Source organism: Vibrio sp. 2096, from assembly GCF_033339595.1.
Classification (GTDB): Bacteria; Pseudomonadota; Gammaproteobacteria; order Enterobacterales; family Vibrionaceae; genus Vibrio; species Vibrio alginolyticus.
The window spans coordinates 1-114,209 of the sequence record NZ_JAWOUX010000001.1; the positions used below are offsets into that span (position 1 = coordinate 1).

114 protein-coding genes, 1 rRNA gene and 1 riboswitch (1 of these 116 running past the window's edge) are annotated in these 114,209 nt (G+C 45.7%); of the genes, 63 read left to right on the forward strand and 52 right to left on the reverse strand.

All coding sequences use genetic code 11. The features are described from left to right. Together R7Q41_RS00005 and R7Q41_RS00010 are read right to left on the reverse strand one after the other, a co-directional pair. Positions 1-172, reverse strand: a 16S ribosomal RNA gene (locus R7Q41_RS00005); the annotation flags it as partial. A gap of 515 nt (positions 173-687) precedes the next feature. Continuing rightward, complete coding sequence (locus R7Q41_RS00010; RefSeq protein WP_047102521.1) at positions 688-1,212, reverse strand: DUF3087 domain-containing protein; 525 nt, start codon at positions 1,210-1,212, stop codon at positions 688-690. A 160-nt stretch (positions 1,213-1,372) separates the two neighbouring features. Between R7Q41_RS00010 and trmY the strand changes: the two genes are divergently transcribed. Next, positions 1,373-1,972 (forward strand): tRNA (pseudouridine(54)-N(1))-methyltransferase TrmY, encoded by a 600-nt coding sequence (trmY, locus tag R7Q41_RS00015; protein ID WP_138940961.1) that lies wholly within the window; start codon positions 1,373-1,375, stop codon positions 1,970-1,972. A gap of 78 nt (positions 1,973-2,050) precedes the next feature. On the opposite strand, the gene R7Q41_RS00020 is transcribed toward trmY, so the two are convergent. Both R7Q41_RS00020 and R7Q41_RS00025 read right to left on the reverse strand, forming a co-directional pair. Beyond that, entirely contained in the window at positions 2,051-3,394 is a 1,344-nt protein-coding gene (locus tag R7Q41_RS00020; protein ID WP_318108480.1) for a TldD/PmbA family protein, read from the reverse strand. Continuing rightward, a complete protein-coding gene (locus R7Q41_RS00025) occupies positions 3,394-4,779 on the reverse strand; it encodes a TldD/PmbA family protein (protein ID WP_206953008.1) in 1,386 nt (461 codons plus the stop codon). Before R7Q41_RS00025 ends, R7Q41_RS00020 begins: the two co-directional genes overlap by 1 nt. Before the next feature lie 311 nt (positions 4,780-5,090). Continuing rightward, positions 5,091-5,198: riboswitch (TPP riboswitch) on the forward strand. A 97-nt stretch (positions 5,199-5,295) separates the two neighbouring features. Here R7Q41_RS00025 and thiD point away from each other — a divergent pair. From thiD to R7Q41_RS00065, 8 genes are all read left to right on the forward strand, one after another. Continuing rightward, positions 5,296-6,153 (forward strand): bifunctional hydroxymethylpyrimidine kinase/phosphomethylpyrimidine kinase, encoded by an 858-nt coding sequence (gene thiD, locus R7Q41_RS00030; protein WP_151515184.1) that lies wholly within the window; start codon positions 5,296-5,298, stop codon positions 6,151-6,153. Then, positions 6,143-6,898, forward strand: a complete 756-nt coding sequence (locus R7Q41_RS00035; RefSeq protein WP_033907185.1) for an ABC transporter ATP-binding protein — start codon at positions 6,143-6,145, stop codon at positions 6,896-6,898. Before thiD ends, R7Q41_RS00035 begins: the two co-directional genes overlap by 11 nt. Beyond that, complete coding sequence (locus R7Q41_RS00040) at positions 6,891-7,691, forward strand: ABC transporter permease (protein WP_009706843.1); 801 nt, start codon at positions 6,891-6,893, stop codon at positions 7,689-7,691. Before R7Q41_RS00035 ends, R7Q41_RS00040 begins: the two co-directional genes overlap by 8 nt. A 47-nt stretch (positions 7,692-7,738) precedes the next feature. Then, on the forward strand, positions 7,739-8,689 hold the full coding sequence (locus tag R7Q41_RS00045) for an ABC transporter substrate-binding protein (RefSeq protein WP_005374293.1): 951 nt from the start codon (positions 7,739-7,741) through the stop codon (positions 8,687-8,689). 54 nt (positions 8,690-8,743) lie between these two features. After that, positions 8,744-9,412 carry a thiaminase II gene (gene tenA / locus R7Q41_RS00050; protein WP_053304011.1) on the forward strand — a complete coding sequence of 223 codons (669 nt, stop codon included), beginning with the start codon at positions 8,744-8,746 and terminating at the stop codon, positions 9,410-9,412. 12 nt (positions 9,413-9,424) lie between these two features. After that, a complete protein-coding gene (thiM, locus tag R7Q41_RS00055; RefSeq protein WP_151515186.1) occupies positions 9,425-10,216 on the forward strand; it encodes a hydroxyethylthiazole kinase in 792 nt (263 codons plus the stop codon). 60 nt (positions 10,217-10,276) lie between these two features. Further along, positions 10,277-10,891, forward strand: coding sequence for a thiamine phosphate synthase (gene thiE / locus R7Q41_RS00060; RefSeq protein ID WP_253657617.1), 615 nt, complete (start codon positions 10,277-10,279; stop codon positions 10,889-10,891). Positions 10,892-11,073: 182 nt separating this feature from the next. Next, positions 11,074-11,799, forward strand: a complete 726-nt coding sequence (locus tag R7Q41_RS00065; RefSeq protein ID WP_025633465.1) for a phosphatase PAP2 family protein — start codon at positions 11,074-11,076, stop codon at positions 11,797-11,799. Positions 11,800-11,868: 69 nt separating this feature from the next. On the opposite strand, the gene R7Q41_RS00070 is transcribed toward R7Q41_RS00065, so the two are convergent. Beyond that, entirely contained in the window at positions 11,869-14,316 is a 2,448-nt protein-coding gene (locus tag R7Q41_RS00070; protein WP_318108490.1) for a trimethylamine-N-oxide reductase 2, read from the reverse strand. A 22-nt stretch (positions 14,317-14,338) separates the two neighbouring features. Continuing rightward, positions 14,339-15,433, reverse strand: coding sequence for a NapC/NirT family cytochrome c (locus tag R7Q41_RS00075; RefSeq protein WP_005374302.1), 1,095 nt, complete (start codon positions 15,431-15,433; stop codon positions 14,339-14,341). A 270-nt stretch (positions 15,434-15,703) separates the two neighbouring features. Between R7Q41_RS00075 and R7Q41_RS00080 the strand changes: the two genes are divergently transcribed. The 5 genes from R7Q41_RS00080 (at position 15,704) to R7Q41_RS00100 (ending at position 18,580) form a co-directional block, all read left to right on the forward strand. Next, the gene (locus tag R7Q41_RS00080; protein ID WP_005374306.1) at positions 15,704-16,219 is read left to right on the forward strand and encodes a GNAT family N-acetyltransferase; all 516 of its coding nucleotides are present in this window, start codon (positions 15,704-15,706) and stop codon (positions 16,217-16,219) included. Between the two features lie 9 nt (positions 16,220-16,228). Beyond that, the gene (locus R7Q41_RS00085; protein WP_017821007.1) at positions 16,229-16,960 is read left to right on the forward strand and encodes a glucose 1-dehydrogenase; all 732 of its coding nucleotides are present in this window, start codon (positions 16,229-16,231) and stop codon (positions 16,958-16,960) included. 1 nt (position 16,961) lies between these two features. Continuing rightward, positions 16,962-17,432 carry a GNAT family N-acetyltransferase gene (locus tag R7Q41_RS00090; RefSeq protein WP_258658542.1) on the forward strand — a complete coding sequence of 157 codons (471 nt, stop codon included), beginning with the start codon at positions 16,962-16,964 and terminating at the stop codon, positions 17,430-17,432. 119 nt (positions 17,433-17,551) lie between these two features. After that, a complete protein-coding gene (locus tag R7Q41_RS00095; protein ID WP_005374312.1) occupies positions 17,552-18,019 on the forward strand; it encodes an HAD family hydrolase in 468 nt (155 codons plus the stop codon). Between the two features lie 33 nt (positions 18,020-18,052). Then, complete coding sequence (locus R7Q41_RS00100) at positions 18,053-18,580, forward strand: GNAT family N-acetyltransferase (protein WP_053308054.1); 528 nt, start codon at positions 18,053-18,055, stop codon at positions 18,578-18,580. A gap of 37 nt (positions 18,581-18,617) precedes the next feature. On the opposite strand, the gene R7Q41_RS00105 is transcribed toward R7Q41_RS00100, so the two are convergent. From R7Q41_RS00105 to R7Q41_RS00115, 3 genes are all read right to left on the reverse strand, one after another. After that, positions 18,618-19,208 (reverse strand): type II secretion system protein, encoded by a 591-nt coding sequence (locus R7Q41_RS00105; RefSeq protein WP_258487773.1) that lies wholly within the window; start codon positions 19,206-19,208, stop codon positions 18,618-18,620. 153 nt (positions 19,209-19,361) lie between these two features. Further along, positions 19,362-19,649, reverse strand: a complete 288-nt coding sequence (locus R7Q41_RS00110) for a hypothetical protein (RefSeq protein WP_005374318.1) — start codon at positions 19,647-19,649, stop codon at positions 19,362-19,364. A 66-nt stretch (positions 19,650-19,715) separates the two neighbouring features. Continuing rightward, a complete protein-coding gene (locus R7Q41_RS00115; RefSeq protein ID WP_017634359.1) occupies positions 19,716-20,615 on the reverse strand; it encodes a DMT family transporter in 900 nt (299 codons plus the stop codon). 92 nt (positions 20,616-20,707) lie between these two features. Here R7Q41_RS00115 and R7Q41_RS00120 point away from each other — a divergent pair, with 92 nt between their 5' ends. After that, complete coding sequence (locus tag R7Q41_RS00120; RefSeq protein WP_171345574.1) at positions 20,708-22,144, forward strand: PLP-dependent aminotransferase family protein; 1,437 nt, start codon at positions 20,708-20,710, stop codon at positions 22,142-22,144. Positions 22,145-22,239: 95 nt separating this feature from the next. Here R7Q41_RS00120 and R7Q41_RS00125 read toward each other — a convergent pair whose 3' ends face one another. From R7Q41_RS00125 to R7Q41_RS00135, 3 genes are all read right to left on the reverse strand, one after another. Beyond that, a complete protein-coding gene (locus R7Q41_RS00125; protein ID WP_017634361.1) occupies positions 22,240-23,376 on the reverse strand; it encodes a glycerate kinase in 1,137 nt (378 codons plus the stop codon). A gap of 16 nt (positions 23,377-23,392) precedes the next feature. Beyond that, the gene (locus R7Q41_RS00130) at positions 23,393-24,745 is read right to left on the reverse strand and encodes a GntP family permease (protein WP_318144290.1); all 1,353 of its coding nucleotides are present in this window, start codon (positions 24,743-24,745) and stop codon (positions 23,393-23,395) included. A 158-nt stretch (positions 24,746-24,903) separates the two neighbouring features. Continuing rightward, on the reverse strand, positions 24,904-26,046 hold the full coding sequence (locus tag R7Q41_RS00135; RefSeq protein WP_080996223.1) for a sugar diacid recognition domain-containing protein: 1,143 nt from the start codon (positions 26,044-26,046) through the stop codon (positions 24,904-24,906). 234 nt (positions 26,047-26,280) lie between these two features. Here R7Q41_RS00135 and R7Q41_RS00140 point away from each other — a divergent pair, with 234 nt between their 5' ends. Beyond that, positions 26,281-26,454, forward strand: a complete 174-nt coding sequence (locus R7Q41_RS00140; protein ID WP_005374332.1) for a hypothetical protein — start codon at positions 26,281-26,283, stop codon at positions 26,452-26,454. A 71-nt stretch (positions 26,455-26,525) separates the two neighbouring features. Here R7Q41_RS00140 and R7Q41_RS00145 read toward each other — a convergent pair whose 3' ends face one another. Then, positions 26,526-26,888 (reverse strand): hypothetical protein, encoded by a 363-nt coding sequence (locus R7Q41_RS00145; RefSeq protein WP_017634365.1) that lies wholly within the window; start codon positions 26,886-26,888, stop codon positions 26,526-26,528. 276 nt (positions 26,889-27,164) lie between these two features. Here R7Q41_RS00145 and R7Q41_RS00150 point away from each other — a divergent pair, with 276 nt between their 5' ends. The 5 genes from R7Q41_RS00150 to R7Q41_RS00170 all read left to right on the forward strand — a co-directional run bounded on the left by R7Q41_RS00150 (position 27,165) and on the right by R7Q41_RS00170 (position 31,197). Beyond that, on the forward strand, positions 27,165-29,012 hold the full coding sequence (locus R7Q41_RS00150; RefSeq protein WP_206959548.1) for a M3 family metallopeptidase: 1,848 nt from the start codon (positions 27,165-27,167) through the stop codon (positions 29,010-29,012). A gap of 69 nt (positions 29,013-29,081) precedes the next feature. Further along, complete coding sequence (locus R7Q41_RS00155; RefSeq protein ID WP_170889900.1) at positions 29,082-29,618, forward strand: DUF924 family protein; 537 nt, start codon at positions 29,082-29,084, stop codon at positions 29,616-29,618. A gap of 24 nt (positions 29,619-29,642) precedes the next feature. Further along, on the forward strand, positions 29,643-29,972 hold the full coding sequence (locus R7Q41_RS00160) for a DUF4144 domain-containing protein (protein WP_017634368.1): 330 nt from the start codon (positions 29,643-29,645) through the stop codon (positions 29,970-29,972). Positions 29,973-30,111: 139 nt separating this feature from the next. Continuing rightward, positions 30,112-30,597, forward strand: coding sequence for a VOC family protein (locus R7Q41_RS00165; RefSeq protein WP_025768760.1), 486 nt, complete (start codon positions 30,112-30,114; stop codon positions 30,595-30,597). Positions 30,598-30,771: 174 nt separating this feature from the next. After that, complete coding sequence (locus tag R7Q41_RS00170; RefSeq protein WP_017821017.1) at positions 30,772-31,197, forward strand: VOC family protein; 426 nt, start codon at positions 30,772-30,774, stop codon at positions 31,195-31,197. Positions 31,198-31,274: 77 nt separating this feature from the next. Here the strand turns inward: R7Q41_RS00170 and R7Q41_RS00175 are convergent, their stop codons facing one another. After that, complete coding sequence (locus tag R7Q41_RS00175) at positions 31,275-32,411, reverse strand: MBL fold metallo-hydrolase (protein WP_318108706.1); 1,137 nt, start codon at positions 32,409-32,411, stop codon at positions 31,275-31,277. Between the two features lie 181 nt (positions 32,412-32,592). Between R7Q41_RS00175 and R7Q41_RS00180 the strand changes: the two genes are divergently transcribed. Further along, positions 32,593-32,838, forward strand: coding sequence for a Rho-binding antiterminator (locus tag R7Q41_RS00180; RefSeq protein ID WP_005374351.1), 246 nt, complete (start codon positions 32,593-32,595; stop codon positions 32,836-32,838). A 96-nt stretch (positions 32,839-32,934) separates the two neighbouring features. On the opposite strand, the gene R7Q41_RS00185 is transcribed toward R7Q41_RS00180, so the two are convergent. From R7Q41_RS00185 to ompW, 3 genes are all read right to left on the reverse strand, one after another. Then, entirely contained in the window at positions 32,935-34,425 is a 1,491-nt protein-coding gene (locus R7Q41_RS00185; protein ID WP_017634371.1) for an MDR family MFS transporter, read from the reverse strand. Then, a complete protein-coding gene (locus R7Q41_RS00190) occupies positions 34,422-35,447 on the reverse strand; it encodes an HlyD family secretion protein (RefSeq protein WP_258658533.1) in 1,026 nt (341 codons plus the stop codon). The genes R7Q41_RS00185 and R7Q41_RS00190 overlap by 4 nt, the downstream gene beginning before the upstream one ends. A 214-nt stretch (positions 35,448-35,661) precedes the next feature. Further along, positions 35,662-36,306, reverse strand: coding sequence for an outer membrane protein OmpW (ompW, locus tag R7Q41_RS00195; protein WP_025768755.1), 645 nt, complete (start codon positions 36,304-36,306; stop codon positions 35,662-35,664). Positions 36,307-36,801: 495 nt separating this feature from the next. Between ompW and R7Q41_RS00200 the strand changes: the two genes are divergently transcribed. From R7Q41_RS00200 to R7Q41_RS00210, 3 genes are read left to right on the forward strand one after another with little or no spacing between them, the layout of a single operon-like run. After that, positions 36,802-37,452: a Qnr family pentapeptide repeat protein gene (locus R7Q41_RS00200; protein ID WP_005383283.1), complete on the forward strand. Its 651-nt coding sequence runs from the start codon at positions 36,802-36,804 to the stop codon at positions 37,450-37,452. 9 nt (positions 37,453-37,461) lie between these two features. After that, the gene (locus tag R7Q41_RS00205) at positions 37,462-37,773 is read left to right on the forward strand and encodes a cupin domain-containing protein (RefSeq protein ID WP_005383281.1); all 312 of its coding nucleotides are present in this window, start codon (positions 37,462-37,464) and stop codon (positions 37,771-37,773) included. A 38-nt stretch (positions 37,774-37,811) separates the two neighbouring features. Then, the gene (locus R7Q41_RS00210) at positions 37,812-38,432 is read left to right on the forward strand and encodes an HAD-IB family hydrolase (RefSeq protein ID WP_258658528.1); all 621 of its coding nucleotides are present in this window, start codon (positions 37,812-37,814) and stop codon (positions 38,430-38,432) included. A 116-nt stretch (positions 38,433-38,548) separates the two neighbouring features. Here the strand turns inward: R7Q41_RS00210 and R7Q41_RS00215 are convergent, their stop codons facing one another. Both R7Q41_RS00215 and R7Q41_RS00220 read right to left on the reverse strand, forming a co-directional pair. Next, entirely contained in the window at positions 38,549-39,727 is a 1,179-nt protein-coding gene (locus tag R7Q41_RS00215) for a lytic polysaccharide monooxygenase (RefSeq protein ID WP_258658527.1), read from the reverse strand. Positions 39,728-39,941: 214 nt separating this feature from the next. Beyond that, positions 39,942-40,382 (reverse strand): Lrp/AsnC family transcriptional regulator, encoded by a 441-nt coding sequence (locus R7Q41_RS00220; protein ID WP_171342383.1) that lies wholly within the window; start codon positions 40,380-40,382, stop codon positions 39,942-39,944. 114 nt (positions 40,383-40,496) lie between these two features. On the opposite strand from R7Q41_RS00220, the gene R7Q41_RS00225 reads away from it, so the two are divergent. Both R7Q41_RS00225 and R7Q41_RS00230 read left to right on the forward strand, forming a co-directional pair. Beyond that, positions 40,497-41,081, forward strand: a complete 585-nt coding sequence (locus R7Q41_RS00225; protein ID WP_171342384.1) for a LysE family translocator — start codon at positions 40,497-40,499, stop codon at positions 41,079-41,081. Positions 41,082-41,258: 177 nt separating this feature from the next. Continuing rightward, positions 41,259-42,032 (forward strand): siderophore-interacting protein, encoded by a 774-nt coding sequence (locus R7Q41_RS00230; protein WP_171342385.1) that lies wholly within the window; start codon positions 41,259-41,261, stop codon positions 42,030-42,032. A gap of 99 nt (positions 42,033-42,131) precedes the next feature. On the opposite strand, the gene R7Q41_RS00235 is transcribed toward R7Q41_RS00230, so the two are convergent. Then, entirely contained in the window at positions 42,132-43,004 is an 873-nt protein-coding gene (locus R7Q41_RS00235; protein ID WP_017633836.1) for a LysR family transcriptional regulator, read from the reverse strand. An 80-nt stretch (positions 43,005-43,084) separates the two neighbouring features. Continuing rightward, a complete protein-coding gene (locus R7Q41_RS00240) occupies positions 43,085-43,891 on the reverse strand; it encodes an arylamine N-acetyltransferase family protein (RefSeq protein ID WP_215810139.1) in 807 nt (268 codons plus the stop codon). 294 nt (positions 43,892-44,185) lie between these two features. On the opposite strand from R7Q41_RS00240, the gene R7Q41_RS00245 reads away from it, so the two are divergent. The 5 genes from R7Q41_RS00245 to R7Q41_RS00265 all read left to right on the forward strand — a co-directional run bounded on the left by R7Q41_RS00245 (position 44,186) and on the right by R7Q41_RS00265 (position 48,655). Next, positions 44,186-45,334: an S-(hydroxymethyl)glutathione dehydrogenase/class III alcohol dehydrogenase gene (locus R7Q41_RS00245; RefSeq protein WP_017821027.1), complete on the forward strand. Its 1,149-nt coding sequence runs from the start codon at positions 44,186-44,188 to the stop codon at positions 45,332-45,334. A gap of 63 nt (positions 45,335-45,397) precedes the next feature. Next, positions 45,398-46,237 (forward strand): S-formylglutathione hydrolase, encoded by an 840-nt coding sequence (gene fghA / locus R7Q41_RS00250; protein WP_005374382.1) that lies wholly within the window; start codon positions 45,398-45,400, stop codon positions 46,235-46,237. 445 nt (positions 46,238-46,682) lie between these two features. Beyond that, positions 46,683-47,138, forward strand: a complete 456-nt coding sequence (locus R7Q41_RS00255) for a hypothetical protein (protein ID WP_005374384.1) — start codon at positions 46,683-46,685, stop codon at positions 47,136-47,138. A 5-nt stretch (positions 47,139-47,143) separates the two neighbouring features. Next, positions 47,144-48,241, forward strand: coding sequence for a GGDEF domain-containing protein (locus tag R7Q41_RS00260; RefSeq protein ID WP_005383270.1), 1,098 nt, complete (start codon positions 47,144-47,146; stop codon positions 48,239-48,241). Positions 48,242-48,250: 9 nt separating this feature from the next. Next, positions 48,251-48,655, forward strand: a complete 405-nt coding sequence (locus R7Q41_RS00265; RefSeq protein WP_044129611.1) for a hypothetical protein — start codon at positions 48,251-48,253, stop codon at positions 48,653-48,655. Positions 48,656-48,750: 95 nt separating this feature from the next. Here the strand turns inward: R7Q41_RS00265 and R7Q41_RS00270 are convergent, their stop codons facing one another. Together R7Q41_RS00270 and R7Q41_RS00275 are read right to left on the reverse strand one after the other, a co-directional pair. Further along, positions 48,751-49,554 (reverse strand): Cof-type HAD-IIB family hydrolase, encoded by an 804-nt coding sequence (locus R7Q41_RS00270; protein ID WP_025768751.1) that lies wholly within the window; start codon positions 49,552-49,554, stop codon positions 48,751-48,753. Between the two features lie 94 nt (positions 49,555-49,648). Then, positions 49,649-50,536: a LysR family transcriptional regulator gene (locus tag R7Q41_RS00275; RefSeq protein ID WP_213880274.1), complete on the reverse strand. Its 888-nt coding sequence runs from the start codon at positions 50,534-50,536 to the stop codon at positions 49,649-49,651. A 126-nt stretch (positions 50,537-50,662) separates the two neighbouring features. On the opposite strand from R7Q41_RS00275, the gene R7Q41_RS00280 reads away from it, so the two are divergent. The 3 genes from R7Q41_RS00280 (at position 50,663) to R7Q41_RS00290 (ending at position 53,940) form a co-directional block, all read left to right on the forward strand. After that, positions 50,663-51,529 (forward strand): MBL fold metallo-hydrolase, encoded by an 867-nt coding sequence (locus tag R7Q41_RS00280; protein WP_213880272.1) that lies wholly within the window; start codon positions 50,663-50,665, stop codon positions 51,527-51,529. Further along, positions 51,523-52,143, forward strand: coding sequence for a DsbA family protein (locus tag R7Q41_RS00285; RefSeq protein ID WP_053303990.1), 621 nt, complete (start codon positions 51,523-51,525; stop codon positions 52,141-52,143). Before R7Q41_RS00280 ends, R7Q41_RS00285 begins: the two co-directional genes overlap by 7 nt. Before the next feature lie 117 nt (positions 52,144-52,260). Further along, on the forward strand, positions 52,261-53,940 hold the full coding sequence (locus tag R7Q41_RS00290; protein WP_258478772.1) for an RluA family pseudouridine synthase: 1,680 nt from the start codon (positions 52,261-52,263) through the stop codon (positions 53,938-53,940). Between the two features lie 97 nt (positions 53,941-54,037). On the opposite strand, the gene R7Q41_RS00295 is transcribed toward R7Q41_RS00290, so the two are convergent. Beyond that, a complete protein-coding gene (locus R7Q41_RS00295; RefSeq protein WP_025768746.1) occupies positions 54,038-55,378 on the reverse strand; it encodes an MATE family efflux transporter in 1,341 nt (446 codons plus the stop codon). 507 nt (positions 55,379-55,885) lie between these two features. Between R7Q41_RS00295 and R7Q41_RS00300 the strand changes: the two genes are divergently transcribed. Beyond that, positions 55,886-57,034, forward strand: a complete 1,149-nt coding sequence (locus tag R7Q41_RS00300) for a GGDEF domain-containing protein (protein WP_053308037.1) — start codon at positions 55,886-55,888, stop codon at positions 57,032-57,034. Between the two features lie 3 nt (positions 57,035-57,037). On the opposite strand, the gene R7Q41_RS00305 is transcribed toward R7Q41_RS00300, so the two are convergent. Together R7Q41_RS00305 and R7Q41_RS00310 are read right to left on the reverse strand one after the other, a co-directional pair. Then, the gene (locus R7Q41_RS00305) at positions 57,038-57,319 is read right to left on the reverse strand and encodes a hypothetical protein (RefSeq protein WP_005374405.1); all 282 of its coding nucleotides are present in this window, start codon (positions 57,317-57,319) and stop codon (positions 57,038-57,040) included. Between the two features lie 132 nt (positions 57,320-57,451). Next, entirely contained in the window at positions 57,452-57,736 is a 285-nt protein-coding gene (locus tag R7Q41_RS00310; protein ID WP_005383244.1) for a pyrimidine/purine nucleoside phosphorylase, read from the reverse strand. A 328-nt stretch (positions 57,737-58,064) separates the two neighbouring features. Between R7Q41_RS00310 and R7Q41_RS00315 the strand changes: the two genes are divergently transcribed. Together R7Q41_RS00315 and R7Q41_RS00320 are read left to right on the forward strand one after the other, a co-directional pair. Continuing rightward, positions 58,065-58,568 (forward strand): DUF2850 domain-containing protein, encoded by a 504-nt coding sequence (locus R7Q41_RS00315; RefSeq protein WP_005374408.1) that lies wholly within the window; start codon positions 58,065-58,067, stop codon positions 58,566-58,568. A 369-nt stretch (positions 58,569-58,937) separates the two neighbouring features. Next, positions 58,938-61,484 (forward strand): glycosyl hydrolase family 18 protein, encoded by a 2,547-nt coding sequence (locus R7Q41_RS00320; protein ID WP_318144291.1) that lies wholly within the window; start codon positions 58,938-58,940, stop codon positions 61,482-61,484. 168 nt (positions 61,485-61,652) lie between these two features. Here R7Q41_RS00320 and R7Q41_RS00325 read toward each other — a convergent pair whose 3' ends face one another. Both R7Q41_RS00325 and R7Q41_RS00330 read right to left on the reverse strand, forming a co-directional pair. Continuing rightward, positions 61,653-62,510, reverse strand: a complete 858-nt coding sequence (locus tag R7Q41_RS00325; protein ID WP_318108524.1) for an alpha/beta hydrolase — start codon at positions 62,508-62,510, stop codon at positions 61,653-61,655. A gap of 128 nt (positions 62,511-62,638) precedes the next feature. Continuing rightward, positions 62,639-63,229: a TetR/AcrR family transcriptional regulator gene (locus tag R7Q41_RS00330; RefSeq protein WP_005374416.1), complete on the reverse strand. Its 591-nt coding sequence runs from the start codon at positions 63,227-63,229 to the stop codon at positions 62,639-62,641. A 250-nt stretch (positions 63,230-63,479) separates the two neighbouring features. Between R7Q41_RS00330 and R7Q41_RS00335 the strand changes: the two genes are divergently transcribed. Next, entirely contained in the window at positions 63,480-64,505 is a 1,026-nt protein-coding gene (locus tag R7Q41_RS00335) for an acyltransferase (RefSeq protein ID WP_158173319.1), read from the forward strand. Positions 64,506-64,925: 420 nt separating this feature from the next. Beyond that, positions 64,926-66,356 carry a sodium:proton antiporter NhaD gene (gene nhaD, locus R7Q41_RS00340; RefSeq protein WP_005374422.1) on the forward strand — a complete coding sequence of 477 codons (1,431 nt, stop codon included), beginning with the start codon at positions 64,926-64,928 and terminating at the stop codon, positions 66,354-66,356. A gap of 37 nt (positions 66,357-66,393) precedes the next feature. Here the strand turns inward: nhaD and R7Q41_RS00345 are convergent, their stop codons facing one another. Beyond that, entirely contained in the window at positions 66,394-66,789 is a 396-nt protein-coding gene (locus tag R7Q41_RS00345) for a GFA family protein (RefSeq protein ID WP_053308033.1), read from the reverse strand. A gap of 201 nt (positions 66,790-66,990) precedes the next feature. Here R7Q41_RS00345 and R7Q41_RS00350 point away from each other — a divergent pair, with 201 nt between their 5' ends. After that, complete coding sequence (locus R7Q41_RS00350; protein WP_005374427.1) at positions 66,991-67,599, forward strand: YitT family protein; 609 nt, start codon at positions 66,991-66,993, stop codon at positions 67,597-67,599. Positions 67,600-67,671: 72 nt separating this feature from the next. Here the strand turns inward: R7Q41_RS00350 and R7Q41_RS00355 are convergent, their stop codons facing one another. The 3 genes from R7Q41_RS00355 to R7Q41_RS00365 all read right to left on the reverse strand — a co-directional run bounded on the left by R7Q41_RS00355 (position 67,672) and on the right by R7Q41_RS00365 (position 70,437). Continuing rightward, complete coding sequence (locus tag R7Q41_RS00355) at positions 67,672-68,490, reverse strand: hypothetical protein (RefSeq protein WP_318108527.1); 819 nt, start codon at positions 68,488-68,490, stop codon at positions 67,672-67,674. A 100-nt stretch (positions 68,491-68,590) separates the two neighbouring features. Then, positions 68,591-69,073: a methylated-DNA--[protein]-cysteine S-methyltransferase gene (locus R7Q41_RS00360; RefSeq protein ID WP_064354446.1), complete on the reverse strand. Its 483-nt coding sequence runs from the start codon at positions 69,071-69,073 to the stop codon at positions 68,591-68,593. Then, entirely contained in the window at positions 69,070-70,437 is a 1,368-nt protein-coding gene (locus R7Q41_RS00365; protein WP_031780807.1) for an AlkA N-terminal domain-containing protein, read from the reverse strand. The genes R7Q41_RS00360 and R7Q41_RS00365 overlap by 4 nt, the downstream gene beginning before the upstream one ends. A gap of 194 nt (positions 70,438-70,631) precedes the next feature. On the opposite strand from R7Q41_RS00365, the gene R7Q41_RS00370 reads away from it, so the two are divergent. From R7Q41_RS00370 to R7Q41_RS00380, 3 genes are all read left to right on the forward strand, one after another. Next, positions 70,632-70,835 (forward strand): hypothetical protein, encoded by a 204-nt coding sequence (locus R7Q41_RS00370; RefSeq protein WP_017633816.1) that lies wholly within the window; start codon positions 70,632-70,634, stop codon positions 70,833-70,835. 325 nt (positions 70,836-71,160) lie between these two features. Continuing rightward, a complete protein-coding gene (locus tag R7Q41_RS00375; RefSeq protein WP_005374434.1) occupies positions 71,161-71,604 on the forward strand; it encodes a DoxX family protein in 444 nt (147 codons plus the stop codon). A gap of 9 nt (positions 71,605-71,613) precedes the next feature. Further along, positions 71,614-72,309: a pirin family protein gene (locus R7Q41_RS00380; RefSeq protein WP_017821043.1), complete on the forward strand. Its 696-nt coding sequence runs from the start codon at positions 71,614-71,616 to the stop codon at positions 72,307-72,309. Positions 72,310-72,390: 81 nt separating this feature from the next. Here the strand turns inward: R7Q41_RS00380 and R7Q41_RS00385 are convergent, their stop codons facing one another. Beyond that, the gene (locus R7Q41_RS00385; protein ID WP_005374436.1) at positions 72,391-73,284 is read right to left on the reverse strand and encodes a LysR family transcriptional regulator; all 894 of its coding nucleotides are present in this window, start codon (positions 73,282-73,284) and stop codon (positions 72,391-72,393) included. 149 nt (positions 73,285-73,433) lie between these two features. On the opposite strand from R7Q41_RS00385, the gene R7Q41_RS00390 reads away from it, so the two are divergent. After that, entirely contained in the window at positions 73,434-73,787 is a 354-nt protein-coding gene (locus R7Q41_RS00390) for a DUF413 domain-containing protein (RefSeq protein WP_005374439.1), read from the forward strand. 147 nt (positions 73,788-73,934) lie between these two features. Here the strand turns inward: R7Q41_RS00390 and R7Q41_RS00395 are convergent, their stop codons facing one another. Continuing rightward, positions 73,935-74,186 (reverse strand): DUF3081 domain-containing protein, encoded by a 252-nt coding sequence (locus R7Q41_RS00395; protein WP_005374440.1) that lies wholly within the window; start codon positions 74,184-74,186, stop codon positions 73,935-73,937. A 374-nt stretch (positions 74,187-74,560) separates the two neighbouring features. Here R7Q41_RS00395 and nagB point away from each other — a divergent pair, with 374 nt between their 5' ends. Beyond that, on the forward strand, positions 74,561-75,361 hold the full coding sequence (gene nagB / locus R7Q41_RS00400) for a glucosamine-6-phosphate deaminase (RefSeq protein WP_005374441.1): 801 nt from the start codon (positions 74,561-74,563) through the stop codon (positions 75,359-75,361). Between the two features lie 90 nt (positions 75,362-75,451). On the opposite strand, the gene R7Q41_RS00405 is transcribed toward nagB, so the two are convergent. Then, complete coding sequence (locus tag R7Q41_RS00405) at positions 75,452-76,318, reverse strand: glycerol kinase (RefSeq protein WP_318108531.1); 867 nt, start codon at positions 76,316-76,318, stop codon at positions 75,452-75,454. 154 nt (positions 76,319-76,472) lie between these two features. Next, positions 76,473-77,699 carry a sodium/glutamate symporter gene (gene gltS, locus R7Q41_RS00410; protein ID WP_171344991.1) on the reverse strand — a complete coding sequence of 409 codons (1,227 nt, stop codon included), beginning with the start codon at positions 77,697-77,699 and terminating at the stop codon, positions 76,473-76,475. 413 nt (positions 77,700-78,112) lie between these two features. On the opposite strand from gltS (R7Q41_RS00410), the gene R7Q41_RS00415 reads away from it, so the two are divergent. Genes R7Q41_RS00415 through R7Q41_RS00425 form a run of 3 tightly spaced genes read left to right on the forward strand, consistent with a single transcriptional unit; the run spans position 78,113 to position 80,168 of the window. Continuing rightward, positions 78,113-78,484: a GntR family transcriptional regulator gene (locus tag R7Q41_RS00415; RefSeq protein WP_005374444.1), complete on the forward strand. Its 372-nt coding sequence runs from the start codon at positions 78,113-78,115 to the stop codon at positions 78,482-78,484. Next, positions 78,481-79,338 (forward strand): ABC transporter ATP-binding protein, encoded by an 858-nt coding sequence (locus R7Q41_RS00420; RefSeq protein ID WP_318144292.1) that lies wholly within the window; start codon positions 78,481-78,483, stop codon positions 79,336-79,338. The genes R7Q41_RS00415 and R7Q41_RS00420 overlap by 4 nt, the downstream gene beginning before the upstream one ends. Next, entirely contained in the window at positions 79,338-80,168 is an 831-nt protein-coding gene (locus tag R7Q41_RS00425; RefSeq protein ID WP_213900003.1) for a hypothetical protein, read from the forward strand. Before R7Q41_RS00420 ends, R7Q41_RS00425 begins: the two co-directional genes overlap by 1 nt. Before the next feature lie 101 nt (positions 80,169-80,269). Here the strand turns inward: R7Q41_RS00425 and gltS (R7Q41_RS00430) are convergent, their stop codons facing one another. Next, on the reverse strand, positions 80,270-81,505 hold the full coding sequence (gltS, locus tag R7Q41_RS00430) for a sodium/glutamate symporter (protein WP_005374448.1): 1,236 nt from the start codon (positions 81,503-81,505) through the stop codon (positions 80,270-80,272). 862 nt (positions 81,506-82,367) lie between these two features. Here gltS (R7Q41_RS00430) and R7Q41_RS00435 point away from each other — a divergent pair. From R7Q41_RS00435 to R7Q41_RS00450, 4 genes are all read left to right on the forward strand, one after another. Beyond that, the gene (locus R7Q41_RS00435) at positions 82,368-83,162 is read left to right on the forward strand and encodes a DUF4344 domain-containing metallopeptidase (RefSeq protein WP_318108533.1); all 795 of its coding nucleotides are present in this window, start codon (positions 82,368-82,370) and stop codon (positions 83,160-83,162) included. 24 nt (positions 83,163-83,186) lie between these two features. Then, entirely contained in the window at positions 83,187-83,573 is a 387-nt protein-coding gene (locus R7Q41_RS00440; RefSeq protein WP_064376351.1) for a thiol-disulfide oxidoreductase DCC family protein, read from the forward strand. A gap of 174 nt (positions 83,574-83,747) precedes the next feature. Beyond that, complete coding sequence (locus R7Q41_RS00445; protein WP_064376350.1) at positions 83,748-85,409, forward strand: methyl-accepting chemotaxis protein; 1,662 nt, start codon at positions 83,748-83,750, stop codon at positions 85,407-85,409. Positions 85,410-85,530: 121 nt separating this feature from the next. Beyond that, positions 85,531-86,025, forward strand: coding sequence for a peptidylprolyl isomerase (locus tag R7Q41_RS00450; protein ID WP_206225789.1), 495 nt, complete (start codon positions 85,531-85,533; stop codon positions 86,023-86,025). 397 nt (positions 86,026-86,422) lie between these two features. Here the strand turns inward: R7Q41_RS00450 and R7Q41_RS00455 are convergent, their stop codons facing one another. The 8 genes from R7Q41_RS00455 to R7Q41_RS00490 all read right to left on the reverse strand — a co-directional run bounded on the left by R7Q41_RS00455 (position 86,423) and on the right by R7Q41_RS00490 (position 93,759). Further along, positions 86,423-87,058, reverse strand: a complete 636-nt coding sequence (locus R7Q41_RS00455) for a DUF2268 domain-containing putative Zn-dependent protease (RefSeq protein ID WP_104976355.1) — start codon at positions 87,056-87,058, stop codon at positions 86,423-86,425. Positions 87,059-87,126: 68 nt separating this feature from the next. Then, positions 87,127-87,918 (reverse strand): LytR/AlgR family response regulator transcription factor, encoded by a 792-nt coding sequence (locus tag R7Q41_RS00460; protein WP_238970640.1) that lies wholly within the window; start codon positions 87,916-87,918, stop codon positions 87,127-87,129. A gap of 15 nt (positions 87,919-87,933) precedes the next feature. Further along, the gene (locus R7Q41_RS00465; protein WP_318108538.1) at positions 87,934-88,956 is read right to left on the reverse strand and encodes a sensor histidine kinase; all 1,023 of its coding nucleotides are present in this window, start codon (positions 88,954-88,956) and stop codon (positions 87,934-87,936) included. After that, positions 88,957-90,303 carry a hypothetical protein gene (locus tag R7Q41_RS00470; protein ID WP_318108540.1) on the reverse strand — a complete coding sequence of 449 codons (1,347 nt, stop codon included), beginning with the start codon at positions 90,301-90,303 and terminating at the stop codon, positions 88,957-88,959. A gap of 45 nt (positions 90,304-90,348) precedes the next feature. After that, positions 90,349-91,134, reverse strand: a complete 786-nt coding sequence (locus R7Q41_RS00475) for an outer membrane lipoprotein-sorting protein (protein ID WP_191116174.1) — start codon at positions 91,132-91,134, stop codon at positions 90,349-90,351. Then, a complete protein-coding gene (locus R7Q41_RS00480; RefSeq protein WP_182034302.1) occupies positions 91,127-92,395 on the reverse strand; it encodes an ABC transporter permease in 1,269 nt (422 codons plus the stop codon). Before R7Q41_RS00480 ends, R7Q41_RS00475 begins: the two co-directional genes overlap by 8 nt. Next, entirely contained in the window at positions 92,383-93,081 is a 699-nt protein-coding gene (locus R7Q41_RS00485; protein WP_318108545.1) for an ABC transporter ATP-binding protein, read from the reverse strand. Before R7Q41_RS00485 ends, R7Q41_RS00480 begins: the two co-directional genes overlap by 13 nt. A gap of 9 nt (positions 93,082-93,090) precedes the next feature. Then, positions 93,091-93,759 (reverse strand): hypothetical protein, encoded by a 669-nt coding sequence (locus R7Q41_RS00490; protein WP_033907237.1) that lies wholly within the window; start codon positions 93,757-93,759, stop codon positions 93,091-93,093. Positions 93,760-94,152: 393 nt separating this feature from the next. Between R7Q41_RS00490 and rodA the strand changes: the two genes are divergently transcribed. Continuing rightward, the gene (gene rodA, locus R7Q41_RS00495) at positions 94,153-95,235 is read left to right on the forward strand and encodes a rod shape-determining protein RodA (protein WP_065275570.1); all 1,083 of its coding nucleotides are present in this window, start codon (positions 94,153-94,155) and stop codon (positions 95,233-95,235) included. A 72-nt stretch (positions 95,236-95,307) separates the two neighbouring features. Here rodA and R7Q41_RS00500 read toward each other — a convergent pair whose 3' ends face one another. The 3 genes from R7Q41_RS00500 to R7Q41_RS00510 all read right to left on the reverse strand — a co-directional run bounded on the left by R7Q41_RS00500 (position 95,308) and on the right by R7Q41_RS00510 (position 98,368). After that, positions 95,308-96,024, reverse strand: a complete 717-nt coding sequence (locus R7Q41_RS00500; protein ID WP_005374482.1) for a YebC/PmpR family DNA-binding transcriptional regulator — start codon at positions 96,022-96,024, stop codon at positions 95,308-95,310. A 135-nt stretch (positions 96,025-96,159) separates the two neighbouring features. After that, positions 96,160-96,369 (reverse strand): DUF3283 family protein, encoded by a 210-nt coding sequence (locus R7Q41_RS00505; protein ID WP_005374484.1) that lies wholly within the window; start codon positions 96,367-96,369, stop codon positions 96,160-96,162. Between the two features lie 100 nt (positions 96,370-96,469). Continuing rightward, on the reverse strand, positions 96,470-98,368 hold the full coding sequence (locus R7Q41_RS00510; protein WP_318144293.1) for an ATP-binding protein: 1,899 nt from the start codon (positions 98,366-98,368) through the stop codon (positions 96,470-96,472). Positions 98,369-98,436: 68 nt separating this feature from the next. On the opposite strand from R7Q41_RS00510, the gene R7Q41_RS00515 reads away from it, so the two are divergent. After that, positions 98,437-99,192 (forward strand): substrate-binding periplasmic protein, encoded by a 756-nt coding sequence (locus R7Q41_RS00515; protein WP_005374490.1) that lies wholly within the window; start codon positions 98,437-98,439, stop codon positions 99,190-99,192. A 68-nt stretch (positions 99,193-99,260) separates the two neighbouring features. On the opposite strand, the gene ribA is transcribed toward R7Q41_RS00515, so the two are convergent. Together ribA and R7Q41_RS00525 are read right to left on the reverse strand one after the other, a co-directional pair. Then, complete coding sequence (gene ribA, locus R7Q41_RS00520) at positions 99,261-100,322, reverse strand: GTP cyclohydrolase II (protein ID WP_017635221.1); 1,062 nt, start codon at positions 100,320-100,322, stop codon at positions 99,261-99,263. 237 nt (positions 100,323-100,559) lie between these two features. Beyond that, positions 100,560-100,757 (reverse strand): PA3496 family putative envelope integrity protein, encoded by a 198-nt coding sequence (locus R7Q41_RS00525; protein WP_005374493.1) that lies wholly within the window; start codon positions 100,755-100,757, stop codon positions 100,560-100,562. 361 nt (positions 100,758-101,118) lie between these two features. Here R7Q41_RS00525 and R7Q41_RS00530 point away from each other — a divergent pair, with 361 nt between their 5' ends. Genes R7Q41_RS00530 through R7Q41_RS00540 form a run of 3 tightly spaced genes read left to right on the forward strand, consistent with a single transcriptional unit; the run spans position 101,119 to position 103,369 of the window. After that, a complete protein-coding gene (locus tag R7Q41_RS00530) occupies positions 101,119-101,967 on the forward strand; it encodes an ABC transporter ATP-binding protein (protein WP_042522305.1) in 849 nt (282 codons plus the stop codon). A 2-nt stretch (positions 101,968-101,969) separates the two neighbouring features. After that, positions 101,970-102,902: an ATP-binding cassette domain-containing protein gene (locus R7Q41_RS00535; protein ID WP_017821873.1), complete on the forward strand. Its 933-nt coding sequence runs from the start codon at positions 101,970-101,972 to the stop codon at positions 102,900-102,902. Beyond that, positions 102,902-103,369 (forward strand): hypothetical protein, encoded by a 468-nt coding sequence (locus tag R7Q41_RS00540; RefSeq protein ID WP_047102478.1) that lies wholly within the window; start codon positions 102,902-102,904, stop codon positions 103,367-103,369. Before R7Q41_RS00535 ends, R7Q41_RS00540 begins: the two co-directional genes overlap by 1 nt. Before the next feature lie 289 nt (positions 103,370-103,658). Here R7Q41_RS00540 and R7Q41_RS00545 read toward each other — a convergent pair whose 3' ends face one another. Continuing rightward, on the reverse strand, positions 103,659-105,629 hold the full coding sequence (locus R7Q41_RS00545) for a replication initiator protein RctB domain-containing protein (protein WP_017635223.1): 1,971 nt from the start codon (positions 105,627-105,629) through the stop codon (positions 103,659-103,661). Positions 105,630-106,867: 1,238 nt separating this feature from the next. Here R7Q41_RS00545 and R7Q41_RS00550 point away from each other — a divergent pair. From R7Q41_RS00550 to R7Q41_RS00565, 4 genes are all read left to right on the forward strand, one after another. Beyond that, positions 106,868-108,085 (forward strand): AAA family ATPase, encoded by a 1,218-nt coding sequence (locus tag R7Q41_RS00550; protein WP_005374503.1) that lies wholly within the window; start codon positions 106,868-106,870, stop codon positions 108,083-108,085. Between the two features lie 7 nt (positions 108,086-108,092). Then, on the forward strand, positions 108,093-109,067 hold the full coding sequence (locus tag R7Q41_RS00555; protein WP_005374504.1) for a ParB/RepB/Spo0J family partition protein: 975 nt from the start codon (positions 108,093-108,095) through the stop codon (positions 109,065-109,067). A gap of 105 nt (positions 109,068-109,172) precedes the next feature. Then, positions 109,173-111,200, forward strand: a complete 2,028-nt coding sequence (locus R7Q41_RS00560) for a tRNA(Met) cytidine acetyltransferase TmcA (protein WP_318108549.1) — start codon at positions 109,173-109,175, stop codon at positions 111,198-111,200. A gap of 251 nt (positions 111,201-111,451) precedes the next feature. After that, positions 111,452-113,131, forward strand: coding sequence for a DUF342 domain-containing protein (locus tag R7Q41_RS00565; protein WP_053350126.1), 1,680 nt, complete (start codon positions 111,452-111,454; stop codon positions 113,129-113,131). A 56-nt stretch (positions 113,132-113,187) separates the two neighbouring features. On the opposite strand, the gene catC is transcribed toward R7Q41_RS00565, so the two are convergent. After that, a complete protein-coding gene (gene catC, locus R7Q41_RS00570) occupies positions 113,188-113,847 on the reverse strand; it encodes a type C chloramphenicol O-acetyltransferase (RefSeq protein ID WP_318144294.1) in 660 nt (219 codons plus the stop codon). Positions 113,848-113,935: 88 nt separating this feature from the next. Here catC and R7Q41_RS00575 point away from each other — a divergent pair, with 88 nt between their 5' ends. Then, a protein-coding gene (locus R7Q41_RS00575; RefSeq protein WP_054729736.1) for a LysR family transcriptional regulator crosses the window boundary here: on the forward strand, positions 113,936-114,209 show its 5' portion. 638 nt of this gene lie beyond the right edge of the window; only the first 274 of its 912 coding nucleotides appear in the window; the start codon lies at positions 113,936-113,938; the stop codon falls past the right edge of the window.

Below are 114,209 nucleotides of genomic sequence, written 5' to 3' on the forward strand. Positions count from 1 at the left end.
TTTCCAATGGTTATCCCCCACATCAGGGCAATTTCCTAGGCATTACTCACCCGTCCGCCGCTCGACGCCGTTATCGTCCCCCGAAGGTTCAGATAACTCGTTTCCGCTCGACTTGCATGTGTTAGGCCTGCCGCCAGCGTTCAATCTGAGCCATGATCAAACTCTTCAATTTAAGATTTTGTTCGGCTCAATGAATACTGAACATTACATAAAGTAATGTTTGAATTGACTGTGCTCTTATTGGTTTTTACTTTTGAAAAAGTAAAACAAAACAGCTCAAGGCTGCTTCCCAATTCGAATGGTCACTTCGTTTCATTGAAACCTAAATTGTTTCCGAAGAAACTATTTGGATTATCATCAACGAGTGCCCACACAGATTGATAGGTCTATATTGTTAAAGAGCTTGCTTCATAAGCTTTGCTATCGAAGCGGAGGCGTATTCTAAGGAATTAACTTTCAGTGTCAAACACTTTTTAAAATTAATTTTTAGAAGCTTTCTTTCGCCTTATTGCCAATTGCTTTTGCGTTTCCGCTTTGCCCTGACAACGGAGGCGCATTATAGGGAGATGATTTTTCTTGGCAACCCCTTTTTAGAAAAAAACTTAAAAAAAAGCATCGAGTGATTAAATCTCACTCAAACGCTTAATTTTAGCACTCAGTTGTTAACTTCAAGTAACAAATAGGCAATCAGTATGTGTCTACCCAGCTCTCTTTAAAGCTAGTGATATCAAGATCCAGTGATTGCGCCGCTTCGATTTGCTCGATAGCCTCCAATTCTTTATTTACACTGCTCATCGTCAGTGTGTTGTTGTCTAACTCAAACACTTGGCGTTGCGTGGTGTAATAGAACTTAAGCGTAGTGAGCGCTTTTACATTGTCATTGCTCGCGGCTGCTTTAATGCTTTTTAGTTTACGAAAGATTTTGTTGTGCAGTTGCTTGAGTTTCCAAACGTACAGCACTTCTTCCATGTATGGTCGAGTTTTAATTTGATTCAATAAAGAGAGGGAAGTTGCAACTGCGAGAACGACACCAATCAAATTCCAATGGAAATTGCCCGTTGATTGTTCTGGTACGACTTCAGTGTTGCCAAACAAAACAATCAACAAGGTACTAAAGGCAAGAGAGGAGATTGCGAGCAACGCAACAAAACCGCCAATCACAAGGTTTACTTTCTTTTTATAAATGTCTTTATTTATCTGTTTGATTTCCATATACCACTCCTAACAGGGTTGCCTCCTATTCTAACCAGCACACCCAGCTCCACAATCGAAGCTTTGTAAGTAAGTTCACATTTGCTATTAAACTCGCATCCCTTCCCTGCTTGGGTATATACTTCCGCGCATTCACTCTTCCTATATAGAGGCTAAATTCATGCGCTCTTTTGTTTTACGAGCTCGCGCGGCGCCAACCACCAGCAAAGCACTGTTAGAAGGTGTTGGTAATGAAGCGCATACAGAGATTCTTGCTCATACCATGATGAACACGATGTTCGTTGCTCAATCACACCGTGAAGATGTGGTTGTTCACTTGGTTTTAGAAAGCACAAAAGATTTCTCACGCACCATTACTATTCGCTCCAACGACATCACCAACATTGGCGGCTTCCATGAGTCAACCTTGATTGCAGCAGTTGCTCGCGCTTTGGATACTTCGGTTGGTATGGGCAAAGAGCAACTTCGTGAAGTCGAACCTGGTATCACCGTTCGTACCGTCAGTTTTGAACGCCTAGTGCAAGAACTGGCAGAAGATCACCAACTATATATGTTGGATAAAAAAGGCGAATTTGTTCGTGATGCAGAAATCGGTGGAAACCCATGTTTCTTGCTAACTGACCATATTCCGATGCCGAAGAAGTCTTTTAACAGCTTGAAGCGCCTTGGCACAGAGAAAATCAGCTTAGGTCCTAAGATGCTTTTCGCTTCTCAGTGTGTGGTATTGATCCACAATGAGTTGGACATTCGCGAATTCTAGTTATTCGCGCACACGTTGCTAGATAATGAAAGAGGACTCCATTGAGTCCTCTTTTTTGTTTCTATAGGGATGCTAAGTTTACTTACCACCAATGCTCAAACGAGCAAAACGAACGTCTGGCGAGAAGAAAGTTCGGCTATCGTTAATTAGCTGAGTATCACCCACTGCCTCAACTTCTTGCAGCATCTTGTAGAAGTTACCCGCTACAGTGATACCACGCACTGGTTGAACGCGCTCACCATCACGGCACAAGAAGCCACTCGCACCAAATGAGAAATCACCACTCACTGCATCCGCACCAGAATGGACACCTTGAAGTTCGACTAACTCTAGGTACTCACCCGCTTTTACTTCTGACGCACTGCTGTTACCTGTCGCAATCACTTTGTGATTCGCTGATACGTCTAGGCTCGATTTTGCACCGTGAGCGGCACTTGCTGTCGAGACTGCGCCCAAGTAACTTGCGGTCTGGCTGTTGTGTAGCAAGGTTTTCAACTCACCATTAGCAATCATCACATTGTTTTGAGTAGCGAAGCCTTCACTATCAAAACTCGCGATTGCCATACCATTTGGCATGTAAGCCGTATCAGTAAAGGTAATCAAATCACTCGCAACACGTTGACCAAGCTTGTCACCCAGTGGCGTAATGCCTTTCATCGCGCTTACGCCAGAGAAAGCACTGCCGAAAGCACCGAATAAACTTGCTAGCGCATTGATGTGGAAGATAGCAGGGTAGTTACCCGTCGCAACCGGTGCGCCTTCAAGAAGATCGCGAGCAAGGTTGTAGCCACCCTCGATACAGTAAGCTGGATTCAACTCATCAAAACGGCGACCCAGTGACATTCTACCCGCCATTGACTGTTTGCCGTCTTTTTCAAACAAGGTATACGCATAACAAGTGAACGAGCGCTCGAAGTGTTGACACAATGTGCCTTGAGTATTGGCAATGATCAGTTGTGTTTCGCCATCGCTGTAACCATTGTAAGGTGCGCTAGAGGCGTGAGGCAGAGCCACTACGCCTTGCTCAAGAGCGAGAGACAGTTCGATTTTTTCGTCAACAGAAGTTGTATCTTCTTGCGCAATCTCAGCAACATCAGTCGCGATTTGACTGTTCACGCAACTAATCGTCTGATGTTCATCTTGCTTGGAAAAGCGAGCGCTTTGCAGTGCGTTGGTCAGCATCAAATCCAAGCTTGGTTGCTCTAACGACTCAGAATAGCTTGTTGCAACACGCGCATCTTTCACAACACGAACACCCAGAACTTGGCTTGAGCTTACTTTGTACTCATCCAGCTTTCCTTGGTTCGCTTTCAAAGAAAAGCTACTGTTACGGTTTACAATGACGTCCGCTTCTGCACCTTGGCGTTTTGCTTCTGATAGGACGTAATCAACCGCATTAAGAAGTTGTTGTTCTTGGCTCATTAGTTACCGCCTCCTACCAGAATGTTATCTACTTTCAGCGTTGGCTGACCGACAGTTGTTGGTACTGAACCACTCACGGAACCACACATGCCCGGCGCAAGCGCCATGTCTTTGCCGACCATGCTGATTTCTTTCAACACTTTTGGACCCGTGCTGATCAGCGTTGCTGTTTTCAGAGGCTTGGTGATTTTGCCATTTTCAATGAGGTAGGCTTCACGAACAGCAAAGTTAAACTCCCCCGTACCCGGTTGAACAGAGCCACCGCCCATCTTCTTCGCATAGATACCACGTTCGATGCCTGCCAGCATGTCATTAAGTGAATGCTCGCCCTCTTCGATAAAGGTGTTACGCATGCGCGAGGTTGGTGCGAACTTGTAGTTTTGACGACGACCAGAACCCGTAGGCTCATAACCTGTCTTCATGCCACCCATTTTATCGACCATGAAGCTGGTTAGCTTACCGTCTTTGATCAGTTGAGTGCGCTGAGTCTTCATACCTTCATCATCAATGTGAATCGAGCCCCATTCGTTGGTCATGGTGCCATCATCGACTGCATTCACTGCGGTGTGAGCAACCATTTCGCCCATCTTGTCGTGGAATACTGATGCTTTCTTCGCAACTGAAGTGGTTTCTAGCAAGTGACCACATGCTTCATGGAAGATAACGCCGCCAAAGCCGTTACCAATCACCACCGGCATTTCACCCGATGGACAAGCATCCGCGCCAAGTTTTACTAACGCTTGCTGCGCGATAGTTTGACCTAGCTCTTTGGCATCAAGCTGTTCACTGAATTCCCAACCAGCAAGAGCGCCAGGACCTTCCATACCAGAAGACTGCTCATTACCTTTTTGCGCGACAGTGTTACCAGCAACACGAATGTAGTGGCGAGTATCGTCAACGTGTAGACCTTCTGAGTTGAAGATAGACACTTGTTGCTCGCGCTGAAGAACGCTGCCAATAAACTGGCTGATATGCTCACTCTCAGCACGTGCGGCTTGGTCAACTTTCAATAGAAACGCGATTTTTGAATCTAGGTTAGCATCCTTACTTAGCGGCATGCGGCAACCATGTTGGATTGGGTAGCGGTTCAAATTCAAAGAACCCGCTGACGCGATTTGCTCACGCTTGTCTTTTGCAGCAAGCAGCGAGGTTACGCGCTTTAGTTCGGCTTCATCTGTGCTGTTGGTGTAACCGTAAAGCACCTTATGACCGAAAAAAAGACGAATACCGATACCAAAATCGATACCCGAGTTAACCTTATCCACTTCACCAGATGCGATCTGGACAGTGTTGGTTTGGTGATGTTCAACGAATAGTTCAGCGAAATCAGCCCCCAAAAAGAGAGCATGATCGATCACTGACTTCGCTGTTACAGAATTAAGCATGAAGTCTCCTTGCTCGATGATCGTCTTAGCCTTCCTAATTAACTGTGAAAAAGTTCAACAAAGTTAAATTGGCAACACGTTAAATTTTAACAGTTTTTTAACCTTGTTTTGTGCTAATCCTTGCTTAACGAGACCACGATTATTTATTAAATATTCCAGGTTCTGCTCATTCACCAGAGCGTTGCACTAGTAAATTCCACCCAGCAAACCATTTAGGTGCTTACTTTATCACTCACCTCGCATAATTGAATACTCATTATAATTACGCTCAAAAAACGTATCCCTTCCGCAATGGTCCTGCTATCATCCGAACGAAATAGTCGGGGGGCCACACGACAAGTGTTGGCTGAGATCGAAATTCGAGACCCGTTGAACCTGATTCAGTTAGCACTGACGTAGGGAACTATGCACACTTTGCCTTTCGTCGCCCCTCTTAGGTAAGCGATAGCGATCGAAAAATCGATCTATCTGCAACGGTCAAAGTCAGTTCCTATACGTCTTGTAGTAGGAGCGACCATGACGCAGCAATCACAACCTCATTCACATCACACGCCAGCCTTGCCTACCCCTATCGTATTGACCATCGCGGGCTCAGACAGTGGTGGCGGTGCAGGTATTCAAGCCGACATCAAAGCGATGTCCGCAACCGGCAGTTTTGCTTGCTCGGTAATCACGGCGATTACTTCGCAAAATACCCAAGGCGTTTCTGCGATTTTCCCCATTCCTCTCGACCATGTAGAGAGCCAACTTGATGCAGTATTTACCGACCTCAACATCGTTGCAGTCAAAGTGGGCATGCTGGCAGATTCCAACATCATCAAAGTCGTTGCAGACAAAATTAAACAATACCAGCCAAAACACCTCGTGATTGACCCTGTAATGGTGGCCACCAGCGGCGATCTATTACTGGAACAGTCGGCAATCCGCACTTTAAAAGAAGAATTGATTCCGCTCGCAGACATCATTACCCCTAACCTACCCGAAGGCGCAGCATTGACGGGTAAGCCAATGCCTCAATCAGAATCTGAAATGAACGATATGATTACCGACCTTCGTGCGCTTGGCGCCAAAGCTATTCTGCTCAAAGGCGGTCACCTTGAAGAAAATGAAAACAGCAACGATCTGCTTATCATGCAAGACAGTGCCGAGTTAATTAGCGCCAAGCGATTTCCAACCAAAAACACTCATGGCACAGGCTGTACACTTTCTTCCGCCATTGCGTCTTATCTTGGCCAAGGCAACAACCTACACAAAGCGGTGCACCTGGGTAAGCAGTACATCAGCCAAGCTATCGCACACGCTGATGAATTGGATGTAGGTAAAGGCCATGGCCCTGTGAACCACTTTTTTGCGGGTCATACTTATGTTCGCTAACGCGATTGGCATTCAGCTTTCCGATGCTAGTCTGCGATACAAAGACAGCCAAACACCAACGCTAGCAGGGTTGAGTATGACTATTCCTGCTAATCAATGGACAGTGTTACTTGGTCGCAGTGGCTGCGGGAAAACCACAATATTGCGTTACTTAGCTGGCCTACTGGATGACCAAGTTGACTGGCATGGCGAACTCATCACAACGGATGGCGCTGCACTGCATGACCGTATCGCTTACATGGCTCAGCAGGATTTATTGCTACCGTGGTTGAATGTGTTAGACAACGTCTGCCTCAGTTCTCGATTTTCTCAAGTGCAAGCACCAGAGCAAAATAGACAACGTGCACTGACTTTACTAAGCCAAGTGGGACTCGCCGATTACGCGGATGCTAAGCCAGCTCAGCTCTCTGGCGGCATGAGACAACGTGTTGCCCTTGCTCGCACTCTGATGCAAGACAAGCCTCTAGTTCTGATGGATGAGCCTTTCTCTGCACTGGACGCGGTTACTCGTCATAAGTTGCAAACCTTGTCTGCCGAATTGCTGAAAGATAAGACGGTTGTTCTGATTACCCACGACCCACAAGAAGCGGTGCGATTAGCTCACCAACTCTATGTGTTGCAAGGCACACCTGCGCAAGCTCAGCACTTGGTCGTTCCAGACTCCAAGCCGCCCCGAGTTCTCGATGGAGAGTGCGCGGCGTTACAACAAGCGATTTTGGATCAACTGGAGAAAGACTATGAGTGATATGACTCAGTACAACTCCGTTTCGGCACGCATTAGTAAAAAAGAACGCGTGACCCATCCGGCTCTGCGCTTGGTCATTAGCACAGCGGTGATCTTGGGATTGTGGCAGTTGGTTGTTGTGGTATTCGACATGCCAAGCTTCATCTTACCTTCACCAATTGAAGTGCTGGATAGATTGGTCACTCGTTACGATGTCTTGCTCAAACATACTTGGGTTACCGCGCAAGAGATTTTACTTGGTTTGGCGCTTGGATTATCAATGGGTTTGCTGTTCGCATTGCAAATGCTGATGTTCGAACCGCTGAAGCGTTGGTTACTGCCCATTCTGATTGCTAGCCAAGCGATCCCTGTGTTCGCCATCGCGCCAGTACTCATGCTTTGGCTGGGTTACGGCATTGCATCGAAAGTCGTCATGGCGGCGATCATCATCTTTTTCCCCGTCACCACATGTTGCTACGACGGCTTACGTAATACACCAACAGGTTACCTCGACCTTGCCAAGACCATGGGCGCGTCTAAATGGCAGTTACTTCGTCATATTCAATTGCCAGCCGCCCTACCAACTTTAGCCTCAGGCATTCGTGTTGCCGTCGTTATTGCGCCGATTGGAGCAGTGGTCGGTGAGTGGGTAGGTTCAAGTGAAGGCTTGGGTTATCTGATGCTCCAAGCTAATGCTCGCATGATCATTGATGAGATGTTTGCGGCGCTGTTTATCCTAGCCGTGCTGTCTATCTCACTCTACTTCATCACCGATAAATTATTGAAAAAAGCCATCCCTTGGGAAAGCAAATAATTACAGAAAATAACCAAAGAAAATTGGGAAAGAAAAGGAAGAACCCCGTGAATAAAAACAAACTTATGAGCGCTGCTGCTCTACTCGCTTCAGTGGTATCAACCAATGTGCTTGCAGCAGAAAAAGAGATGACACTGATGTTGGATTGGTTCGTCAACCCAAATCATGGTCCTATCGTGATTGCCAAAGAGCGTGGTTACTTCAAAGAACAAGGTTTGAAGGTCAACATTCAAGAGCCGGCAGATCCAAGCACGCCACCTAAGTTGGTCGCGGCGGGTAAAGTCGACATGGCGATTTCTTACCAACCAAGCCTAACTATCGATGTCGCGGCGGGTTTGCCACTAATCCGCTCTGCGACTTTGATTGCTACGCCACTCAACACGTTGATGGTGCTGGATAACGGTAAGAATGAAAACCTTGGCGACTTGAAAGGCAAGAAGATCGGTATTGCGATCGCAGGCAACGAAGAAGCGACAATCGGCACCATGCTAGCTCAAGAGAACGTGAAGTTTTCTGACGTACAAATCATCAACGTAGGTTGGGCGCTGTCTTCGTCTCTTGCGTCTGGCAAGGTGGATGCGATTTGGGGCGGTCTACGTAACTTCGAAACCAACCAACTGGCACTAGAAGGTTATAAAGCTAAGGCCTTCTTCCCTGAAGAACACGGCGTGCCAGCGTATGACGAGTTAGTCTTCGTAGCCAATGCAAAAAACTACGACAAAGAAGCCATCAAGGCATTCAACAAAGCACTAGAGCAAGCGACCACTTACATCGTTAACCATCCAAAAGAGTCGTGGAAAGAGTTCGTGGCTTATTCACCAGACACGCTCAACAACGAGCTTAACCAACGCGCTTGGAACGACACGCTAACTCGTTTCGCTCTTCGTCCATCCGCAGTAGATCTGAAACGCTACGATGATTATGCGCAGTTCATGTATTCACAAAACATCATCGAAACACTGCCAAAAGCGAAAGATTACGTACCGAGCTTTGACTAATTCTACTGACCTTAGGATCTAAGCCTAGGGTCTTTTGATAACGAGATACTCATAATGAAATACCAAGATTTGATCGACGCTTGCCGCCAAGATTGGCAAGAATACACTGAGCATGCTTTCGTGCAGCAATTGGCGCAAGGCACTCTGGCTCAGCCTTGTTTTCTGCATTACCTAAAGCAGGATTTTCTTTTCCTAAAGCAGTACGCACGAGCTTACGCATTAGCGATCTACAAAGCACGTACTTTGGATGACATGCGCCGTGCCCTACCAAGCGTACACGCATTGCTCGATTCTGAAATCGCCCACCACGTGACTTACTGTGAGCAATGGGGACTGACAGAATCCGACTTAGAAAACGAGCCAGAAGATTTCGGCACTGTGGCTTACACCCGTTACGTATTAGATGCTGGCATGACGGGCGATCTTGTTGATCTATACGCGGCACTAGCACCATGCTCTATCGGTTATGCCGTAATCGGTAAGATGCTGATTGAAGACGAAAGCACTGTGCTCGAAGGTAACCCATACGCAAGTTGGATCAACCTCTACGGTGGTGAGGAATTCCAATCTGGTGTCGCAAAAGGTGCAGAACACTTTAATCAGTTATTGGCGGAAATCGATATCAATAGTCAGCGTGGTCAAAACCTGATTCAGGTATTCAAAACTGCAACGCGTATGGAAGTGGCATTCTGGCAACAAGGTCTAAACGCTCAGCAAGATTAATCGGAGAGTCTCATGTTAATTGAACAAATCACCCAAGCATTAACCGCAGTACGCCAGCAAAAGCCATTAGTCGTCAACATCACTAACTACGTGGTGATGAATAACACAGCAAACGCACTATTAGCGATCGGCGCTTCTCCAATCATGGCGCACTCCAAGCAGGAAATGGCAGAGATGATGTCGTTCGCGGGTTCACTGGTTATCAACATTGGTACCCTAGACAGCGTTTGGACACCACGTATGAGCTATGCCGTAGAGCAAGCCAATGCCAATGGTAAAATCGTTGTACTCGACCCTGTCGGTTGCGGAGCAAGCTCACTACGTACAGAGACATCACGTGAAATCGCACGCCTTGCAGACAAGTTGATCATTCGTGGTAACGCTTCAGAAATCATCGCTCTCGCTGGCGAGCAAGCACAAAGCAAAGGCGTTGATGCGTTAGACAGCAGCGACGCAGCACTTGGCGCAGCCAACTTCTTAGTCGCAGAGTATGGTGCAAGTGTAGTGATTTCTGGCGAGACTGATTACATCGTCACGAAAGAGCAAACCGTCCAGTTGAATAATGGTCACGAGATGATGCCTTACGTAACCGGAATGGGCTGTACACTAACGGCACTGACGGGTGCTTTCGCTGCTGTTGGTGATGATACCGGCCTTGCTGCAGCGGCGGTACTGGGCGTTGTTGGCGAGATTGCAGCGGAACAAGCTCGCGGCCCAGGTAGCCTGCAAATGAACCTGTTGGATGAGCTTTACCAGTTGGATGAAGAAACGCTGGCAAAACGCTTAAAGCTGCAAGTGAGCTAAGCTTTGCTCTAATAAATACCGGCCTCTCATTCCATCTAGGAGAGGCCCAAAGGAAACACAATGAACGCCTATCGTTTATATTTGGTCACCGACGACCAACAAGATTTAGCCACACTAAAGCGTGTTGTGAGAAAAGCCGTGAAAGGTGGGGTCACCATGGTACAGGTGCGCGAAAAACATGGTGACGTTCGTGCATTTATTGAACGAGCTCAAGCCGTGAAGACGATCCTTGAAGGCACTGGCGTCCCGTTAATCATCAATGATCGTGTTGATGTTGCCCTTGCCGTCGATGCCGATGGTGTTCACCTCGGGCAGTCAGACATGCCAGCAGAGATCGCTCGTCAATTGATTGGCCCAAACAAGATTCTCGGCTTATCGATTGAGACTGAAGAGCAGTTGGCAGAGGCGGGGTCTCTGCCCATTGATTACATCGGCTTGAGTGCCATCTTCGCGACGCCGACCAAAACCAACACCAAAAAACATTGGGGTATTGATGGTTTGAAAATGGCGTTAGAGACGACTTCACTGCCGATTGTTGCCATTGGCGGCATTAACGAAACCAACATTCCTGCCCTGAGTGCGACAGGTGTACACGGTTTGGCTTTGGTTTCTGCCATTTGTCATGCAGAAAACCCAACCAAAGCAGCAGAATACTTACTTTCTCTGATGGATTAAGACCCCAACGCTTAAGGATGAGCGCCTTTACCCTCCGGATAAATGTCATCAATTCATCACTCAACCTTCATTCTCTCGTCAAATTGACAAAGCGTTGATAAGTTTTTCACGCCAGATAACGTAAGATAAGCCCCTTATTTTAACGTGGTTGAATAACCCTCAATAAAAACAAAACGCTCTCAATGAAAACCAAAAAATATGGATTGATGACGCTCGCCTTGTTTGTTCTTGGCATCATCCCAATGTCGCTGTTTGGCTCTTATCACAATCTCACTTCACAGGTGTCTGAAAGTCTGGGTATTACTTTTACTTTGCTCACTGATTCTGCTGGCAGCAAAGGCTTTTTAATTACGTTAACACTGCTACTGCTTTCTTTATTTCGCTTTAAACCAAGTCGCATTGAGTGGATGCAAAAACTCTCAATGTTAGGGCTGTTACTCGTGATTGGCTTTGCCAGCAAAACGGGGCTAAAACTGATGACAGAAAGCCCGCGCCCATACACGGAATTGCTCGCAGCAGAACAATTAATTGAAACACCAGAAACGTTTTATCAGTTAGATAGAAAGCAACAAGCCAACGTAATTAACCAGATTTCTGAACACGTCAGTGATTGGCGGACACGCCATTGGCAAGGCGAGAAAGACTATTCTTTCCCGTCGGGCCATACGATTTTCGTTTCGATTTGTTTGGCTTTCTTTGGTGGGCTGTTCTTACAGAACAAGTGCTATATCTCTGCACTGTCATTATGGATGTGGGGAATGAGCGTCGCATATAGCCGCTTATGGCTGGGCATGCATCGCCCTGAAGATTTGATAGGTTCGGTCTTGTTTGTCGCGATTGTATTTACTTTACTCCCGACATTTCAGATTAAGAAACAGATGCCGTTTGTTTCTCTTGCTTCACGCTAATGTGAACGATTACTAGAAAAAAAGAAGCCAGCGATTCGCTGGCTTCTTGCTTTCAAGCGCTACTTTTTTCTAGCCATTTTTTGGTGGTTCAAACGCTGTTAGTTCTAATTCTGGGCCAGTGTATTTTTCAATACGAACCAGTGCCGAGTTCGCCGCACAGCCGTTTGCAAGTCGAGAGGTCGGAATATCCAACGTTAACACGTTACAACCGCCATTCTTACAAATGCCGGTTTTCGGATCCAAATCCGGCCAACCGCCTTCATGAATACATACTGAACCTTGCTTGATTCGGTCAGTGACTTCTGCGCCAACCAATACTTGGCCACGATTGTTAAACGCACGAACTAGATCGCCCGTTTTAATACCACGCGCTTTCGCATCTTCAGGGTGAATCCAAATAGGTTCACGGTTTGCAATTGCGTACTCTTCGCGAATCTTCGCGTAGTTAAACTGGCTGTGTAGACGATGCGCTGCGTGCGCGGTCATTAGCTGCAACTCGCCATCTTTTGCATTGCCGGTGTACTCGGTTGGTGCCATCCACGTAGGGTGTGGAGGACAGTCTTCCAACTGGTAACCTTCAATGGTTTTCGAGAAGATTTCAATCTTACCACTTGGCGTACCTAGTGGGTTCATGATCGGGTCTTCACGGAAATCCGCGTAACGAACAAACTGTGCGTTCTTCTCGTTCCACTTCATCTCGATCAGTTGGTTATCTTCCCAGAACTTGCTGAAGTTCGGCATTGCAATGCGAGAGCCACGGCCACCTTGTTGCGCCGCCTTATAGAAGCCGTACAGCCATTCCATTTCGGTTTTACCTTCAGTGTATACGTCACGGCCACCCGGTGCTAGCATCTCTGCCATGTCCGCGAATACGTCGAAGTCATTACGCGCTTCACCTTGCGGCTCAACCACTTGCTTCATTGGCACCAAGTGTTGGTTACTGTAGTCACCCGTCATCGTTAAGTCGTTACGCTCGAACGATGTGGTGATTGGCAGAACGATATCCGCATGCTTCGCAGCCGCCGTCCAGTAAGGCTCTGAAATTACGATCAGCTCAGGCTTTTGCCACGCTTTAATCAAGCGGTTGGTGTCTTGGTGGTGAGTAAAGTTCGCACCGCCAGCCCACCAAATCATCTTAATGTTCGGGAACGTCAGTTCATGACCGTTGTGATGGTAGGATTGACCTGGGTTTTCCAACGCCTCGACGATACGCGCCACAGGGAAGCTTTGCACCGCGCCAGACACTGCCCAGTCGTTCCCCGCAGAAGAGCCGCCACCCAGCGATGCCGAAATCGCAGGAAGTACGCCAGCATCACGAGCAGGGTTACCACCGTTTGAGTAGTGGTAAGAGAAACCAAAACCACCGCCCGGTAAACCGATTTGACCCAACATTGTTGCCAGTGTAACCAGCATCCAGTGACGCTGCTCACCGTATTGTTGGCGCTGCATGCCCCAACCAGCCATCAGCATGGTGCGGTTTTTACTGAAGATATCAGCCAGTAGCTCAAGTTGCTTCGCAGGTACGCCACAGATTTGTGATGCCCATTCTGCTGATTTTTCTACGCCGTCTTCTTCGCCCATCAGGTACGCTTCAAACTTGTCGTAACCTGCGGTGTATTTATCGAGGAAGGCTTTATCGTGCTTACCTTGTTTCACTAAGGTGTGTGCGATACCCATCATCATTGCCACGTCGGTCATTGGGTGAGGAGCAATCCACTCCGCATTCTCGCCAAAGAACTCGATGGTTTCAGAACGAATTGGGTCAATCGCAATGATCGTCTTGCCTGATTTTTTCAATTGATGGAAGAATTCAAGACCAGCACAGTCTGTTGAGCTCCACGCGATTTTTAGGGTGTTGATTGGGTTTAAGCCCCAAAGCACAACCACATCACTGTGCTCTAGTACCACTGGGTACGTGGTTTGTTGCTCGTACACTTCGATAGAGCCCACAACGTGCGGCATGATGATCTGCGCAGCACCCGTTGAGTAGTCACCCAAGTGGCCTGAATAACCGCCCGCCATGCTCATGTAACGTTGCAGCAAGGTTTGTGCTTTGTGCAGCACGCCACTTGAACGCCAGCCGTAAGAACCAGCAAACACAGAAGCCGGGCCATATTCTTTGCGAATTCGCATGTGCTGTTCGTGGATCAGCTTGTAAGCCTCATCCCAAGACACACGCACAAACTCATCACTACCGCGCACACCTTCTGGCGACGATGGGTTTGCCAAGTAACCTTTGCGAACCATTGGGTACTTAACACGCGCTTTAGTGTGCACTTGGTCAGGACCGGTGCTTTGTAGGCTGTTTGGTACCGTTTGTGGCAATGCGTTCGTGGTTGAAACCAGCTTACCGTCTTGCACTTCACACAGCATTGGGCCCATGCGGCCCGCCGTTAGAATGCCTTTGCCGCGAGCATTAGAAGAAGCAACAGACATAGGTGCAAATGAAGTGAATGCCATTGCACCAGCCGCCATACCAGTGCCTTTTAGAAATCCGCGACGGGTCATATTAGTCATAATCTTATCCTTCTATTTATCGTTAGTGACCAACCACATCTTTCGCGTGGTGCTGGAAGAACTTGGTTAGAATTTCTAGGTTCTCGGCTGAAATATCAGTTCGATCACCCATACTTTTCGCTACCGGTCCCCATGCATTCACTGTGAAGTGATTTGAAGGAATTTTCGCGTGACAAGTTGCACAGTAAACGTTGTCCAACTCTTCTGCGTATGACCATACTGGTTCAAGCGTGTCAACAACTGGAGAATCAATAGCGCCAGTTAGAGAAACCGCGCGCCATTCGTTGCCGTAAACATCTGCCTCAAATTCACCAGTTTCAAGCGCTTGTTGGCCTTGCTCTGTTAGCGTTGCAACGATGGCACGTTGACCTTCTCCCATGTAAAGCACTTGCTCTGCGCCTTTCATTTGGAATGCGTTCAACTTAACAGTGCGGTTGTCGCCTTCAGAGCTGATTACTTCCAACTTCGTCGTTGGGTTAATTTTACCCATCTCACCCATTGCGATTTCAGTCACAGGGTAAACAACCTTGGCATTAGGTGATGTTTTTGTGGTGAAGCTCATCAACGTTTCAAATGCCTTGCTGTCTAGCTCTGCTTCTGGTGCAAAGTGCGCCACACCTTTATGACAATCGATACACGTTTGATCGTTTGCTTTCGCGTAAGCGTGCATCTTCGCCGCATCACGTGATTGCTCAAACTCTTCCATTGCATCGAAATCATGACACGAACGACACGTCGCTGAATCATTTTCACGGAACTGAGCCCATACCGTTTCAGCCATATCTTTACGATGTGCTTCATATTTCTCTGGCGTATCGATCTTACCTGTCACAAATTCATGGTAGATGTCTTTCGACGCGCGAATTTTGGTGATCAGGTAATCCATTGGTTCTTGAGGAATATGACAGTCAGAACATTCCGCGCGAATGCCTTTCGCATTACTGAAGTGCACTGAGCCTTGGTACTCTTTGTAAGGGGTTTCCATAGAGTGGCACGAGAGACAAAATTCAGTATCTGAGGTGTAATGCATTACTGCCGCACTCCCCCCCAAAGTTAACCAGCCCACACCAATGCCGGCAGCAACCAGCAGTGCAACATATCGTTTTTTTATTGACATAATTAGCAACACTTCCAAATAAAATGTAATTATAGGTCGCAAATTACTACTTTATGGGTAGTCCTCTCTTGATCCACATCATTTCCGTGTTGCTCTGTATGCCTCAAGTATGAAATTTTGTTATTTGCATCTCAAAGATGAATATATGGCAATAATCCATTACCCAGCCAACTATTCACCACATAAATCACTTTTATGAATGCAACTATTTGATTAAACAGATAAGAGGATGAGAGACTGAATCTCCACATTGATGCAGTAAGGACACGCATGTCAGTTTACATCGAGACGCACAGAAGCCAATTAAGACCCATCAAAGCCAGTGACTGGGAACTCTTTCAACGATTACTTTCCGAACAAGAGGTTATTGCGCTCTGTTTCGATCGTCCCAGCGAAACAGAAATAAGAGAAAAATTTGCTTCGCGATTATTACCATGGACCCCAAATTGCCAGCATTGGCTTTGCCTTGTAATACTCGATAAGCAATCTGAACAACCCATCGGCATCACTGGCTTTGCTATTGAAAACGGTAAGGCAGAGGTAGGTTACTTACTTTTGCCGGAATTTCATGGCCAACAGTTTGGAACAGAAACTCTTCAAGCGCTTCTATACTGGGCAACCTCGACACATAACATCAACCACTTTTCCGCGACGGTCACTGAAGGCAATATTGCATCAGAGCGTGTCCTGATAAAATGTGGTTTCGAACTCATTGAGGTCATTCCAGACGCATACCAAATTGGTGGCAAACCCTACGCCGATAAAATCTACTCACTACATAAATAAGGACGTATTTTGAATAAAGTAGTCATCATTACCGGCGCAAGCCGAGGCATTGGAGCCGCAGCGGCAAAAAAGCTGGCCGAGCAAGGCTATCGCGTTTGCGTTAATTACCGCACTCAGCAAGAGGCCGCCGACCAAGTTGTGGCAGAAATACAAGCAAACGGTGGAAAAGCGATTGCCATCGCCGCAGACGTAGCCGATGAGAAGCAAGTGCTCTCCTTGTTTGATGAAACAGAACGTGAATTTGGTGCAGTGACGCACTTGGTCAACAACGTTGGCATCCTATTTACTCAATCGCCTTTGTCTGAAATCAGCTTGGAACGCTTTCAGAAAGTAATGAACACCAATGTGAATAGCTGTTTCCTCTGCTGTCGAGAAGCGGCGAGGCGATTCAGTGCAGGCGGTGCAATTGTGAATGTCTCCTCTGGAGCGTCGCGCTCAGGCGCGCCATTTGAGTATGTCGATTACGCCACATCAAAAGGCGCGATGGATACCTTAACTAAAGGGCTCTCGCTAGAGTTGGCAGAGCGCAATATTCGCGTCAATGGCGTTCGACCTGGTTTCATTTACACTGATATGCATGCCGACGGCGGAGAACCAAACCGAGTAGATAGACTCAGCCCTCAAATTCCTCTTAAACGCGGTGGCACGGTAGAAGAAGTGGCAAATGCGATCGCTTGGCTATTAAGTGACGAAGCCTCTTATGTCACGGGATCATTTATCGATATTGCAGGGGGCAGATAGAATGCAAGTCCATATCCGACAAGCAACTCCCGATGATTTAGACGAAATTTTTCAGCTTAATTTTCAAATTAATTCACTGCATTTTGCAAATGCGCCAGAAGCCTTTGTTGCGCCTTCAGAAGCTGACCGTGAATTTCTTGCACAAGCACTAGAGAACAAAGAGCGACTCTTTTTGATTGCCGAACGCGAACAGCAAATTCTCGGCTTCTTAACCGCGATGATCACCCAAAACGACACCGTCAGTTTTCTGATCAAAGACCCAATTTGTCGCGTGGGAACAATTGTTGTCGATGAAGCGCAAAAGCAGCAAGGAATCGGCCGCCAACTGCTCCAAGCCTGTGAGCAATGGGCGCGCGATGCCAATGCCACACAAATTCGATTGGAAGTGATGGAATTCAATCAGCCAGCACAGCGCTTTTACGATAATCAAGGTTTTAAAACTAACTCACGCATTATGCTGAAACATTTGTAACGATAACGACAATTAAGCGCTTTTCACGACTAAACCCACCTAAATCGCATTTATCAATGCAATTTACCCCCCTGATTTTAGAAAAAGACGATATGATGTGCGGATAAGGAGATTCGAACATGATTTATCTTTTCGATTGGGGGAACACCTTGATGGTAGATTTCCCTCACGCACAAGGAAAAATGTGCGATTGGGAACACGTAGAAGCAGTTCCTCAAGCCAGAGAAACACTGGCAATACTTTCCCAAAATCATCCCATCTACATTGCGACCAGTGCATCTGATTCCAACATGGAAGAGGTTCAGCGTGCATTTGTTCGCGTCGACTTAGACCAATACTTAAATGGCTATTTTTGTTTTGCCAACCTCGGCATCGCTAAAAACCAACCTGAGTTTTATCTCGCCATCGCAAAACAGTTAGGGGTTAACGTGAGTGGAATAACCATGGTTGGCGATTTACCTCACAAAGATATTTACCCTGCGATGAAAGCGGGCGTAAACACAATTTGGTTTAACCCAACGGGCGCTGATGCACCAGCCGAAGCCATTCCTAACCAAATTCGTTGTTTATCTGAGCTTATCCCCTAACCGTTACTAACCTGCACTAATCAAGGAAGATGAATGCAAATCAGATCCATCAAGGTGAGCGATATCGCGCGCTTCACCGCGCTGTGGAATCGAGTGTACTCCGAAGGGGAATTTTTGATTTCTCCGGCACCCGATAACGCAACGCTTCGCAGAATCCTGCAACGTGTGGAAAACGAGTCCATCCCTCAGTTTGTCGCGTTTGACCGCCAAAAACTTATCGGTAGTGTTGAAATCTACCCAGCTGAGATGTGCGGTTACGAAAGAGGGCAACGCCTTCGCGTCGGTATTCTTGGTATTCACATCGACAAAAACTACCGAGGCAAAGGATTGGGGCGGAAACTATTGGCAGTCGCGATCGCACGTGGTTGGGAATTTGGTTACGACCAAATCGCACTCTACGTATACACAACCAACACACCAGCGATTGCTTTGTATGAACGGTTTGGATTTGAACATCAGGGGGAACTTGGGGAAGTGACCTTGCCAAATGGTAAAGTCTTGATGAGTCAAAAAATGGTATTGTATAAAGCGCAAAGCCGTTCGAAAAAACCCGATTTGTAGAGTCACGATAACCGTTGTTCGCAACACTTATTCGGGGTTAACACCCTTGCGTCACATGCCCTCGAACAATTGAATCGTTAGAGGCTTGATTCACGTAATAGAAATAGCATGCTTCTTCTGCCAGTGTGTAACCTTGCGGCCAAATGTACACAACGCGATCAACACCCGATTTATCTAAGAACTGATAATCAGGAATAGCGACAAAATGAGCACTGTTTGGGTGCTGCAGACCGATGATGCAAAAATCACTGCCTTTGCACGGCACGTCAATTTTCGAATAACCTCTGGCTGGTAGATCGATTTCTAACAAAGCTCGAATACTATCGGCACTCGCTTCTGGCATGCCTTTGCGTGTTTTGACATGTCGGTCAATGTAGTGAACGTGCTCTTGGGCGTAAGCGTTATCAATCACTGATTGAGCATGAAAGAATTTGAGAGCCGTACCCAAAGAAGACTGAGAACTGTGCAGCATCGCAGCGTATGCTTGGCGATGAATATCGAGTAGTACTGGTAAAGCAGCTAATGCGATGAAAGCCAAAGTGGTAAGCACTATGGTGATTTCCATCAGCGTAAATCCCTTTGATTTCACGTTTCTTATCTCAACTAGCCCAAGACAATAGCCCCACATCCATGTGAGACCGAGCCAATATATCGCCAATTTTTTACGATTAAAGGCCCAAAGGGTAAGAAGAGACAAACACCACGCAAACTTGAGAACAGCACCCAAAGAGCAGTGTAACAAAACGACGCTATGTGTCAGATATTAGACGGTTTTTACTCTCTAGTTACTGAGTAAAGGCACATTATTTCGCACCAGACCACGACGAACATTCGTGCACATTTTGCCAAAACGACGAATCTCATCGAACTGCGGAACAATGCCGCGCTCCATGGCTGACTCCCAATAAGTGACTTCTGAATCGACCATTTCCAACAATTTCTTCGGACAGCCAATGCACTGCCCTTCTGGTCCACATACAAACGTTTCTGGTTCATAAATTGGTAGTTCCGCTTTTACTTGCTCTATGATGCTACGCATGGCGGTCATTCGATCTGGCTTTACCTTCATCATTCTGCTCCACGGATTAAGATGAAGCAGATTGTACCCACTGATACGCAAATGTCCCTACCCAATTTAGGTATATTCTGTTTGAATCGATTTCTTTATCGTCAGATCCGGCTTTTTAACCACCAAATACACCGCCGTAGCTGCCAGTACGAAACCAGAAATCCCCATCCAATCAAATGACTCTCCAAACGCGAGCCAAGCCTGAATCGCCGTCGTTGGCGGCACCAGGTAGAATACAGAAGCTACGCTCGATGCAGCACCGTTCTTAACCATGTACAGCAGCAGTAGAATAGCTACACAAGAGAGCACGACGACCAACCACAACACAGTCAAAATAAACTCCAGTTCCCACTGCACTTGCATGGTTTCAAACTGCATCGCAACGGGCAGAAACATGACGAGCGCGGCCAAATATTGCACCGTCGCACCACCCACCATATCCACTTGTTGGCAATGTTTTTTCTGATACAGCGTCCCTAGCGTGATACCAACCAAAGCCAATAAACACAAACCAATGGCCAACACTTTATGCTGCTCGGATTGCCACTCCATTTTGCCCATCAACACCATAGCAATACCGACAAAACCAAGAGCCAAACCCAACCATTGCGAGGGTTTAAATTCCTCACGAACAAACGCCACCAGCAAAGCCGCGGTTAAAATCGGTTGAATACCCACCAGCAACGAACTCAACCCAGCAGGCATACCCAAGGCGATAGCGAAATAAGTACCGCCCAGATAGAAACCGTGGATCAATGCACCAACCACACAGCTGTGCCAAAAATCTTTTCCTGTCGGCAACCTTCTACGCAATACCGCCACAAGAACCAAAAACAATAAGACATTGAATGCCATACGGATAGAAAGTAGTGTCGCTGGCTCGGCATATTGCAAACCAAAACGCGCACCAACGAATCCAGAAGCCCAAAGGATGACAAATACAAAAGGGATGGCTCGGATTAACATGATCGCCTCACTCACGCTTGTTTTATGTTTTGAGATACTGCTAATGTAATTAGGTACAGTGTTTTCAAAAAGTGACAGATGGAAGTGTTTTTATGGGTACAGATTTATTGGGAAGCGGTGAAGGGAATAAGTACCTCGTGGTGGAAAAACACCTCAAACAAGCCATTAATGATGGCGTTTATCAGGCGGATGATCGACTGCCCTCCATTCGCTCGTTGAGCCAAGAATTAAGCGTCAGCAAAAACACCGTGATTCGTGCGTATCAAGAGTTGGAAGCGCAAAACTTGGTGTACTCGGTTCCCAAATCGGGTTATCGAGTTAAAATCGCCTTGCCGACCTCTCGCTCAATTCCGGATCCGACTCGTGTGGATTTGCTCTCGATCTGCAAAGAAATCCTTACTTATCCTGAATACCAAGAGCGTTTGCCTACCGGTTCTGCCCACCCAAACATTGACTCCCCCGCGATCAAAAGCTTGTACGCCGAGATCGGCCGCCACAGCCGCCAGCAAACGCATGTACCGAGCCATTACCAATTACCACCCGGTGATCACCTCTTAATCAAACAACTGGCGAAAATCACACAAGATTTGGGCACGCCAGCCAAGTTGGATGAGATCATGGTGACGCACGGCGCGCAACAAGCCATTAGCCTAGCGCTGCGCGCAACGACACAAAAAGGCGATATCGTCGCGGTGGAGTCCCCTTGCTATTTTGGCAACTTATTGATGCTAGAATCACTCGGCCTCAAAGTGGTGGAAATTCCGAGTTGCCCACGCGACGGTATGTGCCCCGAAGCCTTAGCAAAAGCAATGGCGACATGGGACATAAAAGCGATCATCGTAACGCCAAACTTCACCAATCCAACTGGTGCCATGATGCCGCTAGAAAAGCGCCAGCGATTGCTCTTGGCATCTGGCAATATTCCTATTATCGAAGACGATGTGTTTGGCGGGTTAAGCTATGACAAGCCGTTACCAAGCTTGAGATTGCTCGATGACAAGCAACGCGTAATTTACGTGAATTCGTTATCCAAAACGCTCGATTCGCGTTTGAGAATTGGTTGGATGTTGGCGGGGCGATATCGAGATCAGATTGAGCAATATCTACTGTGTGAGAACATGGGCAGTTTGAACCTGATGCAATCCGCCGTGGCAACGTTTCTAACGTCAGGCAAGTATCGAACGCATACTGCGCGAATGGGTCGGGTTTATCAAAACAACATGCGCCGATTTATCCAGATGCTTCATCAATACTTGGATGAATACGAACCTCTAAAAAATCGATACCAGATCAACGCCGTGCAAGGTTCGTTCTTGCTTTGGTTGCGACTGCCCGAAGACACGGACAGCTATGCGTTGTATCAAGCATGCAATAAGCACAGAATCAGCCTACTTCCCGGCACCGTATTTGGCACTCAAGGGCAATATCGGCATTGCGTACGCCTCAGCGTGGCAAACTTTGGTCATGAAACCGATTGGAGTCACGCGATGCAAACACTGGCAAAATTGATAGCAAAGCATGCCTGTTAACTCGCTCTTACTAAATGAACTTATGCCGACACACGCAAACAGGTAACAACAAAAAACTCCACGCAAAGGTGGAGTTTTTCATATCGTCATCGCTTTCAGTGCGACTTAATTTGCCACATTCTCGCGACGTTTTCGGCTAAATTAGCAACGTTGACGTCGGCCTCTTTCATGGCCTCAGGTAAGCTCATCGCCCTTGGTACACAAGCAAACACCGCATCAATACCGCACTCATAAACCGCCTGATAGTTGTCGCCCACACAGCCTGCTAATGCAATGACTGGTAAATTACACTGCTTGGCCACCTGAGCAACGCCCATCGGCGTTTTGCCATGTGCGGTTTGATGATCGATTCGACCCTCGCCTGTAAATACGATATCCGCATCCTCAACATGCTGAGCAAGTTTGACCGTTTCAAGCACAATCTCAATTCCTGGTTGCAAACGTGCTGGCGTGTACCCGAGCAAGGCCGCGCCCATACCACCAGCAGCACCCGCCCCTTCACGAGTCAGTACATGCTTACCCGTCGCTTGTTCCGTCAACTCGCCAAACTTGCGCAATGCGTTATCGAGCTGAGTGACGTCTGATACGGTCGCTCCCTTTTGAGGGCCAAAGATAGCCGACGCGCCTTTGTCACCACAGAGTGGGTTATCAACATCGCACGCTACCAACACTTCGCAAGTTGCTAAACGAGGGTCAAGACCAGAAATATCGATGGACGCAAGCGCCGCTAACCCGCCTCCATTTGGGGTAATTGCATGACCAGAGTCATCAAGAAACGCCACCCCCAACGCGGTCAACATGCCCACGCCACCATCATTGGTAGCGCTGCCGCCCAAACCAATGATTAAACGTTGAATGCCTCTGTCTAGCGCGTGTTTGATCAGCTGTCCGGTACCAATGCTACTGGTCAGTTTTGGGTCGCGAGCGTCACTCGGCACAAGGTGTAGCCCACTGGCCTCCGCCATTTCAATAACCGCAGTTTCGCCGTCGCCGAGGATGCCATAAAACGCTTCAACATCATTCCCTAATGGCGCAGTCACTGTTGTGAAGACTTGTTCGCCTTGAGTTGCATCTATCAAAGATTGAACCGTGCCTTCGCCACCGTCTGCGACCGGAACCGTAACAAACTCAGCATCATGCCATACGCGAGCAAGACCCGTTTTGATCGCCTCGCTCACTTGTTTGGCGGTTAAGCTTTCTTTAAATGAATCAGGTGCAATTACCACTTTCATACGTATTTCCAGAGACTTATAAGAGAACGAGGCTCAAAATGTACACCAATGCCATTGCCGTGACACCTTGAACGAGCGTAGCCATGGTTTGCGCGCGGTACGCTAAGCCCACCGACATGCGGCTAAACTGCGAAACTACCCAGAAGAAACTGTCGTTTGCATGAGAAACCGTCATCGCACCAGCACCGATCGCCATCACCGTTAATACGCGGCCCATTTCTGAATCGAGCCCCAATTGCGTAAGCATAGGCGCAACCAAAGCCGATGTGGTCACCAATGCAACCGTTGATGAACCTTGCGCCGACTTTAGCGCAGCCGCAACGATAAATGGCATGAAAATACCCACGCCCAGCGCCGATAGCGTCGTACCTAAGTATTCACCTAGCGGCGTGGCTTTTAATACCGCGCCAAATGCGCCACCAGCACCGGTAATCAAAAGAATAGGCGCAGCAGCCGTAATACCTTGGCTGATTCGCTCGCCAAATTCTTCAATCTTGTTGTCTGACTTGAGTAGGCGAACAGAAAGGAACAGGCCAATCACCAATGCCGTTAGTGGCTGTCCTAAGGAAGTCAGAACATCAAACACAAAACCTTCGCCCAGCGGTAGGCTTGGGAATTTCGCGATAGAGCCAAAACAGATCAATAAGATTGGAACAAAAATAGGAGCGAATGCTTGGCTCGCCGTTGGCAATTTGCCGTAAGACGCTTTGAGTGCTTGCCAGTCTTGCTGAATTTCTTCTGCGGCTTCAATGCCATCTGGTTCAACATGTTGGAATCGGTTCGCCCACAACATCCCCGCTAACGCCGCAACCGCTGCAACAAACACACCCACACCAATCACTAAACCAAGGTTAGATTCCAGGCCTAAGTTACCCGCAGCGGCAATCGGTCCAGGAGTTGGCGGCACAAACGTGTGCGTTGCGTATAGGCCAGTTGCCAACGCCACACTCATCGCAACGCTTGAAGTTTTTAAACGCTTCGCGAGTGATTCTTTGAGCGAGTTCAGAATGACAAAGCCTGAATCACAAAATACCGGAACAGAAACGATGTAACCGATGATACTCATGGTCAATGTTGGGAAACGCTCACCCAACACTTTGATGACCGTATCGGCCATAGTGATCGCTGCACCACTTTTTTCCAAAATAACACCGATGATGGTACCTAAAACGATAACCAAACCAATGTAACCAAGGATGCCGCCAAAGCCAGAAGCAATGGTTTTGGCAATGCTATCTGCCGGTAAGCCGTAAGCAAATGCCGCAAGGAACGCCGCGATGATCAGCGCTAAAAAGGGATGTAATTTGAATTTGGTGGTCGTGAGCACAATAAATGCGATCACCCCGAGCAGGATTAATATAAGGTTCATGATAACTCCATTTATTCTTATTTTGCTGAACGAGTCCGTGTTGGCTCACTCAACATGTAGGGACGCATGAATTATTAATCGTTTGCTTTCGAATTCCTTTAGGCGGAGTGACAAATGATGTGGTCAAAAAATAACGCGTATTGTGCAAATGCACAACATCACGACATTTTTGAGAGCCGAGTCGCAATATAAAGCTCCGCTAACCCCACAAAATTGGTTGTTGGTAGCCCTGTTATCTCGGTGATTTTCTCTAACCGATAGCGCAGAGTGTTCCGGTGAATAAACAGCATTTTAGAGCATTCTGTTACATTGCCATTGCATTCAAACAGTGCATCTAGGGTTTTCAATAATTGCCCAGATTTGTCTTTCTCTTTCAACCGTTTCACACCATCAATAATTTGTTCACCTTGCCAAATATCCGCCAACGGCGCTAACAAAACAGGCAAACGAAGTTCATCGAACAGGTACTTACGTTTCTCTGGGTAGAACTGCTTGCCAATGGCTAATACCTGCTTCGCGCTTTGGTATGACAACGCGACATCTTTAGGCTCATTAAACAGCTGCCCTAGCGCAATGTGAAACGTATGCGAATCGTGATCGCTTAAACGCGACATCAACTTATCAATGCGCTCACTTTCAACTTGGCTATCCCACTGCTTGGCGGAATGACACGGTTTCAACACCACAATTTCATTCACCGAGACAATCGCAACTAGGTTGTTACGCTCTGGGTATTCAAGCAGTTCAACAATATTGCGCACACTCTTCATGCTTTTTGAGGCCGACGGCGTCGAGACTTCAATCACCGTTGCCACCCGTGGTTGAGTAACATCGATATAAAGACGCATCGCCCAATCTTTCAGCTCTTCATCGGTCAATTTCCCATTGATCCAAGCCAGAATAAACTCTTCGCGATGACGTCTGTCCCACTGAAATTTTTCCACCAGCGCGGCTTGCTCGATTGTCAATTCAGCGGTCATTTTAACCAGTTTGGCAAAATCTCGGATTTTCTCCGGCTCGCCTGTGACACCAACAATACCGACCACGTCACCATGTAATTTCAACAACATATTGATACCGGGTTTGACACCCTGCAACGTCAAACATTGCTGCTCATTAAGCTCTAACGAATCGCCATGATTCAGCGCCAGTACCGCGCCATCATGCACTTGCCCAACACGTTTAGGGTCGCCACTGCCAATGATGATGCCTGCCGAGTTCATCACATTCACATTGTGACCAATGATGGACATGGTTCGATCAACAATTTGTTGTGCTAAAGCGTGGTCGAGAATCACCATTTCGAGTTTCCAAATTGACCGTTTAATCACTCAATAAATCACAAATGGCAAACTATCGCGATGCTGCGGTTCTAAATAACGGAAGCAGCTCAAAGCATTATCCAATTAACCACACTTAAAAAGAGGATTAAACCTTCATTTTTAGCAGAGGGTTATATACTTAGAACAAAGGTTACCAATGCATTCTTCACTGTGCATTGATGCCACTCGTCTACCTACAGAGGAGAGATCAACATGGAGTTACGGAATAAATCGGGGGAAGTTGCAAATATTGCTGATAACCTCACTTTGAAGGAAATCACAGAAATGGGCTACACCGTAGATTTATGCGATGAAGCATTTGCTCCTGGAGAGCATTGGAAAGCGGAAGGTAAAACGCAAGGTATGGGCGAGTATCCAGAGGAGTAAACGTCCTGGCGAACCAGCGTACAAAAGCGTTCCACAAACAGAAAAGCCGAGCGACTTAACGCTCGGTTTTTTTACTTTTGAACTTCTTGAATAAACAAGCTCATCTCTTCAAGATAATTGCCGTTTGAGCATCCCCAGTCGGTGACCTCAATCAACTCTGTAACTAACTGTCCAGACTCATCATCTTGCACTCTCTGCACAAACGCTTCAAAACGTTCCAGTTGTGCCTGGCTCTTAACGCCATGCACGGCATATTCTACAAGCAAGCCGTTGTACGTCTGCCAGCGCTGGTCGCCCGCAACATCATTGCTTAAAATCACAGAACACTTTTGTTGAATGCTTTCAACCGCATCATTTCTTGGTGGCGCGACTGTGGAACATCCAACTAAAATCGTACCTACCGCCAATAACGTAACTTTTGTCTTATTTATCATATCGTTTCCAACTGTATCGCCACGATATGGAAATCTTATTACACCTGATAAGGATCATCGATAGCGCACCGCAGATTAATTACTTAATAAACTGTAAACTCCATACCAGTCTTAACACTGCAAGCTCAGAACTCCTATTAACCCACCCAAATGTAAACAAATAGTAAAATCACCTTTACGCGATGCAAAATCGACAAATGAGATTAGCGTTCCTTTCTCGCGACCAAGCGTGCAATAATCAACTGTCTACATAACGAAACCATTTGAAGGATCAAAATGACCGCAACGGATTACCTCAACGACCTCAATCAACGTTACCTTGCGATTCACCGCACCAAAGAAGATTTCTTTTGGGAAACTTACATGGGGATCAGCGATGACCATGATGGCTCGACGCAAGCACAAACGGCATGGACAAGCTTTTTAAGCAACGCCGAGCAAATTACTGCCATCAAACAACAGCTTGAAGCCGCGGACTCAATTACCGACCCACAAGAGAAACAACAAACCATTACGGGTCTATCTGGTTGGCTGGCGATGTTTGAATCTCACGCTATCGAGGGCGAAAAAGCACAAGCGTTGAAAAATCAGCTCATTGCCTTTGAAGCTGAGTTCTTCGAGAAAAAACAGAACCACGTACAAACATTTACCGATGAGAACGGCGAGCAAGTAGAAGGTTCACTTCCAGTATTAAGCTCAACCATTCGCACCAGCAATCATGAAGAAGTTCGCCAATCGGCTCATCAAGCGTTGCTGAACCTTGAACAATGGCTACTGCAAAACGGCTTTATTGAACTGATCAAACTGCGCAACCAGTTCGCTCGCTCACTGGGTTATGCGACTTTCTTTGATTACTCCGTGCAAAAAACGGAAAAGATGAGCACTGAGCAGCTATTCGAGATTTTGGAAGATTTCGAACAACGCACGCGAGATGCGCACCTAAACAGCTTAGAAAACTTGGCGAAAGAGAAAGGCGCAAGCGCACTAGCAGGCTACAACTTTGTTTACTCATTCGCGGGTAACGTTATGCGTGACCTTGACCCATACGTGCCGTTCTCAAAATCTCTGAGACGCTGGGTAGAATCATTTGGTCGCCTAAATATTGATTACTCTGGCGCGACGCTAACGCTGGATTTACTAGATCGCAAAGGTAAGTACCCGAACGGGTTCTGCCACGGCCCTATCCCTTCTTTCTATAATCAAGGCGAATGGGTCGCAGCACAGGTGAACTTCACCAGTAATGCCAAACCAGACCAAGTGGGCAGTGGCTACGATGGCATTAACACGCTGTTCCACGAAGGCGGCCACGCAGCACACTTTGCGAACGTAAAAATGAACGCGCCTTGTTTCTCGCAGGAGTTTTCGCCGACGTCAATGGCTTATGCAGAAACTCAGTCGATGTTCTGTGATAGCCTGTTAACCGATGCCGATTGGCTAAAACAGTACGCACTGGATGATGAAGGGAATTCTGTTCCTGATGAGATCATTCAAGCGATGATCAACAGTCGTCAGCCATTCAAAGCTTATGAAGAACGTAGCATCTTGGTTGTGCCGTACTTTGAACGCGCGTTATATCAACTGAGCGATGACGAGTTAACGCCAGAACGCATCACTAAGCTGGCTCGCGATTGTGAAAAACAGATCCTTGGTTTGGAATGCAGCCCTCGCCCACTGATGGCGATTCCACATTTGCTATCCGACGAAGCGGCGTGTGCGTATCAAGGTTATCTACTCGCGCACATGGCGGTGTATCAGACCCGTGCATACTTCCTTGAGAAGTTTGGTTACCTGACGGATAACCCAGAAATTGGCCCACTGCTGGCAAAACACTACTGGCACGCAGGCAATCACTTGTCGCACAACGAAACCATTGTCAGCCTGACTGGCGAAGGCTTCAATGCCAAATACCTTGCAGACGTGTGTAACCTGTCGCCAGAACAGGCATGGGAAGTGCAGCAGAAGAAAATCGACTCACTTGCGACGCGAGAGCGAGTACCAGTCGCTTCACTGAACGCCGCGATTAAAGTCGTCGACGGCAGTAAAGAGCTGGCAAGCAACGCCATCTCTGACGAACAAATGTGTGACGATTTTGAACGTTACATCGTAGAGACTTACGGTCGATAACACGCAGAAAGCCAGGAGCTCGCCTTCTGGCTTTTTATTCTTTAGCTAATGCAATAGGAAGGAAGATCCATGTACCAAGAAGTCATCAAATTTTGGTTCGAGGAGCTATCGCCCCAAAATTGGTTTGAAAACAACCCAGAACTGGACAAGCGTATTACATCGCGATTTGCCTCGGTATTAGAACAAGCCGCTCGTTGTGAACTGTTTAATTGGCGTGACAGCGCACAAGGACGATTGGCCGAAATCATCGTCCTCGACCAGTTTTCACGTAATGTGTATCGCAACACCCCAAAAGCGTTTGCACAAGACCCACTCGCATTAGCATTGGCTCAAGAGGCAATTCGGTTAGGTCACGACAAAGAATTAGCGCCTGAGCAGCTAAGTTTTTTGTACATGCCGTTTATGCACAGCGAATCTCGCCTCATTCATGTCGAAGCTGAAAAATTGTTCCGCGCATCAAGGCTTGAAAATAACTACGATTTTGAGCTAAAACACAAAGCCATCATCGACCAGTTTGGGCGCTATCCTCATCGCAATGCGATATTAGGAAGAAAGAGCACTCCCGAAGAGTTAGCGTTTTTGCAACAACCTGGGTCAAGTTTCTAAATAACAATGAATAATGAGTTAACCATGAGAGACCACGCAGTATGTTGGCCATGCTTGCTAAAACTAGACGGCGACGATGAGCTGATCTACACGCATTCCCAGTCCGACTTAGACTCTGAATGCGAAGCCCTCATTTTTGGGCAAGATGATTACGTTATCGACTCAAATGGCAACACGTTTGAATTGAAAAACAATGGTTCGAACACCACTCTTTTACATCTAAAAGAACGAACGCTTTCCGTAGAAGAGGTTACGTCATTAATCCAATCGCATGAATTCAGCCTCGCGCAACGGTGCATTATCAAGATTCATTTCACCTCGGTGAGGCAAGCTGTTGAGGCCTTAGCTCACTAACTCAATCCCAACGCGCAAATCATTAAATAAAATTATCATTTTTATAATTTATGATAATTTCATGTAATCAACATCACGCCATATACTCTCCCACATCGAAACAAGACAACGTTCAAACACACATGTTGGGAGCAAACAAATGAAAATGAATCATGTCGGTATTATGGTCGGAGATATGGACAAAGCGGTTGAGTTTTACACGCAAGCGCTAGGTCTAAAAGTCGTTATGGGCAACACGAAAGTGATTGAAGAACGCGAAACGGCAATTGGCAGAATGTGTATTGCGGTCTTTGGGGAAGGCTTTAAAGGCTTCAACATTGCGCACCTTGTGACAAGTGATGGCATCGGCCTTGAGTTATTCGAAATGAAAGAACGTCAAGAGCGCCATGAAGTGGATTTTTCTCGCATCGGTATCTTCCATTTCTGTTTACAGACAGACGATTTTGAAGGTGCTATCAAACGCACCGAAGCACTAGGTGGCAAAGTTCGCATGGACATCATGCGTTACCACCCAGAAGACGATAATAAGCCTGCGAAAATGGTTTACCTAGAAGACCCATTCGGCAACCTATTCGAGCTTTACTCACACTCTTACGAAGAAACTTACGCTTCTGATTACGAGTAATAGCCCCATCCATATCCCAAAAGGCTAGCAATACGCTAGCCTTTTTTGTTTGCTTTGAGTTGCAGTGTTTCTGCACTCGCTCTAGCAAAAAAACATCTGGAATTTGATCATTTCTCTCACCACTTTTAAGGTCACTTTATACTTACCTCAACACAATGCAAAAAGGAGTGAAGCATGCCCACCAAAAATCCAATCGCCATCAAAGCGCTTGATCATGTTGTTTTAAGGACCTGTAACCTCGATGCTATGTTGCATTTCTATCGAGACATTTTGGGCTGCCCTGTCGAGCGCGAAGTAACGGAACTTGGTTTAACTCAACTTAGGGCAGGTAACGCATTGATTGATGTAGTGACGGTAGACAGCGAATTGGGCCAACTCGGCGGAAAGCCACCAGTTCAAAATGGTCGTAATATTGACCATTTTTGCCTGCAATTGGCGCCTTTTTCCGAGGATGAATTACTGGAATATCTGCGTTCGAACGGCATTGAAACCGAAGAGTTTGCGAAACGCTACGGCGCACAAGGATTCGGTCGCTCACTCTATATTCATGATCCGGAAGGAAATGTCGTCGAGTTAAAACCTCAAGTGATTGATGAGTAAGCGAGTAAAAAACCTTGTTATATTCTGAAAATAACAAGGTTAACTTCTAAAATAATTATTGAAGTAAGAACATATTATTAAGTCAAAATTATATCTGGCTCACCTGTTTCTTTTTCTCGCCACCATTGTTTATTTATCTGTTTTTTATGAACGTAAAAACTCTCCCCCGGCATTGGCGTCAGCAGCGTTATATGTTCTTTTTGACAATGGGTAAGCAAATCTAAAATCGGTTCGTCCCAGCGGTGAGTAAATAGCTCGTATGTAGCCCAATGCACGGGCAACAGTTTTTTCGCATTTAAATCGCGAAACGCTTGCACGGTATGATGAGCCTGCATGTGCCCCCAGTTTTCGACCGGATAACCTTGGCCTTTCACATCAGCAGCCACTTCCAAACAGGCAATGTCGATTGGTCCACATCGCAGTGCGATCTCGGAAAAGTGCGAATCGTAAGCTGAATCGCCACTAAAATAGAGCGTCTCTTCTTTGCCTTTGATGACCCAAGAAGCCCACAGGGTCGAGTTTTTATCGAAATAAGTACGACCCGAATTATGGTTAGCAGGCGTACAAATCAGTTCGATTCCGGCATAGTGCACGCTATCCCACCAATCGAATTCCACGATGTTGTCTGCGCAAACGCCCCACTTTATCAGATGCTTGCCAACCCCTAAGGGTACATAAAAAGTCACGGGTTTATCGGCGTAGAAACGTATGGTCGATGCTTCTAAATGGTCGTAATGATCGTGCGAAATCACGATAATTTCAGGAATCGGCAAACAATCTCTGGCATGGGTATTGGGAATATTGCGTTCAAACCACGCTTTTGCGATGAACGGAGAAGCGTAATCAAATACCGGATCAGTCAGAATTCGAATGCCATCGACCTCCACCAGCATGGTGGAATGGCCCAGCCAAGTAACGCGCATCGATTCACTTCTCTGCGCAAACTGCGTAGGTTGAATTGGGAAATGTGGCAGATGTTCGTTAGGACTCAATGGCGTTCTACCACCAAGATAGCTCCAACACACCTGCCAGAATGATTGCGGGCTAGGGATATTTGGCATCTCGTTTTTAACGCGGCCGTTTTCAAATTGAGGCGAGTGGTGAACACGGTGCGCCAACTGCGCATGGTAGGTTTGAGGGGAAATCAGTGAACTTGGCTTTTGTGTCTTTTGTTCACTCGTTAGGTATGTGCGCTTAAGTATCGTTTCAGACATATCGTAGTTTTGTCTCGCTTGCGAACGCTCAACAGTAGGTTTATTAAAACGTGCGTGTATGTCTATTTCGTGACCAAAATGAGGTGTAAGATGAAGATTCAGTTTCAATCAAACGTTTTCTATATTAAGGAAGCGGTTCTCAAACCTTCTGAATACTGCGTCGGTTTGAAAGGAGAAAGCTATGGTGACTTGCAGCCAATACGATTTTATTGAAATCGCCTGTATGTTTAAGCTCCCTATCGAGATCACACTAAAAAATGGTGAAACTCATCAGGGCAACGCGTTCGACACAGGCTACGACATGCAGCGACAAGAGTGCTTGTTTTTAGATATGGATGGTGAGCACACCGCCTTCCCGACTGAACAATTAGTCGCAATGCGCGCGCTCAAAACCAATCCGCATTTTGACGAAGTGACATTTGAGTAAACGTCCTTCTTTCACTGGCACTGTCCAATAAAAAACGCCTCTCAAGCTGACACAACTTGAGAGGCGTTCTCTTACACTATTCACCGGAACTTCATGTTATTCACGCGACCGAATGAAAACCAGCATCGGCATCATGATCACGAACATCACTCCCACAAGCTGGAAGGTGTGCACAAACGCGACCATTTGCGATTGCTGCTGCAACATCTGTTGGTATTGGTCTAACGCAACCGGGTCGGTAATAGAAAGCCCCTGATTGGCCGCCCAGTCATGCAAGTTAGGATTATAAGGATTAATACCCTCTCCCAGCGCATGCCATTGCTGCTGACTATCACGATATTGGAACGTGGTGGCGATAGAAATACCAAACGAGCTACCAATGGTACGGAACAGATTGTAAATACTCGCCGCCGCAACAGATTGCTCTTTCGGAATCGTTAAATACGCCAAGGTGGATAGCGTCGAGAAGGTTAAACCAAGCCCCATCCCCTGAATCATACTCGGCATCACAATCCAAAATGTATCGATCTGCAGTGAGTACTGCGTCATCAAATAGCTACCAATCCCGATGCAGCTCAAGCCAAAGACTATTTTGATTCTGGGATCGAATTGCGGATTGAGCTTAATCACCAAAATCAACATCGCCGCTGACGCCAACCCACGCGGTGCCATTAATAAACCAGTGGTTGAGACCGGATAATCCAGCAAGCTTTCCAACAGCATTGGTTGTTGAGTCGTCAGGCCAAACATCGCCATCGACACCACGGCAATCATCAATGACGAGACCATAAGGTTTCGGTCTTTCAGCAGCCACAATGGCGCTATTGGACTTTTGGTTTTCCAACTGCGATAGATCCACATCACCAATCCCATGACTGCGAGCAATATCGCCGTCTGAATCATGCGTGAGTCGAGCCAGTCTTCTTCATTCCCTTTATCCAACACAAACTGCAACGCGCCCACACCTAACGCCATGTAACCGATGATCCACCAGTCAAAGTTAGGTTTGGATTTGTTGTCGATGTGGATATAGCGATAAATCAAAGAGGTACAGATCAAACCGAATGGCAAGTTGATGTAAAAAATCCAGCGCCAGTTAATGTTGTCGGTGATCACACCACCCACAACTGGGCCCAAAATAGGACCAAGCAAAATGCCGATGGAGAAAATCGCCATCGCTTTGCCTTTTTGTTCATACGGATAAATCTGCACTAACGTCGACTGCGCCAATGGAATCACCGACGCGCCGAAAGCGCCTTGGATAATGCGAAATAGCACCATCTCTTCAAGAGACTGTGCTTGCCCACAAAGCGCACTGGCAATCACAAAACCGACCACGGCAACCAGCATGACTTTGCGTTCACCAAAGCGCGACACCCAGAAACTGGTCATCGGAATGAAGATCGCTTCCGCCATGCTGTAACCCGTCAGCACCCACGTAATTTGGTCTGCCGTTGCGCCCAACGCGCCCATCATGTGCGATAGCGACACGTTCGCAACGGTCATATCGATTAACACCATGATGGCAGAAAGCATCACGGCGACGGTGGCAATCCCCCGCTTGTCTGCCGTAATTTGATGGCTCATTGCACGCTACTTTGCAAATCAATGGTGACTTCTGAGCTCGCACCCACGCGAAGTTGCGGCGCATCGGCTGGTACTTCTAATGCCAAACGTACAGGGAAACGCTGTTTGATTTTAACCCAGTTGCCCGTTGCGTTTTCTGGTGGCATCAAAGAGAACGATGTACCACTCGCAGGCGACAGCTGTTCTACCGTTGCTTTCCACACCACGTCTGGGTACATATCAATCACCACATCCGCATGCATGCCAGGTTTAATATGAGTAAGATCGGTTTCTTTAAAGTTCGCGCGTACCCAATAGCTGTCTTTTAAAATCACAGGGAACAACGTTTGACCCACGCTAACGACCGAGCCTACGTGCGTATTGATTTCACCGGCAATGCCATCCACTGGTGACGTAATGTCGGTGTAGCTCAAGTTCAGCTCCGCTTGCGCTAACTGTGCTGCCGCTTGTTGAACGACCGCAGCCTCTACGCCTTCTTCACCACGGTTCGCAATGGCTTTTTCTACCGTCGCGCGCGCTTGCTCCAGGCTCGCTTGGGCATTGGCTAGTTTGTTTTTTGCCGTATCTAAATCTTGGTCCGACGCCAGTTTGCGTTTCACCAAGGAATCCGTACGTTTGTATTCTACTTGCGCTTCTGTCAGGTTAGAGCGCGCCGCATCTAAGCCCGCAACGGCTTCAGTTACCTGCTTATCGGCAACGTCATGTTGCTGGACCGCCAATTGGTATGCCGCTTTTGCTTGCTTCACTGCCAACAAATATGGGCGTGAATCTATCTTCAGCAGTAGGTCACCTTTATTAACAGATTGGAAGTCTTTGACATCCGCGGAAACCACTTGGCCTTTTACCTGAGGCGCTACCGACAAAATTTTTGCCCTAACGTAGGCATCTTCCGTGCTTGGGTGACTGTCTGAATACTGCCAAGACCAATACATCGCACCAAATGCGATAACACAGAGAGTAAAGAAAAGAGTTTTTACCAGCTTAGATCTGGAGGAAGAATGCTTTGCGATGTCGTCGCTCATTTATATTGTCCACTTGTTCAATTATGTGATCAGTGTAGGACTTTTCGATCTTCCGACAATAAAATGATCTGCAAGGTAAAGATCCAATTTTGCATGTTGCTAAGTGGAGTAAATGATGCGCAATCAGAACGAGGATAAAAAAGAGGGGCAGTCCCCGTAACCGCCCCCAAAGTCATGCCAATAATAGTAATGTGCGTGTAACTACTGGTTTTTCTTAGAACTTGTAACCGCCGCTGATCATAAATACCCAAGGGTTAATTTTGACGTCGGTTTTTTGCTTCACTCCACCTGCTTTGTAAGTTGCTTCTGTTTCAATGTTTGCGTACCACGCAGCGGCGTTGAGGAACCATTGATCGTTGATCATGTAGTCCACACCAATATTCGCTGCTAGACCGAATGAGTCATCCAACTTAAGATCTGAAAGACCAGCGCCTTTACCCGTGCTATTGAAGCCCTCATCAAAGAACATGGTGTAGTTGAGACCTGCACCAACGTATGGACGGAACTTACTTTGTGGCTCGCCAAAGTAGTACTGCACCATAAGCGTTGGTGGAAGGTGTTTGGTGTCCGCGATATCACCAAGACCTAACAAGTCTGTTGAAATATCGTGGCTGAATGGTGTTGCTGCTAGAAGCTCTAAACTGATGTTGTCTGTAAACATGTAGCCAAACGTCAAACCAAGCTGCGTATTTGAATCCACTTTCAATTCTTCTTGAGAACCAAGAATCTTATCGCTGCTGTCATTTGGAACGACAGACGCCGCACCAACACGAAGAACGAAGTCACCTTGTTTATGAGCGAAAACACTTGGTGACACGAGTGCAGCAACCACTGCTAGACTGCAGATTGTTTTTTTCATTTTTATTTCCTTTCGTAGGGCTTCGTTATGTCGTACCCAAAGGGGTGCCTGCTAACTGATCTGAGATTTCAAGTAAACTCAGCGCCTTGAAGCACACGGGTATCTATATCTTTTTGAGCTGTGCGCAATCTAGCACATAGAAACCCTACTATTTTGATGGAAATCAATTTGTGAAAAATATAGGTTTTTTGTATGGAGAAACGCCATATTGATCAACAAATTATGCAAATAGGATACAATTCTGTAATGCAAACTGTGCGTGTGAGTTGCCATGCATACCCATAAATGCGAATCCTCTCGTTAAGGCTCGTAGCCAGTAAAAACTTTTTTCGTCCTCTACTTCTTCTATTTTCAAAAAAACACCCACTTAAAAAGCTCGTTTGACCCCTTAAAATCGCGATTTGAGGGGTTTGTAAAACACTGAAATACAAGAAGTTATTTTTATGGAAAATCAGTCACTTGGAGTGCTAGTCTGCTCGCAGCTAAGGAGAAGACATGTTAAAAACCGATCTCATTTTTGAACGAGAAAACTTTTCTCATCACGATTTTCAGAATGCTACCTTTAAAAACTGCCACTTTTATATGTGCTGTTTCGACCATGCCGATCTGCGCGATGCTAAGTTCATCGACTGTCGCTTTATCGAATCCAAAGCGCTAGAAGGGTGTAGTTTTCGCTTCGCGAACTTAAAAGACGCCAGCTTTACGAACTGTATGTTGGCGATGAGCCTGTTTAACGGCGCAAATTGTATGGGCTTGGAGCTGCGTAAGTGCGATCTCAAAGGGGCAAACTTCCAAGGTGCGAACTTTGCTAATCGCATCAGTAACACCATGTTTTTCTGTTCTGCTTTTATTACTGGCTGCAACCTCACCTACTGTAACTTCGAACGAGTGTTACTAGAAAAATGTGACCTCTTTGAAAACCGTTGGAACGGTGCGAACCTCGCAGGGGCAACTCTCAAAGGCTCGGATTTATCTCGCTGCGAATTCTCGCCAGAACAATGGGGAACCTTTAACGTTGAGCAATGTGATCTGACTCATGTCGAACTAGACGGGCTGGATGTTCGCCGCGTTTCTCTGTTTGGTGTTAAAATTTGTGATTGGCAACAAGAGCAATTGCTTGCGCCTTTTGGACTGATCATTCTCTAAGGAAAGGCCATGAACCTGTTTAAAGACTTACCGAATAACCTCGACGAGGAAGTGTTCGAAGACCTGCTGACCCACAAAAACCTGCGTATAGAACGCATTGTCTCAACGGGGCAAACCTCGCCCGAAAGTGGCTGGTACGATCAAGAAGAACATGAATGGGTCTTGGTTCTTAAAGGAGCTGGAGAGCTGACTTTTGAATCAGGTGTAGTGCAACGACTTGAGGCAGGCGATCACGTTACGATTCCAGCTCATACCAAACACAAAGTGAGCTGGACTGACCCAACGCAAGAAACCATCTGGTTGGCGGTGTTTTATCAATAAACACAAAACGATCTTAAACCCAAAAATAGGCGCTGAGTTTGCTCGATACTACTAAGCCGTCACTGGCACTGTTTGATTTTGATGGCACCATCACCCGAGAGGATATGTTTAGCCTTTTCCTCCACTATTCTGCTTATGGCCTGCGCAAACGAGTAGGAAAGGTCGCTATCATGCCATTTTATGCGCTGTACAAACTCGGAGTGTTACCCGCTCGTGTTATGCGCCCACTCAGCAGTTTTATTGCATTTTCAGGGAAAGAAACGCAGAAAATTGAAGCGATTGGCGCTCAGTTTGCCCACGAAGTGATCCCGCTGTACTTACGGCCAGAAGCAATGGAAAGGTTGGCGTGGCATCAACACAGAAGCGATACCATTGTGGTGGTGTCGGCATCACTCAATGCGTATCTCAAGCCTTGGTGTGAAGCGAACGGTTACCACTTGCTGTGCAGTGAACTGATCTCAGAACAGCCAAAACTGAGTGGCTTTTACCAGCAAGGTGATTGCAGTTTAGAAAGAAAAGTCTCACGCGTTAAGGCGGCGTTTTCGCTCGACGAGTTTGCGTCTGTTTATGCCTACGGTGATACACACGAAGACATTCCGATGCTCAAACTGGCAGACTACGCGATGCTCAACTGGAGCGAGTGGAGAGCAAGCGAATAACGATATGTGCTCTGATTTTCAAGACAACCACTCAACCAAAGTGATCGTTTTAGACTGAAAAAACAAACCCTTCTCACATGAGAAGGGTTTTACTGTTCAGGGCCCAAATAACTGGCTTAACGCCATACATCCCATTGACCCGTTGTGCCTGGTTCCTCACCAGACGTCCACCATTGGGCAGTCCATTCTTTACCATTGTGTGTCACCACATCACCTTGGTCGTAAACAGCCGTCTTGTCCCACAAGTTGGTTGGTTCAACTGGTGGCGGTACATCCGCTTTGATCAGTGACAACGCATAACTGAAGTCTGCGCTTGGCGCTAATACTTGGTTCGCATTCACGTTGTTACTATCGAACATGTAGTGGCTCATCTCTTGATGCCAAATGCCCACGTACCAATCGCCCGTTTGCTGCGCATTAAATTGATCCGCAATTTCTGCCGCCCAAGTCGCCGTATTGTTTGCACTGATTGGTAGTAAAATATCGACAATTTCATTGCCTGTCGCATTAAACGTACGAAAACGAATGGTGTCACCCGCTTCTACTGGTCCGAAACCTTGCTGAACAAAGTAGCCTAGAGATGTCAGATTATTGCCCGGTTCGGTTGGATCAACAGGGTCAGTCGGTGGCGTCGTGCCTGTTCCGTTTAACGTAATGTCACTACAGTTGTAGAAACCTTCCCCAGCAACATCAATGCGCTGCCAACGAGTATAAAGCACCGCATCGCCGGAACGATCAGCAGGGAAAGTCACCTGAATACGGTAGCGTTTTTCCGCATCAACATACACATCACCTGCGGTGTCGATCAGCTCTAAATCACTCCAAGTAAGAGGCTTTGAATCATCATAAGTTGGCTTGGTGAGATAGAATTCCCAGTACGATGGGTTGTGCGGCGCTTTGCCGTAAAACACCAATTCAATCTGGTTATTTGCATCTGGCGTAACATTGGTGCGCTGCCAGTTTGGAGAAGGAAAGTTCAAGCCTTTCTTAGCGGCATCGCCAGCAGAACATAGCTCACCGTCGCGAACCACGGCTTTCACATGCTCCATATCTCGGTAATTTGGTACGTTTGCTGCAATTTCGCTGCGTTGCACAAACGGGTACGCACCAGATTCTTCAAAAGCCGCTTTACACGCTTGGTTAGGGATCTCGTTGGTCCAAAAGCCACCGTCTAAATAACACGTATTTTGACGAGCATTTGGAAACTCTACCCAGCCGTGGGCGTTGACGTTAAATGAGCTCAATGCGGCAACAGCGCTTAAGCTCAAAAGAGGAAGTGTTACATGTGATTTCATCGTGCATCCTTAATTTTGCTGACTCGCCGCTCTGAAACACAAGCGGTTTAAGCAAAACTAGCAGGATGGGATTATTTAGAAGGTGAGAATAAATATGGAAATTGTAAGAGTGCCATCTGCTTTCCAGCATTTGTTGTGAACCATTCTCATACTCGACTGACTCTTTCGAGTCACTTCAAATTCATGTGCCACAAAAACTGTCACCCTCGTTTGGCTATCGCTCGTCTTTTGGTGTGTCCATCACCACCATCGTTGTGATCGACTTGACGTGTTCGCACTCACCCAACACATCAGCATGGAACGCTTTATAAGCGGCGAGATTTTGCGTCTCTACGCGTATGAGATATTCGTTAGATCCCGTAATGTTGTGACATTCCACCACCTCGTTTACAAAACGCACATGCTCTTCGAAACCCAGCTGTGCCTGCTTAGAGTGCGAGGCCAAACCAATCGACACATAAGCGACAAAACCCACGCCAAGTTGCTGATTATCCAGTACTGCTCGGTAGCCTTTGATCACGCCTTTACGCTCTAAATCATGCACTCGGCGTAAGGTTGCAGACGGAGATAAACCAACGCGTTCCGACAGCTCCACATTGGAGATTCTTCCGTCTCGTTTGAGCACTTGCAATATTCTTTCGTCAAATCTATCCATGATGATGTTTCATTGCTTATTTAGTTTCTAATCATCAAATAAAAGCACAATATTGACCTCAGTTCTACTTATAGTTGTTCTCAACTTATCGAGAACTGATTCAAGGAACAATCTATGGAATATCATCAACTGGGTGCTTTGGCGTTGTTCGCTTTTGTCTCCACTTTTACGCCGGGTCCCAATAACATTATGTTGATGACCTCAGGGGCAAATGTCGGCTTTAAACGCACTATCCCACACATGTTGGGCATTACCTTCGGCTTTGGTGCCATGCTAATTTTGGTGGGTATTGGCTTGATGAGCCTGTTCCATGCCTACCCGCTAACCCACTCCATTTTGAAAGTATTGAGCTTGAGTTATTTGCTGTACTTGACGTACAAAATCGCCACCAGCGACAAAACCGAAGCAAAACACGATTTTCGCCCAATGTCTTTTTTAGGGGCTGTCGCATTCCAATGGGTGAACCCGAAGGGTTGGTCGATGGCGTTGACGGCCATTACGGTATACAGCAGTGGCGGTGCATGGCTCGAACAGACTTTTATCGCCGGTATCTTCTGCTTAGCTAACTTGCCATCGGTAACATTTTGGACGGCGGCAGGTATGCAATTGCAGCGTTGGTTGACCACCGATAAACGCGTTAAGGGGTTCAACTACAGCATGGCTGCGCTGTTGCTTTTGTCTACGATTCCAATGATATAAGTCTATTTGGGGTTAAAAACGACTCACTTTACGTAATTGGGAAAGGACAGATACTGCATTTTGCTTGAGGCTTTGGCGTTAATTCACAGTGTAAATTTGTTTAAAGACGCTACCCTCTTGTTAGGGAACTTGATAATCTTTAAATGAGAAAGAGAATAATTATCGAGTAAAGTAACAATGAAAAAGAAGCCTCAACCTAAAACGCTTGTTGTCACAGACACAGAAACCATCACTCCAAACATGCAGCGCATTACCTTGCAAGGTGAGGCGCTGAGCCACTTTCCTCGTGACTGCGAAGGCAGTTACATCAAATTACTGTTTAACGATATGGGCGGCGCGGATCTGAGCATCCTGTCAGAAGACGACCGACCAATCATGCGCACCTATACAATTCGACGCTTTCATCCAGAAACCAGTTCAATCGAAGTGGATTTCGTCCGACACGTAACGCAAGATCTGCAATGCGGATTTGCCGCACGTTGGGCAATGGCCGCGCAAAAAGGCGACACGATCAGCATCGTAGGGCCAGGTAGCATCTCCAACTTAAATACGGAGGCGGATTGGTTCTTCATGGCTGCCGATATGACCGCACTTCCAGCGCTTTCTGCGAAAATTCGTACGCTGCCAGAAGAGGCCAAAGGCTACGCTGTGATCAGCGTGATGTCTCCAGACGACATCCAACCCCTACACTCGCCAGCAGGCATGGAGTTGATTTGGCTAACTGAACAGCAAACCTTGGCTGATAGCGTTCGCGAACTGGAATGGTTAGATGGTAACGCTTCGGTATGGTGTGCGTGTGAGTTCGATTCAATGCGCGCGCTGCGCCAATATTTCCGCAACGAAAAAGAAGTCGATCGCGAGAATATCTACATCAGCAGCTATTGGAAAAAAGGCGTGTCTGAAGATGGGCACAAAGTGATTAAACGTGAAGACGCGGAATCCAACCAATAGTGATTCATGTCTTTTCGATTCCAGCTCTCATCCTAATAAAAACGCCCGGCATCACCGGGCGTTTTAGCGACTTCAGTTGTATTAAAGTTCATGAAAACTCTAATCCGCTAGTTCCTGCGCTAAAAAGTCGATCAACAACCTCACTTTGGGCGATAAATTTCGGCTTTGTGGATACAGTGCCCAAATGCCTTCACGGTCATCTCGGTAATCGGTCAGCACCTCGACTAGCTCACCGTTATCTAGAGCTTCTTGAACGTAATAGTCCGGCAACTGCACTAAACCCAAACCACGCTTGGCGGCGCCCATTAGCGCAAAACCACTATTGCATTTAATCCTCCCCGACACACGCAAAGACTTATCGCGTTTATTTTCCTTAAAATGCCAATAATCGACCGAACCAACTAGGCACTGATGTCGAGCCAGTTCGGATAATGTGTGAGGCTCGCCAAATCGCTCCAAATACATAGGGCTAGCACACACGTAATTTTGACGCGACGAAAGACGCTTTGCGATCATGCTGGAATCTTGCAGGCGGCCAAGACGAATCGCCACGTCTACCCCTTGCTCTATCAAATCCAGTTTTTGATTGGTCAGAACTAAATCGAGGTCCACACGCGGGTATTTCTCCAAAAACTGATGCAAGAGCGGTGCGAGGTTCATTTCCCCATAGGTCACAGGCGCTGTCACACGCAGCAAACCTCGCGGTTCGGTTTGCATTTGCGTTACAGCAAGCTCAGCCAGTTCTAGCCCTTCGACCAAGTGTTTGCACTGCTGATAATAAAGCTGTCCAGCTTCAGACAGAGAAACTTTTCGCGTCGTGCGATGCAGTAACTTAACCGCAAGACGCTCTTCCAGTGCCGATACGCGGCGACTGATTTGTGCCACTGACGTTTTCAGTTTAGCCGCGGCAGCTGTAAAGCTGTTAGTTTCCGCTACGGCAACAAACTCGCTGACTCCTTCCCAATTCGCCATGCTGTATTCCTGTCGACCTCTTCTAGACAAATAGTGATTACATTGTTCTCGTCGAGCTACGCTTTGAAAACGGGAAAACTTTACGCGTCAGGTAACGGACGAAGATCGTCGTATTGCGCATCAAGCTCAATACCAAAATATTCTTTCAACGCATCCAGGTAGGCTTGACCTGGCTCTAGCTCTATTTCTGTTAGCTCTTCATGATTGGTGCATCTGAGTGTGTAGTTAAGCAGCGTCACCAACCCACTTTCTGTCGCTCTAGCAGCGACTCTTGCGCTAGTAAAACGCGAATTAGGCGAAGTCGAGGTAAAGAAGTTGCTACATGCAATGTCACCAGCAAACACAAACTCTAGGTCAAAGCTGTATAGATTGTTCCACGTGTCCGTTCCATCGGTTGAAAGCACTTGGAGGAAATAACCAAACTGAGCATCTTTGACAAAACGGAAGGTTTGTAAATCCGTCTGAATCACTTGGTCAAGGATAAATGGCAATGGCGCTCGAGGGGTATTGGAGCCAAAACCCACATCGACAATCCATGTTTGTTCCTCTAACGTCACTAACGTGATTTGATGACTACGACCTGTTGGTGTACCAGACACATGTACACGCCCTAGCAAACTTCGCGCTTCAAACCCAAGAGTGTTGAGCACATCAAGCATTAAACCATTTAATTCAAAGCAGTAACCACCGCGAGAGTGGTACACGGTTTTTTGAATAATATCTTCAATCTCAACAGAGACGCCTCGCTGCAATGCGATGTCAAAATTCTCAAACGGCAGGCAACGATGCTGCGCCACGTGAATTCTGTGCAATGACTCCAAATCGGCGGGCAATTCACTAGGCAAGCCTAGCTTGGTTAAATAGGCACTCAGAACCGTCTTATTCATAATCACTCTTACTTAGCTGATGGGTTGATTGTTTTCTACTCTAGTCCCTCTACCTAACCTCAGGTCAATCGCCTTTTCCGTTTTCCCTTCTGTTTTGAGGAGGCATCACACTCTTGTTGTCCACTCACTTTAACATTATTACGTATATGTAAAAATCATTTTCAAAATGGACGGATTATCATTTTTACTGAAACACCTAAAATGAGCACCAACAAAACGACGCAGCGCGGTAAGCAAACCTTAACTACGCTTATTACGTCACTCCATATACTGAAAATATAAAGGAAACATCCAATGTCGCTTGAAATCAAACCTGGTCAAACTCACATAAAATCAAAAGCAATGGTCGCTTGGGCTGCAGGGGAGCCGCTTAAGATGGAAGAAGTTGATGTACAACTTCCAAAAGCTGGTGAAGTGCTAGTACGCATCGTAGCAACTGGTGTTTGTCACACTGACGCATTCACACTATCAGGTGACGATCCAGAAGGTATCTTCCCTTCAATCCTTGGCCACGAAGGTGGCGGTATCGTTGAAATGGTTGGCGAAGGCGTAACAAGCGTTGAAGTTGGCGACCACGTTATCCCACTTTACACTGCTGAATGTGGTGAGTGTAAGTTCTGTAAATCTGGCAAAACGAACCTATGTCAGGCCGTTCGTGAAACTCAAGGTAAAGGCCTAATGCCAGATGGCACAAGCCGATTCTCTATCAACGGCGAAACTATCTTCCACTACATGGGTTGTTCTACTTTCTCTGAGTACACGGTTCTTCCAGAAATCTCACTAGCGAAAGTAAACAAAGAAGCACCACTTGAAGAAGTTTGTCTTCTAGGTTGTGGCGTAACCACTGGTATGGGTGCGGTATTAAACACAGCTAAAGTTGAAAAAGGCGACACAGTGGCAATCTTTGGTCTAGGCGGTATCGGTCTTTCTGCAATCATCGGTGCTCGCATGGCTGGTGCCAGCCGCATCATCGGTGTAGACATCAACGAAAGCAAATTCGACCTAGCGAAACAACTTGGTGCAACTGATTGCATCAACCCACAAAAATTCGACAAGCCAATCCAAGAAGTGATTGTTGAAATGACAGACGGTGGTGTTGACTACTCATTCGAGTGTATCGGTAACGTAAACGTGATGCGTCAAGCACTTGAGTGCTGTCACAAAGGTTGGGGTGAGTCAGTCATCATCGGTGTTGCGGGTGCAGGTCAAGAGATCTCAACTCGTCCGTTCCAACTAGTAACTGGTCGCGTATGGCGTGGCAGCGCTTTCGGTGGCGTTAAAGGCCGCTCTGAGCTTCCAGAAATCGTGAACCGTTACATGGCTGGTGAGTTCGGCTTACAGGAGTTCATTACCCACACAATGGGATTAGCAGACGTCAACAAAGCGTTTGATCTGATGCATGAAGGTAAGAGCATCCGAACAGTTATCCATATGGATCAATAATGCTGCGTCAGGCTCTCCTTTTGGGGGAGCCTGAATTCCTTCTGCTAATTAGAGAGTTTATTCATGACCATTGAAAATGTAAGCCAAGCCAAAGTGTTTGGCGGTTGGCACAAGCAATATACACACGAATCCAATGCCCTAAACTGCACCATGCGCTTCGCGATATTCTTGCCACCTAACGCAACGAAATCGAATCCCGTACCCGCGCTATACTGGCTCTCTGGTTTAACGTGTACCGATGAAAACTTTATGCAGAAAGCGGGCGCATTTCGTATGGCAGCCGAGCTTGGCATTGCGATCATTGCACCAGACACAAGTCCGAGAGGCGAAGGTATCGCTGACGACGAAAGCTATGACCTAGGAAAAGGAGCTGGCTTTTACCTTAATGCGACGCAAGCACCTTGGTCACTGCATTACTGTATGTACGACTATGTGACTGAGGAGTTGCCTGCGATCATCGAAAGTAACTTCCCAGTCTCTGACGTGAAGTCGATTTCGGGTCACAGCATGGGCGGCCACGGAGCGCTCACCATTGGTCTGAAAAATTCAGAACAGTACCGTTCTATTTCAGCGTTCAGTCCAATCAGTAACCCAATGCAATGCCCTTGGGGACAAAAAGCCTTTACTGCTTACTTAGGCAAGGAGCTTGAAAGCTGGAAGCAATACGATGCAAGTGAACTTCTAAAACAACAACAATCACCATTACCAATTTTGGTTGATCAAGGTGATGCTGATGGCTTTTTAAATGAGCAGCTTAGACCGGAAGCGCTGATTGCTGCGGCAAAAATACACGATTCAAACCTAACCTTGAGAATGCAACCAGGCTATGACCATAGCTATTACTTCATCTCAAGCTTTATTGAAGAGCACCTCAACTTCCATGCAAAATATTTGTTTGCATAGTTAATTTAAGTAAGCTCATGAAATAAAAAATAAAGTCACCAAAACTAGGTGACTTTATTTTCTTTACGTACTAACAAATACATATCTGAATATCGATGATTTAAATATGTAAAATAATGTAACTTAAGAACAAATTCGACGTCCCATTTCTCGCCTTATTAAATTCTCATTTTCGACACAGTATCTTTATTAAAAATGATACAAAGTTGCACTAAAAAGTAATTAAATACCGCGAAATCATTACGAAACTCTACCATCATCCCAAGACTCTGAGCTTTTAATTGAGAAGCAACTTAATAACCTTGACGTGACGTAAACCGACAGTTATTTTTGAAACATAACGTATTATAAAATCTCATCCGGTTGGCTCTATAATTATAAATAAATTACCGCTAGCACCTTTGTCCTAGCTAAGAAAAAAGAATAAAACTCAAAAGGGCATATGATGAAAAAGATAGTCGCGCTAGGTCTGTTTTTTGTTGCGCCATTCTTGTCTGCAAATACGATCGTATTTAGTAGTAGCCAGCAGCCTAGTGTCATACTGGAACTGGAAGAGATCCAAGCTTTACCTACCACTAGCTACACGATGACATTGCCTTGGCTTCCTGCCTCGTCAGAGTTTTTAGGCGTTAAACTCAGCACGCTTCTTACACACGTCTACGGAAAGGTACCAGAGCAGGTTGATATCAGCAGCTTAAACGACTATCACTCGACATTGTCCCGACAAGATATTCTTCGATATCAACCAATACTGGCTTATCAACAAGATCAGAATTACATAAAAGTCAGGAATAAAGGCCCTTTCTGGGTGATATATCCACTCAATCTCTATCCAGAGCTAAACTACAATAAATATCATGCGCAAATGGTATGGCAAGTAAATGAAATAAAAGAAAAATAATAAGAATGAAGTTATCAGAACCCTATTCTAAGAAACAAAGAATATTGCAATATTCTACCACCAGCAAAATGCTGCTGGTGGTGTTTGCCGTTTCTTTGCTTCTCGCGAATGTCGTGCTTTTACAGCAAACACGTTCACTCTCACAAAATTTTAATAACGAACAAAAACAAGCGACTTGGTTTTTATTCCAACTCTCCAAAGAACTATCAGAACTTGTCGGCGAGGCCAGACGGTTAGATGAAAACGTATTGAATATTGATGGTGCAGAGCTTCAATACGAGTTAGCGTGGAGTCGCTTTGACTTATTGACCAGTAGCACGAAAGCCAATAAGTTCTTTTCTCGGAACAACATGCACCTTTACTTCATTAACCTTTTTGAAGAGTTCAAAGAGCTAGAAAAACAACTAGTAGAAGCTAGAACAGGTGACAGCCAAGCTGCTGCTGCATTTTATCGTTCAACTCAAACACTATATTTAGGCTTAATAGACTTCGTTAATCAAAACTTCCGTCTAAGCAGTAAAGCTTATGAAGCACAAAAAGGTCAAACCCAGCGCTTAATGCAAGCACAATATATGTTGTTTGCGACGTTCGTTTTGTCGATTATCTCTCTAACTTATTTCTTTTATCGTGAATCCCATTTTCATAGAAAATTGGCGCTCAGCGACCCTTTGACGAACCTAGGGAACCGCAATGCACTATTCATTACCCTAAACAAATTTACTCAAGAAAAAAGGCCCTTTTCTCTCTGGATTCTAGATTTAAATGGTTTTAAAGAAGTCAACGACACACACGGACACCAAGTTGGCGACACTGTACTGCGGGAAATCGCTAGGCGGCTTAATTCTATGGCACTCAATGATTTTACTGTTTATCGCATGGGAGGAGATGAGTTCGCGGTTATCCTTGAAGGTGAACATCTCAATGAAGAGAACGTACGTGAGCAGATAAATACCGTCTTTGATGCACAAATATTAAACTCCGATAAAGTCTCAACACTTTCAACGAGCATGGGCTTAGCGCAATACCCTAAAGACAGTGACAATGTTGACTTTCTTATCAGCATAGCGGATAAGCGCATGTACAAAATGAAATTTCAACGTTAAACGGTATATATGATGAGAAAGTTCATGCAAGTACTGCTTCTACTGGCAGTCATTGCGGCAGGTGTGTTGGCTTGGGTATTTATTCCATCGCACGAAACCATCGGGCAAAAAACGCTTGAACAGGCACTCAACGACGACTATAGCCTAGTTGGGCATCGAATCTACTCAACCGATCCGGATGCTGGCAACCGATTCGGCTACTTCGTATTGGCAACGGGCCAGAGCATTGAAGAGCAAGAGCCGTTTTTGGTCACTTCGGATCAGTTTATTCGCATGGAGCAAACGGGTGATAATACCTTGTCTGTGACCGTCAATGGCCGTATTTACCATTATCATAACGACTTGTGGGTGCCAAAATCAGACGGGAAATTGCAACACTTTTTAGTCAGCGCAACCGCCAAGTACGTACGCTAAAAACGGGAACATTACTCCCCCCCAAAAAAACAAAGCCCCGCAGTGTATGCGGGGCTTTTTACGTGAAGAAGAAAATAACATCGAAAAAATGAGCGTTACTTCGCTAACACTTTCTCTTTAATCACTTTGAGTACCCCAGCCTCTTGGTTGCTTGGCGCAGAATAACGAGCAATTTTCTTAATCTCTTCGTGCGCGTTGGCAACCGCGTACGAATGCTCACTGACTTGCAGCATTTCAAGGTCATTGAGGTAATCACCAAACGTCATTGTTTCTGCCGGAGTAAAATTCATCGTCTCTTGAAGGTGCTGAATGGCCGCGCCTTTAGACGCCTCGGCATTCATCACATCCAGCCAAATTTTTGCGCTCACTACGACTTTATGCGTTGCGCCAAACTTCGTATTCATGGTCGGGAACAGGAGCTCTTCCGAACCGTCAAAGTGACAAATTGCTACCTTAATAAACTCGTCTTCGACCTCAAGCAAATCCGGCACATATTCACAGCGGTGGTAGTACTTTTGAAATTCTTCCAGCGATTGCTGATCATGCGTTTCGATGTACGCCGAGCGCTTGCCACACAATACGATGTTCGCTCCGTCAATTTCACGAGCCGCTTTCACAATCTCCGCCACTTCCGCTTTAGGAATGGTGCAACTGTAGAGCTCTTTGTCTTGGTACATCACCAAGGTGCCGTTTTCAGCCACATACAACAGTCTGTCTTTGATTGGCGCGAACGTGTCTCGCAGACTGTAATACTGACGACCAGACGCAGCGGAAAACAAAATACCTTGCTCTTCCAGTTGCAAAAACAGATCGAAAAACTCCGGATCCAAACGACCGTATTGGTCAAGCAATGTGCCATCCATATCGGAAGCAATAAATTTGATGCGAACTTGTGACATTAACTAAAACTCTAAATGACGCTGCGAAAATATATCCATGTAAGGTACAGGATCTTGTATGAATCTCAAGTCGGGATGACGACGCCTTTCGCTATTACCAAGGATGCTGTTTAAAGTAATCTTCACTGTGATCGATGAAAGCTCTCACCGCAGGAGACAAGTGTTTACGTGATGAATACAGCGCGTAAATGTTGAGATCATTTGGCTTCCAATCCGGCAACACCGACTCAAGCTGACCCGATTTGAGATAGATATTGCTCAAGTAAGTTGGCAACATCGAAATACCCATGCCTTGTAAAGCGCCATGCAATAACGCCGTGGCCTCATTGCTGGTTAGGCGACACTCAATTCCCACCGATTCGAACTGGTCGCCCTGAGACAAATGCCACACGTGACGCTCAAAGTTTTTGTATCCCAAACAGTCGTGTGAAGATAAATCTCGCGGATGCGCGATCGCGTGGTGAGTTTGTAAATATTGCGGTGATGCTACCAACACCGATTCGCACACCGCAATCGGCTTACCAATCAAAGAAGGATCGGGATCTGACGCAATTCGGATCGCCAGATCGATGCGTTGTTCGGTTAGATCACTCACTGAATCTTGCAGATCTATGTCGATATACACTTTGGGGTGCTTTTGCATAAAACTGTTTACTACGGGGATCAACTGTGAGAATCCAAATGAAGTACTAGACGCAAGACGGATTTTTCCGGACAGCTCACCATCAACGGCAATGTTCGACGTTAATGTATCGGCCTGTTTTAACCAGCGCTCAATCTGAGGCAAGCTGCGCTCCCCTGCGGTGGTGAGGGACACCTTGCGCGTGGTGCGGTGTAACAAACGAGTTTGCAGCCAGTTCTCCATCGCCTCTACATAACGAGTTACCATTGGCCGAGACATGTCTAACCGCTCGGCGGTCGCGGTAAAACTGCCAGAATACACCACATCTACAAATACTCTTGCTGCCGTTACTCTGTCCATACATTTGATCGAAATAAGAAATAGTGACGCACATTATTGTGTATTTTTCCGAGCGTATCAATTTCCTAATATAGCTCCCGTTCCCAAGCCATGGTCGCTTGGCCCCAAATTCTTTAGGAGCTTATTATGAAAAAATTCACTTTGATTGCTGCATCCATTTTAATGGCAAGCCCTGTTCTAGCGGCAAACCACTCTCCCCTTACTCTTGAGGTTTACAACGCCGACGGTAACAGCTTCCACGTAAACTCAACCTTGGTATACGGTGAGACTGACGCCATGATTATCGACACTGGATTCACCAAAGCTGACGCGATGCGCATTGCCGCTAAAGTGCTGGACTCAGGCAAAACACTTAAAACCATTTTTATCAGTCAAGCGGACCCAGATTACTACTTTGGCGCAGAGGCCTTACACCAACAGTTCCCTGATGCGCAGATCATCACAACGCCTGCGGTTCAAAAAATTATTAAAGAGAAGTTGGCTGGAAAGCTGGCGTACTGGGGACCAAAGCTTGGCGCAAACGCACCGGTAAAACCAGTGATCCCTGTCGCGTACGATAAAGCATCATTGGAGCTAGAAGGTCATAAGATTGAAATTCGTGGTAACCATGGCACATCAGCACACCGCCCTTACCTATGGATTCCAGATAACAAAGCGATTCTAGGTAACGTAGCCGTGTACTCAAACGTACATTTGTGGATGGCAGATGCCGCTGACCAAACCGCCATCAATGCTTGGGAGCAGCAACTTAGCGAGATGCTTGCGCTTAAACCTCAAGTGGTCATTCCTGGTCACATGAAAACAGGCTCAAAGCTGAACGCAGACACCATTCGCTACTCGCAACAATACTTGCAGGATTTTCAGCAAGCGAAAAAACACAGCAATAACAGCGCTCAACTCATTGACACCATGTCAGCGAAATACCCAGAAGCTCAATTGCCAATCGCGCTAGAAATCGGTGCGAAAGTGCATACTGGTGAAATGTCATGGTAACCGTGCATTACTTCTTCGATCCCATGTGTGGTTGGTGCTACGGGGCATCACCACTCATCGAAGCCTTGATGGACACCTCTCAATTTAAGGTAGAGCTTCATCCCGGCGGTATGATTGAGAAACGCGCGATTGAATCTGAATTTCGTCAGCACATCATCAACAGTGACGCTCGTATCGCAACCGAAACCGGAGCAACGTTTGGTGAAGCATATCTGCAACGCGTGAAAAGCGAAGATGCGTTTGTTCTTGATTCTTATCTACCAACACAAGCGATCTTGAGTGCGGAGAAAATGGGGCTGAATCCATGGCACATGCTAAAGGCCATCCAATCTGCGCATTATCAGCTCGGGTTAAAAGTGAATGAAGCATCGACGCTCAAAGCCATTGCAGAATCGCTAGGTTTAACAAGTGATGCGTGGGAGCAAAACATGGCGTTAAGCGAAGCCGAACTAGATGAGAGAATTCGCTCTAGCCGACAATTGATGCGACAGTTACACGTTGGTGGTTATCCAACCCTGATTGCAGAAGTAAATGGCGAGTACTTGACCTTGCCGCACTCGGCCTACTACGACAAACCGGCACAGTGGAAGCTTGCATTACAAAAACTGCGATAAGCTCTTCCCCACTCGCTCTTGTTCTTAATCCAAGAGCGAGTGCCAACACCGACATGGCAATCCTGACTCAAACAGGTACAATCCTCGCTCGATTTTTTACTCTCGCGGATACCCACCATGCACTCGCCTGAACATTGTTTTACTCGTTTTACTGCTGATATTTCTGGCTATGAATTGCCAACGCAGTTTACGTTTCCGTTCTACTACACGCCGCATCCTCTTTGCGTTATGGCCGCAAAGCAATTGCAACAGCACTTATTAGCGCAAACCGACTTCGAACACGATTTTGGTTTGGTTAATGAAGAAACGGGGCGAGGCAAAATGTTTGGCGTATTACTAGTAGAAAGCCCTCAAGGCGATCTCGGCTTTTTAAGTGCGTTTTCTGGCAAAATTGCTGACCAAAACTTGATTCCAGGATTTGTCCCTCCTGTGTACGACATGCTGACCGATGAAGGCTTCTTCCGCGCAGAAACGGATGCCATCAACGCCGCCAATGCGGAGTACAAAACCTGTGCCGCGAATCCGGAATTAGCGGATCTTAAAGCGCAAATCCAAGCCGACCGAGCCGCTTATCAGCAAGAGGAGCAAACACAGCGCCAAGTGATGATTGATGGCCGAGCAGCACGCAAGCGACAGCGCCAACAGGGCGAGCAAACGCTCAATGCCGATGACCTCAAAATCTTGTTGGATGAGTTGGGTAAACAAAGTGTCGCCGAGAAAAACGTTCTCAAATACTTAAAGCAAGCGTGGGATGAAAAGCTTGCAATCAAAGAAGCGCGATTGGCCGAGTTAGAGCAGCAACTTGCTCATCTGAAAGAGCAGCGCAAGACACTCTCCAACGCTTTGCAGCACAAACTGCATAAACAATACCGCTTTCTAAACAACCATGGCGAAGCACGCGACTTGGTGGACATTTTTGCGGACACCACAAACCCAGTCCCACCAGCAGGTGCGGGGGAATGTGCTGCGCCAAAACTGCTTCAATACGCGTTTAAACACGAATTCAAACCGCTGGCGCTGGCAGAATTTTGGTGGGGTGTGTCGCCAAAGTCTGAAGTTCGCCAACACAAAAAATTCTACCCATCGTGCAACAGCAAATGTCAGCCGATTTTAGGCCATATGATGCAAGGGCTGGACGTCGAACCCAACCCATTAGCGGAGAATTGGGCAGAAGACAAAGAGCTGGAGATAATCTACCAAGACGACGCTATGGTCGTCGTCAACAAGCCCTCGGGCTTACTTTCAGTGCCTGGTAAAACTATCAAGGACTCTGCTTATACGCGCCTACAAGCGATGTACCCTGATGTGGAAGGGCCGTTTGTGATTCATCGCCTCGACATGGCGACCTCTGGCATTTTGGTGTTTGCCTTAACCAAGCGCGCGAACAAAAGTCTGCAAAAACAGTTTATGGCTCGCGGCGTAAAAAAACGTTATATGGCAATGCTCGAAGGCGTATTAAACGAGCCTGAAGGGGAAATCTCACTGCCAATGCGTGGTGACCCTGACGACCGCCCACGTCAACTGGTGTGTTTTGAACACGGGAAACATGCAGAAACCTACTGGCAACTGATTGAAGTCAAAGATGGGCGCAGCAAGGTATACATGTATCCGAAAACCGGGCGTACTCACCAACTACGTGTACACAGTGCTCATCACATGGGGTTAAACATGCCGATGGTTGGTGATGGTTTATACGGCGAAAAAGCCAACCGCTTACACCTGCATGCTGAGATGCTAGAGCTGGATCATCCATACAGCAAAGAGCGCATGGTGTTCCAAGCTGAGTGCGAATTCTAACGTCTTCCCGATTTTAAATAACAAAAAGGCACTGACTAACAGTGCCTTTTTTGGTTTCTAACAACAGAATAGGCGTGATGCGCAATACCGAAAACCGTTAGCTCACCTTAAACTTGGTCCACACCTGAGAGCGCCAACGTCTTGCCATGATGATACCACGTACCCATTCATCGAGTGCGATTGCCATCCAAGCCCCTAAAACGCCATAACCCAAGTGGATGCCAAAGATGTAAGAGAAAAGCACGCCTAGTCCCCACATACTCAAAATCCCCATTTGCACTGGGAACTTGATGTCACCCGCGCCTTTGAGCCCCGCGATAAAAATCAGGTTAAACACACGTCCGGCCTCGAGCAAAATTGAGCCCATGACTAACGAACCTGCCAATGCGAGTATCTCTGGTTGATCGGTAAATACGCGCAGAATCTCTTCTCTAAACAGGTAAATCAGTGTGGTTGCCGCCGTTGATGCCACAAATCCCACTAAGAAGTAGATTTGTACGCGTTTTAAAATGCTGCTCACCCAACCTTTACCGATGTAGTAACCAGTCTGAATTTGCGCTGCCTGACCAATTGCCAACGCGAAAGCAAACGAGAAACGGGCAATGTTTTGTGCATAAGTGAAAGCCGCCAACGATGCCGTCCCCATTTGCACCACAAAATACACAATGCAGATTTGCGCCACGTTGTAAGACAGCACTTCACCCGCGTTCATGCCGCCGATTTTTAAGATCTTTTTGTAAATCTCTGCGGGCACTTGTTTCATGGTCGACATCGGTAGTTCAATGCTGCTGCGAGCGAGAATAAACCATAACATTAACGTACCGATGACTTGGCTGACGACGGTTGCTATTGCTACACCTTGCACACCATACACAGGTAAACCGAATGGCTGGTAAAGCGCAATATAGTTACCAATGATGTTGAACACACCCGAGATCAAATTCACCACCATTGGGGAACGTGAATAACCATGACTACGCAGAATAGTTGTAAAAACAACGCCAATCGTAACGTTAAACGTCATCGCACCGCTTATCAGCAGATATTCATGAGCGTACTGCTCGACTTGAGCTTCCAAGCCGTAATACGGGAGTAGATATATCGCACCAAGCACGGCAATCACACTCAATAGCACACCGACGAGCACAGACAACGCAATACTCGCAACACCAACGCTCACTGACTCTTGCTCGCGTCCAGCGCCATTGTATTGGGCAATCAAAATCCCCGTACCGCTACTGACAAAGGTCGAAACGATGATTAAAAAGAAGGTAATCTGCGTGATCACACCAACAGCGGATACGGCTTTGTCTGAGTAGCCACTCAGCATGAACACGTCACTGGTTCCTAAAGCCGTCCGTAGCAAAATTTCGACAAGAATTGGCCAAGCTAATGCCACGATGGACATTCGTTGGTTGATGTTTTGGCTTTTAGGCATGCTTGTAACCTTTCCTACAACTAAAAACTGCCTCACAATATTTGTGAAGCAGTTTAAAAATAGTGACTCGAACGAAGCTCGATATGAGGTTGTGATTTAGCGCGGATTCTAGTCGCATATTGGTCATAACGACAACAATATTTCGCCCTGTTTCGGAAAAATATTTCTAATGCATTTTCGAAACGACATATGCCTTGACGATACGTAGAGCAGAGATTGGTGAACAATACTCTCAATCAACGAGCACCGAACAGAATCAGGATAATCAATAGAAATATGTCTAACTAAATGCATTACTTTGAATTATCAGTCCAACCATATAGAGCCATGAAGAACCGTCATGAAAACCTGCATGCGCCACCATTCCTCTTTGAACACTCGCACCAAATCACACTGATGGCTTTGCACTAAAAATGACTGATATCACATTTGGAAACTTTGTTGTTCTATTTATCGCGAAAATACCGCCTAGAATAAGCGTACACGTTAATTAAGCAAGGATACGTAATGTCGACATTGGCTGGGGCGCGCTTAGAAGAAATGGCGGACATCCGCTCAACAAGAAAAAAGAAAATTGTCTTTTTATGCTCCAGTATCGCCGCTGCCTGTTTAACTTATGGTTCCATTGCTCAATCACTTGAGAATAACTGGGGTTTAAGCTTTTTCCATGCTTTGTGTGCCTTGGCATGCTTAGCAATCAGTTATGTAATAAAAGTCCAGCGGCACCATCAATACGCCGACTTATGGCTAAGTGCTGTCTTAATGTTCGAAGGGTTATTGTTACTTCTGTATAACGACGCTCCGTCAGGCAAAATGTTATGGCTATATCCTATTGTCGCCACTCTGGTATTAATTAATGAGTTTAAGGTCGGTCTGTTGTTCAGTGGCACCTACATTTTACTGATCTTTTTTGGGGTCGCTTTTTTAGATCGACTGCCAGCAGCCACAGAAATCATAGAGCGGAGATTGATGCTGACCCTGATAGCGACCGCGTTTGTGTGTCACACGTTCTCGTATTACTACACGAAAGTCCTCAATTACATTCAAACACTGTATCGCGAGGGGATTGAGGAGTTAGCATATTTTGACCAGCTCACTGGGCTTGCCAATCGCTGGAGCTTTGAGACTTGGGCGCGCGCAAAGCTCGATGAAATCAAGCACTCATCTGATGACAGCATCACCGCCTTGGTTTTTCTCGATATCGATAACTTCAAGCACATCAACGACACCTACGGGCACGATATTGGTGACCAAGTACTTCAAGCCTTCGCAACTCGATTAAAAAATAACATTCGCAACAAAGACAGAAAAACCGATAAACACGACTACTCCATCGCTCGATTTGCGGGCGATGAATTTGTAATCATGCTTTACGATGTAAAAAGTAAAGATGACCTCGACAGCATCCTAAAACGGATCGTGAATCTGTTTCCGACAGGTTACCGAAGCTACGATATGATTAACGAGTTAACAATGAGTGTAGGTGCTGCTATCTATAAGCAAGATGCAAAGGATTTGTCTGAATTGACTCGATGTGCAGATAAAGCAATGTACGCAGCTAAACATACTGGTAAAAACCAGTACGCCTTTTATGAGCACTGCAATACGGAAGAACAGTCAACATCTGATGCACCAGCGGTACCAGAAGCTTGCTAATGACTAAGCGAACACATGCATCACCCAAAGCCCCACAACGAGGAATACGATTAACCACACTACTTGCAACGTTCTGTTCGGCTTGTCTTGCTGACGAGTGGGGTGATCTTTAAACGCACGGCCCTTCATTTTGCCCATTAAGCTCTTTCCTAGAGCACGTCGATAAAATTCACGTCTCTTATGAGCGGCATTGGCAACTTCGGTAAAGCGCTGTCTTTGCTCATTGGTGAGATCTTTGTCCTCGTAACGAGGAGGGAGATCAGAATGCTTGCGTTGTACTGCCATCACTTCCTCCCTGGTCGATGGGTACATTTTTATTAAGTATATACCCAAATAACCAAAAAGATGCGTTATAAGTGAAGCACATAGACGAAAAAACCACCCGAAGGTGGTTTTATGACGAGCAACAAATGAACGCTAGAAGTACTCACATAAATACGCAGTCGCTTCTTTCACTTGAAGCTCAAATGAAGAATTACCTTCCACTTCAAAAAACTCACCACTTTGATAAGTCGTCCAATCGCTCTCGCCAACACGCTTGACCACAAGCGCACCTTTTACAACCGTCATACGCTCTGGTGCTTGAGTACCAAACGTGTACTCACCAGGAAGCATCACACCAACGCTAACATCCTGATCTTTCTGGTTAAAGCCCAGTGATTTTACACTACCAGCAAAATAGCTATTTTCCTTAATATTCATTATTGGTTTCCTTATCAAAAGTCCGCTCTTTTTTACCTTGTTTCTTTCCGTTACTCAAGCTTTGAAAGCCATTAAACTCAACGTAATAACGCACATCCTTTGCTACTGAGCGAGAACCTCTTTTCACGAGGATTAATCAGGCGACCTAAACCGATCAAGAAAAACTGCGAAGTAATGAATGTGAGCAAACAACAAAACCATCAATAAGATGTGTATCTGAATGTAAAAGTGGACATTAGATCATAGTTTCGTCGTCTCAATGGCGGGATTGTTTGTTTTTAAAAAGGAAGGTTTCCACCATGTTAAAAAAGTGGAGAAAATTAGATCTATGACGGACTCGACTCGCCGAAGGCGAAAAGCACGACAAGAACCAAAACTTTCATTTTTGGCTCGCCACCAATCCAAAATCCTCAAGAGTACATTTGTCTGCTTCGGGATGGGTCTGTTGACGTTTTTTGGCTATCAAATCCACCTTTCCTATCAAGACCACATTGATCCGGAAAAGGTGTACGGCGAATGGATTGAGATTGGCGCGCCACCCTACCAAACAGAACGTCTCGTTTTCACTGAAGATGGGGTATACCGAAACCATCGACTCATTACGACGGAATTTGAATTCGATGGCAAGGTCATCACGTTGAATACCGGATTAGGAAAGACAGCGTATCAGATCTCAGGCTCTCATCTTTCACCTCAAATACGCCGTATTGAACCTCTTATTCCAGATCAGCGATTCATTCGTAAAGGGTTTGAGCATACCGTTCAGGGCTCAGAAACCGGCGCAGCCTCTAAACGTCGTGCCGCGTTGAGTGAACACTTCAGCCGTGACTAGTACGTCTTCACGGCTATTTTTCCTTTCAATTCTCTTTCTATATCAATGAAACAAAACCTTAATAAACAACAAAATAAGGCCTTCATCGCATTTAACTAACTCGTTACTGAGTAAACAATAATTTTAGTTTCTGCTGAGATTTTATAAATTATTGACTCAGTCTGACACTTTCTGTGTAACAGAGTGCGAGTTTTAGTTAAGTTCTCTCAAGTGCCTCGAAAACCGTCTTAATTTTTTTTGACGAAAAAAAACTCTCTGAAATGCTGAGTGTGATGCTTTTGCACGTGGAGTAAATCCAATCATCTTATCTGGTGCAAGAGCAGCCTATGTTCTAGGTAGAACATGAATCCAAGGATTGAGAGAGAAGTTATGATTCGATTTAACCTATGTGCAGCTGGAGTTGCTTTAGCGCTATCAGGTGCTGCAGTTGCGGCTCCAACCGCACCAAGTATCGATATGTACGGTTCCAACAACCTTCAGTTTTCTAAAATTGAACTCGCGATGGAAACCACGTCAGGCTACTACGACATGGTGAAATACCATGAGCAAGCGAAGATTACTGTTAAATTTAACCAGTGGAGTGGCACACCTGGTGACACTTACAACGTCTATTTTGATGGTGTAAAAGTAGCAAGCGGCCCTATCACTGGTAGCCAAACGACAGCTTCGTTTGAATACGGCCAAGGTGGCTTATACCAAATGGAAATCGAAGCATGTGATGCGACAGGTTGTGCGAAAAGCGCACCAGCTGAAATCACAATTGCAGATACCGATGGTTCTCACCTGAAGCCACTAACGATGAATGTTGATCCAAACAACAAAACCTACAATACCGATCCAAGCGTCGTGATGGGTACGTATTTTGTTGAATGGGGCATCTATGGCCGTGACTACACAGTCGATAATATGCCGGTCGACAACTTGACTCACATCCTTTACGGTTTTATCCCAATTTGTGGCCCAAATGAGTCTGTGAAGTCTGTTGGCGGCAACAGTTTCAACGCGCTACAAACTGCTTGTACAGGTGTGCCTGATTATGAAGTCGTTATCCATGACCCTTGGGCTGCTTATCAGAAGAGCTTCCCACAAGCTGGTCATGAATACAGCACGCCTATCAAGGGTAACTACGCAATGCTAATGGCATTGAAACAACGTAACCCTGATCTAAAAATCATCCCATCGATCGGTGGTTGGACACTGTCTGACCCATTCTTCGATTTCGTGGACAAGAAAAACCGTGACACATTCGTCGCATCAGTTAAGAAGTTCCTGAAAACTTGGAAATTCTACGACGGTGTTGACATCGACTGGGAATTCCCTGGCGGCGGCGGTGCAGCAGCCGATAAGGGCGACCCTGTAAACGATGGCCCAGCATACATCGCACTGATGCGTGAACTGCGCGTAATGCTTGATGAATTAGAAGCTGAGACAGGCCGTACTTACGAGCTAACGTCCGCTATCGGTGTCGGTTACGACAAGATTGAAGACGTAGACTACGCAGATGCGGTGCAGTACATGGATTACATCTTCGCAATGACTTACGACTTCTACGGCGGTTGGAACAACGTTCCTGGTCACCAGACTGCGCTTTACTGTGGTTCATTCATGCGTCCTGGTCAGTGTGACGGTAGTGGCGTTGATGAGAACGGCGAACCATACAAAGGTCCTGCTTACACAACAGATAACGGCATCCAACTTCTTCTTGCTCAAGGCGTTCCTGCGAACAAGCTAGTACTTGGTACAGCAATGTACGGTCGTGGCTGGGAAGGCGTAACTCCAGATACGCTAACCGATCCAAACGACCCAATGACAGGTACTGCTACAGGTAAACTGAAGGGCAGCACAGCGCAAGGTGTTTGGGAAGATGGCGTAATTGACTACAAAGGCATTAAGTCATTCATGCTAGGTGCAAACAACACTGGTATTAACGGCTTCGAGTACGGCTACGATGCACAAGCAGAAGCACCATGGGTATGGAACCGTACTACGGGCGAGTTGATCACATTTGATGACCACCGTTCAGTGCTAGCAAAAGGTAGCTACGCGAAGTCTCTTGGTCTTGCTGGTCTATTCTCTTGGGAAATTGACGCGGATAACGGTGACATTCTAAACGCGATGCACGAAGGTATGGCTGGTGGTGTGGTTCCTCAACCAAACCGTAAGCCAACCGCAGCCGCTGGCGCAGATCAATCGGTAACAGGTCCTGCAAATGTGGTTCTAGATGACAGCCTGTCAAACGACTCTGACGGCACCATCGCAAGCTACGCTTGGGAACAAGTATCTGGCACAGCAGTGGTACTAACAGGTGCAAACTCAGCGAAAGCAAGCTTTGATGCAGCAGAAGTTACTGTTGAAGAGCAATTAACTTTCAAGCTGACGGTGTCTGATAACGAAGGTGCAACGGCATCTGACCTCGTTGTAGTAACAGTGAAACCAGCAGGTGTTGTTGACCCAGTGAACAACGCACCAGTAGCGCAAGTTGTTGCTCCAGCAACAGCAAACGCTGGTGACGTTGTGGTTGTAGATGCATCTGCGTCTAGCGATGCAGACAACGATACCCTGACATTCAACTGGACTCTACCTCAAGGTCTGAATGCAACGGTTGAAGGCTCTAAAGTCACGTTCACTGCTGCGGAATACCCGCAAGACACAAGCTTAAGCTTCACTGTAAGTGTGAGCGACGGTAAAGCGTCTTCATCGGCAAGCGCGACAGTGGTTGTTGCACAGCACACAACCGATCCGAACCCTGGTAATTGTGACAACGCATGGGATGCGAGCGCAGTGTACACAGGTGGTAACCAAGTGACTCACGCAGGTAAAACGTGGGAAGCGAAATGGTGGACTCAGGGTGACGATCCTAGCCAATCTGGCGAATGGGGCGTTTGGAAAGAAGTTGGCGTAGCTAACTGTAACTAACTTCAGCCTTGCAGACTTTCTGCTAAATAAACAAAGGACAGCTTCGGCTGTCCTTTTTGGATTTAACCTCTTAACGAGGAGAGCAACACCAGAGACGAAAAAATCTGAGGTGTTACTTTCAAATCGAATTAGCGCAAAACGGAGCGAATCAATCAGTAAAAGTAAGGGTTACCAAGCACTATCGAGCAAACGGTCAAAACTACTGAAGACTTGCTCACACTTCATCACTCGACCATGCCCCTGACCTTGTGTTGTCACTAACTCAACGTTTTTAATCTCTTCAGCCGCTTTTGCCGAGACACTGTATTTGGTGAACTTGTCTTGCTCATCATGAATAATAATGGTGTGAGACGGACGCTCAGACAAACGCTTCATCGGATCAATGGACTGTAACGGATAACCAAATTGGTCTTCAACTTCTGAAACCACAGCATTAAAAAGCTTCATCGAGTAACCGGAACGTGCAATGCTACCGAATAAGTTCTCTACGTAATTTAATACCGGAGCAATAAGCAGCAAAGGCTTGTTTTCTAACTTACTGTGCCTACACTCAAGAGCAGAAGCGGTGCCCATGCTGTGCCCAACTAGGCCAACAATATCCTCGACCGTATCCAACACATCTTCTAATCCTCTGACAAACCCCGGAATGTGCCCATACTGCCCCTCACTCTCACCATGTGCCGGATGATCGTACGCCAAAGCAGTAAACCCTTTCGACGCAATATGTTCCATCAGTGGATAAAACTGACTTGCCGTTCCAGACCAACCATGAGTTAGCACCCAAATAGGTCCAGATCCCAAAGTATAGGTTTTGATGATGCCTGCATACCCTTTAATTTCACCTTTGATAAGCCCTTGAGGTTCAATATTTTTAGGTTGCGTACGAGCAGGTGTCAGAAGAAGCTTGCGCGCGGTCTTCTTTGCATGTGACGGGGCCAGTGTATGGTGTAACCGAGTACTAATGTTCACCAAACTGCGCTTAATACTGAAACGTTGCGATGTATTAAAGTAAATTTTTTCACTCATAATCATGTCCTTAACTATCAGCTTTGCACAAAATAGAACGGTCGTGCTTTTTACGCTGATAACAAAGAGCGAACTCAGCCGCTCTTTGTGATTTTATGTCTACGAATCTGGGAAGCGAATAACCGATATTAGCCTTTCCAGCGAGAAAATAAGTTGTCGATCCCTTGCCAAAACAGACGCAAGCTTTCTTGCTCACCTTTAATTGAGTAAAAAACATGCGCACTCAAATAGAGACCGTACAAATCAAACGTTGCTTGGCGTGTATCTAAGTCTGCTGCAAATTCTTGCTTCTCTTTGCCTTTCGCTATTTGGATCTCCAAATAACTCAGCCAAGTGTCTATGGATTTACGCAGTCCGGCCTGAAGCGGGCAATCTTTATCTGCCGTATCATTCCAAGCGTCAAGAAACATACAACTTCCTTGGAATGCGTGATTCCAAGTCATCCAAGAGTCGAGCAACCCTCGAATTTTACGCTCGATATTGCCATCCCCGAGTTCTCGAGCAGGCTCAATAACCCGATCAGCGAACACTTTATTGGCGTGATCAAGCACCGATAGCTGTAAATTCAACTTCGAATTAAAGTGGGCAAACAGACCACTTTTCGACATACCGCATTGCTTGGCTAACTCTCCAATCGTAAGACTTTCTAATCCGTCTTCGCTGGCGATCTCAAAAGCCCGCTGCAGAATAAACTCTTTTGTCACTTTTCCTTTTTGCATAGTCTTATTTTTAGCACGATCGTTCTTTTTTGCAATCTCGAGTTAACTGGTCTAACCATTATTCAGTGCTATTTTCGACTCACGAATCAGGTATTGATTGCGTTAATAGGTTAATAATTAAGAAGTTTGAAGTAAGTCTTAATTTTCAAAACAGCTTCAATGTAAGCGCAAGTCTGTTGACTTTTTCACGTATTACTTCAGTAACAACCTGCTATTTTCACCTAAGTTTTTTATTTAGGTAAACAATGTAATGGCAAAGAAACAAAAAATAGCCAGCTTAGAGTTTGCACGTATCATTGCGATGCTTGCGATTGTGGGTTTGCATTGCCAGATGGCACTGACGTACTGGCAGTGGAATGGGATACCATGGGTTGGCTATATGCTCAACCAACTGGCTCGTTTTGCTGTTCCGCTGTTCTTTCTCATCTCGGGTTATCTAATCCAGCCGAAGTTGAGTCATTCACCTATCGATACTCTTAAGAACTACGCCAAACCGTTAATGAAGGTTTGGCTCATTTGGAGCATGATCAGTTTACTGATGCCATTCCAATGGCAGACGGTCGCTGAGGCTGGGTATCTCGCCGAAAGGCAAGGTTATTGGGGGTACCTAATGTCAACCCCGATCAATTCACTCATCGAAGGCGGACTCGTTCATCTGTGGTTTATTCCGGCTCTGGTCATTGCCGTAGCGTTAATTGCCTTTCTCGTGCATATCAATATGGCGCAACTGATACTGCCAACCGCAGTATTGCTATACATATACGGTGCCTTTGCTGGCAGTTACGCGACCATTACCGACCTGCCAGCGCCTTTCTTTACTCGTAACGGGCCTTTTTTCAGCACGTTGCTAGTTGCTCTAGGTTATTTCGCACGAGAAGTGCAGTGGCGGTGGTCGCGAAACAATACGGTTCGATGCATTATTCTTGGCATGGCACTGCATTTTGGTGAAGCTTACTGGCTGATGCAACATGACATCGCTTTCAACTCGCACGACTTCCTATTCGGTACCGTTATCTGGGCTGTAGGTGTCTTTATGTGGCTTTTGGCTCACCCTCATTTTGGCGACATGCCTTGGGTCTTCAAACTATCTCCTTGCGTGTTAGGAATATATGTTAGCCATCTGCTTATCATAATTGTCATGATGAATGTCGCTGAATTTATCGGGCTGCAACACCTCGCGAAAGATGTGTTTATTTATCCTGCAACGATTGTTGCAACCATACTGCTTGTGAAAGCAATTGACGCTTCACCGTTGAAAAAATGGCTCCTACGCTAAATGCATTCAGCTCTAGATATAGCTAGCTTTAACTCAAAAGGGTTAGAGCTAGCCAGTTAAAAATGAGATTTCTCTCTCACTGACCAATTTTTGACTTTCTAATCCTTCAGAATTTGCTTTCACTCACAAAAAACATTGTTCATTTCCTTTAAATTGGCTCGACTATTACAACATTGCTCATTAAACGGAGGCTGTATGTGGGCAGGTCAAGGACTCGTTCCTTTTTTAGAGATTAGTCACTGGTTAACTTACGGTTTATATGCCGCTGCGGTTTTATTCGGCGCAGCAAGCATTGCGTCACTCAGAAAATAGTGGCGCACACTATCATTTCCTAACTCCTACTGTTAATTCGAGCTCTCTCACAACTAACTCATTCATTTGTGGCTAATATTTCTCCAACCAGACAAAGGAGAAATGTCTATGCCAATCTATCCAATTGTGGCTTTCTGCTGTTTGTTGTTCTCTAGCGCCACCTTTGCTGCATCAACCAATGAACTGAACCTTGTTAATTCTGGTGTCGGTTACGCGGCTCTGATTATCTTTTCGATCGCTTACATACTGGTTATGTTGGAAGAGTATCTGAAAATGAGAAAATCCAAGCCAGTGCTGCTCGCTGCAGGATTAATTTGGATTCTGATTGGCTACACCTTTGCTCAACACAATCAGCCTGAAATCGCCAAATCCGCACTAGAACACAACTTGTTGGAATATGCCGAGTTGCTGCTGTTTTTGCTCGTGGCGATGACTTACATCAACGCAATGGAAGAACGCAAACTCTTCGATGCCTTACAGGCGTGGATGGTTGGTAAAGGTTTTGGATTCAAAAAGTTGTTCTGGCTGACGGGGTTTCTCGCTTTTGTCATTTCACCGATTGCCGATAACTTAACTACGGCCCTTTTGATGTGCGCTGTAGTGATGAAAGTCTCTGGTGATAATCCTAAGTTCGTCAATCTTGCTTGTATCAACATTGTTATCGCAGCCAACGCTGGCGGTGCATTCAGCCCATTTGGTGATATTACAACCCTGATGGTGTGGCAGGCCGGTCATGTCAGCTTTGCTGAGTTCATTCCGTTGTTTGTACCGTCATTGGTGAACTACTTGGTTCCCGCATTTTTGATGTCACTTTTTGTTCCAAACACAAAACCGAATACGATTCACCAACACGTTGAGCTAAAACGCGGGGCAAGGCGTATTGTCGCGTTGTTCATTTTGACGATTGCCACCGCAGTCTCTTTCCATGCTGTGCTGCACTTCCCACCCGTTATGGGCATGATGATGGGCTTGGCGTACTTACAGTTTTTCGGATATTTTTTGCGCCAAACTCTCAAACACTCACTCGCAAAAAAAGCAGCTATGGCAATTGCCAATGGCGATGATCAGGCATTGAAGCGCTTAGGCTCAGTGGTTCCGTTTGATGTGTTTCATCGTGTGTCTCGAGCCGAATGGGACACCTTGTTGTTCTTCTACGGTGTTGTAATGTGTGTTGGCGGTTTAAGTTTACTTGGCTACCTCGAACTGGTTTCAAACGTCATGTACACGCAATGGAACCCAGTCTGGGCAAACGTAATGGTTGGTGTCCTATCTGCAATCGTCGATAACATTCCGGTTATGTTTGCTGTACTGACCATGGAACCAAGCATGTCGATGGGCAACTGGCTACTGGTCACATTAACCGCAGGTGTCGGTGGCAGTTTGCTTTCCATTGGCTCCGCGGCAGGCGTCGCTTTAATGGGAGCCGCGCGTGGACAATACACCTTCTTTGGCCACCTAAAGTGGGCTCCCGTCATCGCCTTGGGTTATGCCGCCAGTATTGCGGTACACTTGTGGATGAATAGCGGTTTATTTACTTAAAAGCACCGACAATCAGGTGCTTAACTTGCAACACAACCTAGCGGTCGGATGGATGGTTAACGCCATCCATCACTTCAATCGCTCCCAACTCATATGGGTTGACGCCCTCTAAGCAGCCGACATTATAGCCATACTCACTCGGGTCAGAACGACGCTGATGGTGCGTATAAATACCGCACTCGCCACAGAAAAAGTGCTTCGCAGTGTGTGTATTAAATTGATACTGCTTCAAGACGTCTTCGCCTTGCATAATACGAATACCGTTCAAAGGTACAGATGCGACAATCGCGCCACGACGTCGACACATAGAACAGTCACACCGTCTCGGTTTCTCAATACCATTGGGTAACGCCAGTTCCAGCTCAACTTTTCCACAGTGGCAACTCAGTCGATGTAATGTGTTGATTTGGGTGTTGCCAACTTTCTTAATCATAACTTTTCCTTGTTGTTTTTCTATCTGTGTACATTATGTTAAACAGGTTAATATCATCATAATCTCGTCCAAAAACTCGACATCCATCACTTTTCGCGACATTTTATTGGCCGATTTGTTAGTTGCTATTTTGGCGACTGTCTATCGCGTCCGTGAGACGTGTTATCTCCGGCGCGGTTTTTAAACCAAGGAAATTAATTTATGGACAAAGATCATAGCCTAAGAGAGAACCTCTTGGCTCTGACGCTCGGCAGTGCGTTAGTGTCACTTGGGGTGATATTTTTTAGCAAAGTAGGATTGCTCACTGGCGGTACGGCTGGCTTGGCGATCTTCCTAACCAAAGTGAGTGACTTCAGTTTTGGTCAGATATTTTTCGCTCTTAACCTCCCTTTTTATATTTTATCTGTGATGCGCATGGGTTGGCGCTTCACTATCAATACCTTTATTGCGGTTTCGATTGTCTCTTTTGCGGTCGATCATCTGCATCATGTGATTGAGATTTCACGAATCGAACCTTTCTATGCGGCACTTTTGGGTGGTGGACTGATTGGAATCGGTATGTTGGTAATTTTCCGTCACAAAATGAGTTTGGGTGGCTTTAACATTCTAGCGTTGTACCTTCAGGAACGTTTTGGAGTTCGAGCGGGTAAAGTTCAAATGGCGTTAGATTGTGCCATCGTGGTGATGTCACTGTTCATTGTAGATGTGCACCTTATCGCTCTATCTGTTCTAGGTGCCATCGCAACGAACTTGATTTTGGCGATGAACCATAAACCAGGACGATACCAAGCAAAAGCGCAAGCAGCATAATCATCGCTGCATAGTCAACAACCCTAAAGCCCCCAGCCAGTCGCTCGGGGCTTTTTTCATTCAACGCTAAGATCACGTCAACGAGCTCGTTTTGCAGTGCTGCTGCATCTCTTCATCCAATTTAGCTTTATATTTCTGACTAAGATGGAAGTGTACTTGCATCAACAAGTCATGTGCGTGGAACAGCTCAAACGCGTCGCTACCATTTTGCTGACAAATAACCTCACAGCGCTCAGCATGCACTTTGGCTTCTTGCGGTTTATCTGCTTTAAGCAAGCTCATCGCTAAGCGATACTCTGCGCGCTCTTCTTGCATCCAACCCCCTGCCACTTTCCAATAGTCTAGCGCGAGTGTCGCTGCTTCTAGCATCTTCGATTTTTCCATGCACGTGCGCTCAGCCAGCGCTTCGTACTGACATGCTAAGTTGTTCGCAGTGATCGCGATAGCGCGCGCTAATGGCCCTTCTGCATCGTTCGGCGTCATTCCTAACGCTGCCTTCACCAACCATTGACTCGCCAGTTCAAGCTGAACAAGTGCAGAAAGTTCATTCGAAATCAAAGCGTAAACTCGGCGTTGTTCTTGCTCTTCCAATAATTCCATATTGTCAGTGCCATCTACGAAATAGCGCACAACGGCAATACTGCGTTGAAATGCCAAACTCTCGGCAACCTTGCGTTCATCAAAGTGCTCTAAACAAGTAAGAAACTGTTCTGGGCACTGGAGATGCCCAATAGCGGTATGCAGCATCAATGCGAATATTCGCTCGATTTGGGTAACGTCTTCCACCTCGCTCAGAGCCGTTTCTAGCTTAGCATAAACTTGTTCGGGATTTTCCTCGTGATGCTGCCAACACTCACTCATGAAGGCATCAAAATCCGTTTTGAAAGGCATGTCCTTATTGTCCTTCTTCTATTCGTATAACGATTATGAAACTCTACACTATCGTTACCCCTGTGTAGCACGCTTAATCCCAATACGAGAATCGCCTCACTTAAAGCAGTGTACCTTGCTCCAACGCGAGCAAACGTTGCTTGCGCTCCACTCCACCTGCATACCCAGTCAGTTTTCCGCTTTTGCCAATAACGCGATGACAAGGCACCACGATAGAAATCGGATTCTTCCCGTTTGCTAACCCAACAGCACGCACAGCTTTAGGGTTACCTATCGCATTCGCGAGATCTTGATAGCTCCACGTTTCCCCATATGGAATGGTCGTTAGTGCCTGCCAAACTTGATTTTGAAAATCAGTGCCTGTCGCTGCAAGGGGCAAATCGAATTCGTTGCGCAGGCCAGCAAAGTATTCATCCAGTTGGGTGACAGCTTGGCGCAAGACCGGATGCTGCTCGTCTCGCCCCCCCAGCTCACTCGGCTTAGTGGTGCATGTTTCAAACCAAATGCCAAGTAAGCCCTCAGCGTTCGATTGGATAGTCACCGTTCCTAGTGGACTCGGCATTTCGGTATAAAATGTTTTCATGATTGATTCCATAAGTGAAACGTCGCGTAGCTTCCCCAAGGGGCCGCAGTGTGCGTATTCAGTGATGGGTAACGCTGCATCGCCTTTTTCACCACTAAGTCTTTATCTAGAAAGCAATCGGGTTGAGATTGCCCTCGCAGTTGAGCATAACTGACGGTCCAAGGTCCAATGCCTTTCAAAGCTAGCCACTGCTGGGGGTCAGCTTCTGAGTTGTCCTGCATAAACTGGGCGAAGCGCACTAGCGTCTCTTTACGGCTTTGCGGCATGCGCAAAAAGCTCACGTCGGCGTTCGCAATATCACTGGGAGTCGGGAAAAAACGTTTTTCTGACTCACCACTAAGTGTGGCCACCAATAAGTTAAGTTGACCAATCGCAGCTTTAACCGACACTTGCTGGCCTAAAATCGCTCTAGCCCCTGCTTCCCATGCATTCCATACACCAGGAATACGAATACCTTTACTCGACACGAGCCCAGGCGCGACATACTCCAAATGCTGCTCAACAGTACAAATATCAGCGTCAAGATCGAACATACGACGAATGTCAGACACCAAATTTTGCAGCTTCGTTACGTCTTCAATTTCAAACGCCAGTTCTAAGTATCCTTCACCTTTTGTCGCTTTAAACCAGGCTTTGCTGTCATCCAAAAAAACGTTGCGCTGATAACTCTCATCACTCACCAGCTCAACCCCCTCAACCGCTCGCAAACGATAGAAGTCCAACATGTGCGACCAATTCAACTCACCTCGATAAGGTAAGGCAATTCGATTGCAACCCGCACCATCAAACTCTTTACGGCGTACTTGAGAAGGCGTTAGTTTGAGAAACTTTTGAAAAGCATCGTTAAAGCGGCGCGTACTGTTAAAACCTGACGCAAACCCCACGTCGGTGACCGACATAGAGCTGGAGTGAAGCAACTGTTTGGCGAACATTAGTTGCTGATATTGCGCATACTGCTTGGGTGACATACCTAGATACTGCTCAAACAACATACGTAAGTAACGGTCAGAAATCCCAACACGCTCAGCCAACTCAGACACCGAATGGTGATGCAACTCCCCTCTATCAATTAACGAAATCGCTCGTTGAAAGGTCGTCTCGACACCTTTCCATGCCCAAGATCCAGGCGCGCTGTCAGGTCGACAACGTAAACACGGACGGTACCCTGCTTGAAGGGCTTGCGTCTTATCAGCGAAATACTCAACATTTTCTTCTTTAGGCAAATTTGCCGGGCAAATCGGACGACAAAAGATTCCCGTTGTTTTTACCGCCACATAAAATCGCCCATCAAAACGACTGTCTCGCGCGACTCGCGCCTTGTGACACTGCTCGAAGGTCAGTGAGGTATGGGGGTGAATAAACATAGTGCTTTCCTTGCTCATGCCTTTTGTCATTTATTGTTCATAGGCATCGTTCAATATAGTGTTATTGTAGCTTGCTTAAGCGCCCACAATTAGCCATTTTCGGAACTCAATATTGAGATTTATTGGCATTAGCGTTTTTGTACACTAAAGTTAGATCCAGAACATCACAACAACGTCGGCTAAAGGGAATTGGCATGGACTTACATACTTGCGTAATTGTATTAAGAAACCAAAAGGTTATTACCAGTAAATCCGTAGATCATTCTATTGGAATTATCGAACGAGACTCAGATAACGAGATCTCAGAAATTCAGATTAATGCGACGGATGGACGTAATATTCGAACTTATCACTACAACAATGTAGAGGAGTCATTAGAGAGCTTAATGAACCTCTGACGGTTTTCTTTAACGCACCTTTCTCCCTTGTTAAAAGCGAAAGCAATAGAGCACAGTACATGTGCTCTTTTTTTGTTTAACAGCAAAAATGTTTATCGAAAATAATGACAGACCTTGATTTAAAACAGACAATAATCGGCAAATAAACACTCGAATATAAAAATCAAGACATTGATTTAAATAAATAAAAACCAACTATTCAATTTTTTAGAACGAGTTTATCAAAATCCTCCCGTTATTTTTATATTCGCCTCTACCTAAACTGTTCTCAACAGCACGGGAGCACACGCTTCCCACTCATTGAAAAGAGTCAGAGGACAGAATCATGAAAGCACTATTACAGAAAATTACCACATCAAACGCAGGTTACAGCGCACTATCACTTCGCGTTCCAATCGGCATTATCTTTATGGCGCACGGCGCACAAAAACTATTTGGCTGGTTTGGTGGCTACGGGCTAGAAGGCACAGGTCAGTGGATGGCATCTATCGGTTTAGGTCCTGGCGTGCTCATGGCGTTACTTGCGGGCAGCGCAGAGTTCTTTGGCGGCTTGTTCATTTTACTTGGTCTGCTAACTCGACCAGCAGCGGTTGCTTTGGCGTTCACGATGGTGGTAGCGATATTCTCTGTCCACTTTGAAAATGGCCTGTTCATGGCAAACAACGGTTACGAGTTTGGCTTAGCATTACTGGCAGCAAGCGTTTCTCTGGCGTTCTCTGGCGCAGGTAAAGCAGCGTTAGATAACTTCTTAAACAAAAAGCTCTCTTAAGGAGGCCTTATGATTACGGTAAGACATGCAGCAGACCGAGGTCGAGCAAACTTTGGCTGGCTTGATAGCAAACATACGTTTTCTTTTGGTAGCTACTACGATCCTCAACATATGGGCTTTTCTGAGCTGAGAGTCATTAATGACGATGTAGTCAAGCCTGGCGCGGGTTTTGATACACATGGCCACCGTGATATGGAGATCATCAGCTATGTGTTGGAAGGTGTTATCGCACACAAAGACAGTGAAGGTAACGTCAAAACACTACCTGCAGGTGAATTCCAACTCATGTCGGCAGGGAAAGGGATTTACCACAGTGAGTACAATGCATCGAACCAAGATACGCTGCGGTTTCTACAGATTTGGATTCAACCGAACACATTTGGAACCAAACCAGGTTATCAGCAAAAAGATTTTGGTCGCAATCCTGGGTTAACGACTATCGCAACTCCAACTGGAGAAAACGGCACGCTACTTATTAAGCAAGATGCGACTTTGCATCAGTTAATTCTTGAGCCAAGTAGCGAACTAAACTTTGAGATTGAGTCGGGCCGAAATCTATTCATCCATCAAGTGACTGGGAGCCTTAGTGTCGACAATACCACTTTGACGGCTGGCGACGGCGCGAAGGTTGAACACCAGAGTAAGGTTGTTTTGCGCAATACATCAAACGAAAGCACAACAGCCCTGTTGTTTGACTTACCATAACTATCGATTCATCGAGATAAAAACAAAGCCGCCTTGATTTCTCAAGGCGGCTTTTTCGTTTTTCTGACTTTTCATTCAACGCTATTCGTCGGAAGTGCCAGAACCAATTTGCTGAAAACTGTAAGCGGTCAGTGGATCGATCTCTTTGACAATTTCTTCCACTTGCTTAATCGCGTCTACAGACGAGCTAGCTTTACGATAGCTCAAATAGATAGGGCGACACCAATCTTCTACTCCAGACACCTTGTGAAGCTGCCCATTAGCGATAAATGGCTCCACGAGAGAGATTGGTAAGTACGCGGCTCCACCCTTCTCTAAAATAAAGTCCAATGCGATACGCGCTGTTGAAGTGCGTAAATATGGAGCCGGAATCTTAGGGTGACGTTCAGAATGCTCTGAGGAGAAACGCGTCCCCCAGTCAACGTACACATATTTGTTTTCGAAAACGGTGTCTAAAGAATCTTTCTCAGTTGATACCAGAACGAGAACAACATCTGCCACTTTTTTACAGTTAAGCTCATCAGCTTTGATCTGATCGAACGCAAATGCCATATCTAACGTGCGCTCTAGCAAGCTACGACTGAGCATCTCACGTCCCATCACTTCTGCCATGAAGCCATAACCACCAAACGAATCTGTGACGACACTTAAACAATTCTGTAAATAAGCGTCCCAAATGTTTGGCGTGCCACCTAACGTTAGTTGCAGCGCTTTGCCATCTTCAAGCGATAATTCTAGCTTCGCTTGTTGCAATGTAGTGACCATTACCTCGGCATAGCTGATTAAGCGCTCACCTGCAGAGGTCAACTTTATGTTATTTCGATCACGAATAAACAATTGCGTATCGAAGTAACTTTCCAATTGTTTGATACGTGCGCTCACAGCGGCTTGGGTAATATAAAGGTTCTCAGCAGCACGTCCGAAGTGACGAACTCTTGCCAGCTCTAAAAATGTTCGAAAGACTTTTACATCCATAAACCATCTCCTGGTTAATATAAAACCAGATTAACAACTAATTAAAATCATGACGACAAAAAAGTTTTGTTTTTCTTTTGTTAGATTTAAGCCTAATTTTCGCCGTAAGTTCACTACATTCATCAATAACGGTTACAGAGGCTGTTGACATGTCTGACACTGAATTCCGTCATGGCAAAAAACGTTTTTACGATAACGTAAAATTCCCACGCGGCTTTGCAAAGTCTGGCGATTTTACTCTTTCAGAAGAGGAAATCCTAACAATTTATGGGGATACAATGCTTGGCTTAGAGTCAGGCGAATTAACACCTGAAAACAGCGAAGAGAAACACTTCATCAAGGTGTTAGAAAACCCGGGCAAAGCAAAAACAAAACTTGAGCGTACGTGGCTAAAGTACACCCAACTTGCTCGTGGTCGCAAGCGCTTCCATACGCTAAATGGTCGTAACAAGCCTGACGCCACAGAAGAATACATTGAAGAGAGTTTGGTTGAAGACGATTAATAACCAATAACCTAGTTCTCGCCTTTTTCTAGCAGTAGGCGAAAGCTCGTTTGACTTTACTGAGCGAGCAAGACAAGCTCATTTCTTCTCCTAAAGCCCAAGGGGGCATTCTCCCAAGGGCTTTTTTAATATTTGGGTGATGACCGTTTACTTGGCGAGCGTCGCAATCTTTTTCAGAAAGCTCTCTTTCAAATGCTCTTGGTCATATTCCAAGTGATAGGTGTTGTGGAAGCCAATTTTTAGCTCAACACCATTCCCTCTTAAGAAAACGTTGTACCCATCGTAGTCAGAAAACGCTTCTACACCTTCATACATTTTACCAAATTCGGTTGGCGTACCGTTGTTCATCACACATTCGTAAGCCTGTAGTACTTTGCTCGGATCTAACTCATTTTTCATACCGAATTCCTCACTGGTTTACACATTTCAATTATGGTTAAAGAATGAGCGCCATGCCATATCTAACCCATAATATTTGAAGTTCGTGTGCGATTTCGCACTCTGTAGGTTGTTAAAAAACAAGGTTAAGTGCGAAGGCAAAACTTAATTTAGATCATAAATTTTATCTATTGATTCGTCAGTTTCATAATGCAATTTCTTTGTAAAAAATCGTCTTATAAAAGCATTTAGATATAAAAATCGTCGACAAAACCAACATTGGTTAAAGAAAAAGCAAAATTTTGACCTAAAACAATAGCAGTTCGCCATTACTTATTTTATAATGCGAATTAATGTTTCAGTACATCGTCAATTCCAATAACTAGGGGCACAAAATGAGACTTATCCCGTTAACTCGAGCAGCACAAGTAGGTAAGTGGGCAGCTGCGCATATCGCTAAGCGTATCAACGACTTTAAACCTACTGCTGAGCGTCCATTCGTTCTGGGTCTACCAACTGGTGGCACTCCTCTAGCAACCTACAAAGCCCTAATCGAGCTTTACCAAGCCGGCGAAGTCAGCTTCAAAAACGTCGTGACTTTTAACATGGATGAGTACATTGGCATCCCTGCGGATCACCCAGAATCTTACCGTTCGTTCATGTACAACAACTTCTTTAATCACATTGATATTCAAGAAGAAAATATCAACCTACTGAACGGTAACACAGACGATCACGACGCAGAATGTAAGCGTTACGAAGACAAAATTAAGTCTTACGGCAAGATCAACCTGTTCATGGGCGGCGTGGGTAACGACGGTCACATCGCGTTCAACGAGCCAGCGTCATCTCTTTCTTCTCGTACTCGCATCAAGACCCTCACTGAAGACACTCGCATTGCGAACTCTCGCTTCTTTGACGGCGATATCAACCAAGTGCCTAAATACGCGCTGACTATCGGTGTTGGTACGCTTCTAGACTCAGAAGAAGTGATGATCTTGGTCACTGGCCATAACAAAGCTCAGGCACTTGAAGCAGCCGTGGAAGGTTGTGTAAACCACCTATGGACAGTTTCTGCTCTTCAACTTCACCCTAAAGCGGTGATCGTATGCGACGAACCAGCTCAACAAGAACTGAAAGTGAAGACAGTGAAGTACTTCTCTGAGCTAGAAGCAGAAAACATCAAAGGCTTTTAACCCATAGGATGGCAGCCTAGAAACACACTAAAAATACAAAACCCGTGTTGAACACGGGTTTTTTCTTATCTGAACAGCGGGCTTAAGTCGTCAATAAGCTTTAATACCAAACTGACGAAGACGCTTAGGAAGCACTTCATCCAACTTGTCTAGTTCACTCGGTTCGACTTCGATAAGATTGAAATGATGCTGCTCATAAACAGTACGAATGGTCTCACGGTCGGCCTGAGCCATCTCCCCATCGTCACTTCCCCAAAATTGCAAATAGACTTTGCCACCTGGCAAGTAAAAATCGCTAGTGACATCTTGGTCAATCGGCAACTGACGCTCATAAGCGTGCACAACACCAGCCAAGTACAGCCAGTTGTCGATGAGCAACTCCCCCTTAGAGCGCACGTAATGCCCATCTAATGTTCGGTGCTTGGCTTCAAATTTTTGGCGAAAGATTGAGTACGATTTATCCGTAGAATGTGACTCCGCGTCTTGCCCTAAAAACTCAATGACAGACTGCTTAAGACGCTTGTTACGCAGCACCACATCGTGCCATACGACAAAGGTATTTTGTGTTTCTTTATCGGTTCTTTGCTGCCCACCAGCGCGCACACCAGCTTCTGTGACACTCCATCCCTCTTCGGATTTGGTCAACCAACCCAGTTCACTCAAAAGTTGGTTCATGCGCTTCGCATTCAATTTCAGCTTTTCACCCAGTTGTGTCGCGCTCAATGTTTTCCCTGAGCTGGGAGTCAGCTCAATATGTAAGTTGGTCGGCCAGACGATGAACTGGCCAAATTTAGGGTGATCCACATACTCACCGCCAAACTTTGCCCCTTCTTCGGTCAAAATCCACTTTTCATCTTGGCGAACGATGTAGCCTGCACGTTTGAGATCGGCAAACAGCATCTTAGCTTCTACCTTGCGCATTTTCGCTAATGCCGACGTCGATATTTTTTCAGACATGTGGGTACCTCATGCTGCTGCAAAATTGAACACTATGTCGTCATAGTAACGCATTGATTTCACAGCTTGAAGTCAGGCAAACAAGATTTCGTGTTACAAATAGCAAAGCCAGCGTATAGGTGCTGGCTTTGTTATTTCGGTAAAAAAGCGAATGTTATCGAATAAAAGCGATGCACCCTTGCAAAATCACTAAATTCACAATGTCGATGAAGAATGCACCGACAATTGGAACCACCATAAATGCTTGTGGTGATGGACCATATCGACTCACGATGGAGCCCATATTCATGACCGCAGTCGGTGTAGCACCTAACCCAAAACCGCAGTGTCCGCTAGCGATCACCGCCGCATCGTAGTTGCCTCCCATCATGCGGAATGTTACGTAGTAAGTGAACATCGCCAACACTGCCGACTGAATAGCAAGAATAATAAGGAATGGGATCGCAAGATCGAAAATATTCCACAATTTCAAACTCATCAAGGCCATGGCAAGAAATAGAGATAGTGCAACCGTGCCAAGAATATCAACGGTTTCTAAATCAACCTTGCGCGCCTTCGTCACTTCCATGATGTTAGTGATAACAACACCAATAAACAGCGCATACACAAAATCGGGAATCATTAACCACTTGATGTCAAAACTGCTTACCCAACTCTCCAGATACTTCGCGCCTGTCACGCAAAGTAGAATGATGGACAAGCTTTCAACGACTCTTTTCGCTGTGACGCGATCTTCCTCATGTTCGTTGTACGTCACCAGTTCAGGGAAACTCTGATGACTTTGATTGGTGCGTCCGTATTCCGATTCCAAGTTGTGTTTGTTTAGTAGCTTTTGTGCAACAGGGCTGCCAATAATCCCGCCCATCACCAAGCCAAATGTAGCAGAAGCCATTGCCACCTCTAGAACATTATGCAAACCATACATTTCTTGAAAAGTTTGCGACCACGCAGCTCCAGTTCCATGTCCGCCAGAAAGCGTAATGGATCCGGCGATCAACCCCATGAGTGGATCTAACCCCAGCGCTGTTGCTAAGGACACGCCGACCGCATTTTGGATAAGAATGTAGACCGATGCCACAACTAGGAAGATGAAAACCTTCGCACCGCCTTTAATCAGTTGGGTGTAATTTGCCGCTAAGCCAACGGTTGCAAAAAACATCAGCATAAAGACGTTTTGCAGTGGTAAATCAAAGGAAACATCCACACCGTTTAAGTGCATCATCGTGATGACGCAAGCGACCACTAGACCACCAACAATTGGCTCTGGAATATTAAATTTTTTTAAGGTTGGTAACTTGGTATTGATGAACTGCCCTAAAAACAACACGCAAATTGCGACGAGGAACGACTCCTGTGGGCCGATAGATATTACCTGATTCATGAGACCTCTTTACTCTACTCTTTCTCATTCATTGAGCACGCGCTCAACGTGAGATAGGTGCCTAAGCCAGTCAGATTGCCTCTCGAAACTTTTGTTTTCTAGGCCTCTTTGACCATCAATTCTCATCAAGTAAGAAATAGGCAGAGCTAAAATTATGCTAATTATCATTCAGTGAGAATATTCATTTAGAACAGGCGATAAGTGTATTGATGGGAAGAGAAAAACAACACTTCTCAACTTATGAGAAGCAATTAATTTCCATATAAAACAAAACCTCAAAACAACGACCACATAGGTGGATATTTAGAGCGAATGAGACAGGCGGATACACTAGGTTTTAAATTATTACTTTCTCTCTAATGCACTAGGTGTTATACATATATATAACACCATCTCAACCAAGAGATTCACTCATGACTAATTGGCATGATCGCCAACCGATATTTCGACAGTTGGCAGACCAGATCACGCAGCAAATACTGCAAGGTGTCTGGCAAGAAGGCGATGCTCTGCCCTCCGTCCGTAGCATCTCTGCAGATATGAAAATTAACCACCTCACCGTTATGAAAGGCTATCAATTGCTTGTTGATGACGGGCTAGTGGAGAAAAAACGCGGTCAAGGTATGTTTGTCGCTTCAGGAGCAAAGCTCAAATTACTCGCAGACGAGAAGGCACGTTTTCTTCAGCAACAAATTCCGCAGATAGCCGACACAATACAGCGTCTGGATATGTCACTCGACGAATTCATTCAACAACTAAAACCACACTTGAAAGGTGACCAATGAGCGCATTAGTCAGTGTAAACAACGTCTCCAAGCAATATCAGCAACAAGGAGAAGCACTGCATGAAGTGAGTTTCGACCTACATGCAGGACAAGTACTTGGCTTACTCGGCCATAATGGCGCAGGTAAATCAACGCTTATTAATGCCCTACTCGGTGCACATGAATATCAGGGCACTATTCGTATCAACGGATTTGAACCCATTATGCAACGCGACAAGATAATGCAGAGCTTATCCTACATCTCGGATGTCAACGTTCTGCCAGATTGGATGACCGTTGCTCAACTGCTTAACTATACCGAGGGCGTGCATCCAGGGTTCAATCGCGCCCAAGCAGATACGCTACTTCGTCAAACGGACATCAAACCTCGTGCGCGTATCAAATCTTTATCCAAAGGGATGAAGGTGCAATTACACCTCGCGATTGTGATCGCGACCAACACCCAAATCCTCATATTGGATGAACCGACACTCGGGTTAGATCTCGTGTATCGCGAGACGTTTTATCGTCACTTATTGGAATGGTTTCACGACGGCGAGCGCGTGTTGATCATCGCCAGTCATGAAGTATCAGAGATTGAGCACTTGCTGACAGATGTTCTGATTCTTAAGCATAGTCGCCCCGTTCTGCAAACCTCGATGGACAGTATCAGTGAAGACTATTTCATTCTTGAAGCCAACGACGAGCACCGCACACAAATTGAAGCGATGAACCCACTCTCGTCACAAAAAGGCCTCGGTTCAACGAAATGGTTACTCAAAGCCCAGTATGCCCAACAAGCAGAAACAATGGGTTCCATCCATGGGGTGAAGTTAGCGGATCTATTTTTAGCATTGCAGAAGGAGGCAGCGTAATGCGTTCAGTTGTCGCGATGTTGCAAAAAGAGTGGTTAGAAAACCCTCTTGTTTTACGTATTCCACTGTTTGTGTTGGCGTGTGGAGTTATTCTCTTTGTGAGTTTAATGAGTAACGATACTCTACAACACAATATGTTTTTCCAAATGAGCTTTGGTGGCGATGTCAGTGACATTCACAAAGAGCTTGGTGATGACGTCAATATGTTGATTTCCGGAGGAGCAGGGCTGCTGTCTATCTTGTTAGCCGTTCAGTACTTCCCAAGAACGCTACGCAAAGAACGGGCGGAAGGCAGCATTATGTTTTGGCGCAGTATGCCTGTCAGTGACATAAAAACCCATTTAGTGAAGCTAGGATTTGGCTTATTGGTGATTCCGCTCGTCTGCTCGGTGCTCGTACTCGCTGCAAATTTAATGTTGTGGTTGCTGAACATCTCTACTGATCACCAATTGGCTTTATTGTACCGCCAAGCCTCGTTAGGTTACGTGCTGCTGCATTGGGGAGAGTTTTTAATCAGAATGTTTTTCGCCGGTATTCTGCTGTTACCGCTGGCATTAACTGCGATGGCTATTTCACAAAAAGTGAACTCACCACTGGTCATTTTGTTTATCGCCATTTATGCGCTACGTTGGATGCCTATCGCACTTTTTGGTTACTACGGGCTAGATCACTTTTTCTCCGAAGTGCTTTACCTTCCGCTGCACGCCATTATTACACCAAACCCATTCAATACCATTCCTCAAGCGGGTTGGTTAAACGTTGGCATTTACGCCTTCATTGGTATTCTTGGTTGGACAGCTAGCCTCAAGTTCAGCCGAACCATTCAATAATCCGTCGTCCGATAAACGGCCAAAATCGAGCCATAAAAAAACGGTCACAACCTGTGTTGTGACCGTTTTTATTTCGACCTTAGGAGATCATGAACTTAAATTTAACCAAGGAATGAAATGTAACCTTGTAAAATGATTAAGTTAACGATGTCGATAAAGAAAGCCCCCACAATTGGCACCACCATAAATGCCTGCGGCGACGGGCCAAATCGGTTAACGATCGAACCCATGTTCATTACGGCTGTTGGGGTTGCACCCAAGCCAAAACCGCAGTGCCCCCCTGCAATAACCGCAGCATCGTAGTTGCTTCCCATCACTTTGAACGTAACATAGTACGTAAAGATAGCTAAGACGACAGACTGCACAGCTAAAATAACCAAGAATGGAATCGCTAGATCGAAGATATTCCATAACTTCAAGCTCATCAGAGCCATCGCTAAGAACAGAGATAGCGATACCGTACCTAACATATCGACCGTTTCGGCATCTAACTTACGAATCTTGGTCACTTCCAAGAAATTCGTAATGATCACACCAATGAATAGCGCATATACGAAGTCTGGAATCATCAGCCATGAGATTTCATACGTGCTTACCCATTGCTCGACATACTTGGCCCCAGTAACACAGATCAGTAGGAAGAAGAGTTTCTCCACCACTTTTTTCGCCGTTACTTTATCTTCTTCGTATTCATTGTAAGTCACCAACTCCGGGAATTTCTCGTGAGTTTTGGCATCTCGACCACCACGACCATACTCAGACTCTATGCTGTTCTTTTCCACCAGACGCTGCGCTACAGGGCTACCAATGATACCGCCGATGATCAAACCAAAAGTCGCTGATGCCATTGCAATTTCTAAGACGTTATCCAATCCATACACGTCTTGAAAGGTTTGTGACCACGCAGCACCTGTACCATGACCACCAGACAGAGTAATCGAGCCAGCAATTAACCCCATCAAAGGATCTAAACCGAGCGCCGCCGCAAGTGAAACGCCAACGCCGTTTTGTATGATGATGTAAAACGATGCGACAGCTAAGAAGATAAAAACCTTCGCACCTCCTTTCATCAACTGAGTGTAATTTGCGGCCAAACCAACTGTCGCAAAAAACATTAACATAAACGTATTTTGTAATGGCAAGTCGAACTCTAAATCGATGCCGTTGAAATGAAGAGCAGTAATCATGCAGGCCACAATAAGGCCACCTACAATCGGCTCAGGTATGTTGAATTTCTTTAAAATCGGTAGCTTAGCATTAATAAAATGCCCCAGGAAAAGCACACTAATTGCGACCAAGAAGGACTCCAGTGCACCTACAGATATTAAATGATTCATATCGCCTCTTATTATTGTTCTCTTCATTCTCCGTAATGAATGAGTGTTAGTTTAACCTTCGTTCAATAGCAAATTTTCTCGCTTTATTGTTTCGAAAATACTCAAAAAGTTGGTGTAGATGCGCCTTAGGCTAGTTTAAGGGGCGCTCCTTAAGCGATGTGTCAGTTTTTACGCTGTTAGCAAGCCCTTAAATGTGAAAGGAGCTGATACAGCTCCTTCAAATGGCCCCTCGCAATACCTGTGCGTTATCGCTTGGGGTGTCGTGTTGTGAGTAAATTCTGGGTGACACTTTCTGAACCACTTCGGGCTCCCTTACTTAAACAGAATGTGTCAATTACTATCAAACAAAGTTCCTTCCCGTTGTAACCGCTAAACGCCGAGAGCGCGTTCAAAACAATTGGGTTTGCCTGTTCCTGTCGTAGCTTTTCAACTCTGGCTCATGGTGTATAAACGAGCCGAATCCAAGGAAACTCTCAGGCTGCAACAAACGTTTTCGTCACAACGGAGCAGGATTATAACATATCGCTGATAATTTTCTTCAATTCAGTGACATTCACCAACCCCATGGTTAAACCTTGCAATGATTAACTGCCTATTATCATTTTCACAGATAAAGATCGAAGCACAGTTACTCAGTAAGCTTCTTAGAAAACGATGCATAGCTAATAACTTCACCGCCGTTCTTATCCAAGAGGTCTTGATAAACGCCCTAGAGAACCAAGCAGCCGAAATATGCGATGTTATCATGATTGCTTTTCGAGACCGACGTCCCGACTTTGGCTAATGAGTACAACCCCAACTATGCATCAGACAAAAACATGTATAATTTTTTATACAAGTTATTCAATAACAAGAGTCCCACATGAACATTCATTCGCTTTGCGCTGCGCTATTACTCAGCATCGTCTCATCAGCTACAGCAGCTGAAAACATTCGTATTCAATATTCTCCCATAGAGACAACTCATGAAAAAATCGCCCAACAATCGATTCAAAGCAGCGATGTAAACACCATCTTTGTTGAGCTGTCTCAGGCCTACTTTCCATTTGATAAAGCTCTCACGCTGGTTTACGGCGGAGAAGATGGTCCAATGTATGATCCTGATACACACACAATATACGTTCCTTACACTTTTTATTTGGAGTCGCTCAATTACTTCTCCAATAATCAGTATGGAGAACGCTTCGGAAAATCCCCAAAAACAGGGGCGCTAGATACGTTATTGCACACTTTACTTCATGAAGCTGGACATGCTTACATCGAAGATCAAAGCATCCCTGTTCTCGGAAAAGAAGAAGATGCGGTCGATAATTTTGCCACTATTTTAATGATTGACTTCCTAAAAGATGGCGCAGATATGGCCATTAGCGCCGCCGACATGTTCGCATTCGAATCCGACGACAGACCGGACTACTACGATTTTGGCGAGTACATTGACGAACACAGCTTTGATTTGCAGCGTTACTTTTCAACGTTATGTTTGGTTTACGGTAGTGATCCTGAGCAATACAAAGCCTTACTCGATGAAGTAGAAAAAGACTACCTGCGTGATCGCAAAGAGTTCTGCCAATTCAATTACGGCAACATTCGCGACAATTGGCTGCATTACTTGCAAAACAATGAACCAAAAGAAAATTCGCCACGTAAAAGCGATTAGAAAATCTCAAACAAGAAAACCGCAATGACAAAACTCATCATATTTTATGACGGAACCTGCCCGCTTTGTGCCAAAGAGATGAAGGCGCTAAAACAACGCGATGCCAAGCAGCACATCAAAACCGTCGATATCTATAGTGATGCATTCTCAGATTATCCGCAGATCGATCCTGAACAAGCCAACACCATTTTGCACGCCCTCAACGAAAAGGGGGAACTTCTGCTTGGGTTGGATGTGACCCATCGTGCGTGGCAACTGGTCGGTCGCGGTTGGTTGTATGCACCGCTGCGTTGGCGCGCTGTCAAACCTGTTGCGGATTGGCTTTACCTCAAATTTGCCAAAAACCGCTACCGCGTCTCCTACTGGTTAACGGGCACTTCTCGCTGCAATAACGGTTCGTGTTCACGTTAATTGTGATCCTGCTTAAAAATGCTACGACCTTAGTCTAAATTTATAAACTTCCAGTACTTCTGATTGATTAACTCGGTTAATCTCTAAGCATTACAACAATAAGTATTAATAATTTTATCAGCAAGCTTATTCAGCTTGTCACTTGTAACGCTGCGCCGAGAGAAGGACGTCTCTATGAATCTGACGATCAGAAAACGACTATATATCCTTTCAATAATTCCAATTCTAACCATGGCAATAGGCATGATGTGGTTCACCTATCTACAAACCACAGCCTACAACGAACACGAGATTGAGCAGACTCGAAGTCAAATGATGGAGATGAAAAAAGCCGAGCTCAAAAACTACGTCCAAATGGCGCGCTCCGCTGTCGAGCCACTGCTCGTTCAAAATGCCCCACTTGAAGAAGCACTGCCGATCTTGAAACAGTTGGAGTTTGGTCAATCCGGCTACATCTTCGGTTACGATTCAAAAGGCGTGCGTGTCGTGGTAGGTAAAAACACCAAAGGCATCGGAGAGAACTTCTATAACTTGCAGGACAAGAAAGGCAATTACCTGATTCAGGATTTGATCAAAAATTCCAAAACAGGTGAGTTCACGACTTATTACTTCCCGAAACTCGGTCAGAACGAAGCACTACCGAAATTGAGCTACTCGGTCTTTATTCCTGAATGGGATTTGATGTTGGGTACGGGCTTCTACACTGACGATATCGACGCCATTGTGGCAAACATGGAAGAAGCCGCGCATCAGGCCCTCAACACCACACTGACGGCAATTGCTCTGTTCTGTGTCTCGATTGCAGCCATCGTCGCGGTCTTCGCGGTGTTTGTTAACCGCAGCATCATGAAGCCTATTGAGCAGTTTGATGCTTCAATTCACTCTTTCGCGCAAGGCGATGCAGACTTAACCGCACGCATGGAAGAATCGAGCGTGCCGGAGTTCACCCAGCTGAGCCGAAACTTCAATATCTTCGTTGAAAGCCTGCAAGGCATAATCAAGAGCGTTAGCCACGTAGGGCAAGAAGTGGTTTCAGAGACCAACGACATGTCACAGCGAGCATCGCAAGTGGACGAATTGGCTTCAGGTCAACGTGAAGAAACCGAACAAGTCGCTGCGGCAATGACCGAGATGACAGCAACGGCGCACGAGATTTCCAACAACGCTAACCAAGCGGCGCAATCCGCCAAAGACGCTGATGATAACTCACAGCAAGCAAAACACATTGTTGATTCCGCAGCGAGCTCTGTCGAAGCGCTCGCTTTAGAAGTGTCAGAAGCCAGCACGGTGATTTCTCGTCTAGAGAGCGATGTACAAAACATTTCTTCTTCGCTAGAAGTGATTCAAGACATCGCTGAGCAAACCAACCTATTGGCACTGAACGCAGCCATTGAAGCAGCCCGTGCAGGCGAACAAGGCCGCGGCTTCGCAGTCGTTGCCGATGAGGTTCGTAAACTGGCGAGTCGCACTCAAGACAGCACAGGTGAAATTCACCAAATGATTGAGCAGTTGAAGTCTGGCTCGGATGCAGCAGTGAAAGCCATGGGTTCAAGCCAAGCGCGCGGTGAAGCAACGGTTGAAGAAGCACGAGCAGCCTCTGCCGCACTGCAAGAAATCCAAGCCGCAATTGCTAACATCATGGACATGAACACCCTGATCGCAACAGCAACCGAAGAGCAAAGCCAAGTTGGCCAAGAGATTTCACAACGCATCGAAGTCATCTCTCAACAAAGCAGCCAATCGGCACACCTTGCGAATCAAAACCGCGCAGGTAGTGGCAACCTAAACCACAAAGCTAACGAGCTGTACGACTTGGTCGGTCGCTTTACGGTTTAACGCTTTCCTCACCCATTCTCCATGCAAACAGCGACGCCAAAACGTCGCTGTTTTTATTTCTGCTATCCTCATACGACTTAGCTATAATGCCGCCAACTTAGCACCCATAAGGGCAAACCAGATGATTATTATGACCACCAATTTCGGTGATATCGAGATTGAACTGAACCTAGAACGAGCGCCAGTTAGCTCAAAGAACTTCAAAAAATACTGTGAAGATGGCTTCTACAACGGCACCATTTTCCACCGCGTTATCGATGGCTTTATGATTCAAGGTGGCGGTCACACCGAAGACATGGCAGAAAAGCCAACACGCGCACCGATCGCGAACGAAGCAAACCGTGGTCTAAAGAACCTTGTTGGTACTATCGCAATGGCGCGTACCGATGCACCGCACTCTGCAACAGCACAATTCTTCATTAACTTAGAAGACAATGATTTCCTAGACCACTCCGCAACCACCAACCTAGGCTGGGGCTACGCCGTGTTTGGTAAAGTGACTGCGGGTATGGATGTCGTAAACCGCATCGCGAAAGTGAAAACTACCTCTAAGTTTGGCCACGATGATGTGCCATGCGATCCAATCATTATCGAGAAAGTGACAGTCAACGAATAAGCCCATTCGCCTCTGCGGAGAAATCGTCGTTATAAAACGAAGAAAGCGCCTAACGTCTTATGATCTAGGCGCTTTTTGTTTTTATGACTCAGCCGATTATACCCAAGTGACTTCAAGATGCAGGATTCAGAGCGTTGTCATTGATTCGAGGTCAAGGAAAACAACGCAGCGTAATAGCCAGCTCTTTCCAAGTTGTTTGACACAGAAGTCGAGCCAATGACACGCTCCCAAAGGGCCCTCTTTACAAATAGTAAGGGTCTTGGATTGTATACTTTGTTGTCGATTCTCGAATTAGGCCCACCAAACCTTTAAATCGCCGCCGCGTCTACAAACCAAGTCATTCTCGCTGAACCTAGCATCTCGAGGTTACTTGGGTATAGTTTGGCTTGTGCCGAAGTTATTGATAGAAAAGCTCAGCTTTGGCTCCAACCAAATCCAGTTCAGAGCCTTGAAAATCAGCCAGATATTCAGCAACAAGGTTGTACCCAACCCAATACCCCATGTATTTCGGCCAGCGGCTTTCATCGCTGCCAAGAAAGTAAGCGTCGAAGTTGTAATCTAAGCTGGTCAACTTGCCTTTCATCTCAGCGTAGAAAGGGCGCCAATCTTGATCTTTGATTTGCTCAAACAAGCTCGGAGTGACGCCGCCATTCACCTTACGTTCGAAGTGACAAGCTAACCCTTCCATAATTAGTACATCACCAAGTGCAACGCCACTTTCTCCCGCTCGCATACGGAACAGGTGATGCAACTCATGCGCTAACACCGCAGCTATTTCTTTCTCAATAACGTTTTTAATATCAGTACGTTGAGTATCAAGCAGAACCTCTACACGATAGGCACTTAAGCAATAGCCACCAATCCCCGTCTGCGGTACGTCATTGCGATCAAACGGGCTAACGGTTAGGTCGACGTTACTTAAATCAAAGTAACTAGAAAGCTGTGAGCTCAGGTCATCAAGTTTCTGATGTAAATACTCAGCGAGTGGAGACAACTCTCCCGTTGCATTTAAGAGGGTTACGCGATAACTCATTTATCTTCCTTGATAATGTGGGTTAAGAGCAGCGAGTTTACAGTGTAAAGAGTGAGCAGTTCTAGCGATTACATCCCTTTGAACAAACTTTGAGATGCACGGCTCACCGGGAGCTTGTTCTCTCCAACGTGAACAAACATTCTGCCAGCAAAGTCTTTGTTTACTTTGTTAATTTTGCACACTTGCACCACGCTTGAACGGTGTACTTGCCAGAACTGTTCTGGGTTAAGCTGCCCTATCAACTCTTTCAACGATGTGCGAATCAAATACTCCTGCACTTTACCCTGTCCTTGTTGGGCATACACAGAAACGTATTTTTCTTCCGCTTTGAAATACAACACATCAGACGTGGCAATCAGATGAATATCTTCCCCTTGCGTCGCTTTGATCCACTGAAGATATTGCGGCGTTTGTGGCGCGGATAATTGCTGCAACTGCTCCAATAGGCTGCTCATCTGCACATTACTGCTTTCTTGCTCTCGCTTGGCAAGGCGTGCTTTCACTCTTTCACACGTCGTCAGAAGGCGCTCATCCGAGATAGGCTTAAGCAAATAATCGGCAGCATTTTGCTCAAAAGCTTTGATGGCGTAATCATCGTACGCGGTGACAAACACAATCAAAGGTGGATTGGCGAGTTGATTGAGTTTTTGCGCTAAGGTCATACCATCCAAAACTGGCATACGAATATCAAGAAACGCAATGTCAGGTTGGTTGTGCTCAATGGCTTGCAATGCTTGTTCACCATCCGCAACTTTGGCAATTACCTCTAGCTCAGGCCACACTTCAGCTAGGCTTTTATCTAGATGACGCCTCAATAACGGTTCATCATCAGCAATAATGGCAGTAAACCCTGTATTCATTCCTTTCTTCCTTGATTACGATTCCATTGGCCAGCTCAGGCGAACACAAACGCCACCCTGAGCAGACTCACTGATAGAGACCTCTCCTTGCCCTGCGAACAAAGCTTCAACTCGCTGCTTGAGATTACTTAAACCCACACCTGAACCCATGTGCTCACTAACGTGATTCAAGCCAACACCAGTGTCTCTGACTTCAATCTGCAAGTTCTGTTGTTCGCGCTTAATCTGCAAACTCACTTCGCCCCCTTCACGCTTTGGCTCAATACCATGGATGATAGCGTTCTCTATTAAGGGTTGTAGCATCATCGGCGGTAATTCGGTTCTGCCTAGTCCCTCTTCAACCTCAATCTTGTAACTGAGTCGTTCACCCAAACGAGTTTGTTGAATACCCAAGTAAGCTTCAATTAACGCCGTTTCATTGTCTATGGTGGTGTGCTCTTCGCGTGAGCTTTTAAGCGTTGCACGCAGCAGCGCGGTTAACTGTTCTAGCATCAGCTTGGCTTTATCGACATCTTGCGACATGAGCGCGCTGATATTTGCCAAGGTATTGAATAGGAAATGCGGCTCAATCTGGCTTTGCATCTGCTTAAGCTGACTCAGCAACAGCGCACGATCTTGCTCGGCTTTCTCGCGTTTGATGGCCTCTAACTCTCTTTGAGCGATCGCATGTTGCTCGCGTGAGTAGAAATAGAAAAAGCACATGGCGCTGAATAACAATCCCATGAGACCAACCGACAGCATACTTGAAATACCGAAGTATCCCCCAAGCCAAAGCTGGGCATTCACCACACCAAACAATAGGCAAGCCGTCAGCGAGATAGCCACTTCCACCAAGCGAGGAATGGTAGGAAACAGGCGGTCAACAAGCCATGAGAAGAAGATAGCCGAATAGCCAAATCCAAAGCTAACCGCCACATGAATGTAAAATGGACCGCCCCAAACCGAGAGCGTCATTGCTGAGATAAAGAGACAAAATGCCGTGGTCACTAATAAGCTACGCGGCCATCCACTTTTCACCACTGATTTTGCTGAACACATTTAGAATTTCCCTTTGATGTTAAATACAATCATATGCTTATCATTGATTTGTGCGTAAGCAGATTGGTCGTCTCCGGTTAAAAAGCGTGCGGCAACTTCCACTTCTACACTTTGATCACCATTATCAATCCATTGGTAGCTAAGCCACTGCGTGATAATCACACCACCATCTTGTGGCGACAACATCACATCCAACGTAGGGGTTACATCACTTAGCCAGCCCATATCCGCTTTACCGTTCCATGCAGCCCACGCTTCCACATCCCAACTCCAGTGCAGCATTACGTTATGCTGAACGATATTGGCATGCTGAAACCCTTGGGCATAGCTTGTCGCAAGTAGAGCGCTGCTAGCCAACAGAGAGTTGTTAGGTTCAGGGATCTGAGAGAGTAATTCGCCACGCTCTATTGCTTGTTGCCATTCGCTTTTCGACCATGCTCGGCTGTCGTACCAATATTCAGCAATCACGTTGTGTCCGGCTTGGTTTGCCCAGTTCACCCCAACTAAGGCTTGGAATGCGCAGCCCTGCTCCTCAACCGAAACAGGTTGGTAGAGATCATCCTGCTGAACCTGATAGCCGACACTTTGCTTTTGCCACAGCATTGCTCCGTGCATGGCGATGGATTCATCCCACACCGCAATGGCACTGGCGCCAAGCAAACCTCGGCGCACATCATCGTAATAACCAATCAGCTGATATTCTGTGTCACCCACCAGCGCATAACGACGAATACCAATACCTTGTTGCTCTGCGGCTTGATCAAGTGCACTTTGGTTTTGTTGCCCCCAGCTTGAATCGGTCGCAATGACGGTCCACTCGCCGGCCATATCATAGTGTGAAAGTGAAAACACACCCGCCCCCTCTTCTGCGACTAAGCCAACAGGGTTTTGTCGATAAGGCTTAAACAGATCCAAAGGTCGGTAGCCATAACCGACGCCCCAATCCACACGCAACTTACCTAAACTCACATCCAGAGTGGTATCACCGACTTGCCATTCCCCTAGCCAAGCCAGCTCTCTAATCAGCAACTGGTTATCAGCTTCACTCCACCAGTCACTCTCACCTTGTTGATTGAGGTACAAACCTTGGCTATACAGAGCGAACAAACCACTGAAGTTCTGATAATTCACCTGCACATCCAACAGTGCATTAAGTGAATCACGAGAACTGCTCTGCGCCTGCATAAATGCGCTATCACGCTGCTTGACCGTTTCGTAACTGACAGCCCAATCCCACTCAAAACTCAGTTCATCATTGGCAAAAGCAGGGGCTGACGCGCCCACACACAATGAGGCAGCAATCAACAAACTGGTGCTTTTGTTAAGGTTAGGCTGGTGCGATTTCATGTAACTTCCTTGCTCGTTTTCATGGTTCTATTTACGGAGTTCAGGCTAAAGCTGAGTCGTATTGGCTTTAGGCAGATAGCTTGGGTTGTAGAACTTGTTATCCAGTTGCCAAGGCACGATTTCTTGATACTCGATAACGGTCTTTTTGCTCGGCTGAATGCTATCGAGCAAGGTCATCTCACTGACGTAGTCTTCACCGTTGTCAGTTGCACGTCCGTATTGCGCTTGCTTGGCGAGTTTGCCAGAGCGCAAGTAAAGATCAGCTTTAATTGGAAACGCATCTTGCTCAGACAACCACAAGTCGATCTTCTGATAGCTCGCCCCTTTGGTTTTCGCGGTTAAAGCAAGGTGATAAGCCGCGACACTTTCCCCGTTTACCGAAACGGTTTCTGTCGCTTTCCATTCACCTTGATAATCTTGGCTCCACGTCAGCGTTGAGATGTCGCCGATAGACGCTTCACCAAGCAGCTTTTGCATTGGCGTAATGCGAATCGGACGGCGGCTCTTCGGCATTTGTAGCCAATAGTTGTCGCCCATCATCAACATCTTTTGCCCTGCTTCAACCGCCGATTTGAATACCACCAGCGATTCACGATTTGGACGCGTGTACACGTGGTAAAGGCGAGTTTTATCTAATTCTTGGTCTTGATATAAGCGCACCAGTGACACCACTTTGGAGGAATCATCTTGCAAGCGGTAGCTGTCGGCTTTTTCAATCAATTGCGCGACTTGCTGTGCATCTAACGCTGTTTCATTCGCACTGGCATTCATGCTTACAACGCCGCTTGCCGTCAGCAATGCAATTGGTAATAGTGATTTGAAATTAAACATAAATCAGTGCCTCCGTAATTGGCTTGTTCACCCCTTTGCGCGCCGAGAAAAACGCCGCAACCAAACAAATCATCAATACTGCGAATCCTGCGACAGCCACCAGCTCCCAAGAGAAGTAAATCGTCAATGGGTAACCTTCTGTACGTCCTGGCGGTGGCGGCATTTGCACATCCACGACCATCAGTAAGACGGTAACTAACGCAGTAAACAAAGCGCCGATTAAGCTGCCAATCACCGCAAGTAACCCTGCTTCGCGCAAGAACCCAGCAATGATTTCGCGAGGGTAGCTACCAAGTGCTGACAAGGTGCCAATTTCACGGGTACGCTCGGTGACCGACATGGTCATGGTGTTGAACAGGGCGACAAAGACCACCAACGCCATCACTGCCCCCATAATGCCGAAGATGCGGTCGTACAAATCTTTCACTTTGAGATAGAAGAACGCACGTTCTTGCCAAGGCGTAATCTCAATATCTTGGTCACCAAAGTTCTGTTTTTGCTTAATCAGAACTGAAGCCACTTGTTGCTCGACTTGGCTCGTTAAACTGGTGTCGAACAGGAAGACCGATAACGCGCTGACTTTGTCTGAACCGAGCAGCGATTGCGCGCTGTTGATGTGCACGTACAGCTGGCGTTTATCAAGCTCTGGTACGCCGGTTGAATAGATGCCACGAACTTTGAAGTCATACGCATTCAATGCACCGTCGGTTGTGGTCGCCAGCAAGGTAATCCAATCGCCAACGTGCACGCTTAAGTTGTTCGCCAAATCAACGCCAAGCATCACTTCCGGCTCTGCTGGGTCATAACGCGATGCATGAATGTTGGATAGCGTTTGCCCTTCGCGCACATCCAAAAACGGTCCTTTCATATCGAATTCGCGCTCGTTCACGCCAATACCGATAAAGATCGATGATTTGTTGCCGTTGGAAATCAAACCACTGAACTCAACTCGTGGCTGCACGCCTCGCACTTCGTTTAAGCCAATCAATTGCTTGGTGATGTCGTCGGCGTGAGTTAAACCGTTACTCAGTGGCATCTCTTCTTCTTTAGCGAAGTAACCTGGCGTGGTTAACGTCAGATGCCCCGTGTCACGCGCTGTCGACTCTTTCAAACTGTCGTAGGTGTACAGACCAAAACCGCCCGCACTGGTTAAGGCAAACACGGCAATGGCGATGATCAGCATCGACAACAAACTGCGGCGGCGATTGCGTTGCAGGTTCAACCAAGCAAGGCGAACCGAAACAGGAATTAGCTTGCCCATGAAACCTCCTCCACACTTGCGTGCGTTTGGGTGATTTTGCCATCCACCAATTCAATGGTGCGATCGCAGCGAGATGCCATACGAGGGTCGTGTGTAGCGACGATAAAAGTGGTGCCAAGCTCGTGTCCGAGCCCTTTCATAATGTCGATGACCTTGTTAGCAGTTTGACTATCAAGACTTGCGGTTGGCTCATCGGCAATCACCAATGCCGGTTTGTGCACTAAGGCGCGTGCAATTGCCACACGCTGCTGCTGGCCGCCTGATAGGTTATCGGGCATGTGATGAATAAACTCGCCTAAGCCAACGTGCTCTAACATTTGTGTGGCGAGCTCGGTTTGTTCTACTTTTGAAAAGCCATTGAAATGTAGCGGATACGCCACGTTCTCTAGCGCTGTCATCACGGGGACAAGATTGAATTTTTGGAACACAAAACCAAGCTTTTCACGGCGCATTTTCGCCGCCTGCATTTGTCCGGTTGGGTATGGGCTGCCTGCAAATGTCACCTGACCTTGGTATTGAGTATCCAGCATGCCAAGCACGTTAAGTAAGGTGCTCTTGCCTGAGCCAGACGGCCCGCACAATGCCACCATTTCGCCGGCAAATACTTCACCAGAAACGTCTCGCAATGCACGCACCGTTTGGCTGCCAAGGGCATAATCGCGACTAAGTTGATTAAAAACGATCATGACGCCTCCCTAATACTTGGCTAGCAACGCTTTCGCGGTTTGCGTTTCTAGATTGCTGTCGCCCAATTGCTCCATTTGCGCTAACCATGTTTTGGCTTGTTGAACATCTTCAGCGCGCAGTGCCGCTTCAATGGCATAACGGTAAATCCACGAAGTAGCCGCGAAAGGTTGTTGGCTAAAACTCGGTTCATCGAGCAGAGAAAGGTACAGCTCGTAGCCACGCTCAAAGTGATTGAACATGTCTGGCAGAGAAGTAAATGTGGTAGCTGCCATAGCGGTGGCTAGTTGGTATTCCGGCAAACCTTGTAAGCGTTGTTGCTCTTGCAGTGGTACTGGCTGATTCGCCATTAGATCCAAACCTTTTTGGATAGTAGCAAGACCGCGCTCGGTGAACTTCATCTTGTTCCAAGGCATAAACGCCTCACGACCTTGCAACGTCTCAGCACTGCCCAAGTAAACCAAGGTCACCGGCGTTGCGCCCTGCTCTTCGAGTTGTTTGGATAGTTCGCCATAAACAGTATCAACTAAGCCAGAGTCACCCTGCGCCGCTTGGTTGAATTGACTGAGTGTGCGCTCGCTTGGGTTAGCCAGAGCCAGATTGCTGCTAAGTGCAAATGTGGCGATAAAGGTACTTGCCAGTTTAAGAGCTTTGATTAAGCGAGATTGAGAAACCATCATGTACTGTCCTTAGTTGAACGTGATTTGATGGTTTCAGATTAAGGGAGAAGATCGCACGCTGCTTTTGCATGCGACCAATGGCAGTTATGCAGAGTGAATGGTATTGAGAGAGGATGAATGACATTCACTTAAACAGAAAATACAATTCCGCTCATTCGTAACGCTACATTTTTACGGCAGTAACAATAAAAACACTGGCTTAAAATCTGAGGCTAGTGTATTTATCCATCCCACAGCTACCCATAACAGACAGTGTCGCACTCTCCTTTCTTACACACCTTTGCATGGTGTCTGTTGTTTCCAAATCGAGATTCTTAGCATCGGAATAGTTTGAACTCTTCGAGTTTTAGTTGTTTTCGCACTCAAAATAGGTGCGTTATTAGGTCGTTGAAAATGAATAAGCGTTATTTCCCAAGAGTTGATTTGCCACTACTCATGGCGATCATTCCGATCATGCTGTTAAGTTCGCTCACTCTCTGGAGTGCCAGTAGCTTTAATGAGGCGATGCTCTTCAAACATTTGGCGCGCTGCGGACTGACATTAGTTTGTATCTTGGTCATGTCCTCGATTCCAGCGTCCAGCTATCAGCGCTCAGCTCCATATCTCTACATTATTGCGGTTGCGCTACTACTTGCTGTCGCTTTATTTGGTGATAGCACCAATGGCTCTCAACGTTGGCTCGATATCGGCTTCTTCCGCTTTCAACCGTCTGAGCTAATCAAGCTTTCCATTCCAATCATGATCGCCTGGATGCTTCATATTGAAGGAGGTCGACCAGACAGTCGGAAAATTGCGTTTTGCTTACTTATTACAATGATTCCTGCCGGGTTAATCGCGCTACAACCGGATTTAGACGGTGCAGTTTTTACCATCATTTATGCATTGTTCGTTTTGTTTTTGGCTGGCATGAGCTGGAAAATAATCTGCGGGTTTATTGCGAGCATTTTAACGTTAGCACCTATTTTATGGTTCTTCGTTATGGAAACCTATCAAAAGAGCCGTGTAACACAGTTCTTGCACCCTGAGTCCGATCCACTGGGTTCGGGCTACCAAATCATCCAATCTTTGATTGCGATTGGCTCAGGCGGTATGAAAGGCAAAGGCTGGATGAATGCAACGCAGGGAACACTTGGCTTTATTCCAGAAAGTCATACGGACTTTATTTTTTCGACATATGCAGAAGAATGGGGCTTTGTTGGCAGTTTAGTCTTACTCGCATTGTACTTGTTTATTACTGCACGCGTTATGTTGCTTGCATGTCAGTCTGACCACTTTTTTAGTCGGCTGGTAAGTGGCGCATTAGCGATGAGCTTTTTTCTGTATGCTTTTATCAATACGGGCATGGTGAGTGGCTTGTTGCCAGTAATGGGTAGCCCACTTCCCTTCTTTAGCTATGGCGGCACGGCGATGCTAACTCAAGGTATCTGTTTTGGTGTAATCATGTCGCTGTGTTATTCCAAATATCGTAACGCATAGCGTTGCTTGAGAAAAAGCGATCAAAAAAGGCTTCCCTAAAGAAGCCTTTTTACAACGATATGAGCGAATTAATTACAGCTCTGCGTTGTGGTAAACCTGCTGAACATCATCACAGTCATCTAGAAGATCTAGGAATTTCTGGAACTTCTCAGCATCTTCACCCGATACAGGCGTATGAGTTTGCGGAACGAATGTGATTTCTTCAACATCGATCGTTAGATCTGGGAATGCACCGTTAAGCGCAGTTTTTGTTTTGAAGAATTCTGTGTGAGGTGCGAATACAGTGATAACACCGTCTTCTAGCTCAACGTCAGTAACGTCTACGTCTTCCATCATTAGCGTTTCTAGGATGATTTCATCATCGTCGCCTTTGAACTGGAATACCGCTTGGTGGTCGAACATGTGAGAAACCGAGCCCTCAACACCAATTTTCGCACCGACTTTCACAAAGCATTGGCGTACATCTTGGAAAGTACGGTTGCCGTTGTCTGTTAGACAGTCAACGATAACGCTAGTACCGCCAGGGCCGAAGCCTTCGTAACGTGCAGGAGTGTAGTCTTCACCACCGCCACCGTTCGCTTTGTCGATCGCTTTATCGATAACGTGCGCAGGAACTTGGTCTTTTTTCGCTTTTGCGATCAGGTGTTTCAAAGACAAGTTCATGTCTGGATCACCACCACCGTTTTTCGCGCACATGTAAATTTCTTTACCGTATTTGGAATAAACTTTAATTTTCGCGCCTGCAGTTTTCGCCATAGAGGCTTTGCGCACTTCAAAACTTCTTCCCATCGGGATGTCTCTCTAAATTCAAATTTAATGCGAAGGATTTTAGCAAAAAGCGAAACCTTTTCAATTTCGCTTAGCAAAGGAATAGGGAGGTTACCTCATTCGTCGCATTGGATTGAACCATTGCCACGGTTCGCGTTAAGCGACACCCATTACTCGTTTGTACTTTTCGACCGATTGCTGGAAAAACGCCTTTTCATCAGCATCGTTAATCTTGGACAACTGTTCTTCTATTGCTTCAGGACCAGATTTGGCCTCTCTGAGCTTCCAAACCAAAAACGACGCCTGCTTATCCAGTTCGATTTTGTTTTTTTCGTCAGGCGGCAATAGGGATAGATTAAACGACATTCACAGCCTCAAGGTACTTTAAATACTAGCCGGGCACTATATCACACAGAGTTACAATTACAGAATAGAAACGCACTTAACTTGATCGATTTCAAGTTAACTATTTAGGCACAGCGCTGATTTTCAGTGCTTTTGGTAAATGCTGTTCGAATATTTGTTGTAATCGAGTCTTGGTAACGGGTTTAGCCACGAACTCGTTCATCCCAACATCGAAGCAATGTTGCTGATCCTCTTTAATGACATTGGCACTTAGCGCAATAATTGGAACGTGTTTCCCCCACTCTCCCATTTTTCGAATTCGCTCCGTAGCAATAAACCCATCCATCACAGGCATTTGGCAGTCCATAAAAATCAAATCGAAAGGCTGCTGATCACACAGCTGCAATGCTTCTTCGCCATGGTTGGCGACACTCACTCGCACACCCAGTTTTTCTAACATGATGCGAACTACCTTCTGATTGACGATGGTATCTTCAACAACCAATACCCAAGGTTTATCATTATCTTGAGGGCTGATTTCGTTGTCTTCCGCTTTCGGGAAATCTAATACATTAAGTTGGTCGGTATAGGTCGATTGCGCATTTATTACAGCAACAGGAATCGAAAATTCAAAACAGCTTCCCAGCCCAAGCTCACTTGTTAGTTGTATTTCCCCTCCCATCAAGTTAACCAACTGTGCAGCTATCGCCAAACCAAGCCCTGTCCCACCATACTTTCTGGTGGTACTACCATCAGCTTGTTGGAAGCGTTCGAAGATTGCTTGTTGGTGCTCTTTCGCAATACCAATACCAGAATCCACAACTCGAAACCGGATATGAGCGGTCTCTCCATCAAGTCGAGACAACGCTACAAGAAGCTTCACATGGCCGCGCTCGGTAAATTTAATCGCGTTGCTCAACAAATTGTTCAGAACTTGTTTCAATCGTGTGGCATCACCTTGCACTTCGATTGGCAAGTGAGGATCAATATTGCAGAGCAGCTGTAAGTTTTTCTGCTTGGCTTTGACACTATGTAAACTGATGACATCGTCAAGTAGCTCGCGAAGATCATAGCTCGTGTATTCCAGCTCTACTTTGCCAGCTTCAACTTTAGAGAAGTCCAAAATGTCGTCGATGATCGTCATTAGTGAGTGAGAAGAACTGTCAATGATCTCTACAAACTCTTTTTGCTGGGGATCGAGGTCGGTGTCATTGAGCAACGACGACACACCAATAATGCCATTCATCGGTGTGCGGATCTCATGACTCATAGTGGCAAGAAACTCACTTTTCTTACGATTAGCGACTTCTGCCCTATCGCGTTCAGCCTCTAACTCAGTCTGGTGCTCTTTCACTTTCTCAACACTTCGGTTGTATTTCTCTGCCAAAACACTCACTTCATCAAAGCACCATCGTTTAGGGAGAGTCACTTTACTCGGCACTGTACCGCCACGAAAATCGCTCACCGCACCAGACAGCAATTGTAACGGATTGACCAACAAGCGAAACGCCACCCAAAGAACACCAATGATGAGGACAAGAATTTTGATCGCTTCTGTCGTAAGTAGAAAAAAGAACTGCTGCCAAAGATCTTCATATATCGCGCTAAGATCCGATTGAACCGTTAATATCGCGAGATCATACGTTTTATCGCCGACCCGATACTGCATCGGCCAGCTTCTCTCGACAACATCCTCAGAAAGCGCCGAACCTAATTCAATGATAACTTCGTCTTCACTAGCAATACGTAAGTAGTCCACCGAGGGCATACGCATTGCACCTTGAGCTTGTGTCAACAACAGCTCCCTATCCTCTACCCACAAACTCGCAGAAAAGCTCGATAAATAGCTAGACTCAACCTGCTTTAATTCAACATCTAAATGGGCTAAATCTTCGTGAAAAACTCGATATAAGCTCACTGTAGAAATGATGACCGTAAAGATTAAACTCAACGTTAATACCGCCAACATAAGTTGGTTGCCGATACTAAAACGACGTTGAGATCGCTCTTTTTCATCCATATGAAACCGCTCCGATAAACTTGCGCTACTCTAAATATAGCTACGCACAAATAATAATCGAGGATACGATGAAAAGACTTCTACTTAGATTGGCTTTTAGCTTAATTGTTGTAAGTTCTCATGTGACCGCAAATCAAGTGAACTATTACGTCATTGCTGAACAAGCTCGACCATTTCAAATTGAACAACAGGGACAAATGCACTCCGGAATTGTGACCGATATCGTCAGCGCTATCTTCGCGGAGTCGGATTACCAAGTGAATTATCATACTTATCCATTTAAACGTATGATTTCCATATTGGAAGAAGGCGCTGAGCCAAACTGGTTAACTTATGGCAGCCCGAACTGGGGCAAGGTGCAATCGGAAAATTTATCTGAGGAGCCCATTTACACTGTAAAACATGTACTGGTGTCGAGTAGCGAGAAGCCTTTAGAATTCAAAAATATGGATACGATGCATGGTCGTTCTATTGTATTACTGCTGGGGTTTGATTATCCAAATTTAACACCGTTCTTTGAAAATGGCAGTGTCAATGAAATGCGTGTGAAAGACTACAACGCCGCATACCGAGTGATAAGCCGAACCCCTGGAGATACAGCTTTTGTCGAGATGGAATCCCGAGTCCTTTACAACTTAAAGCGACTCAATTTGCCGTTAGAGAATTTTCAAATACAGCCTTTCAGCTCGGTTATTCCTGACTACTCAATCTACCTAGCTTTTTCACCTCAAATGCAACCAGAAACTCAAAATTACATCAATACACGACTCGTTGAATTAAAAGCCTCAGGGGAAATTGATGAAATCATTCAAAAGTATCAATGAATCAACTCATTAACAAAAACGCCAACGATGATACGTTGGCGTTTTTGTTTCTGGGAAATCTGTAGCACTTACTTAGTGTGGTTAACAAACTTAGGATCAAACATGTGCCCCAATTTACTCGCCTTGGTTTGCAGGTAATGTTGATTACTTGGGTTATTCCCTTCTTGTAATGGCACTCGTTCAATGACGTTAATATCAACCGCTTTTAAGGCGGCGAGCTTGCGTGGGTTATTCGTCATTAGACGCACAGCGTCAATCCCCAAATGCTCTAGCATTCCTTTACAGAACGCGTAATCACGCATATCAGCGGCAAAACCTAAACGCTCATTTGCTTCCACGGTATCTGCGCCATCATCTTGTAAGTGATAGGCACGAATTTTATTAATCAAGCCGATTCCACGCCCTTCTTGACGTAAATAAAGCAGCACGCCACATCCCTCTTTGACGATGTTTTGTAGCGCTCTATTAAGCTGAAAACCACAGTCACAACGCGTGCTAAATAGAGCATCTCCGGTAAGACACTCCGAATGCAACCGAATAAGTGGAGCTGCACTTTTTGTTGGCTCACCATAGACCAGAGCAAGATGCTCTTTATTTGTCGCGGCTTCAATAAAGCCGTACATCATAAATGTGCCCCACTGGGTGGGCAATTTGGCTTTATCGATAAACTTCACGAGATTGTAAGGCTCAACATGTCTCAGCTCTGCCCGCACATTCATCAGAATCTCTCCTAGATGATTTTCTCCTTTACCATCTCCCCCGTCTCCCCAAAAGGCATCTTTATGAGAATGCTCTGTTAGGCAAGCGTTACCCGTTCTCATTAATTGCTGCGCTAATGGTGGATTTTGTAGAAACTTTTCCCTAACGATGAAAGCCATAACAGCCAACTTTATATCGTCCCAATCGCTTCTGACAAAGTGTTCGTATTTGCGGCTTAAAGCAAACGCTTCGTCAGGGGTGCTTGCGTGCTGAATTTTACTTTGCAACTGAGCATCGAGAAACTTTTGGGCTTGGTAATAATGTTCGCTGGTGGGCCAAGTTTGGGAGGAGATATTGACTGGGGCATGGCAAAAATTTGAGAGAAAACCGTGGGGCTCATCGGGCTCATAAAAAAGGATTTGATCAACCATACTGCGCTCCTTGCTTTGTGGTTGCGATAATCAACAAAAAGCATATCGCTACTGATATATCTAGTAACACAAGGTCAGATTGTCAAACTTCTTCGGGACGGGACGTGAGTGTGAAACTCGTGCTTTTGAGGCGCAAGACAGATAAATGGAGAGTTTGAATAAGAGAGTAATAGAGTGAAAAAATAAAAAGGGCAGTCCGTCGACTACCCTATGGGTTGCTAAACCAACCTGAGGCGATCAGTGTATCAAGCCAAGCTCCCTTGCTTCTTCAATGGTCAACCCACTTTCACGGATCTCACGTAGCGCTTCAATGCGTCTTCTGGCTTCTGCTGATTTCACTGTTTTCTCTGGCTTCACAACGGTTTCCTCATCAGGTAATTCCCATTTGTGAGCGATGTTGGTCATCTCGTCATGGTCGATAGAATTAATGGACATATTTCCTCCGAACACACCATGTTTTCGATGCGTAATCTATAGCAAAACCGGAACAAGGTGGTAAGAAAAACTGTAGGGAAATGTGACCCCTCCCGCCCTTTCGTTAACTCCTTAATAGATTCATCATTTAAGTTTTGCCAAGGGACAAATTTACGATTAAATTTGAGTAATTCCCCCTACGAAAAGTGTGCTGATCTAGCTCTCAATTCTGCTCTTCTTTAGTTTTATCAACGACGAATTACACCACTTCCTGTTTCACCTAACTTTCGAGTCACTTCACTGATTCATGGTTTGATACTTTCTAAAAACCGCCACACCTGATAATGATAATAATTATCTTTTAGATTGGTTAGGTGTTTATATGGATGGTATTAACTTAAGTCATGCATACCACAATGACCCGGTCATCCAGATCCGAGATTTGTGCGTCGATTACATCACTGATAATGGTGATTTTAATGCGGTAAAGTCCGTCAGCTTTGATATCGGCAAAGGCGAAATATTTGGTCTTGCCGGTGAATCTGGATGTGGTAAAAGCACAATCGCATTCTCAATAAATCGTCTTCATAAGCCGCCAGCGTTCATTTCTGGCGGTAAAATATGGTTTGATGGCAAGGATATCCTTAGTATCTCAGACTCTGAACTGACCGCTCTAAGGTGGAGTGAAATCGCCATGGTGTTCCAGAGCGCGATGAACTCACTCAACCCTGTCTTAACGATACAAGAGCAATTTGCAGATGTGTTACGACACCATCAAGGCCTCACTAACGCTCAAGCAAAAGATAGAGCAGAAAAGTTGTTGGACTTGGTCAATATTCCTCGAGAACGCTTAGCAGAATATCCTCACCAATTTTCAGGAGGAATGCGTCAGCGGTTGGTGATAGCCATTGCTTTGTCTCTAAATCCAAAACTGATCATTATGGATGAACCCACAACAGCATTAGATGTAGTGGTACAGAGAGAAATTTTACAGCAAATTTATCAGCTTAGAGATGAGTTCGGTTTTTCAGTCCTCTTTATCACTCATGACCTGGCACTCATGAGCCAACTATGTGATCGAATTGCAATCATGCGTCACGGAGAAATCGTCGAAGTCAATCGAGCATACGATATACGCAATCATCCTCAACACCCCTACACGCAAAAGCTATGGGCTTCTTTCCCAAACATCCATGACGTCCACAAACAACCAGAGTTACAAGGAGCGTAACCATGAGCCAGCCTATCATCCAAATGAAAAATGTGATTAAAGAATTCAAAGTGGGCGGTGGTTTAGCGAAAGAGGAAACCTTTCGTGCGCTTCAAGGAGTGACTTTTGATCTGTACGCAGGAAAAACCTTGGCTTTGGTTGGAGAGTCAGGCTGCGGTAAGAGTACTTGCGCTCGTTTAATAACCAAAGTCTATCCTGCAACGGAAGGCGAGATCCTTTTCAATGGCACTGACATAAATGAGATCACGTCACGATCGGCTCTACAAGAATATCGCAGTAAAGTACAAATGGTGTTTCAAGATCCGTTTGGCTCTCTCAATCCAACTCATACCATTCGCCATCACCTAACACGTCCTTTAAAAATTCATAAACAAGTCAAAAACGAGCGCGACATCCCAGCCCGCTTGGAAGAGCTTCTAAAGCTGGTGGAACTACCTGAAGAGACATTGAATAAGTTCCCTCACGAACTCAGTGGTGGGCAACGTCAGCGAGTAAACTTAGCAAGGGCTTTAGCGGTAGGTTCGCAAATCATTCTTGCGGATGAGCCTACGTCTATGCTGGATGTTTCTATTCGCTTGGGAGTGTTGAATTTAATGCAACGAATGAAGCAAGAACTGGGAATTGGTTTTTTATACATCACACATGATCTGGCGACTGCGCACTACATCGCGGAAGAAACCGCAGTAATGTACAAAGGGCAAATCGTTGAATGGGGCGACACTCATTCAATACTTAAGAATCCGCAGCATCCTTATACTAAGCTGTTGATTTCTGCCGTTCCTGATCCTGACTTACCTTTTGGTAACTTAGTGAAAAATGAGCCAAACTATTCGATAGATGCCGATGAAATTCGTCAACGTAGCAGCATAATTGTCGACGAATTTGATCAAATAGGGCCAAATCACTATGTAAAACAATGGACTGAGGCAGCGTAATGGATTTGAGTACTTGGCAAGATCAAATCGCCATGTGGTACGAACAGCGGAAACATGATCAAGTAGAAAAATTGGAAACGATCTTATATCAGGTGCCTGATGACGTGTTTGGACCCGAATTGAGTGATCTTCAAAGTAAAGCGATTGCTTGCTGGTTGGATGGATGTTTACGCGTGTTTCAACATGCAAGCTACCAAGACCCTCAGAAAGCATATCAAACCTTGCTTTATACGAGTGCAAAGCTTGAACAAGCAGCATGCCAAGTCTCGACTGATATTCTGATCAAAGATTGGTGTTTGAGACGACTTCAGCATCTCACCGTTGTGGCGTTAGAGTTTTGTAATCAGCAGTGTGATCAAAACAAGTGGCAGGAACAAGCCCATAGCTTAATCGAATCACATGTTGCGTTGATGCGTTCATTACATTGGAATGAACCCAAGAAGCATGATCAAGGTTTACCTCATTAGTCCGGAAAAATGATCAAGGCTTAATTAGCGGAATTTTAGGCAAAAAAAAGCGAGTTTCCTGAGGAGAAACTCGCGAAGTCTATTCAGAATGAATGTAACAATATGAGCCAATCTATTAATCATCAGAAAGGACAAAAGGTTGTCTATTCGGGATAAATAGTAGTATTAGGCTTGGCTTCTAATGTCAGTGGTTTGTAAGAGTTAAGTCTGTTTTTTATCATCGAAAGACATTGTTACATTTCAAACCGATACATCACACCTATAGCTTGATACACATCAAGCGACACTTTTAAATCGCCATTTCATCCAAGGCACGAAATACCATTTCATCCATGTGACCATCGAAGATTTGACGACAAACTTTCCGACGCACCGCTAACCCCGCAATCAAGCGCTCGATGGTAAGATGCTTAACATCGTTCTGGGTGTTAAACAGCTCGACGGTTTTACTTAATGTCTCATAAGGAATCGGCTCATCCCCTACCCTTAGCCAATCGAGCTTCTCTATGTAATCTGAGCACTCTTCTTTGATTGAGGCATAGGAGTGCCCTGTCATCGCAGACAAAGCCGTTATACTGCGTTCTAGAGCCTCTGGTGAGGTATATTTAGATAGAGTAATGGTGATCTCATCAGCATTGATCTCTACCAAATGTTTTCTTTGCTTCACGCGTCGCCCTAAATTTCCTCTTGGAGACGGTGCTTTGCGTTGAATGGGCTCAAATTCGCCGTCTATGATGCCTGAGAGCTCCTCAAGCTGTTGTCGGGTTACCATCTCATTACGAAGTGGATTTGGCAGCGTAGGCGCCATGTTACGCTTTCCTGCGTTGGTCGTTCGCGCTCGCGAGTAACGTAAGACCTCTTCGACATCACATTTGATGTCGATCTGGTAGTCCATCACTTTGTCATTTTCGATCATGGTTTCGATCGTCAGGTGATAACCCCACAAATTAACGACGAATAGATCATCATTCCCTTTTCCATCAGACAACCGCTTTAGTTCTCGGATCAGATCCATGGAGAAACGTCGCCATTCAATGTTACGTGCAAGTTTCTGGTTTAACTCACTCAGTAGCATGCAATCCGTGTGACGACGAACCATGCGACTACGGAAGAAAGAGTACAGTTGAAACACCAACGTATGTTGTTTCAAGATCTCTGGTGGGAACAAGAAGAAATAATCGCGTGTTAGTAGTTCTTCGTAGAACGACGGTTCCCACACCAAGATGTATAAGTTGGGTTTAATACGAATTTCGCCATCACTGCCCTCAACGGGCGCTTCTTCTGAAGCCGTGATGGTACGGGCTAAGAAGCGGAAGCGGTCACTCTTAAAGCCTTCGGGCATGTTTTCACTTAGCCAACGTCCAGTAAGTTCATGGAGCTGAAAATCAGTGAATTCAATGCGATCAATGCTATCGCGAATGGAATCACGAGCTGGGCCACTGTCTTTTTTGCCTCTGAGCGACAAAATATCAGTGATGTATAGCGGCGTTTTGTTTGGTACGTGAGCCGCATCAAGTTGATACTGATCTTTGTGATGATCATGGTACTGAACTGTTAACGTGAAGAGAGCGAACAGGGTCATGAGATCATCCACAGTCATGATATTTTTGGATGATCGCGTCTCAATAACGGCTTTTGTGCCAGAGATCGACACCATGGATTTCTGATAACTTTTTCGAGTTCTTGGTGGCGCAAGTGCTTGGTCAATTATCCCAGCCCAATTTGTTGGAGATACAACAAATTGATCGGCTTCATCTTTCATCGTGGGAGGTGTGTTTAACCCGTGCTCATTCAACAAACGTTTGTTTACTTGAGTCTGAGCCAATGCTTTCGAACGTTTTTGTTTCTCGTTCTGGCGAACTTTGTCGGTAACAAGACTTGTTGCTCCCAACACAGATATAAGCTGATTGGGATTCACAAATTTGTGTAGCATCGTTTTACCAGCAAGTCCCTCTTCAAAACGCACTGGAGTTTGAGTAAATAAACCAATATTTACTGCCGCGCGCAAACGTTGTTGCAGGGCTGCACGTGTGAGTTGCCCATCTGTTGCTTCCACAATCTCTGTGGTTGAAACCAAACCATCCTTGCTGCTGAAGCCTCGTAATGAGATCAGATTAAGCAACTCTAAGATGCTTTTGGTCACCCCTTTGAAATGTTGGTACTGCTCTACCCAATCCGCAGAGGATTCATGTACCTCAAAAAGATGGCCATCTTTGTGGCTTCTCGGTGCTTTAATCAGAATTTTTTCATCAGCCGTCATTTTAGATCCAGATCACACTAGCCGTAGTTGTGCTATGGTTCCGAAGAATAAAGAAAAACAGATCATAAATAAAGAAAAAAGATTGTTTTTTAAATAACTGATCTTTTTGATTAATCTGATCTTAATTGATTATATGATCTAATGATCTGGCTTGAAATTTCTCGCTAAGCTTTTGTTCTATAAGACTATTATTTCCATGTGTTTCGGAACTATGATCATAAGAAGTCTGAAAGTATGATCAACAATAACCTGAAAGCATGATCATATTTATTCGTAAGCATGATCATTAAGGTTATGAAAAGATGATCAAAAGAGTCTTGAAACGATGATCATGATGTTTTTACAGGTTATCCACAGATGCAGTATTTAATAATGATCTTCACGATGATTATATTGTGCATTGGTGATGTTATTTATACTCGGATCGATGATCAAGAGCCAATATATCTATCGTTCTGGCGCCCATATTGATGAGATATCACTCATCTGATTAAAATACATTCAAGTCGCTCATATTTAGAAGTAAATCCTAGTCTCTGCTTATTTACAGGAAGCATGATCATGAGAGCGTGATTTATCATAGCAACTTGAGCAATTTCATTGTTCCGGCTTCTATAACGTCAATTTCTGCTCAATCCCCCATTCTGTCTGCACTCAACCGTAAATCAGAGAAGAAAACTCATGCTTCCGAGAGATTCTAAGGCTTGATCATATTTCCGATTAATGGATCTTATTTTATTTGCGTGTTTACACCGTACTCTGCTCTATTTTTCCATGATCATGCTTTCGGATTTGCTTATTAACACGGAAGCATGATCATAAGCATACCTTGATCATACTTCCATAGATGTTTCGCTGGAACTGCCCTATTTTGCTCGGAGACATGATCAAGGTGTTCAGGTCTTTATTGTTCCGATATTACTTACTATTTATCGTTTAAATTAGGTTGGTTTAACATAACCCGTAATTTAGCTTAAGATTATAATCGTTCCGGTAGAAAATTGATTTACATTGTAAATGAGTGACGCTGTAACACTTTTTATTTTTAAGTTTAGGTGTCCACTTATGAGAAGATTATTTGATTAAAAATAGTTATCTTTTTGACCATAAATCATAAAAGCGTCGATTTGGGTGTTTTTTTATGTGATGGTAATTCAAAATGTTCGTGCACCTTTTTGTTGTTTTTGGTCTTTACTGCTGTACAATTGCAATTATAAATCCTTCCAACGGAATTTGGCATGAAAAGAGAAAAAACGATTGAAAACCTTCTTGAGTTAGCGGAGCTGACTCAGCAGGTTCAAGCTGACCGTATTGAAATTGTTTTAGAAGAGCGAAGCGATAACTACTTCCCACCAATGTCGAAAGCGATGATGGAAACCCGTTCTGGTCTAACTCGCCGTAAGCTCGACGACGCGATTGGTAAAATGGAAGCCGCTGGGCATCAATTTACTAAAAACAACGCGAATCATTATTCAATTACGTTAGAAGAAGCACACATGCTCATGGATGCGGCTGAAGTGCCTAAATTTCATGAGCGTAAAAAGAATTCAGGTAACAAACCTTGGATTATTAATGTGCAGAACCAAAAGGGCGGTACAGGTAAATCAATGACCGCGGTTCATTTAGCGGCATGTTTAGCGCTAAATTTGGATAAACGATACCGTATTTGTTTAATCGACTTAGACCCACAAGGCTCGCTACGTTTATTCCTTAACCCGCAAATCAGCATGGCAGAGCATGATAATATCTATTCTGCGGTAGACATTATGTTGGGTAACGTGCCTGATGGTGTGGAAATTGACAGTGAATTTTTACGTAAAAACGTATTGCTGCCAACGCAATATCCGAACTTAAAGTCGATTTCAGCGTTTCCAGAAGACGCGATGTTTAATGCGGAAGCATGGCAAACGCTATCTGAAGACCCATCACTCGATATCGTCCGTCTGCTGAAAGAGCAACTGATTGATAAAATTGCTGATGACTTCGATATCATTATGATTGATACCGGTCCACACGTTGACCCATTAGTATGGAATGCGATGTATGCATCAAATGCCTTGCTCATTCCTTGTGCGGCTAAGCGTCTGGACTGGGCTTCAACAGTAAACTTCTTCCAGCATTTGCCTACGGTATATGAAATGTTCCCGGAGGACTGGAATGGTCTTGAGTTTGTTCGCTTGATGCCAACCATGTTTGAGGACGACAATAAGAAGCAAGTTTCTGTTTTAACTGAAATGAACTATCTTCTAGGTGACCAAGTTATGATGGCTACTATTCCTCGTAGCCGTGCGTTTGAAACCTGTGCCGATACCTACAGCACAGTATTTGATCTGACAGTAAGCGATTTTGAAGGCGGTAAGAAGACACTAGCCACCGCGCAAGACGCTGTTCATAAAAGCGCACTGGAATTAGAGCGTGTGCTGCACTCTAATTGGCCGTCATTGAATCAGGGGTAATAAGTAAATGGCTTTGAAAACGTCTGAATTAAACGCGAAATTATTTGGCAAAACGAATAAGCGTCGTGTTGTGACTCCGCAAGAGGCGCAAACTGCGGCAAAAGAGAAAGCTCAAACGATTGAACTAGCAGTTGCAGGTGAAAATATTGTTCAGTTTGAACTTGTGCGTATTCCTGCAAATAAAGTTGCGACAGAAACAACAGTATTTGTTGATAACGCTCGTGAGCAATCGTTCTTAAACGAACATGCTTTATCTGATGTTTTAGTCACACTCAAAGAGCGTGGCCAACAATATCCAGCAGTGGGTCGTAGAACTGAAGATGGCAAGATTGAAGTTTTAGATGGTAGCCGTCGTCGCATGTCTTGTATCCTCGCTGAACAAGATTTTTTGGTTTATGTTGCTGACAACATCAATACTGACCATGCTAAGTTTTTGTCTGATGTGGCAAATGCTCACAAACCGCTCTCTTTATATGAAAAAGGGAAAGAGATGCAGGCTAAGCTTGATAGTGGTGAAGCTGAGGATCAGAAAGCATTGGCAAAAATGTTCCAGTGCAGTGAAGCGTTGGTAAGTGGCGCTTTAAAAGCCGCAGCATTACCGTTAGAACTGCTTCAAGCGTATCCGAATGTTGGCGATCTCGGTCGTCCAACAATCGTGAAACTGCACAAACAGTTTTCAACGCTAACGCCGGAGCAGCAGCAAGAGCTGTTAGATAAATGTCGCTCTAGCGAAGGGTTTTTATGGCAGCGAAGCACAGCTCAAGGCGTTGCTCGTCTGACAAAAGAAGTCACGGAAAGCATCGAAAATTGGATTACTGAACTTGCACCAGCAAAGCCTGGTAAGAAGACGGAAAAAGTCGACTTAGTTAAAGGTCGAGCAAGCTATAGCCGAAAAGGTAGCAGCCTGGCGTTGAACTTGAAGAAAGTTGACGACAGCTTAATGGAAGAGATTCTTGCGTTTGTACAAACCAAACTGCAATAACAAATGATGATTGAATCAACCGCCTCCGGGCGGTTTTTTTATATCTGAGAAGCGTCAAATTAAAGATGTGATACCATTACGTCAGTTCAACGTTGGATAGACAAAATGCAGACACAATCTGATTTCCTTTCATCACTTCAACATCAAGCTCACCAATCTTTCCAAAGGATTGGTGTTGTCATTCAAGGCGAGGCTTCTTGGCAAAATGCGTTGATGTCAGAGTTCCATAAAACGCAGCGCCATCAACGTTGGTTTTCTGTTGGTGATTTTGGTTTGAAAAACGTATCCAGCGTTTCGTCTAAACAAGGGCACATGTTGCTAGGCAGAGAGTGTGACGTTCTATTGTTTGATACTCGAAATGGCTTTGATGCAAATAGTTTTACCGCCGCGCTTGGCTCATTGGTTGGCGGCGGTTTTCTTATTGTCATTACTGAGCTGCGACAAAATGCGAATTTTGCTCAGCAATGGATGCACAAACAATGGGAGAAGCACGTTGTTATTGAGCAAGACAAACCATTGCCAACGGCTCCAGACATCAAGCAAGCAGAAAAAGAAAGCCACTACACGGAACAAGAACATGCCATTTCTCTAATTGAAAAGGTGGTAACTGGACATCGAAAGCGACCGTTAGTTTTGACCGCTGATCGTGGGCGCGGAAAAACAAGTGCCCTCGGCATTGCGTGTGCGAGCTTATTACAGCAGAAGCCACTTAGAATCTTAATTACGGCACCATCTATAAAAGCCGTTGAGCCTGTTTACCTGCATGCTTTGCGGCTACTTCCTAATGCGCAGCGTATTAGGAAGGACAGATTAGAATCAGGGCAGGGATCCATTCAATTCATTGCTCCAGATGAACTATTATTGAGTCGACCTGAATGTGATTTGTTACTTGTCGATGAAGCGGCTGCAATTCCAGTTCCTATGCTCAAAAGCATTACCGAACATTATCATCGACTCGTTTTTTCTACGACTATTCACGGTTATGAAGGTTGTGGCCGGGGCTTTACGATTAAATTTGTTGATTGGCTTCAGAAACAGCGTTCGGGAATGAAAACATGGCACATGACACAGCCCATCCGCTGGAGCATGAATGATGCGCTTGAATCATGGCTCTATGACGCGTTTTTGTTGGATGCGGAGTTAACGCACCATCAACTTAAACAGGTCGACTCAATTTCCCTTTCTAAAGCCGATAAGAACTATTTGATATCGCAGCCTAGTTTGCTGCGTGAGTGCTTCGCTCTTTTGGTGAATGCTCATTATCAGACCTCGCCGAATGATTTGATTCACCTTTTGCAAGACGACAACATTCAGCTCTATTTTGCTAAGCAAGATAATGCGGTTGTGGGGGTGATATTAGCGGTCGAAGAGGGGGGCCTTGACGATGAATTGATTGAAGAAATCCAGCTTGGTAAGCGTCGTCCTAAAGGACACTTAGCCCCCATTACGATTGCAAACCACCTAGGATTTCCGAATGTCGCGAATCTATCGACGCTACGAGTCATGAGAATTGCGGTTCATCCAGCATTGCAAGGAAAAGGCATTGGTCAAAAAATTCTGCAGCAACTTGAGCAAATGGCTGCTAAACACATTGCCTACTTATCCACGAGTTTTGGTGCGACGGAAGAGTTGCTCTATTTCTGGCGACAATCGAACTTCCGTACAATTCGCTTAGGGTCAATGCGCGATGCTGCTAGCGGTTGTTATTCAGTCTTGATGGTCAAACCTTGTGATTCCCAACAGACGGTTTGGGTCGACCAATCTCAGGCGCTATTTGAAGAAATGTTGTCTAACAATGTGGCTGACGTCTATCCAAAATTAGAAGCCCCTATTTTTCGAGCTCTATTGCCGCAACCTTTGGGAATGAGTCCACTTCATCCCGCTAAGTTATTACTAATTGAATGTTATGCTGATGGTGGTAACAGTTATGAGTCTGTGTCTGTGTGGCTTCAGCAGTGGTTACTTAACTTAGGTTTGAACTCCGCTTCCGACTTGATGATCAGTAAGCTTTTTCTTAACCGTAGTTGGACTGAATGTGCTCAGCAATTTGGTTTACCTGGAAGAAGGCAAGTTGAGCAGCAGTTAAGGGGCGAAGTAAGGCACATTTGGAGCGATTTACACTGTAAACAATAAAGGGAAATTTACACTGTAAATGAAATTATTGGGAGCTGATTTTACACTGTAAATCCAGCTCCTTTTTGTTTCAGCGTGTATTTTGATTGAGCTTTAGGTTAAATCGAGTTTTCTCTTAATATGCTGTTTAACCGTTATTGATGGATTACTTTCTTTAGTGACGTGAGCCCTATAATAAGAAATGCGAGGTTTGTTCAGAAAACGGATTTGGTTAGACTGAAAGTGTTGATGGGAAGCAAAGTGGTAAGGGTATGTGGAAGCTGTGTCTTGAGTTATCTGAAGATAAGACCAAGGTGATAGCCCGTCTTCCGGGAGAAGTGGACCTCGGTGGTGAGCTAAATCAAAATGAATTAAACGAGCAGCTCGTCGCAATGAACGCTGAAAAGATGTTTGTTGTTGAGGGGGAAGTCGTGAGATTCATTAACTGCGCCAAAGAACGTAAAGCCGAGGCCTACGAAGGCATCGTCATTGCGGAAAAACGCAACGCGCAAGTTGAGGTTGAATTATCGAATAATGACATGCTCGCCAGTATGAACGTTGTCGGCGCGTACGGAGGCCGAGGTTTACGTGGCCCCGAGATTGTTCAAGCCCTTGCTCAAGCGCGAGTTTCGAAAGGCATCAACAAACTGGCTTTGAAGAAAGTGTTGGTTGTCAGCACTCAGCTCAAACCCGGCGAAACTTTTTCTCAACCTGTAGCGGTTGGTAAGCAACCTATCAAAGGCAAAGACGCTCTTTTTACTCCTCTTGTTAAAGACATCACCAAACGCATCCTCAAACCCAAAGACGGCCAATCTGCTAGCGACAAAATTGATTTACGTAACCTCGGTGAAACTATCGCGGTTGACGTAGGCGATGAGGTGATGCGCCGCACGCCTGCGACCAAAGGTACGCCTGGTTTTACTGTTCAAGGGCGAGTGATTCCTCCGCAAGCCGGAAAAGACAGCCCAATGAAGCCGGGCAAAGGCACTGAGATTAGCAAGCAAGACCCAAACCTATTGATTGCATCGGTATCCGGTACGCCTCTGATTAAAGACAAAACCATCGAAGTTGATAACGCACTCTGCCTCAATAGCGTTGGCGTGAATACAGGCCACGTGAAATTCAAAGGGAATGTGATTATCGGTGGCAACATCGAATCCGGAATGATTGTTAAAGCGACGGGTTCTATTACTGTAGGCGGCTTCATTGAATCGGCTGACGTACAAGCGCAAGACGACATCCAAGTTGGTAAAGGGATCATTGGCCACACCGTGAGTGATGGCCAGCCAAAGAGTTGTCACGTCAAAGCCAAAGGTTCGATTCGTGCCAGCTACGCCCAATATTGTGATTTGCAAGCCGGCGAAGATATTGAGTTGGCGGTGCACAGCATGAATAACGATATTGTTTGTGGGCGCAATCTGACGGTGCTGGATGCGAACGGTAGGAACGGTACGCTCAGCGGCGGAGATGCAAAAGTCGGTGACAAGGTGGTGTGCTTACAATTGGGCGTAGAAGGCGACACCGCCACTAAGGTAGAAGCGTTCGCGCGCTATTCTGCATTTAAGGAGCGATTAGCAGAGCTCAAAGATCAATACAAACGCGCTCAAGAAGGCACGATGGATGTGATTCGTAAAGAGCTCGAATTTAAGAAACGTCCTAAAGCCGAACGTACCGACGAAGAACAAGCTCAGATTGATGTGATGAAAACACAAAACAACGAGCAGCTTGAAGCGATAAAGCAAAAGCTAGAACAAACGGAACATGACTTTGAAGTCGCGTTAGAAGAAAATATTGTCGAAGCCAAAGAGCGTGTCTTCACTCGCGTGACGGTACAGTTTGGCGACGAGCAAGTAACGACAAAGCGTACTCATGGCGGTTGTTCGTTCCGTTTCAATCAATACGAAATTAAAGTCTCGGCGAACTTGGAAGAAGAGGACGTCGCTGCGGTTTAAGCTTTCTTACTCACTGAGCCCACACGTCGCAACAAGATGTGTGGGCTTTTGTTTATCTACAAATCGACAATGTGCTCTTGATAGTAGTCCGCAAGCGCACCGACTTGGCTGCTACACATTACTTTCATTGCTTGTTTAATGTGTTCTATTGGCCAGTTCCACCATTGGATATTGAGTAGAGTTTCAATCTCTTTATCGCTGAATCGTTGACGTACGACTTGGTTGTTTCCAACCACCACCGAATAAGGTTGGACGTCTTTCGTCACTACGGTGCGTGCTCCGATGACGGCTCCATCGCCGATGTTTACTCCGGGCATGATCATCGCCTCGCTGCCAATCCAAACGTCGTTCCCCACCACCGTGTCTCCGGCACGCTCGAAACCGTCTTGTACGCCTTCTCCAAATTCTTCAGGAGAGAAGGGGAAGGTCGAAATCCAGTCAATGCGATGACCTTGGTTTCCTGCCATCATGAAGGTGGCTCCAGAAGCGATGGAACAAAACTTGCCAATGATTAATTTGTCGATGCTTTCGGGTTCTCTACTTTGCCATTCTTGAAGTGTGACGGGGTCACCCAACAAGTAGCGTACTGCTTGCTCTTCGAAGCTTTTTTGATGATAGAAGCCCGAGTAATAGCTGTAATCGCCAACGATGATATTGGGATTAGTGATGTGATCTTTAATGACTTGACCTTTTAACCACGTGTCGAAAACACTCATAACTCATCCTTTCAAATTTAGGTTGTACAGAGTTTAGAGGCTTTCTATTATTTCCAGTAGTTTGATTTTAGAGATTCAGAATTACTGTATGGAAATAAAATGGCTCAGCTACGTACCACTTTACGTCGCTTTGTGTGAGGAACGAAGTATTGCTGGTGCAGCAAAGCGACTGAATTGTTCGAATGCGCATGTAAGTCGGCAACTTAAACAGCTTGAAGACATATTGTCGGTGCAGCTTATTCAGCGAACTACGCGCCAGTTTAATTTGACCTACGATGGTTTGCGGTTTTATCAGCAGGTAAAGCAACTGCTCGAAGGCGCTGAGCAGATCAATGAGCAAGTCATGGCAAACGAGATCGTAT

Coding starts and splice junctions, on each gene's coding strand:
- R7Q41_RS00010 (WP_047102521.1), bottom strand. CDS start 1,212: ATGGAAATCAAACAGATAAATAAAGACATTTATAAAAAGAAAGTAAAC.
- trmY (WP_138940961.1), top strand. CDS start 1,373: ATGCGCTCTTTTGTTTTACGAGCTCGCGCGGCGCCAACCACCAGCAAA.
- R7Q41_RS00020 (WP_318108480.1), bottom strand. CDS start 3,394: ATGAGCCAAGAACAACAACTTCTTAATGCGGTTGATTACGTCCTATCA.
- R7Q41_RS00025 (WP_206953008.1), bottom strand. CDS start 4,779: ATGCTTAATTCTGTAACAGCGAAGTCAGTGATCGATCATGCTCTCTTT.
- thiD (WP_151515184.1), top strand. CDS start 5,296: ATGACGCAGCAATCACAACCTCATTCACATCACACGCCAGCCTTGCCT.
- R7Q41_RS00035 (WP_033907185.1), top strand. CDS start 6,143: ATGTTCGCTAACGCGATTGGCATTCAGCTTTCCGATGCTAGTCTGCGA.
- R7Q41_RS00040 (WP_009706843.1), top strand. CDS start 6,891: ATGAGTGATATGACTCAGTACAACTCCGTTTCGGCACGCATTAGTAAA.
- tenA (WP_053304011.1), top strand. CDS start 8,744: ATGAAATACCAAGATTTGATCGACGCTTGCCGCCAAGATTGGCAAGAA.
- thiM (WP_151515186.1), top strand. CDS start 9,425: ATGTTAATTGAACAAATCACCCAAGCATTAACCGCAGTACGCCAGCAA.
- thiE (WP_253657617.1), top strand. CDS start 10,277: ATGAACGCCTATCGTTTATATTTGGTCACCGACGACCAACAAGATTTA.
- R7Q41_RS00065 (WP_025633465.1), top strand. CDS start 11,074: ATGAAAACCAAAAAATATGGATTGATGACGCTCGCCTTGTTTGTTCTT.
- R7Q41_RS00070 (WP_318108490.1), bottom strand. CDS start 14,316: ATGACTAATATGACCCGTCGCGGATTTCTAAAAGGCACTGGTATGGCG.
- R7Q41_RS00075 (WP_005374302.1), bottom strand. CDS start 15,433: ATGTCAATAAAAAAACGATATGTTGCACTGCTGGTTGCTGCCGGCATT.
- R7Q41_RS00080 (WP_005374306.1), top strand. CDS start 15,704: ATGTCAGTTTACATCGAGACGCACAGAAGCCAATTAAGACCCATCAAA.
- R7Q41_RS00090 (WP_258658542.1), top strand. CDS start 16,962: ATGCAAGTCCATATCCGACAAGCAACTCCCGATGATTTAGACGAAATT.
- R7Q41_RS00095 (WP_005374312.1), top strand. CDS start 17,552: ATGATTTATCTTTTCGATTGGGGGAACACCTTGATGGTAGATTTCCCT.
- R7Q41_RS00100 (WP_053308054.1), top strand. CDS start 18,053: ATGCAAATCAGATCCATCAAGGTGAGCGATATCGCGCGCTTCACCGCG.
- R7Q41_RS00105 (WP_258487773.1), bottom strand. CDS start 19,208: ATGTGGGGCTATTGTCTTGGGCTAGTTGAGATAAGAAACGTGAAATCA.
- R7Q41_RS00110 (WP_005374318.1), bottom strand. CDS start 19,649: ATGAAGGTAAAGCCAGATCGAATGACCGCCATGCGTAGCATCATAGAG.
- R7Q41_RS00115 (WP_017634359.1), bottom strand. CDS start 20,615: ATGTTAATCCGAGCCATCCCTTTTGTATTTGTCATCCTTTGGGCTTCT.
- R7Q41_RS00120 (WP_171345574.1), top strand. CDS start 20,708: ATGGGTACAGATTTATTGGGAAGCGGTGAAGGGAATAAGTACCTCGTG.
- R7Q41_RS00125 (WP_017634361.1), bottom strand. CDS start 23,376: ATGAAAGTGGTAATTGCACCTGATTCATTTAAAGAAAGCTTAACCGCC.
- R7Q41_RS00130 (WP_318144290.1), bottom strand. CDS start 24,745: ATGAACCTTATATTAATCCTGCTCGGGGTGATCGCATTTATTGTGCTC.
- R7Q41_RS00135 (WP_080996223.1), bottom strand. CDS start 26,046: ATGGTGATTCTCGACCACGCTTTAGCACAACAAATTGTTGATCGAACC.
- R7Q41_RS00140 (WP_005374332.1), top strand. CDS start 26,281: ATGGAGTTACGGAATAAATCGGGGGAAGTTGCAAATATTGCTGATAAC.
- R7Q41_RS00145 (WP_017634365.1), bottom strand. CDS start 26,888: ATGATAAATAAGACAAAAGTTACGTTATTGGCGGTAGGTACGATTTTA.
- R7Q41_RS00150 (WP_206959548.1), top strand. CDS start 27,165: ATGACCGCAACGGATTACCTCAACGACCTCAATCAACGTTACCTTGCG.
- R7Q41_RS00155 (WP_170889900.1), top strand. CDS start 29,082: ATGTACCAAGAAGTCATCAAATTTTGGTTCGAGGAGCTATCGCCCCAA.
- R7Q41_RS00160 (WP_017634368.1), top strand. CDS start 29,643: ATGAGAGACCACGCAGTATGTTGGCCATGCTTGCTAAAACTAGACGGC.
- R7Q41_RS00165 (WP_025768760.1), top strand. CDS start 30,112: ATGAAAATGAATCATGTCGGTATTATGGTCGGAGATATGGACAAAGCG.
- R7Q41_RS00170 (WP_017821017.1), top strand. CDS start 30,772: ATGCCCACCAAAAATCCAATCGCCATCAAAGCGCTTGATCATGTTGTT.
- R7Q41_RS00175 (WP_318108706.1), bottom strand. CDS start 32,411: ATGTCTGAAACGATACTTAAGCGCACATACCTAACGAGTGAACAAAAG.
- R7Q41_RS00180 (WP_005374351.1), top strand. CDS start 32,593: ATGGTGACTTGCAGCCAATACGATTTTATTGAAATCGCCTGTATGTTT.
- R7Q41_RS00185 (WP_017634371.1), bottom strand. CDS start 34,425: ATGAGCCATCAAATTACGGCAGACAAGCGGGGGATTGCCACCGTCGCC.
- R7Q41_RS00190 (WP_258658533.1), bottom strand. CDS start 35,447: ATGAGCGACGACATCGCAAAGCATTCTTCCTCCAGATCTAAGCTGGTA.
- ompW (WP_025768755.1), bottom strand. CDS start 36,306: ATGAAAAAAACAATCTGCAGTCTAGCAGTGGTTGCTGCACTCGTGTCA.
- R7Q41_RS00200 (WP_005383283.1), top strand. CDS start 36,802: ATGTTAAAAACCGATCTCATTTTTGAACGAGAAAACTTTTCTCATCAC.
- R7Q41_RS00205 (WP_005383281.1), top strand. CDS start 37,462: ATGAACCTGTTTAAAGACTTACCGAATAACCTCGACGAGGAAGTGTTC.
- R7Q41_RS00215 (WP_258658527.1), bottom strand. CDS start 39,727: ATGAAATCACATGTAACACTTCCTCTTTTGAGCTTAAGCGCTGTTGCC.
- R7Q41_RS00220 (WP_171342383.1), bottom strand. CDS start 40,382: ATGGATAGATTTGACGAAAGAATATTGCAAGTGCTCAAACGAGACGGA.
- R7Q41_RS00225 (WP_171342384.1), top strand. CDS start 40,497: ATGGAATATCATCAACTGGGTGCTTTGGCGTTGTTCGCTTTTGTCTCC.
- R7Q41_RS00230 (WP_171342385.1), top strand. CDS start 41,259: ATGAAAAAGAAGCCTCAACCTAAAACGCTTGTTGTCACAGACACAGAA.
- R7Q41_RS00235 (WP_017633836.1), bottom strand. CDS start 43,004: ATGGCGAATTGGGAAGGAGTCAGCGAGTTTGTTGCCGTAGCGGAAACT.
- R7Q41_RS00240 (WP_215810139.1), bottom strand. CDS start 43,891: ATGAATAAGACGGTTCTGAGTGCCTATTTAACCAAGCTAGGCTTGCCT.
- R7Q41_RS00245 (WP_017821027.1), top strand. CDS start 44,186: ATGTCGCTTGAAATCAAACCTGGTCAAACTCACATAAAATCAAAAGCA.
- fghA (WP_005374382.1), top strand. CDS start 45,398: ATGACCATTGAAAATGTAAGCCAAGCCAAAGTGTTTGGCGGTTGGCAC.
- R7Q41_RS00255 (WP_005374384.1), top strand. CDS start 46,683: ATGAAAAAGATAGTCGCGCTAGGTCTGTTTTTTGTTGCGCCATTCTTG.
- R7Q41_RS00260 (WP_005383270.1), top strand. CDS start 47,144: ATGAAGTTATCAGAACCCTATTCTAAGAAACAAAGAATATTGCAATAT.
- R7Q41_RS00265 (WP_044129611.1), top strand. CDS start 48,251: ATGATGAGAAAGTTCATGCAAGTACTGCTTCTACTGGCAGTCATTGCG.
- R7Q41_RS00270 (WP_025768751.1), bottom strand. CDS start 49,554: ATGTCACAAGTTCGCATCAAATTTATTGCTTCCGATATGGATGGCACA.
- R7Q41_RS00275 (WP_213880274.1), bottom strand. CDS start 50,536: ATGGACAGAGTAACGGCAGCAAGAGTATTTGTAGATGTGGTGTATTCT.
- R7Q41_RS00280 (WP_213880272.1), top strand. CDS start 50,663: ATGAAAAAATTCACTTTGATTGCTGCATCCATTTTAATGGCAAGCCCT.
- R7Q41_RS00285 (WP_053303990.1), top strand. CDS start 51,523: ATGGTAACCGTGCATTACTTCTTCGATCCCATGTGTGGTTGGTGCTAC.
- R7Q41_RS00290 (WP_258478772.1), top strand. CDS start 52,261: ATGCACTCGCCTGAACATTGTTTTACTCGTTTTACTGCTGATATTTCT.
- R7Q41_RS00295 (WP_025768746.1), bottom strand. CDS start 55,378: ATGCCTAAAAGCCAAAACATCAACCAACGAATGTCCATCGTGGCATTA.
- R7Q41_RS00300 (WP_053308037.1), top strand. CDS start 55,886: ATGTCGACATTGGCTGGGGCGCGCTTAGAAGAAATGGCGGACATCCGC.
- R7Q41_RS00305 (WP_005374405.1), bottom strand. CDS start 57,319: ATGGCAGTACAACGCAAGCATTCTGATCTCCCTCCTCGTTACGAGGAC.
- R7Q41_RS00310 (WP_005383244.1), bottom strand. CDS start 57,736: ATGAATATTAAGGAAAATAGCTATTTTGCTGGTAGTGTAAAATCACTG.
- R7Q41_RS00315 (WP_005374408.1), top strand. CDS start 58,065: ATGACGGACTCGACTCGCCGAAGGCGAAAAGCACGACAAGAACCAAAA.
- R7Q41_RS00320 (WP_318144291.1), top strand. CDS start 58,938: ATGATTCGATTTAACCTATGTGCAGCTGGAGTTGCTTTAGCGCTATCA.
- R7Q41_RS00325 (WP_318108524.1), bottom strand. CDS start 62,510: ATGAGTGAAAAAATTTACTTTAATACATCGCAACGTTTCAGTATTAAG.
- R7Q41_RS00330 (WP_005374416.1), bottom strand. CDS start 63,229: ATGCAAAAAGGAAAAGTGACAAAAGAGTTTATTCTGCAGCGGGCTTTT.
- R7Q41_RS00335 (WP_158173319.1), top strand. CDS start 63,480: ATGGCAAAGAAACAAAAAATAGCCAGCTTAGAGTTTGCACGTATCATT.
- nhaD (WP_005374422.1), top strand. CDS start 64,926: ATGCCAATCTATCCAATTGTGGCTTTCTGCTGTTTGTTGTTCTCTAGC.
- R7Q41_RS00345 (WP_053308033.1), bottom strand. CDS start 66,789: ATGATTAAGAAAGTTGGCAACACCCAAATCAACACATTACATCGACTG.
- R7Q41_RS00350 (WP_005374427.1), top strand. CDS start 66,991: ATGGACAAAGATCATAGCCTAAGAGAGAACCTCTTGGCTCTGACGCTC.
- R7Q41_RS00355 (WP_318108527.1), bottom strand. CDS start 68,490: ATGCCTTTCAAAACGGATTTTGATGCCTTCATGAGTGAGTGTTGGCAG.
- R7Q41_RS00360 (WP_064354446.1), bottom strand. CDS start 69,073: ATGAAAACATTTTATACCGAAATGCCGAGTCCACTAGGAACGGTGACT.
- R7Q41_RS00365 (WP_031780807.1), bottom strand. CDS start 70,437: ATGTTTATTCACCCCCATACCTCACTGACCTTCGAGCAGTGTCACAAG.
- R7Q41_RS00370 (WP_017633816.1), top strand. CDS start 70,632: ATGGACTTACATACTTGCGTAATTGTATTAAGAAACCAAAAGGTTATT.
- R7Q41_RS00375 (WP_005374434.1), top strand. CDS start 71,161: ATGAAAGCACTATTACAGAAAATTACCACATCAAACGCAGGTTACAGC.
- R7Q41_RS00380 (WP_017821043.1), top strand. CDS start 71,614: ATGATTACGGTAAGACATGCAGCAGACCGAGGTCGAGCAAACTTTGGC.
- R7Q41_RS00385 (WP_005374436.1), bottom strand. CDS start 73,284: ATGGATGTAAAAGTCTTTCGAACATTTTTAGAGCTGGCAAGAGTTCGT.
- R7Q41_RS00390 (WP_005374439.1), top strand. CDS start 73,434: ATGTCTGACACTGAATTCCGTCATGGCAAAAAACGTTTTTACGATAAC.
- R7Q41_RS00395 (WP_005374440.1), bottom strand. CDS start 74,186: ATGAAAAATGAGTTAGATCCGAGCAAAGTACTACAGGCTTACGAATGT.
- nagB (WP_005374441.1), top strand. CDS start 74,561: ATGAGACTTATCCCGTTAACTCGAGCAGCACAAGTAGGTAAGTGGGCA.
- R7Q41_RS00405 (WP_318108531.1), bottom strand. CDS start 76,318: ATGTCTGAAAAAATATCGACGTCGGCATTAGCGAAAATGCGCAAGGTA.
- gltS (WP_171344991.1), bottom strand. CDS start 77,699: ATGAATCAGGTAATATCTATCGGCCCACAGGAGTCGTTCCTCGTCGCA.
- R7Q41_RS00415 (WP_005374444.1), top strand. CDS start 78,113: ATGACTAATTGGCATGATCGCCAACCGATATTTCGACAGTTGGCAGAC.
- R7Q41_RS00420 (WP_318144292.1), top strand. CDS start 78,481: ATGAGCGCATTAGTCAGTGTAAACAACGTCTCCAAGCAATATCAGCAA.
- R7Q41_RS00425 (WP_213900003.1), top strand. CDS start 79,338: ATGCGTTCAGTTGTCGCGATGTTGCAAAAAGAGTGGTTAGAAAACCCT.
- gltS (WP_005374448.1), bottom strand. CDS start 81,505: ATGAATCATTTAATATCTGTAGGTGCACTGGAGTCCTTCTTGGTCGCA.
- R7Q41_RS00435 (WP_318108533.1), top strand. CDS start 82,368: ATGAACATTCATTCGCTTTGCGCTGCGCTATTACTCAGCATCGTCTCA.
- R7Q41_RS00440 (WP_064376351.1), top strand. CDS start 83,187: ATGACAAAACTCATCATATTTTATGACGGAACCTGCCCGCTTTGTGCC.
- R7Q41_RS00445 (WP_064376350.1), top strand. CDS start 83,748: ATGAATCTGACGATCAGAAAACGACTATATATCCTTTCAATAATTCCA.
- R7Q41_RS00450 (WP_206225789.1), top strand. CDS start 85,531: ATGATTATTATGACCACCAATTTCGGTGATATCGAGATTGAACTGAAC.
- R7Q41_RS00455 (WP_104976355.1), bottom strand. CDS start 87,058: ATGAGTTATCGCGTAACCCTCTTAAATGCAACGGGAGAGTTGTCTCCA.
- R7Q41_RS00460 (WP_238970640.1), bottom strand. CDS start 87,918: ATGAATACAGGGTTTACTGCCATTATTGCTGATGATGAACCGTTATTG.
- R7Q41_RS00465 (WP_318108538.1), bottom strand. CDS start 88,956: ATGTGTTCAGCAAAATCAGTGGTGAAAAGTGGATGGCCGCGTAGCTTA.
- R7Q41_RS00470 (WP_318108540.1), bottom strand. CDS start 90,303: ATGAAATCGCACCAGCCTAACCTTAACAAAAGCACCAGTTTGTTGATT.
- R7Q41_RS00475 (WP_191116174.1), bottom strand. CDS start 91,134: ATGTTTAATTTCAAATCACTATTACCAATTGCATTGCTGACGGCAAGC.
- R7Q41_RS00480 (WP_182034302.1), bottom strand. CDS start 92,395: ATGGGCAAGCTAATTCCTGTTTCGGTTCGCCTTGCTTGGTTGAACCTG.
- R7Q41_RS00485 (WP_318108545.1), bottom strand. CDS start 93,081: ATGATCGTTTTTAATCAACTTAGTCGCGATTATGCCCTTGGCAGCCAA.
- R7Q41_RS00490 (WP_033907237.1), bottom strand. CDS start 93,759: ATGATGGTTTCTCAATCTCGCTTAATCAAAGCTCTTAAACTGGCAAGT.
- rodA (WP_065275570.1), top strand. CDS start 94,153: ATGAATAAGCGTTATTTCCCAAGAGTTGATTTGCCACTACTCATGGCG.
- R7Q41_RS00500 (WP_005374482.1), bottom strand. CDS start 96,024: ATGGGAAGAAGTTTTGAAGTGCGCAAAGCCTCTATGGCGAAAACTGCA.
- R7Q41_RS00505 (WP_005374484.1), bottom strand. CDS start 96,369: ATGTCGTTTAATCTATCCCTATTGCCGCCTGACGAAAAAAACAAAATC.
- R7Q41_RS00510 (WP_318144293.1), bottom strand. CDS start 98,368: ATGGATGAAAAAGAGCGATCTCAACGTCGTTTTAGTATCGGCAACCAA.
- R7Q41_RS00515 (WP_005374490.1), top strand. CDS start 98,437: ATGAAAAGACTTCTACTTAGATTGGCTTTTAGCTTAATTGTTGTAAGT.
- ribA (WP_017635221.1), bottom strand. CDS start 100,322: ATGGTTGATCAAATCCTTTTTTATGAGCCCGATGAGCCCCACGGTTTT.
- R7Q41_RS00525 (WP_005374493.1), bottom strand. CDS start 100,757: ATGTCCATTAATTCTATCGACCATGACGAGATGACCAACATCGCTCAC.
- R7Q41_RS00530 (WP_042522305.1), top strand. CDS start 101,119: ATGGATGGTATTAACTTAAGTCATGCATACCACAATGACCCGGTCATC.
- R7Q41_RS00535 (WP_017821873.1), top strand. CDS start 101,970: ATGAGCCAGCCTATCATCCAAATGAAAAATGTGATTAAAGAATTCAAA.
- R7Q41_RS00540 (WP_047102478.1), top strand. CDS start 102,902: ATGGATTTGAGTACTTGGCAAGATCAAATCGCCATGTGGTACGAACAG.
- R7Q41_RS00545 (WP_017635223.1), bottom strand. CDS start 105,629: ATGACGGCTGATGAAAAAATTCTGATTAAAGCACCGAGAAGCCACAAA.
- R7Q41_RS00550 (WP_005374503.1), top strand. CDS start 106,868: ATGAAAAGAGAAAAAACGATTGAAAACCTTCTTGAGTTAGCGGAGCTG.
- R7Q41_RS00555 (WP_005374504.1), top strand. CDS start 108,093: ATGGCTTTGAAAACGTCTGAATTAAACGCGAAATTATTTGGCAAAACG.
- R7Q41_RS00560 (WP_318108549.1), top strand. CDS start 109,173: ATGCAGACACAATCTGATTTCCTTTCATCACTTCAACATCAAGCTCAC.
- R7Q41_RS00565 (WP_053350126.1), top strand. CDS start 111,452: ATGTGGAAGCTGTGTCTTGAGTTATCTGAAGATAAGACCAAGGTGATA.
- catC (WP_318144294.1), bottom strand. CDS start 113,847: ATGAGTGTTTTCGACACGTGGTTAAAAGGTCAAGTCATTAAAGATCAC.